This is a genomic window from Variovorax pasteuri, assembly GCF_051216435.1.
Classification (GTDB): Bacteria; Pseudomonadota; Gammaproteobacteria; order Burkholderiales; family Burkholderiaceae_C; genus Variovorax.
Window position 1 is genome coordinate 384,153 of the sequence record NZ_JBPJZS010000003.1, and the last position, 110,216, is coordinate 494,368.

Below are 110,216 nucleotides of genomic sequence, written 5' to 3' on the forward strand. Positions count from 1 at the left end.
TCCAGAGCGCGGCGGGCAACCTGGACGAGCGCTTGATCGAGCTGGCCGCGCAGGAGCGCGACCTGGCCGAGCTGCACGTGCGGCTGCGCGAGTTCACGTCGCTGATCGCGCAGCCGGGAAAGCCGCCGCCCCTGGCCACGGCCGGCGAATTGCGTGCGGCCTGAACGTTCCGCCGCCGAGGCGGTTGTCTCTTCGCCATTGCCCCCCGATTTCGCCGCACAGATCGTGAGCTGGCAGCGCACCCACGGGCGCAGCCAGCTGCCGTGGCAGAACACCCGCGACCCCTACCGCGTGTGGCTGTCGGAGGTGATGCTCCAGCAGACGCAGGTCACGACGGTGCTGGGCTATTTCGCGCGTTTTCTCGAACGCTTTCCCGACGTGAAGGCCTTGGCCGCCGGCACGGAAGACGAGGTGTTCGGCCTGTGGAGCGGCCTGGGCTACTACAGCCGTGCGCGCAACATGCACCGCTGTGCGCAGGACGTGGTTGCGCGCTTTGGCGGCGAGTTTCCGCGCACCGCCGTCGAACTCGTCACGCTGCCGGGCATCGGCCGGTCGACCTCCGCGGCGATCGCAGCCTTCTGCTTCGGCGAGCGCGTCGCCATCCTTGACGGCAACGTGAAGCGCGTGCTGACGCGCGTGCTCGGTTTCGCGGGCGACATGTCTTCATCGGCGCAGGAGCGCGCACTGTGGGACCTGGCGACCGAGTTGCTGCCGCCCGCCGAACAGCGCGAGGCGATTGCGCACTACACACAAGGGCTGATGGACCTGGGCGCCACCGTGTGCCTGCCGCGCAAGCCCAGCTGCATGATCTGCCCGGTCAACAGGACCTGCGCGGCCTTGCGTGAAGGGACGCCCGAGCGCTATCCCGTGAAGACCCGCAAGCTCAAGCGCAGCGCCCAGTCGCTCTGGGTGCTGCTCGCGCGAGATGCGCAGGGCCGTGCCTGGTTGGAAAAGCGCCCCGCCAAGGGCATCTGGGCCGGGCTTTACTGCCTGCCAGTGTTCGACAGCCGCGAAGAGCTGCTCGCCGCATTGCCCGCCACCGCGCAGCGCGATGCGCAGGACCTGCCGGCCTTCGTGCATGTGCTGACCCACAAGGACCTGCATCTGCACCCCGTGCAACTGCAGGGCGGCCAGCCGCAAGGCGACGGTGCGCGCTGGGTCTCTGCAGAGGAATGGAGCCGGCTGGGGCTGCCGGCGCCGATGCGCAAGCTGCTGGAGGGCAGCGAGGCCTAGAGGCGGGCGGCCTCAGGTCGCGTCGAGTTCGCGGTGCCGCTTCAGCGCACCCCATCGCGCGCCGAAAGACCGCGCCAGCTGCTCGACCAGGAACACCGAGCGGTGCTGCCCGCCGGTGCAGCCGATCGCCACCGTGACGTAGCTGCGGTGGTCGCGCGCCAGCGCATCGAGCCAGTGCGACAGGAACTGCTCGATGTCGTCGTACATGCGCGCCACGTCGTCGTGCTCGCGCAGCCACTCGATCACCGGCTCGTCGCGGCCCGTGAGCGGCCGCAGCGCGGGCACGTAGTGCGGGTTGGGCAGCATGCGCACATCGAACACGTAGTCGGCATCCAGCGGCACGCCGCGCTTGAAGGCGAACGACTCGAAGACCAGCGTCAACGCGTTCTGCGGCGCGGAGATCAGCGACTTGATGTAGCTCTGCAGCTGCGCCGGGCGGATCAGGCTGGTGTCGATCACGTCGGCGCCGTCGCGCAGGTCGGCCAGCAGTTCGCGCTCCAGCTCGATGGCCTGCACCAGCACCCGATGCTGTTCGGGCACGTCGGTGCGGCCTTCCTGGCGCGAGAGGGGATGGCGGCGGCGGGTTTCCGAATAGCGGCGCAGCAGGGCATCGGTCGTCGCATCGAGGAACAGCGAGCGCAGCGAAATGCCGCCGTCGCGCCGCAGCGCTTCGAGCTGCTGCGGAACGATCGGCAGCGACACGCCGCTGCGCACGTCCATGGCAATGGCCACGCGCGGGGTTTCCTGTTCGTGTTGCAGGGCAATGAAGGGCGTCAGCAGCTCGGGCGGCAGGTTGTCGACGCAGTAGTAGCCGGCGTCTTCCATGGCATGCAGGGCCACCGACTTGCCGGAACCCGACATGCCCGTGATGAGCACGAGATCGAGGTTCATGGCGCGGTCACGGAGGTCTTGTGGCCCAGCATTTCGCGGGCGTGGGCCAGGGAGGTCTGCGAGACCTTTTCGCCGCCCAGCATGCGGGCGATTTCCTTGGCGCGGTTGTCGTCGTCGAGGCGGGACACGCCGCTCTCGGTGCGCGGGCCCTCCTTGCCGGCGGCCGCCGTCTGGCGCTTGGCGACCACGAGGTGGTGGTCGGCGCAGGCGGCCACCTGCGGCAGGTGGGTCACGGCGAGCACCTGGCGGTCGCGGCCGAGCTGCTTCATGAGCCGGCCGACCGTCTCGGCGACAGCGCCGCCGACGCCCGCGTCGACCTCGTCGAAGATCAGCGTCTGTGCTGCGCCGAGCTGGCTGGTCGTCACGGCGATGGCCAGCGCGATGCGCGACAGTTCGCCGCCGGAGGCCACCTTGCCGATGGCGCGCGGCGTGCTGCCGGTGTGGCCGGCCACGAGGAACGCCACTTCTTCCAGGCCGGCGCGGCCGGGCTGCGCCAGCGGCTGCAGCTCGACCTCGAAACGCCCGCCCTGCATGCCGAGGCCCTGCATGGCTTGCGTCACGGCCTGCGCGAGGCGCGGCGCAGCCTGCTTGCGCAACTTGCCGAGGGCCTTGGCTTCCTTCATGTAGACCTGCTGCGCGGCTTCTTCGGCGCGCTCCAGGCCTTCGAGATCGCTTTGTGCGTCGAGCGCCTGCAGCTCGGCCTGCCAGCCGGCCAGCAGCGCCGGCAGGTCGGCGGGCGTGCGCTTGTAGCGGCGCGCGAGCGACATCCACAGGCCCATGCGCTCGTCCAGTTCGGCCAAGCCTCGGGGGTCCGCGTCGGCGTCGCGCAGGTAGCCGTGCAGCGAATGCGCCGCATCGGAGGCCTGTGCCACGCAGGAAGCCAGCACTTCGCCCAGGTTGCGGAACTCGGGCTCGATGTGTTCGCAGTTCTGCAGCAGCGTGGCCGCGCGCGTGAGGGCGGCAAGGGCGCCACGGTCGTCGTCCTCCAGCGCCTGGCTGGCACCCTGGGCCGCGTCGATCAGTGCCTGCGCATTGGAGATGCGCGAATGGTTGGTCGACAGCTCTTCCCATTCGTCCGCGCCCGGTGCGAGCTTGGCGACTTCGGAAATCTGCCATTGAAGCCGCTCGCGTTCGCGCTGCAGCGAGTCTTGCGCCGAGCGCGCGTGTTCGAGCGACGAAAGCGCCTGCCGCCAGCCATGCCAGGCTGCGTCGAGCGCGTCGGTGCGCACGCCGGCGTACGCGTCGAGCAGGTCGCGCACGGCCTCGGGCCGCGTCAGGCTCTGCCAGGCGTGCTGGCCATGGATGTCGAGCAGGTGGTCGCCGAGTTCGCGCAGCTGCGTGGCAGTGGCCGGGCTGCCGTTGATCCAGCCGCGGCTGCGGCCCTGCAGGTCGACGGTACGGCGCAGCAGCAGGGCGTCGCCGGCTTCGAAGCCGCCTTCGTCGAGCCACGTGTCCAGGGCCGGGTCGGCGTCGAACTCCGCGCTCACGTCGAGCCGCTCGGCGCCTTCGCGCACCGCGCCCGCGTCGGCACGGTTGCCCAGCGCCAGCTGCAGCGCGTCGATCAGGATGGATTTGCCCGCGCCGGTTTCACCGGTCAAGACCGTGAAGCCGCCGGACAGGTCGAGTTCGAGTGATCGCACGATCACGAAGTCGCGCAGTGCGATGCGTCGCAGCGCCATGTCAGGAGCCCCCTTCGTTCCAGTGAAGTTTCTTGCGCAAGGTATCGAAATAGCTCCAGCCGCGCGGATGCAGGAAGCGCACGCGGAAGTCGGAGCGGCGCACCACCACGCGGTCGCCGATGGCGAGCGAGGCCAATGACTGCATGTCGAAATTGGCGCTGGCGTCGCGCCCGCCGACGAGCTCGATCACGATCTCGTCGGCATCGGGCAGCAGCACGGGGCGGTTCGACAGCGTGTGCGGCGCAATGGGCACCAGCACCCAGCCCGGCACCGCCGGATGCAGCAGCGGGCCGCCGGCCGACAGCGCATAGGCCGTCGAGCCCGTGGGCGTGGCGATGATCAGCCCGTCGGCGCGCTGGTTGGCCACGAAGTGCCGCCCGACCGACACGCGCAGCTCGACCATGCCGGAGGTGGCGCCGCGGTTGACCACCACGTCGTTCATGGCGAGCGCGTCGAACACCGAGACGCCGTCGCGCATGACGCGCGCGTGGATCAGGCTGCGGTGGTCTTCTTCGTATTCGCCGGCCAGCATGGGAATCAGCGTGGCCTGGTAGTTGTCCAGCGGAATGTCGGTGATGAAGCCGAGGCGGCCCCGGTTGATGCCGATCAAGGGAATGCCGTAGCTCGCGAGCTGCCGGCCGATGCCGAGCATGGTGCCGTCACCGCCCACCACCAGGCCGAGGTCGCAGCGCTGGCCGATTTCTTCGACCGACAGGGCTTCGTAGCGCGGATGGGCCGGGGCGCCTTCGTCGTCCTGTGCCTCTTCGCAGGTCGAGCGCTCGACGAAAACCGTGCAGCCCTGCGATTCCAGGAACGTGCCGATGTCTTCCATCACCCCGTCGCGTGCGTCCGCCTGCGCTCGGGCGCCGGAAGCCTGGTATTTGCCGATCAGGGCGACGTATCGGAAGCGAGAGGTCATATCTCACAAATTACAACACTAAAATCTTGCAATGCTGGACGACCGTGCCAAGTTGCTGCTCAAGACGCTCGTCGAGCGCTACATTGCCGACGGGCAACCCGTCGGGTCACGCACGTTGTCGCGTTCGGCGGGGCTGGACCTGTCGCCCGCGACCATCCGTAACGTCATGTCCGACCTCGAGGGGCTGGGGCTGATTGCCAGCCCGCACACCTCGTCGGGCCGCATCCCGACGCACCGCGGCTACCGCCTGTTCGTCGACACCATGCTGACCGCCCAGCGCGAGCACATGACCGCGCCGAGCCTCGCGCCCGACCAGCCACAGAAGGTGATTGCCAACGCAGCCAACCTGCTGTCGAACATGTCGCAGTTCGTGGGCGTGGTGATGGCGCCGCGGCGCGCCTCGGTGTTCAAGCAGATCGAGTTCCTGCGCCTTTCCGAAAAGCGGCTGCTGGTGATCATCGTGTCGCCCGACGGCGACGTGCAGAACCGGGTGATCTTTCCGGAGGCCGACTATTCGCAGTCGCAACTGGTCGAGGCCTCGAACTACATCAACGCGCACTATGCGGGCCTGACCATCGAGCAGGTGCGCGACAAGCTTCAGTCCGAAATCGAAACGCTGCGCGGCGAGATTGCCACGTTGATGCAGGCGGCGGTGCAGGTGAGCTCCGAGGTGCTGACAGAAGCGCAGGAAGACGATGTCGTGATCTCCGGCGAGCGCAACCTGCTCGCGGTGAGCGACTTCTCCAGTGACATGGGCCAACTGCGCCGTGCCTTCGAGCTGTTCGAGCAGAAGGCCCAGCTCATGCGGCTGCTCGACGTGTCGAGCAAGGCCGAAGGCGTGCGCATCTTCATCGGCGGCGAGAGCCAGGTGGTGCCGTTCGAAGAGCTGTCCATCGTGAGCGCCAATTACGAGGTCGACGGGCAGGTCGTGGGCACGCTGGGCGTGATCGGGCCGACGCGCATGCCTTACGAACGCATGATCCAGATCGTCGACATCACGTCGCGCCTGGTGACCAACGCGCTGAGTCATCGCAAGTAGGCTGCGCGCCGCGAATAGAATCGTGCCGCGTGGGCCGTTAGCTCAGTTGGTTAGAGCAGCGGACTCATAATCCGTTGGTCGATGGTTCAAGCCCATCACGGCCTACCACCGCATCTTTTTGCACCAGGTTTTGCGACGTTTCCGCTTCGTTGCGGGAATGCTCTGTAAAACGGGATATAATCGAAGGCTCAGCGGCTGTAGCTCAGTTGGATAGAGTACTTGGCTACGAACCAAGGGGTCGTGGGTTCAATTCCTGCCAGCCGCACCAACTCTGAAAATGCCCGGAAGATTCGTCTTCCGGGCATTTTTCTTTTGTGAAACCTGCGTGTAGCCGGCCGAGCAGATTCAAAAAGGTCGAGAAAAGCGGGCTATAATTGCAGGCTGTGCGGCTGTAGCTCAGTTGGATAGAGTACTTGGCTACGAACCAAGGGGTCGTGGGTTCAATTCCTGCCAGCCGCACCACTACATGAAAAGCCCGGAAGATTCGTCTTCCGGGCTTTTTTCTTTTTGGAGGATTTTGCGTTGAGCAAGGCATTCACCAAGGAAACGGATTCCGACGGAGACGATGACGGCGCCGATGGCGCTTTGCCGCCGCTGCCCGCAGGCAGCAGGAACTACATCACTCCCGACGGCTACGCGCGACTGCGCGACGAGCTGCTGCACCTGATGGACGAGGAGCGCCCGAAGATCGTCGAGACGGTGCACTGGGCCGCCAAGAACGGCGACCGCTCCGAGAACGGCGACTATCTCTACGGGAAGAAGCGCCTGCGCGAAATCGACCGCCGCATCCGCTTTCTCACCAAGCGCCTCGAGATCGCCGAGATCACCGACCCGTCGGTGCACCATGGCCGCGATCAGGTCTTTTTCGGCGCCACGGTCCGCTATGTCGACGAGACGGGCGATGAACGCAGCGTCACCATCCTCGGAATCGATGAGGCGGAGAGCGCGAACGCCCAGGTCAGCTGGATTTCCCCGATCGCGCGGGCGCTGCTCAAGGCGCGCGAGGGCGATGTGGTCAAGCTCGTCACGCCGGGCGGCGCGCACGAGATCGAAATTCTTTCGGTGAGTTACCCCGCGCCGCGCCCGGCCGCAGCCTAGAGAACGCAGGCCTCAGGGCGCGGGAACCGTGCGGGACGCCGTCAGCACCGACGCGGTCCGGCGTGCAGCGCGCAGCACGGCGTCCAGATGCGTGCGGTCGCGCACTGCAATCACGAAGCGCAGGTCGGTCGAATCCTGCGGTGTTTCGTCGGCCATTTCCACATGCGTGATGTCGGCCTCCGCATCGGCGAGCGTGGCCGCGACGCGAGCCAGCACGCCCTTGTCGTTGCGCACGGTGATGACCACGCCGGTTTCGAAGGGGCGCGTGGGCTCGTCCGCCCACTCGACCGCGAAGAAGCGTTCGCTGTCCTTGTGGCGCAGACGCTGGCCGACGCCGCAGTCGTCGGTGTGCACCACCAGGCCTTCGCCATGCCCGAGGTAGCCAACGATCTGGTCGCCCGGAATCGGGCGGCAGCACAGCGCAAAACGCACCGACGAGTTCTCGCTGCCGTCGAGCGTGACCGCGCCCTGGGACACGGTTTCGTGCGAGATGAAGCGCTCTCGGCTCAGTAGAACGGCGTCAGGTCGTTCGCCCAACTCGGAGAGCATGGAGACCAGCCGCTTCGCCACGATGCTCGCGATGCGTTTGCCCAGGCCGATGTCGGTCAGCAGTTCGGAGCGGGTGCGGTTGCCGGTGAAGCGCAGCAGCTTTTCCCACAATGGCTGGTGTTCGTCGTCGTTCTCCGGCAGCTTGCTCAACCCTTCGGCGCGCAGCGCCTGGGCCAGCAGCTTTTCGCCCAGGCCTTCGGACTCGGTGTGCGCCAGGGTCTTCAGGTAGTGACGGATCTTGGAGCGCGCCCGCCCGGTTCGCACGAACCCGAGCCAGGCCGGGTTGGGCGTCGACACCGGTGCCGTGATCACCTCGACCACGTCGCCATTCTTGAGCTCGGTGCGCAGCGGCACCTGGTCGCCGTTGATGCGCGCGGCCGACGTGTGGTCGCCGATGTTGCTGTGAATGGCGTACGCGAAGTCGACCACCGTGGCACCGCGAGGCAACGCCATGATCTGGCTCTTCGGCGTGAACACGTAGACCGCGTCCGGAAACAGGTCGACCTTGACGTGGTCCCAGAATTCCGCGGCGTCGCGCGTTTCGTCCTGAATGTCCAGCAGCGACTGCAGCCACTTGGTGCCCAGCCGGTCGTTGCTGGCCGCATTCGGTTCGGCCGCCTTGTACAGCCAGTGCGCCGCCACGCCGGATTCGGCCACCACGTGCATCGCCTCGGTTCGCAGCTGGAACTCGACGCTCACGCCGGCCGGGCCCACCAGCGTGGTATGCAGTGACTGGTAGCCGTTGAGCTTGGCGATCGCGATATGGTCCTTGAACTTGCCCGGCAGTGGCTTGTACATCTGGTGCAGGATGCCCAGGCCGGTGTAGCAGGCGATCACGTTCGGCACGATCAGGCGAAAGCCGTAGATGTCGGTCACCTGGGCAAAGCTCAGGTGTTTCTCTTCCATCTTGCGGTAGATGGAATACAGCGTCTTTTCGCGGCCCGCGATCCGCAGCGTCATGCCGGCGCCGGCAAAGGCGGTCTCGACCTCGCGCTGCACCTTCTGGATCAGGTCGCGGCGGCGCCCGCGTGCCTTGGCCACGGCCTTGGACAGCGTGGCGTAGCGCCAGGGCTTCATGTGCCGGAACGACAGCTCCTGCAGTTCGCGGTAGGTCTGGTTCAGCCCGAGGCGATGCGCGATGGGCGCATAGATCTCGAGCGTTTCGCGCGAAATGCGCGCCCACTTTTCCCGCGGCGCGTCGGCCAGCGTGCGCATGTTGTGCGTGCGGTCGGCCAGCTTGACCAAAATGACGCGCACATCGCGCGCCATGGCCAGCAGCATCTTGCGGAAAGATTCGGCCTGGTTTTCCTCGCGGGTGTTGAACTGCAGCTTGTCGAGCTTGGTGAGCCCGTCGACCAGTTCGGCCACCGGGGCGCCGAAGCGTTCGATGAGCTCAGGCTTGGTGACGCCGCAATCTTCGATGGCGTCGTGGAGCAGGGCGGCCATCAGCGCCTGCGCGTCGAGCTTCCATTCGGCGCATTGCGCCGCCACGGCGATCGGGTGGGTGATGTACGGCTCGCCGCTGTTGCGCAGCTGGCCGAGGTGGGCCTCGTCGGCGAAGCGATACGCGCGCCGCACCAGGTCGGTGTCTTCAGGGCCCAGGTAGTCGAGGCGTGCCGTCAATGCGGCAAAGCTTGCGGCCGCCGCATTCAGCGCCGCCGGGCTCGGCTTCGGCGGGCCCTTGGGGGCTTGGGACTGATGTTTGGCAACCGCGCTCATGTCTATCACTTTAGCGTGACCGCTGTATGGACGCGTCCGGGCATAAAAAAAGCACCGCTTTGCGGTGCCTTTTCGTTGCAGGGCTGCGTCAGATCAGCCCGGCACCTTCTTGAGCATTTCGAGGCCAATCTTGCCTTCGGCGATTTCGCGCAGGGCGGTCACGGCGGGCTTGTTCTTGCTCTCGATCTTGGGTGCGTGACCCTGGCTCAGCATGCGCGCACGGTACGTCGCGGCCAGAACGAGCTGGAAGCGGTTCGGGATGTGGACGAGACAATCTTCGACGGTGATGCGGGCCATGATGAGAATCTTTCTGTCAGTGAGCGAGGGCTCGGATATCAGGGGATGTTCAGTGCGGCAAATGTGTCGGCACGCGCACGGCGCTGTGCGGAGTACCGAAGCCGCTGAGCGTGGACGATCGCCTTGAGATCGAAAAGCGCGCGCTCAAATAACTCGTTGATTATAACGAAGTCGAATTCCCCGGCCCGCGCCATCTCTTCAGCAGCGTTTTTCAGGCGCAGTTCGATCACAGAGGCACTGTCTTCGCCGCGCCGCTCGAGCCGCGATCGCAGTTCTTCCCAGCTCGGCGGCAGGATGAAGATCATCACCGCGTTGGAAAAGGTTTTGCGGATCTGCAGTGCGCCCTGGAAGTCGATCTCGAGGATGACGTCCGCCCCCTGGGCGATCCGCTCCTCGATGGCCTTCTTCGACGTGCCGTACTTGTGCCCGTGCACATGGGCCCATTCCACGAAACCGTCCGCCACGATCATTGCGTCGAACTCCGACGGCGAGGCAAAGAAGTACTCGCGGCCGTGTTTTTCCTGGCCGCGTGGCGACCGGGTGGTGTGGGAAACCGAGGGCTGGACGGCCGAATCGAGCTCCATGAGCGCCTTGACCAGGCTCGACTTGCCGGCCCCGCTGGGCGCCGCGACGACGAAGATATTGCCGGGGTAGTCCATTCTTTCGCTCGTCATTCGATGTTCTGCACCTGTTCGCGCATCTGCTCGATCAGGACCTTCATGTCCACGCCGATGCGCGTGAGTTCCAGCGCGGCCGACTTGGAGCCCAAGGTGTTGGCCTCGCGGTGCAGCTCCTGGATCAGGAAGTCCAGGCGCTTGCCGACCTCGCCGCCCTTCTTGAGCAGCCGCTCGATCTCGTCGAGGTGCGAGTTCAGCCGGGTGAGCTCCTCGGCCACGTCGATGCGGATCGCAAAGGCGGTGGCCTCGGTCAGCGCGCGGTCCTGGGCGGCCTCGGGCAGGGTGCCTCCGGTGCCGGCCGTCAGGCCCATGGCCTCCTGCCAGCGCTCCAGGAAGCGGGTGCGCTGCTGTTCGACCAGTTGCGGCAACAGCGGGCCGGCCAGCAGCACCAGGGTGCGCAACTGGCCGAGGTGGGCGTCGAGCATCTTGGCCAGCCGCGCGCCTTCACGCTGGCGTGCCGACATCAGTCCGTCGAGCGCCTTGCCGGCCACCTCGAGCAGGTCGGTGCCCCAGTCCCCGCGCGCGGCGCTGTCGCCGCCGGCCAGGCGCAGCACGTCGGCCACGCTCAGCTCGCGGGCGCCGGGCAACCAGGCCTTGACGGTGTCCTGCACCCCGTTGAGCCGCTGGAGCAGCTTGACGGAGGGCTCGACCACACCGGCCTGGCCCGTGTTCTCGATGGCGGCGCGCACCTCGACCTTGCCTCGCTTGAGCTTGCCCGTGAGCAACTCGCGCAGCGCGGTTTCATGCTGTCGCAGTTCCTCCGGCAACTTGAAGGTGAGATCGAGAAAGCGGCTGTTGACCGAGCGGATTTCTACCCCAAGCCGACCCGCGGCGGGAGGCCGTGCTTCGGCTTCGGAGTGGCTGCCTGCGGACCCGTTTTGGCCGCTGGCGTAGCCGGTCATGCTGTAAACTGGCATTGCGCCTCACTGTGGTTTTGCTTGCATGCACCGAGGCGTCGGCACGGCGTTCGCTTGCCGCACCATCGCCTTCGGGCGAAACTCCCGGATTATGTCAAAGGTCAAGCCTACCCCCCTGTTGCCCGATACGGTCATTGGCGGATATCGCGTGATTCGCCGGCTTTCAGCGGGCGGTTTCGGCGTTGTCTACCTTGCCATCGACTCGAGCGGCCAGCAGGTGGCCATCAAGGAATACCTGCCTTCGTCGCTGGCCACCCGCGGGCCCGGTGAATTGAACCCGCAGGTGCCCCCCGAGAAGCTCTCGCTCTACCGGCTCGGCCTGAAGAGCTTTTTCGAGGAAGGCCGCTCGCTCGCCCAGATATCGCATGCCTCGGTGGTCAGCGTGCTCAACTTCTTTCGCGAGAACGAAACCGTCTACATGGTCATGAACTACCTGGAGGGCGCGACCCTTCAGGATTTCGTGGTCACCGCGCGCGACCTGAAAAAGCAGAAGGTGTTCCGCGAGTCGACCATCCGCTCGCTGTTCGACGAGATCCTGCGCGGCCTGCGCATCGTCCACCAGTACAAGATGCTGCACCTGGACATCAAGCCAGCCAACATCTTCGTCACCGACGACGACCGCGCCGTGCTGATCGACTTCGGCGCCGCGCGCGAAGTGCTCAGCAAGGAAGGCATCTTCATCCGCCCGATGTACACGCCCGGCTTCGCGGCCCCCGAGATGTACCGCCGCGATTCCTCGATGGGCCCGTGGACCGACATCTACGCCATCGGCGCCTGCATCTACGCCTGCATGCAGGGCTACCCGCCCAACGACGCGCCGCGGCGCATCGAGAAAGACCGCCTCAGCCTGTCGCTGTCGCGCCTGCGCGGCGTGTACTCCGACAACCTGATCGAAGTGGTCGAGTGGTGCATGTCACTGGACCCGCTGTCGCGCCCGCAGTCCGTCTTTGCGCTGCAGAAGGAGCTCAGCCGCGAAGGCGAGCGCCGCTACACCAAGCTCACGGTGGGCGAGAAAGTGCGCCTGTCGATCGACAACATCCGCTCCTTTGACAAGAAGAGCCTGCCCAAGGCTGTAGCGCCCACCACGCGCCCCGCATGACATCATGAAATTTTCCGTCTTCCAGGTCAGCCGCAAGGGCGGCCGTGTCAAGAACGAAGACCGCATGGGCTATTGCTACACGCGGGAGTCGGGCCTGTTCGTGCTGGCCGACGGCATGGGTGGCCATCCGGAAGGCGAAGTTGCGGCGCAGCTCGCGCTGCAGACCATAGCCGCGCTCTACCAGCGCGAGGCGCGCCCGACCGTGAAGGACGTGAAGGCGTTTCTCGCCGAATCGGCCATGGCCGCGCACCAGCAGATCATGCGGTACGCCAGCCACAAGGCCATGCTCGATACGCCGCGCACCACCGTGGTGGCTGCCGTGCTGCAGAACTCCACCGCCACCTGGATGCACTGCGGCGACTCGCGCCTGTACGTCGTGCGCGACGGCCGCCTGCTGGTGCGCACGCGCGACCATTCGCACGCCGAGCGCCCCAAGCCGCACGGCTCCGACGCGCCCGTCAACCGCAACCTGCTGCTGACCTGCCTGGGCTCGCCGACCACGCCGCTGTTCGACATCTCGGCCCCGCTGCCCCTGCAGCGCGGCGACCGCATCATGCTGTGCTCCGACGGCGTCTGGGGGGTGCTGGACGATGCGCTCATCGTGCACACGCTGTCCTCGGGCAAGCCCGTGTCCGACGCCGCCCCCGACCTCGCCGAAATGGCGCTGCGCAAGGGCGGCGCGCACAGCGACAACGTCACCCTCATCGCGCTCGAATGGGAAATGCCCGACACCGTCGCCGGCGACGACCGCAGCGGCGTGTCCACCGAAACCATCGAAGACGGCGTGTTCGCCTCGACCATCCAGGCCGGCATGCCCTCCGACAGCGAGATCGACGACCTCGACGAAGACGCCATCGAGCGCTCCATCGCCGAGATCAACGAAGCCATCCGACGCTCCGCCGCACGCAAGACCTGAATACGCGCACGCGCGCGGCCTTTTCTTTTTTCCTTTCCGGTTTCAAACAATGACTGCTTTCACACGAAGCGGCGGCCGTGCCGCCGACCAGCTGCGCCCGGTGCGCATCACCCGCGGCTTCACCGTCCATGCCGAAGGCTCGGTGCTCATCGAGTTCGGCCAGACCCGCGTGCTGTGCACCGCCTCGGTCGAAGAGAAGGTGCCGCCGCACAAGAAGGGCAGCGGCGAAGGCTGGGTCACCGCCGAATACGGCATGCTGCCGCGCGCCACGCACACCCGCAGCGCCCGCGAAGCCGCCAAGGGCAAGCAGACCGGCCGCACGCAGGAAATCCAGCGCCTCATCGGCCGCTCGATGCGCGCCGTGTTCGACCTGGCCGCCCTCGGTGAACGCACCATCCACCTCGACTGCGACGTGCTGCAGGCCGACGGCGGCACGCGCACCGCGGCCATCACCGGCGCCTTCGTGGCCGCGCAGGACGCCGTCAACAAGCTGCTGGCCGCCGGCAGCCTGAAGGCCTCGCCCATCAAGGGCCACGTGGCCGCCATCTCGGTGGGCATCGTCGACGGCACGCCGCTGCTCGACCTCGAATACACCGAAGACTCGACCTGCGACACCGACATGAACGTCGTCATGACCGGTGCCGGCCACTTCGTCGAAGTGCAGGGCACGGCCGAAGGCGCGGCCTTCACGCGCGACGAAATGAACCTCCTGCTCGGCCTGGCCGAAAAGGGCATCGGCGAACTGGTCGTCCTGCAGCAGCAGGCGTTGCTATCGAATTAAGAGCTACTGACGCACGTCTGACGTGCGTTACAGCCACTTTTGACCTATGAAACTGGTTCTGGCTTCCAACAACGCGGGCAAGCTCGCCGAACTCCAGCAGCTGTTTGCCGAGCTGTCCGTCACCCTGGTGCCGCAGTCGGCGCTGGGCGTGGGCGAGGCTGAAGAACCCTTTCGCACCTTCGTGGAGAACGCGCTGACCAAGGCGCGCCATGCCAGCGCCGCGACCGGCCTGCCGGCCATGGCCGACGACGCGGGCCTGTGCGTCGATGCCTTCGGCGGCTTGCCGGGCGTCGACACCGCCTACTACGCGACGCAGTTCGGCTACGACAAGGGCGACGCCAACAACGTGAAGGCGCTGCTTGAACAGCTCGACGGCGTGGTCAATCGCCGTGCCGCGCTCGTGAGCACGCTGGTCGCGCTGCGCAGCCACGACGACCCCGAGCCGCTCATTGCCGTCGGCCGCGTGGTCGGCGAGATCGCGCTGGCGCCCGTGGGCGACAACGGCTTCGGCTTCGACCCCGTCATGCACCTGCCGAGCTTCGGCAAGACCTTTGCCCAGCTCTCGCCCGAGGTGAAGAACGCCAACAGCCACCGCGGCCGCGCCGCGCAGGCCATGCTCGCGTTGATGCGCGAGCGCTGGCTCTGAGGCGCCGATGGCCACCGTCTTCCCGATCCAGCCGGCGCAGCCCCCGGGCCAAGCCACCGCCGTGCATGCCAACGACGTGCTGCACTGGATGCGGCCCGGCCCGCTGCAGCTGGCCGCGCTGCCGCCGCTGTCGCTCTACATCCACCTGCCGTGGTGCCTGCGCAAGTGCCCGTACTGCGACTTCAACTCGCACGAATGGCGCGCCACCAGCGAGGCCGACATCAACGGGCTTCCCGAAGCGGCCTACATCGACGCGCTGGTCGCCGACCTCGACGCGGCGCTGCCGCTCATCTGGGGCCGCACCGTGCACACCATCTTCATCGGCGGCGGCACGCCCAGCCTGTTCTCGCCGCAGGCCATCGACCGCCTGCTGGGCGATGTGCGCGCGCGCCTGAAGCTCGCGCCCGACTGCGAGATCACGCTGGAGGCCAACCCCGGCACCTTCGAGCGCAACCGCTTCCGTGCGTACCGCGCCGCGGGCGTCACGCGCCTGTCGGTCGGCGTGCAGAGCTTCAACGACGAGCACCTGAAGGCCCTGGGCCGCGTGCACGACCGCGCGCAGGCCATTGCCGCGCTGGAAGAGGCCGCGCAGGCGTTCGACACCTTCAACCTCGACCTGATGTACGCGCTGCCGGGCCAGACCATGGAAGACCTGGACGCCGACCTGACCCAGGCCCTGGCCTTGGCGCCGCCGCACCTCTCGATCTACCACCTGACCATCGAGCCCAACACCTGGTTCGCCAAGTTTCCGCCGACCCTGCCCGAGGACGACATTGCCTACGCCATGCTCGACCGCATCACCGAGCGCACGGGGGCGCAGGGCATGTCGCGCTACGAGGTGTCGGCCTATGCGCGCGACGGCCATGTGTGCCAGCACAACCTCAACTACTGGCAGTTCGGCGACTACCTGGGCATTGGCGCCGGCGCGCACAGCAAGCTGAGCTTTGCGCACCGCATCGTGCGGCAGGTGCGCTATCGCGAGCCGAGGCTGTACATGGAGAACGCGCTCGCGAGCGCCGCGGTGTCGCAGAGCGACGAAGTCGCGCTGGCCGACCTGCCGTTCGAATTCATGCTCAATGCGCTGCGCCTGAAGCAGGGCTTCACGCTGCCGCAGTTCAGCGAACGCACGGGGCTGGCGATGACGTCCATACAGCGCGGGCTGGAAGAAGCCGAACGCAAGGGACTGCTGGCGCGCGACCTGTTCCGCGTGTGGCCGACCGAGCGCGGGCTGGACTTCCTGAGCGACCTGCAGACGATGTTCCTGCCCGAGGGCGATTGAGGCTTGCGCCGGCGGCTTAGAATCGTCGGCTCCGGAGAGTTGGGTGAGTGGTTTAAACCAGCAGTCTTGAAAACTGCCGACGAGAAATCGTCCGTGAGTTCGAATCTCACACTCTCCGCCAAGAACCTCTGTAAGTCGTTGAAAAGTAAAAGCTTTTTAGGCTAGCAGGGCGTGACTTACAAGTCAACTCACATGGGTGCGAAGTGCTCATGCGCTTTTCCGAAGTTGACCGCCGTCTCTCCGTCGCATGAGGGACGCTTTAGAATCCATACAGGCAGATCAATACACGGCGAACGTCGTGTTTGCTTCGATCATCAGATCGATTACTGTCGTATCACGCAATTGCCGTATCGCGCAATTTAATCAAGGGGCGTGACCCATCCAACCTGTGTCAAAACGGGGAAGGGGGGTCGTCCGCGTGATTCTGGGCACTTCCTTTCCCAAATGGAGAGAAAAATGCCCTTTGTGATCGATCAAGTTGTGGAAGACCACGGCCCTATTTATGCCGGCCTGCTTCGCTTGCACGAGGTCTTGGAATTGACCAAGCTGCGCAAGACCAAGATGTACGAGCTCATCCAAGCAGGCTTGGCGCCGGCACCCATTAAATATCCCGCTGTCAACGGTGCCATCAAGCCCAACAGCACCTCATATTGGCTTAAAAGCGAATGGATGCGGTGGCTGGAAGACCGGGCCGCTGAGCGCGATGCCCGATTGCGCGAACTCGCCCGGGCCGGGCTCCACGGCATTTGGAGCGCTGGTCGTGCGCTCCCCGACGAGTCGCGCAACGCCATCGGAGGTCGCCCATGAGGAACGAAGACGAAGCGGGAACCCTCCTGACCGTGACCTCAGTTACCGGCGCTGAATGGTTTAGCGCGAACATCGAGGCACCATCCACGATGTTTGACGGCCTCTTTGAAGAGTCAGCGGTGACCCATGTTGTCGTCGCCCCTGGCGTGGACGTGAGACGGTTGACGGTGAATATCGTCAGCGCCATCGCGGCCGGGGCGACCTGCCTGGGATATTTCGCTCCGACGCGACCCCGAAAAGTTTGGTATCTGAGCGCTTCCGCCGAGGCATACACGGAGCAGATGAGGTTTCGCCAGCATCTGAAGACCTTGGATGCGACCGCCCGCCAGCTCGTCACCAACAATCTGACGATCTACCAGCCGAGCTTTCATCGTGAGTTAACGCCGGTGGAAATCGAGAAAGAGGAGGGACGCCAGGCGCTAACAGCTTCCATGCCGGAGGGCACGGATTGTGTGGTGATCGACGACATCGTTGCGCTCATGGCCAAAGGTCACTTGGATCGGCTCGCTCGTCAGAGTGTTGTCGAATGGATTCGCAGCTTTGCTCATGGCGGTGTAGCAGTCATCTACATGCAACGCACCACGCCCAATCAGCGCCTAAACGAGGTGGACGAGAGAAACACCGTCTACATCGAACCGGACCTGACCGCACCCACCGAGTTCGGCGGCGGATGCCTTGTTCAGCGCGGTAGGTTGGATGACGCAGACCACCTTCCCAAAACCGTAGGCTGCTGGTGGACGATTATGAGCGGGGAGCTTGAGTGGACCTACTACGTCCCAGACCTAAGCGGATCAGATTTACGGACGATGAAGCGCCGAGAGTTCGATCTGAAGGTTGCCATGATGAAGCTGCACGGCGCCACTGGGCGGCAAATGGCGACCATCCTGGAGACGAATGAGACGGCGGTCAGTCGCGCCATGTCTCGATTCGCGCAGATGGAGGGTCTTGCCACCGCGGCGTTGCGCGCGGCGCCCGAGGAGTCGGAGCGCTGGCGTACTCTGATTGCGGCGCAGCGTCAGGCTGCGGCGGGAGAGCCAAAGCATTGAAAACGTGAAATCCTGAAATGCTTCGAGTTTTCAGGATTTCATGTTTTCAGGTGGCACTTGCTTGCCAAGATGAGCGACTTTTTGATGCCTGCCAAAGTCACGACACTTGCCCCCTACTGAACGATCTCTGGCAAACTGAAGCTGTTGAAGCGCTGTTTTTACGAGATGAAAGCGGAGCTTTGACCGAGCGCACAGCAGTGCAGCAAGACGCGAACTGAGGCCTTTGCCTCAGTTTCGCAGACCTTCTACCTTTCCTCTTCGCATCCCTTCCGCAGTCATTGGCTGGCAGGTCGGGCCGCTGCATGGGCGCTCGCTTCTTCAATCTCATTTAGGAGCTAAGAATCATGGCCACCGCCAAGCCCAAGACCGCAGTCGCAACCAAGACCGCAGTCGGCGCGAAGACCGCCGCGCCTTCTGCTGCTGCCGACAGCACGCCCGCCGAGACAGGTTTGCCCGCAGGTTTCGTGTCGCCGTTCAAGCGAGTCGAGATGCAGCCGAACATCCGCATAGATGACGGCATGGCCTGCATCGCGATGCTGACGAGTCAGCCGCTAGATTCGATCATGAAAGCCGCCTTCCGGCATGGAGTCGCTGAACATGGTCCGACTTGGTGCTACGCGTCCCAGCTACAGAGCATCCTGCACGACTACGGTCTCAACGCAGAAGAGAAGGAATGTTCGACCCTGGACGCGTTGCCGGACGTAGCCCTCATCACGGCCCAGTACAACCCTGCGACACAGTACGGTCGCTGGGTAGTTTGGCATCACGTTCGGGCCACAAGCAAGGTCAAGTCATTTCACTACGTGATCGACCCGGCTTACTGGACCGACCCGTCGCGCCAGATCGTGACGGCAGACATTCAGCAACTCATCACGCCGAAGTCGCCGATCTACTACTTGGAGATCACGCCGAAGACAGCGACCAAGGGGAAAGCGAAGTAAGGACGATCTACCGGCGAGCCGACTACTTGCCGGGCGCATTCAGCAGTTCGCCCGGCGGCACGCTTAGCGCATGGGCGATGCGATAGATGTTGAACAGCGAGACGTTTTTCAGTCCGCGTTCAATCTGGCTGATATAGGTGACATGCATCTCGCTGGATTCGGCAAGCTGCTCCTGAGTCAACTGCTGCTCATCCCGAAGAGCACGCACCGCATGACCAAAACCAACCTGGACATCTTCCTTGGTTGGCAGTTTGGCTGACGACTTCCGCATGCCGGTGAGTCTGTTCAGACCAAGACGATAAATCCATAGACGATGAATCTACATCTGGCAAACTGCGCGCCGCATATGGATTCATAAATCTACAAACGGAGACCCCATTCATGAGATTCAAAAGACATACACAACCGCGCCGCCGACTGATCTGCCGAGGCTTCCTGCTGGCGCGTGCAGTCATCGTGCCTCTGGCCATTACGGCCGGAAGTACGCTGGCCCAGGCGCAGCTACTCGGGTTCGGCTTCGCCGCGAACGTCTTCGATACCAAGGGCCTCGACAGCGACAAGCTGCCGGCCCAGTCTTGCACGGGTTTCTATAAGGCGCCGGGATTCAAGTGCGAGACCATCAAGGTACCGGTGCACTTTGCGCGGGTGAAGGGTGGCGACCGCAAGGCACTGGTTGTCGTGGCGCCGGGCGCCGGCGGCCTGGACAAGCGCCACAGCGACTATGCCAAGTATCTTGCGGACAATGGCATCAACGCCGTGGTCATGGACCCGTGGCGCGCGCGTGGCATGACCGCCAGCTCTGGCGATGTCGTCGCGGCACGCAGCAGAGGCGTGGACGGCATTAACTACGCCACCGACGCGCTGGCCATCGTTGCGACCCTTCGCCAGCAGCCGGAGTGGAGGGACGCCAAGTTCGGATTCCTGGGCGAGAGCTTGGGTGGCAATGGCGCTCTTAATGTGGCGCGCCCGTTCGTGGAGGCCATGACGCGGGAGACAAACGGCCTTCCTGCCGTTGTCGACCTCAGCTTCGATGCATCGGTGGCGCTTTACGCGGCCTGCACCGACCGAGCCGAAGTCGAGCGCTTCAAGGCAGTCCCCATCCTGCTGATGTCCGGCAGCGATGACACCCACGCCACTGTGGCCCAGTGCGAGCGCCACAGCGCATGGATGAACGCGCGCGGCGGCAACGTCACGTTCAAGGTCCTCGATGGTGCTCTGCACGACTGGGACGCACCGTATGCCGAGCGCCAAGAGAACGCCGAGAACGGCAGCGCTTGCGAGAACATCCTGGCAGACGGCAAGTTCAAGCTGCTGGGCACCGGGCAGGAGTTCCCCGGCACGGCTGACGGCTTTGCCGCTTTAAAGCACACCTGCTTCACGCGCGGCTTCAAGGCCGGCAACCGTGGCGACGCCAAGCTGGGCTACGACATCTGGCTCGCGTTCTTCAAGGACAGGCTGCTGGTCGGCACCGCCTCGCCGCAGTCCGTCAAGTAGCGCCGGTTAGGTGGCGCCGGTGAAGTAGCGCCGTCATTTCACATCCGCCGTAGCCCTCTACGGCATCCCCCCACAGAGCATGCCGCTCGCGCGACCGGCGTGCTTTGTCGTTTCTGCGTCCCTGATTCATTCAACCCAAGGAGTACCCATGTCAGACGACAAAAAACTTTTGCCCGCGCAAGACGGCAAGGCCCTGCGATCCGCCAAAGCCGACGAACGCATCAAGGAGTGCAGGCCGCTGTTCGCGCTAGGCCGATGTTTGTCGACGCCTGCGGTCCTTGCCCACCTCGCAGAGCATGGCGTTCAACCGCTCACATTGCTGATGCGCCACCAGCATGGCGACTGGGGCAACGTGGACGAAGACGACGCACGGGAAAATGACCGGGGTTTGCACTCGGGTGCACGGCTCCTTTCGACCTTCACCGTTGCCTACGCCGTGATCTGGGTGACCACGGAAGCAGTGGGAGACGACGACGCGAGGGCGGCCAGCACGCTCTTGTATCCAGATGAATACTAGTCCTTCAGCCATGCAGCACTCTCTGCACTCCCCACAGGCGCATCACGCGATGCGCGCTGTCTTGGACCTGTTGCCCGGCCTGCCGGTGATGGATGGCGCGCTCGACCTCGAAGCGGTCGACGGGCAACGAATACAGCATCTTGCGAGCGAGTTGGACGCCCTCATCGAATTGATCCACCGCGCCGTCGCGGCGATAGGGCATCTGCTGCTGCATGCCGCGCAGGCCGTCGATGACGGTGAGATGAGCAGTCAGGCGCTTGCAGGGATTGGTCGACTCTTGGCCGAGCTGGGGGACCTCGCGGTCTGGGCTAGCGTCGTAAACGCGCACTGTCAGCATTTGAACGCCCATGGCCCGTCTGAAGGGGAAGGCTAATGGCGGCGGGCAAATCAAAGTCAACGGCGGCGACCTCAGCCGTGCGCAATGGGCGCAAGACGGTCTCGCCGGGGGATGCTGAACTTGTCTCTGCGGCGGTCAACGACTTCACGTCTGCCGCACAAAGCCCCGCTACGACGCGTGCATACCTCGGCGACCTGCGGCACTTCCGTCAGCACGGCGGCAAGATACCGGCTACGCCGGAGATGGTGGCCGACTATGCCGCGAAGTTTGCCGGCGTACACGCGGTCGCCACACTCCAGCGGCGATTGATCGCCATCCATCAGGGGCACACCGAGCAAGGGCTGAAGTCGCCCGTCATGGATCGCCTGGTAAAGCGCACCATGCAAGGCATCCGGCGCACCTTCGGCGTGGCGCAGCGGCGCGTGAAGGCGCTCGTGAAGACTGACCTTCTGGAGATGCTGGTCATGGTCAACCGGCAGAAGCCCTTGAAGGCGGCGCGCGACCGGGCGTTGCTGCTGATCGGCTTTGCAGGGGCGCTGCGGCGCTCCGAACTGGTTGCGATCCGGTGCAACGACATCACGCGCTTCGAGGCGGGAGTGGAAATCAACTTGCCACGATCCAAGACGGACCAGGAGGGCGCGGGGCGCACCGTGTGGATTCCGCATGCGAAGGACAGTGAGCGTTGTCCGGTTGCAGCGCTTGAAGAGTGGCTGGCGCTCTCGGGTATCGTTCGTGGCCCTGTCTTTCGCTGGGTCAGCCGACACGGCAACCTAGTCGGCGACAAGGGGTTGACGCCGCAATCGGTAGCGCTGGTTGTCAAGCGATCCGTGAGGCGCGTGCACGGCGCTGCGGCGACCAAGGTCGTTTCCGGCCACAGTCTCCGCGCAGGTTACTGCACGGAAGCCGCAGTTGTCGGCATGGCTCCCTGGCAAATTCGTGAGCAGACCGGGCACAAATCGGATGTGACCTTGGCCAGGTACATCCGGCCGGTCGCCAAGCGCAAGATTCCTAGCCTGCTCTAAATTCTGAAGGCTCCCGTTCCAGCACGTTCAGGTCAAGCGCGCGGAAACTCATCCTGCCGATAGCTGAGTCGCAGGGGTCGCGATGTACCTCCGAAAACCTCGCCTGCGCCGGAAGCCCGCAGTGAAAACTCGGGTCTGCCCCTTACACTTTGCTACCCATCTGAACACATGCATTTTGATAGCGCTGGGTTGGATAAGACACAGGGCGTTGAGATGGCCGGACAGTATAAAAAATCTATGAGGCAAAGCTGCGACCGTGAAAAATCTATCACCGGAAATAGTTTCTCTTATTCACCATGTTGAACTCAATGAGTCGGGATGGTGGAAAAAAGCGGTCGGCCAAGTCGTCAAGGGCGTACTTTGGAAGGCGGAAATCCCTCAGACACTCATTGAACTTCAGGTCGCTTTGAAACGTGAGGTTGGAATCGAACTCACGGACGAAATTTTGCGAAAGCAGCTCGATGTGCTTAGCTCGCAGCAGTCAGTGACGATTTTGGCTGGGTCACGTTTCAAACTGACGGAGCGCGAGAGAAACGATCTAACGGAATCACAGAAAAAGGCTATCAGCGAGAAAGAGGAGTGCGAAGAAGCATTTCAAACGTCATGCAGGACCCATTGCCCCGAGTTGGAAGCTGCGGCAGTTTGGGAGGTTTTTCAACGAACCCTTGCCCACGCCATTCAGGTAACGGGGGCGAATCTTTTTCATTTGTTGGCCGACGGAAATCTCGAACGAGAGGTTGACTGGGTTGCGCGTTTCCTAAATCGATACGCACCGGATCAGCACGAGGGTTTGCGACGCGTGCTATCCGTTTTTTTTGCACCAAGCAATCATGCCTGTCGCAACCAAGTCCTTAGACTAATGTCGGCGCATTTTTTTGCGGAGGCTTCGCAGTTGCGACCGGAAACGCTTGCGGCAATAGAGGGAACCCGCTCAAGACGGACTATTAAAGTTGTCCTAGACACGAATTTTATCTTTTCGGTACTGCAGCTTCACGATAACCCTGGCGATGATTCTGCGCTATCTCTAGTGGACCTTGCCCAGAGGGCCGCCAAAAGTCTTGAGATTAAGCTGTATGTGCTTCCGGGTACGCTTGAAGAAGCGAAGCGCACGCTGGCATATCAGATGAATCTCGTTGAGCGGGTTCGGACTACGCAGGCAATGGCAAGGGCCGCCGTGCGACAGCCACTGCCAAGCATTGCGAGAAAATTTTTCGCCGCTGCATCACTGAGTTCTGGGCTGACGGCCAGCAGTTTTTTTCAGCCCTATATTGATGATCTACGAACTATTCTACGCAGCAAGGGCATCGAAGTGCTTGACGCTCACCCTGCTATATACAACCAACGGCAGGACGTTGTAGACGATGTTTTGGAAGAGATTGAGCGTGAAGAAAAGGAGGTTCCGGAATCCAAAAGAAAAGGCTACGAGACTCATCTTCATGATGCGGTGCTTTGGCACGCAGTGGAGGATCGCCGATCTGCACTCGCTGATTCGCCGTTTGACGTAGAGTATTGGGCGGTTTCAATAGATTGGCGGCTCATCGCCTTCGATAGGAGAAAGCGCGCAGCAGGAGCATCCAATCTGCCCATCGTCCTACATCCTAGCAATTTAGTCCAACTCGTCCAATTCTGGGTGCCCCGCACCGCAGAACTAGAGGCCAGTTTGGTGGATAGCCTTAGATTGCCATTGTTCTTTCAGTCATTCGATCCGGAGGATGAAAGAGCCACTGTTCAGGTACTCCAAGCGCTATCTCGCTATGAAAATATCGGCGACTTAACGGAAGAAACTGTAAGTTCTGTTCTTGCTAACAGAGCATTGCGAGGAAGGCTTAAAGATTCGGATGCTTCAAATGATCAAGTATTTGCATTGGTTAGAGAGGAGCTGCTTAGCGAGCACAAAGCGGCACTGAGCTCTTTGGAACTGGCAAAAGGGTACTTGAGCAAAACTGAAGCATCACTACAGGCAGAGCGGAAAAGCGCTGAGCAGTCCGCGTTGGCTTTGAAAGCAAGTAGCGATCAGCTCTTAGCGGCTCGGGAAAAAGCGGAAGCTGCTGAAAGAAGAGCCGCTGAGGCCGAACAATCTCGAGAGGCTCATGCAGAAAAGTTGCTAGTAAAAGAGAGGGAGGTGGCTGACGCTCACGCCAGTTTAATCAGGCTTCGCTTTGTCCTTTGCGCGGTTGTGATCCCCGCAATTGTCGGCATCGGCCTTGGGCTGTGGACTGGGTATTCAATCGAAAAGTTTTCGACAACCATTGGACGTGTGCCTGTTTGGGCCGCAGCTATGTCGGTAGGACTCCTGCCGATGGCACTTACCTGCGTCGCATCATCCATTTTTATCCGTAGGCACGCCGCACTTCAAGATTGGCGATTTGCACAAGCATTAGAGTTGCTTGGGAAGAAAGCTATCGCTGCTCCAGCACTGCTTGCATTGGGGGCGATTTTCCAAGGCGGGATTTGGGACTGGGTTAAAGCGGCTTCTGGCTGGACTCCATAATTCTAAAACTCATAAGCGGATAGCGGAAACACAAGAAACGACGCTGGCTTTCCGCAATTGGCATGCGGGGTTTTCAAAGAATATGGCTCCTGCCCGGCTGACGGATTCACTATTTAATTGAATCCGCTGCTTTGCTTTGCTTTGCTGTGCGAGGCGATCCGAATACTGCCCTATCGCAGGGTGGGAATTAATCGCGCAAAGAATTACTTCAAACACTCGGCGACGGCTTTTGCCATGGTGTCTACGTAGACAGGCTTGGTCTGATTGTTCTTTATTCGCCAGATCGTGAAACCTTCTTTAGAGATGGTTTTGGCGCCCAGTGCATCTTGCTTGCCCTTCACCACGAACCGCACTTGTACTCGGGGTCGGTCCCCATTGCCGATATCGAACATCTTCCTCAGCAGCGCTTCGGTCAATAGATGCTTGCCCTTCGTGTCAATGGCGTAGACCTTGTTGGCCTTCCATGCCAAGAAGTCAGGGAAGAAGTTAGCCGTGTCGCCTGGCGATAGCAATGGTATCGAATAGCCGCCCGATACAGGGTTGCGGTGCCAGGTCACGCCAGCGGCATCCAAGCCGCGGGCAAACGCCACCTCTTCGGCGCCCATCTTGCTGTATTGCGGATAGAGGCTGTTGACGAACTTGAGGGCCCCCTCCTTCACCACACGCACCGGACCGAAGGTGAAGGGATCGTCCTCCTCGTAGATCAGTTCGGAGTGCTCGAAATATGCCGCCCCGATCTTCTCGGCCAAGTCTCTTACCGCCACTTCAGCATTGCTCCGCACCTGCACGCGCACGTCAAATTTCGGGCTGTTTGTGTTAATAATTTTCCCTGCCTGAGGGGCGGACGAGCGCACGGCGAGTGACAACAGCCAGCGCAAGCGAACGGGGTTGGTGTTACCGCCCTCGGTCCATTCAGGAGCGGTGGCGGAGCCGGCTTTGTCGCTGACCTTGATGATCGCGCTAGCGCTCTCTGCTGTTCCGATTGCGTCCGCTCCACCCTCGGCAAATGTGGGGAATTGGTTCAGTAGTTGGTCCACCACCAACATCGCCTCTTCTTTGAGCACATAGATGCTATGAAGAGCGGATGGCAGGTCATCGCGTGGCAGTACTTCAATAGCTCCCGGGCTATTTCCTCCCGAGAACGATGACGAGATTGCGATAGGTGCGCCTTCTTGATCCAACTTCGCCTTGACCAAGTCGAGTGCTTGCGTGAATACGCTCTTCCTATCTACTCGTAGAAAGAAGTGGGCGGCATTCAAAACCTCACTGTCGTAGTGCGTCGCGTGGGGCTGCCGTAAGACGCGACCGATCACCTGTTGGACTTGAGTTGAAGAGCCCATGGACTTGTCGATATAGGCTAGGTAGCATTCGGGATCATCCCACCCTTCTTGCAGCGACAAGTTAAAGATGATGTGCTCGAAGTCTCCTTCGTGAAACTTATCGAAGTCATCATCACCTTTTGAGAAATGCACAACCGCGTCCGGCTTTGTTCCCTCAGTGAATTTCAAGTCGGAGTAAATCGCAATTGAAGCCGGATCGATCCCTTTGGACTCCACAAGGTAGCGCCAGATCCGAATTGGCGGTGCTTGGCGCAGGTTAAATGGCTTTGCTGGATCGTCGGGCTGCCCATCATCCGTGATGTTAGTCTTGCACACGTAGATGGCCTTTGGTTTGATGCGCAGGCCCCTATTCGTGATTTCCTTCTGGATGATGCCGCGACGCTCCATCAAACTGTCCAAGCACGTTTCCATTGGCGCCGTCGTACCATCGAAGTGGATTGCATTTTTCACCAGTTCGGCATCGACCACCTTTTGACTGTCCACTAGGGTCGTCATCCATGCGTCTGCGTCTGGATCCCCATCCTTGAGAGCCCCCAACGCTTGGAATGCTTCTTTCTCTCCCGAGCTTCGTACCACCCAACCCTTTGTCGGCTGTATGACCAAGTTATGAAACTTGGTGGGTAACTTGATCGTGGCGCTCGCTAGCAGCCAAGCCTCCGGCTCCAATTCACGAAGGATGTCAGTCTGCTGCTCAGACAGGTTATGCGCTTCGTCGTAAACAATAATCAGTGGGCGCCGGGCTTGGCCATCGCTACGGTCAATCAGGCGTTGCCACATGGACTTGCCGCCTTGGCGATCTTGAGCTGCGCGATAGATTCTTAAGTCACCTTCGGCCTGGTCTTTGTTGTTGAACAGGCCCGTGGTTGTCAACACCAACAACGGCGTGCTGCTGTCCTCAACCATCGTAGGCTTTAACTCCTTGATGGTACAAACTTGGAAACCTTCAACCAACGGGGCATATTTGCCGCCGTTGAAGTTGTTGAAGGTTTGGGTCACTACGGAACGCGCTTTCGACATCCACAAGACGATGGGCTCGCCTTGGAGTTCATTGCGGATCAAGGTCACCGCTTCGGCCAGGATTGGTGTCTTGCCCGCCCCCGTTAGCGCGGAAAGGGCTTGAAAGAAGGGGTCGGCGAGCCGACGCGTGCCAGGTCGTTGGTCGTGAGTAGCGAAGAACGCGTACCGGCGTGCAATTTGGAGCGCCGCATCGTTCTGAAACTTGATTTCTTTCATCCCTGCTCGTTCTCAGTCTCGGTCTCGTTGTTGTAGGCGTCAGCGCGCGTATTGAAGCCAATGTGCTCCAACACTCGATCCGGAATCTTGTAGAACTCGACGGTACGTCCCGAGTAGGGCGCGAGCGAGGCATACACGTGATAGCGATCTGTCAGGCTATGGGCTTTCGCTTCTTCTACGATAGCTTTGAATGTTTCGCGGTTGAGGATGGAAGGCTGCTCTGCTCCATCCCAGATCAAGAAAAATCCCTCGTTGCGCGCATTGGTGGCAAACAAAAAGCGCCGACTTACTTCAGGGGAGAAGCGAGTAAGCGAAGTTTTCGCCCGATCAGACTTGTCCCAGTGACTTGTCAACAGGAGGTCAATCATTTCTTCTCGCTGCAGTGCGTTTACCGCCGCGGCATCTACTTGCTGTCGTTTCAACTCGACGAATTGAAAACCGCCACCAAGCGGCTCGCGTGCACCCGACTTCCAATCGCCCGTGATCGCTCGTCGAATCCGGTCTGCGGTCAGCGTCTTAGCATAGTGGTCACCCTTTTCGTCGTTACCTTGCTCGACGAGAATGAAGCGCCGATCTGAATCAGTTTCGCTATTCAGTTCCAAGATTGCATGACCTGTCGTCCCCGAACCAGCGAAAGGATCGAGCACGATGCCATCTGGCTTGCACCAAATTTGAATAATCTTCTTGATCAGCTTCAAAGGTTTGACCGTCTCGAAACCATGGCCTTTGCCAACGATATCGTCGAGTTCTTCGATGCCATCACGTGATCGGCCACTCATTTTTCGTAGCCAAGAAACTGCTTCCAAATCAATCGGGCCTTCTTCATCAGATAGCCAGAACGACTGAGGTACCGCCCCCTGTTTAACAAGAGTTTTGTAGACTTTTTTTACAGGCTTTTGAAGGCCGTCAACGCCCCAATAAAGAACGGGCCACGAACCCTGTTTCAATCGCGCTACTGCTTTCTTGCGGTATGCAGCTACACGTGCCTTTTTTTGACTGGCTGTCTCTTCTATTCGCCATCCTTTTAGGGCAAGCGCTTTGCCGCGACCATCGCCGATGTCAAGGTCAAAATACTCAACACCCCACTCCTCAGCCCAAGCTTTAATCTGTGCACGCTTGTTGGCCCAATGCCGTTCGCCAGGGTCATGAAACTCCCCCGTAAAGGGCGACTGGATCGCATAATTCGCAAGTGCGCTAGTGCCTTTTCCGGTCAAGTCGCCTTGTTTCCAGTCGCTAAGCAAGTCTTTGTCGATATTGCCAAAACGGGCATCAGCTAGTGCCGAACGCTCCACCATGCCAGTTTTTGCGCGTTCGGATGTTTTTGCGTATACAAGAACATACTCTGTCGTGACAGTGATGTGCTGTGCTTGGTTTTTTGGTGTAGTTTTCTGCCAGTTGATGATGGCCAGGCGGTTGTTTTCACCAAACACTTCATCCATCAACATACCTAGCCGGTATAACTCTCTGTGATCGATACAAATGGCTATGACGCCGCCAGGCTTGAGCATTTCGCGCATCATCCAGATCCGCGGCGTCATAAAGCGAAGCCACTTGGAGTGACGCGAGCCGTCCTCTTTGGGCACGAGTTCGCCAAGGTCTGGGTCGTTGGGATCCTTGTCCCATTTGTCGTTGTATCGGAAATCCTCACCCGTGTTGTAGGGTGGGTCCGTCAGAATCAAATCGACTTGACCACGATATTTGTAGAGGGTCACCATCGCCGATAGGTTTTCCCCATCCATGATGGTGTTTTGACTCTGTGCCTGCGCTGCTCCCGCAGATGATCGCTGATTGATCTTTGCGAGTTTGGGTTTAACTTGACGAATGATCTGCCACGGAGCGGTGCGCCCCGTGTAGGACATGATGATTCCATCCTTGCCGGCCTCGGCGCGCTCTGCATCGTGCTGTTCGAGCAGGCGGATCAAATCACCGCGCGTGAGTTGCTCGTATGCCATTTGGTTCTCTCGTCCTGGGGCGGTCTTTTTCGTCACCGCCGCTGTTAATGTCAAAGGCCAAGGCGCGGGCATCCGCCCAAGCCATGCCCGGTTCTTGTCAATACTGTTAATATATACAGTATTTTGGCTTGTGCCAATACTGCCATGAGCCTACCAGTGTTTTGGGAGCCGCGACCTCGTTACGCCGTCGAAGGGCATCATTGACGCCATCAGAATGAAGCCTCAGTTCATGGCGTCAGGAAGTTGTTTAGACCGGCTACGCCGAACCGTACCGATTGGCGGCAGTTCCGCCATTTTCTTGGCCAATGGCGTAGGACCGAGGCGACTGCAGTGGCAGGTCACCAAGACCTCGTGAGCGAGGTGATGTCCTGTGAGCTGTTTGGATCTAGGTTGCGGCTAAGCGCGGCAGATCTGCCCATTCAAAAAAATGGTGAGGCATCGCGCCCTCGACGGTTCGCATGTTTCTCAGATTCACCGTTGACTGGCACCCCATCATGGGGACATCGCTGGAGAACCGACCGGCTGAGGACCAGTTCACCCTGAGACGGCGACGCGCGTCTGGTCCCGTATCGGTTCCGGTTACTCGGCCGTGTCCGTGCAGGCTCATCGTCTGACCGAACTTTTCGGACTTCTTTAGGATAATCAGATCACCTGCGCAGATGCTCCGAAATAGATTCATCTGGTCGATGCTGTCGTCGTAATCAAAGGTGCAGGTGCCGCTCTGCTTCCATTCGTCATCGAGGCGGTTGGTCAGATCACCGTTTGGACAAAAGCCCATGAAAACGATTCCGCTGTCCTTGGCGACCGCATTGTCTAGCGCTAGCAAAACAAGATGACTGTCATTGTCGCCGTCTTCAAAATTGGCTTGAGCGCGTCCTCGCATAGTTTCCAGCTCGTCGCGAGTGAGCCTGCCAAGCTTAATCTGGTCGATAGTGCGCTGGTATTTCATCTTGTTTGCCTCCGACTCTCAAATACCTCAAGTTGGCTTAGCGAGTTCCGCCATCGCATCTTCCATCGCTAGTCCTTCCCTGAGCAGCTCGATGAGTTGATTCTTCTGATCTTGCGAAAGCTTCGGAATCTGTCCGGCGACGTAAGCCTCATGCACGAGATTGAGAGCTTCCTGTTCTTTCCTCCGTTTGAGCTGGACCGCAGCCTTTCGCGCTGCGTCAAGATGGCTGTCCCATTGACCTCGCCACCTCGACCAGTCATAGCCAGAGACCACGTCCATGTCAGCTTGCCACGATCCGTTCACGGCTCGATAACTTGCGCCCGGTTGACTAGTCTCATTGACCGCCAGGCATGTGAGAGGCGGCAACTGGTGCTCTCCTAGAAACTGAACGATCACCTCCAGCCGCCGGCCCATGGATATTGGGATCGCAGATTGAACGACTTCGTCGTTTGGGTGTGCACGCCTCGCGCGTTCCAGGACTTCTTTGTAGCGGATCGCCTGGCCGGGATGATTCCGGGCATGGTCAAGGAGGATGTCGTAATAGATGCGCGCGAGGTGCGCGTCGGTGGGGGTTGTTCTCACGCTGAGCATGATATCCAGCGGCAGCCCCTTCGTCACAGAATCTTGTCATGAACTCGCGTGATTGACACTACGCTGATCAGCATCCGACTTTGTTGTGTTGAATCGGAAGTTTTTGGCCGAGGACCGCTACATTCCATCGTTACCAAGGGATCGTCTGCGCAGTCGTCGGCAATAAGAAGTTTGGTCGCCACTGGAGGGATTTTGGCTAGAAAGAAAACGAGTCTTGCGGAAGATCTGATGGATCTGATGTCGCTGCTGCCATGGTGGGCGGGCGTCGTCCTCGCGGTGATCGCGCACGTGCTCCTGCACAAGTTAGCAACGCCTCCAACGGAGCTCGCACTTCAGCCAGGCCAGATGGGCGGCTTGATCGTCCGCTCGATGGGAGCCGTTCTGGCAGGTATTGGCCAGTATGCGGTGCCGCTGATCTGTCTCAGCGGTGCGGGAGTCTCAGCGTGGCGACGGCATCGACGCCGAACCTTGATCTCAAATATGGCACAGGCCAAGGGCGCTGATGCGCTCGACGGCATGTCGTGGCGCGAGTTCGAGATGTTGGTCGGCGAGGCCTTTCGTCTGCAAGGCTTTAGTGTCTCCGAAACCGGTGGCGGTGGAGCAGACGGCGGCGTGGACCTGGTGATCTCGAAGGGCACCGAGAAGTTTCTCGTCCAATGCAAGCAGTGGAAGGCCTACAAGGTTGGGGTCGACGTGGTGCGCGAACTGTACGGCGTGATGGCGGCGAAGGGTGCTACAGGTGGGTTCGTTGTGACCTCAGGCAGCTTCAGCGATGATGCCAAGGCATTTGCCGATGGTCGCAACGTCAAGTTGGTGGATGGGCATCGACTGTTCGGTCTGATCAAACAAGCGCGGCAATCGCTGTCTTCGCGTGCCGACATCGCCGACAGGTTGCACCCGGTCGCGCCACCGAGTCCACCCGGTGTCTCGACCAGCACAGCCGCATGTCCCGCGTGTGGCTCGGGGATGGTTAAGCGCACTGCCAAGAAGGGCGCGAATGCCGGCGGGCAGTTCTGGGGATGTTCTCAGTATCCCTCGTGCCGAGGTGTCCGCCCGCTGGCCTGACCCAATTGCTGAGGCCGACACTCGCGATTCCTTAAATCTCTAAAGAGCGTGAAACATGGTTGCAGAATTCATTAGCGCGTACTCCGACGATCAGATTTACATTGAAATGCTTGAGAATTTGGTCAATTCTCATCCAGTTGAAGCTCATGCTCCAGATTCCGTCAAATACTCATCATTCGCGCGACTCTGGGCTGTGATGATGGTTGGGGCAGTGGAATGCATGATCAAGGAATGGGCCAAAAATCGGCCGAACCTCCAAGATATATATGCATACTTTGAAAAGGGACCCAATGAAGGGCGCATCCATCGATTGGAGGCCGCTTTCAAATCGCGCGGCCTTCACGTGGACTCGAATTGCTTTCAAGATTACTTGGCGATCAAATACATTCGCAATGCATATGTTCATGGCGAATGGAGCGAGCCGCAGAGATCGTTTGTAGAAAGCCGCGGATTTCCCGGCTCGGTGATGCTTTTTAATCAAGCTGATTACGAGCGAATGAAGGATAGCTACAAGCACGTGATGAATAACTTAGGCATGGCGAGCGTTGCCGACGGCCTGCTGCCTCAGAAGCAATAAATAGAGCGTTAATGGCCTGGCTTCCGCGTGTCTGGAGTCAGTGTTTTAGTCAGAATCCCCTTTTAAACGTTCTATGAAAAATTCCTCTGGCCGGTATGAGGTCGGCCTGAACCTAACCTTGGATGCATCTCACTCCTATCTGATAACTATTGATTTATTAGGTGAAGGGGATTTGAAAACCTCTTTGACCACCGCCCAAAAGGCGGCAAATCAAGCAGCTCAGACTGGCGCAATCACGTACTCAAGGTATGTGAAAGTTCACAATCGACCAATGTTGGATGCATTGTTGGCTTCTATTGCAGAGCAAGCCGATGAAAAAAATAACCCTCTAATTTCCTTTGAAGGTCACGGAAACCCTGAAAAAGGCCTGCTGATCGGGGGGGCAAAAACCTACGTCCCTTGGGTAGAGCTTCGTGAGGCACTACGGCGGATAAATGCAAGTACGCGCAACGGAACCGGGGTGATCATGTCCACTTGTTACGGAATGGCCATTTGTGACGGAATTGAGATTACTCAGCCAACCCCATTCCAGTTTTGCATCGCTCCTAGAGACATAGTGGAGGCTGGGATTGTGGAATCCCAAATGAAACTATTTGTGGAAACGATGCTTGAAACGCTCTCCATCGATGTCGCTATAAAGCAACTTCAGCCACATTACGATTATTTCCATTCGCATGAATTTTTTTGCAGTCAATTCATTGGGTATCTGAAAAAGCATGCGCATGGTTCAGGGCGTGAAAAATTTGTAGAGGAGCTGACAACAAAGATCCTTTGCGCCCAGTCCGAAGACAAGAAAAATATTAAAACAGCTCGTCGCATTGCTCGGGCTGAGGTAAGGAGCAATCGGATGCACTTTGATCGTCTTTCCAACATCTTCCTCCACGGGGCGCGGGGTATATCGTTCGAGCAGGTTGAAAAGTATTCAAGGATTTATTCTTAGTTTCCTGCTTGGCCAATCGCGATGAATTTTATGGAATTTCGCAAGTCTTTGGGAAGCGCCTGGACTAGAGCGGGAATGTAGCGATAACCGCGGCGTATCGCTATATGAGCGGTTGCCGAAGCGCTATATGCATTTCGAGCGCAACGCCTGACAAGCGTCATTGTCAATGGCTAAAAAGGTAATCAAGCTTGGATTCAGGATATCGACCATTTCGACGTGAAGTGGTATCCACGAGGCTGGTTCAAATCATGATATCGGCCACGAAGTAAAACGCTATGAAGGTGTTTTATATCTTGGAGGCTGATTGATTAATATCCATCCGCGCCAAATAACTGCCGCGCCATGTTGTGGGGACCTAGCAGATTGATTCCGCTCCACTGTTTCTATCGCCGTGATGCATTGGTCGATCAATCGCCGCTTCGAGGGACTTTCGTATCGTCCTCTTCTTGGAGGTGTGCTTGATATCAGCGCATCGATAGGCTCGTCAGACTAACAACTGAGTAACAACTGAGGCAAAGCGACGGGGCTAGCCTGCATCTGATGCAAAGGATGCAGCGCGCTTGCCGGCGTCGATCTGAGCCTGGAGCCATCCGACGACACGTCCCTTCGCTCCGGCCTTCCATGTCTCGCCCGTGTCAGGATTCTTGTATGTCGTTCCGGTTTCGACCTCGCGCGGCGGACGCGGCGCAGTGCCCGAACGCTTGGCCATTGTCGTGTCGTATGGTGCCAATGCCTTGATCCCTTCCGAGATCGAGAATCCTCCGGCCTGGAGTTTCTTCGCATATGCGTCGGCGAGAACTTTGATTTCCTCACCACGCTTGGCTTGGAGCGCTGCCTCAAGCTCTGCACGTTCGGCATCCATGTCTTTGATCCGTTTCTGGATCTCGGCGTAACTCATATTTTTTGCTTCTAGCATGGATTGTTTTCGTTTGATGGGAAAGGGCGGGCCCCAAAAGTGAAGGTCCGACCAGGCGACCCGGAGGCAACACTGGCTGACGGCAACAACGCTGCTCTTGCTCTATTTCAACCGCACTTCGACGTGCACGAAGCCTGTACCGTCAGGCGAGTCCACCACTTCAAGGTACGGCTGGGCGCGCACCAGCTCGCTGAGCTTCTTGAAGCCATAGTTTCTCGGGTCAAACGATGTGTGTGTCTTGCTCACGAGGCTGCAGACATTGGATAGTCTGGACCAACCGCTGTCCCTGACCGTCTCTCGGATGGCGTGCGCCAGCAGCTCCCCCAGGTCGGGCACGTCAGGAACTTGCACGGGTGTCGCGGCCTCGATGGGGCGTTTCAGAACCTCGAAGAAGATGAACTTGTCGCACGCGGCGATGAAGGGCTCCGGTGTCTTTCGCTCTCCGAGGCCGTACACGACTTTGCCAGCCTCCCGAAGGCGCGTTGCAAGGCGCGTGAAATCACTGTCGCTGGATACTAAGCAGAAGCCGTCGACGTTGCCTGAGTACAGCAGGTCCATCGCGTCGATGATGAACGCTGAATCCGTCGAGTTCTTCCCCTGCGTATAGGCAAACTGCTGGATGGGCTGAATCGCATGGCGGTGAAGGTGAGCCTTCCAGCCGACCAAGTTCTGCGTGGTCCAGTCACCAAACGCCCGTTTGACCGTGGCAGTCCCGAACTTGGCGACCTCTTCGAGAAGTTCCTTTGCCACCGAGGCAGAGGCATTGTCGGCGTCGATGAGAACCGCCAGCCGCGTGGTATCTGTGCTTGCCAAGTTGCGTCTCGCCTTGATGCTGAAGAAGCACTGATTCTCGGCGGCAACTCCATGGATGGGAAGCAGTCGCTTCTTGCGGGTGGCAACGCATGCCAAGGCGCAATGCGCCGGCGGCCGACCTGGGTACTCCGCCTATGCCGGCTCTCAATTTGGTCTGGCTTCACTTGTCGTTGATGGCCGGTTACGGGTGCATGCGGGCAAGGTGCTAGTACCGACTCGGTCGGATAATCGCAGACATGTCCAACGAAGCCCTTGACCTTTCCCGCGTGGTCGCCTCTGTCAAGGAGGTTTGTGCCGGCACCAAGACGGCGGTGATCCACGGCGCATTTTCGCGTGGGAATGGAGCCTCGGTCATTGAGCTTGGTCATGCGGAAATGCTCGAAGCGATTCGGGCAGAGCGGCCAGCGGCGGTGTTCTACTCGCTCATCAAGTTCGACGCCGACGGCTTCATCCACCTCGTATTGCAGGCGAACGGATGGAAAGAGGGGTATGACAAAAGGCCTGGCTCGCGCTTTCCCTCGCCCGATAAAGTGCGCGCGCATGTCCAGTCACAGATCGTCTCGCTGACAAGCCGGCCTGACCCCCACCACGAACTCCACGTGTGCTACTCGCACGACGGCTGCGTGCGCCATATGGAGTTCAACGAGGAATGGGCCGAAGAGTTTTACTGCGAAATCGCAGACTTCGTGGAAGCCTACATTGACGATGCCGAGATCGACAATGACGAGGCTGAAGAGCGAGCCAAGGACGCGATGAAGGACTTCATTCGGAAGGTTTCGCAGGACGAGGGTTTCAAGTCTCTGAGAGGCTTGCCGAAGCGCCTCCTGTATCTGCAAAAGCACTACGGCGACAAGATTCCGCCGCATCCGCGTGGCAGGCTGCATCGGGCAGCCCAACACGTCGAACTCGTGGACTACCACATGGCCATAGTGCTGACCGAGGCGAGCAACTTGATCTGGCGCGAAACGAACCTATAGTTGGTGCTGCGGGCACCGCGGGCTCGTAAGGATTGCTTGGTCGCCGTTCGTTGGGCCGCTAAGCTCGCTCTGGCTAGCGCCCGGCAACGTCAGTCAAAGAAATCCTCGTCGAGCTTCTTGATATAGACCACCTCCTCAACGCGACAGCCAATGTCGAATCGGATCATCAGGCGGGTGAGAAAGAGCCCGTCGATCAATACGATGCGCTTGCTCAGCATCTCCGCAGTCTCTTTCGCTGCCTGCGAGAAGGTTGACGTTGTGACGAACAGGCCCTTATTCGCCTTGAACCGGTCCAGCGACCCGAAGAAGTCTCGGATCTCGCCCGACGACACCTTGCTGTCCGCGTAACGCTTGGCCTGGACATAAACTCGGTCCAGACCCAACGCATCCTGGTCGATGACGCCGTCGACGCCACCATCACCGCTTTTGCCCAAGGCCTTACCAGCCTCGATGGCCGATCCACCGTAACCCATGGCGATTAGGAGCTGAACGACGAGGCGCTCAAAGAAGTCTGGGGGTGAGACGAGGATCTTCGCGAGGAGTTCGGCACTAAGTGATTGCTGAAGTTCGTCACTTGCAGATCGGATCACTTCGTCTGGTGCCAATTCTTTGAAGTTCTTTGGCTCAGATTGCGGGGTAATCGGAGTGCCGGCCGCCGCTTCCCGAAAAGCCTTGAATTCGGGAAAGGACTCCAGAAACTTGATGTTGATCGCCGGCGGCGGATTGGCCAGCACCGCCCGGCCTCGGTCACTGATCTCGAAGTACGCACGCCTTGTGAGCGTGATCAGGCCAGCCTTGCCCAAATAGCTCTTGGCCCAGTTTACGCGGTTGGCGAACGTCGTCTGCTTGCCCGAGGGCACTAGCTCCGACAGTTCAGCCTCAGTCAAACCCAGCTTGCGGCCCAAGTCAGCGACAACATCAGAGATGCGCACCTCGCCGGCGTCAGACTCCTTGAGCACCGGAAGCATCAGTGACTGAAAGTCTGGAATCGCCATGGCGCTATCTTCCCCAAGTTGCTTGTTGTCGGAGGATTCTATGGGGTCCCCCAGACGCTCTTGATCGGGCTGCAATTGGCTCGCGTGATCGACCGCCGTAGGTACGCAGCCTGAGCCCATTGCTCGATCCGCTTGTTTGTCCTCGGTAGTTGCTTCTGGATGACGTCGGTACCGCCGCAGGCCACTCCTGACATGTCAGGAGTGGCCAACGAACCGTCAGTTCCAGGGATCCTTCGTCTGCTATACGGTACTGGCGGCCGGAAGACAAAAAAGATTGGGCTGGGCGACGTACCACCGTGGCAAACCGCTCGATTCTCTGGGGCTGTCGAAGCTACTCAGGCCCTACAACGTGACGCCGGTAAAAAGTGCTGGCGGAGCTGACCGAGGGTATCGCAGGGCCGATCTGGACGACCATCCGGCGCTATGTGGCGTTGACCGGCGAACCGACGGCGCAGTGAAGCGGCCCGGACGCCCCGCGTTGCTTGATCCGATCCGTCGAACTAAGGGAATAATTCGAGAACTCCAGATCATTCGATCCCGATATTCCTCGTATGGCAGCATCCAGAAATTCCTACCTCATCAACGGACGCCTGTCAGATGTCCTTGCACTGATTCAAGTCCTAGCCTTGTCGCCCAAGACTCGGCGAACCGAAGTTGGTCTCATGACGGAGTTGCAAGGGAAGCCAGCGAGCGCTGCAAGCTGGGTTGATGTCGGATCGCAGCACAGGGAGTTTTTTCGCGTAAAGGCTGCGGTGGGACAAAAGAAAGCACACGTCTCTCTAATTGCGCGGAATGTTCAAGATGCCGTCGAACGCGATGACGGAGATGAGCTGCGCCCCCTGCTCTCAGCGGAAACCACTGCCAAGCTCATGGAACTGGCAGTGGATCTTCACGCCAAGCAAGTTCAGCGTAGTGAAGCTTGGAAGACGGTGCTGATACCTATCTTGATTGCCGTGCTTGCGGCCATCGCGTCTATATCCGCCGCGTTTATCAGCGTCGCACTCAAGGCGCCGTCGACCACTAGCGCAGTTGCGGAGCGAACTGACAGCCATCCGCAGCTTTCCTCGACAAAATGAGGGTGACAGCGGGCATAGATCAACCCGCCACGCCCGCCACCAGTCCGTCAATGGCAAGCCAAGGGGCTGAACAGCACCAGCGTCCTTAGCGCTAGGTTCAATACGTCCTGAGCTGCCTGTGAGCGTGTTTGTCCAATGATCCAGAGCCGGCCAGGCGGTTGCGATTCGAGCATCAATTCGAGGAGACCCTTCACCATGTTGTCACCCTAGCCGCAGTAGGCAATGTGGCCTCGGCGATGCCCATCTCCCCGTCGGCGGTCGGCGAGTGGGCTGGCTGCACGTTCTTTACGGGCCGCACGCGGATATCGCCCGAATCGAGCAGGCGCACGTAAACGTAGTCCCCAGCAGTCAACCCGGCTGCCTGCGCTACCTCACAAGGCAGGCGAAGGCCAATAGAGTGCCCCCAGCGGGTAATTTTCATCATCTCGGCTCCTTTCACGCAATGAATAGCCATTGCATATAGCCGCGAGAAATTGCAGAGCGATGCGTGGCAAACCAGCAACCACGCGTAGCCCTGCGACACTGCCCTCAGGCGCCGGCGCCGCCAAGTAGTCAGGCCATCACTCGTACCGGCCTGGCGGCCAATAGCGGCCGGCCGCGATCAACCAGTCCGGTACCGGCACGATGTTTTCGACCCTCAGGATTTCCGACAGGTCGAGCGCCGGTAACCGCTCCGGTCGGCGGTCGCTGAGAATGTCCACGCCGACCTTCTGCTTGATCGCTCGGGAGTGCCTGGAGATCGTCGAGGCGGACAGCAGCCGGTGCAGATCCTGCTTGAGCAGCCACAGGGTGTAAGCAATAAGCTCCTTCTTTGTGAGCAGTCTTTCTTCGTCCGCGGTGAGCAGTGGCTGGATGGCATTGCCGACATTGAAGCCTGCCAGCACGTCGAAGAAGAGCTGATCGACGTCGACATCCGCCCAGCATGAGGCCGACTTCAGGCCGAGTGTGGTGAGGCCGCCGTCGTACAGCCGCACCTCGATGCGGATTGAACCGTCCGCCAGTTCGATCAGCTTGCCCTGGTACACGCCTGGCTTCGACCATTGTTTGAGCAGCACTGGGTGCTTGTCGTAGATGCATACGCCTTGCTGTGTTGAACGACGTTCGGCGGTCCAGCCCAGCGCAATGCAGCTATCGATGGCGCGATGCTTGCCGCTCCTGTTTGCCTCGTCAATGGCGTTGATGAACATCATCTTGAGTTCCGGCGAGATCCAAAAGTTGCCCGTCAAGTGGACCTCGCTCACGGTGATCATCCGCCCGGTCTTCCACCACACGTGCTCTTCGGGCGTAGCGGTCAGGTCGTGCCGTGCGAGCTGCAGCAAGAACACCGCGTAGCCGTAGTCCAGCAGGTTGCCATGGCCGAAAACGTTATGGCCTTGCAGAACCTGCGGCGGGCAGCAGTCAAAGAGGATGCGGTTGGCCCTCTCGTCATGGCCGAACACCGAGGACTTGATGAAGATGTCGTCGGGCCTTGGGTTCCTACGGCGCTTGGGCGTGTAGGCACTGGCACCAGCAACAATGATTCCCAGGTCTGGGTCATCGCGGTAAAACTTCTCCCCGAGGGAGTCGTGTTCGAGCGGTCCGTTCAGCGTGAAACGGTCGATGTGGATGTGGCCATGGCTACGACCATCTGCGCCAGCCTCAGGCCGTTCGGCGTCGTTCGCGGCAGTCTTCGGCGGTGCAGAGCCGTGGCCTGGGGCGTGCTGCTGCTGGTCGGCAGTTTTGGGCTGGTTCTCGCTGTTCGTGCCGAAGCGGAGGGGCGACGGTTTGGCGGTGTTCTTGCGCATGGTCTGTAGACCTTTCAAATGACGTTGAGCCGGTATGGCTTCGTCAAATTGCAATGAATCTGTGCTTGTATAGCCAAAGCGCAGCATTGCCGTTCACCAATAGCTGAGCCTCCGAAACCCGGTGAATGGGCCCGATAGGCGGTGCTTCGGCAAGATATCTCGCTGTTGATCAGGCGGTTGGCGAGGCAGAATCTGCGGGAGCGCTTCGTGGCGGCACCAAGCAGTAGTCCGTCCACGCCTGCATTACCAATCTGCGTTTCTCCAGGTAGTCGCCGCGCTGGTAGGCGGCTTCGGTCTTGTTACCCAAGACATGCGCGAGGCACGCTTCCGCAACTTCACGCTGGAACTCGGTGCACTCGGCCACCCAATCGCGAAACGTGGAGCGGCAGCCGTGGGCGGTCAAGTCCATCCTGCGCATGCGCTTGAGGAGAGCGGTCAAGGCGCCATTTGACATGCACGCTTTGGCCTTTCGCCCTGGAAAGACGAATGGTGAAGGCGCCTCCAACGAAGCATTCTTGGCCACCCGTGCCTTCAGCATTTCGGTGACCTGAGTCGGCAGTGGCACCCTGTGCATGCGGCCAGCTTTCATTCGATCCGCGGGGACTGTCCACGTCCTGAACTGCGAGTCAAACTCCGTCCACATCGCTGCTCGTGCTTCCCCGATGCGGGCGGCGGTGAAAATCAAAAACAGGAACAGCTGCGCCGCATCTCCATCGAGCGTTTGAAGGTCAAAGCAAAACGACGGCATCTCCCCGTAGGGAAGCGCTGGGTGGTGCTGCACCTCTTTGACATCCGCCGGCGCTGCCAACAGTTGGTCAAGAAATCCTTTCCAGCGCGCCGGATTGTCCCCAGCACGATGCCCCGACACGGTGGCCCAAGCGAGGACTGCTTCGATTCGCCCGCGCAAGCGGCTGGCAGTTTCTGTTTTGTCCTTCCAAATCGGCTGCACCACCTTCAAAACATGGTCAACGGTAATCGCCGCAACTTCAATATGGCCAATCTTCGGATAGGCGTAGGTTTCGAGCGTTGAACCCCATTGCGCAAAGTGCTTGTCGTTCCTGAACTTGTCCCGTCGCAGTTCGTGGCATGTCCTGCCGCAGTCCTCGAAGGTCAGCCCAGTTTTCCTTGCCGCCAACGCCCGGCTCTTTTCTTCAAGCGGATCGACGCCCAAGTCCACCTGTATGCGTAGCGCGCGAGCTTTCTTGCGTGCGGATTCCAGGCCGACCTTGCGCAGCGGGCCTAACCCCATCGAGCGCGTCCGTCTGTCGATGGTGTAGCGGAAGATCCAGGACTTGTTGCCTTGTGGGGTGACCTGTAAGTAGAGTCCGTTCGAGTCACAGAAGAGGCGAGGACTTTTGCGCGAGGCGCTGGGTTGTGCGCGTTCGATAAAGTCCACCGTGAGCCTGGGGCGGGTGCGAGGTTGAGTGTTCATGTTGACTCATGATCTCGACTCACGTGGTCCTTCGCCAAGCTACGAACTACGCCGAACTAGTTTCGACCTCGTTCACTCACCGGCGGTCAACAATGGCCAACACTCAAGCTGACACACTCTCCGCCACGTCCCCCTAAATTTCCCCCCAAACCTGCCGATAGTCCTCTGTCTAGACAACAACAGAGAACTCACATGCTGACCGCCATCGGTGCTTCGAGCACAGCAGGAACAGGGAGCGGCACCGCCGCCGAAGTCGCGAAGATCCAGCGCCAGATCGTCGCTACGCAAAAGCAGATCAGCGCCACGCAGAAGACCTTGATTGCAATGCCCGAGGGCGATGCGCGCAAGGCGGTGCAGCAGCAGCTGCAGGCGCTCAACACCCAGCTCGTCATGCTGCAGGCGCAACTGAAGGCGGTTCAGGCGGCGGCAACGCAGAAGAGCGCGGAGCAGCAGATCGCCGCCGCGAAGAACGAAACGGGATCGAGCAGCAACAGCAGCAGCAGCGCGTTCCGCACCAACGCCAACGGCGTGCCCATCGGCGGCACGCTCAACGTCGAAGCCTGACAAGGCGAAGGAGCATCCCGCTGGGTCAGGGCCAAGGCCAGGCCTCAGCCGCGCTCCGGCCATCGGTGCCGCGTGCCACCCGAGCGCCGGTCGGCCTTCTCCGCGACGGCGCCCTGCGCCACCAGTTCGCTGCCGCGCTGTTCCAGGTGCTGCAGGCAGCGCAGAAAGACGTCGAGGTCCGCGGGCGCGACGCCCTCGAGCAGGCCGGTGTTCAGCCCCGCGATGCGCGGAAACAGCTGGCCGAAAAGCTGTTGGCCCGACGCGCTCAGGCGCACGTGCACCTCGCGCCGGTCTTCCGAATCCTGCCGCCGTTCGACCAGCTTCTTCTCGACCAGGCTGCGCAGTCCGCGCGACGTGCGCACGCGGTCCAGGTGCAGGTGCGTGGCCAGCGTGGACGAAGTCATCTCGCCCTCTTGCGCGAGCGTGGCGATCATTCCCCACTCGCGCCGCGTGATGCCGAAACCGCCCTCGACCAGCCGTGTGGCCATGCCGCTGCCCGCGCGCATGGCACGCGCCAGGCGGTACAGCAGCAGGTCGTCCAGGGAGCGGGGCGCGCGCAAGGCGTCGGCGTCGGGAAAGGCTTGCATACGGATGGGTTAACGGGCGGCAAGAGTGTGGTCCGCCCGCCTCGGCGAACAGGTGATGGATTAGATCAACTGTTTGTGCTTACGTATAACTCGGTAACAAATTTGCACGAACAGCAACACAACGTGGCGGGTGATTCTCGCTGTGAAGACGCTGCGCGCGTGCCCATCCCCGACCACCGACAACTGCCCGCAGGACACTTCATGCCCGCATTCTTTTCCCGGCGACAACTCATGGCGTGGGGCCTCGCCCTGGCCGCCTGCGCCCCCGTCGCGCACACCGCCCACGCGCAGACGCCTGCGCTGGACGGACCGCTCACCTTCGTGGTCGGCTATGCGGCCGGCGGCAGCACCGACCGCATCGCGCGCCTGATCGCCGAGCGGCTGACGCCCAAGCTCGGCGTGAAGGTCACCGTGGAAAACCGCCCCGGCGAAGGCGGGCGGCTCGCGGCCAAGGAAGTGAAGCGCACGCCCGCGGGGCAGAACGTGCTGATGCTCGGCAACCCCGCCGTGATGGTGGTGGCGCCCCTGGTGTTCAAGGACGCGGGCTACGACCCCGACAAGGACTTCGTGCCCGTCTCGCAGGTCAGCAGCTACGACTTCGCGCTGGCGGTGGGCAACAAGCTGCAGCTCGACCGCGCGATGTTCCTGGTGGGCCGGCTCTGGGCGCACCCCGAAGAGGCCGTGTTCGGCGTGCCGGCCACCGGCAGCCTGCCTCACTTCTTCGGCCTGATGGTGGGCGACGCGCTGAGCGTGCAGCCGCAGATCAAGGGCTACGGCGGCTCGGCGCCGCTGTCGGCCGACCTGATCGGCGGCAGCCTTCCGATTGCCATCGACACGCTCGACTCGCTCTATGCGCAGCACGTGGCTGGCAAGGTGCGCATCCTGGCCGTGTCGGGCAAGAAGCGCGCGAGCTTCGCGCCCAACATCCCGACCTTCCGCGAAGCCGGCATGAAGATCGACGCCGACGGCTGGAACACCTTCTTCGCACCCAGCACGATGGCGCCCGCCAAGGTGCAGCTGCTGGCCGGTGCGATCCACGACGTCATGAAGGACCCGGGCCTGCAGAAGGCGGCCGACGCGCTCTACATCACGTCCGTGGCCAGCACGGCGGCCGAGACTGCGCAGATGTTGAAGACGTACCGCCAGCAATGGGAGCCCGTTGTACGCCGCTCGGGCTTCCAGCCCTGACACTGCGCGGATTCAGACTGCCAGTGCCCGCATCTCCGCGATGAGATCGGCCTTGCCCTCGAAGCCGATGCCCGGCAGCGGCGGCAGCGTGACGTAGCCGTTGTCCACCTTCACGCCGTCGGGGAAGCCGCCGTACGGCTGGAACAGATCGGGGTAGCTCTCGTTGCCGCCCAGTCCCAGGCCGGCCGCGATGGCCAGCGACATCTGGTGGCCGCCGTGCGGAATGCAGCGCGAGGGCGACCAGCCATAAGCCTTCAGCATGTCGAGCGTGCGCAGGTACTCCACCAGCCCGTAGCTCAGCGCGCAGTCGAACTGCAGCCAGTCGCGGTCGGGCCGCATGCCGCCGTGGCGAATCAGGTTGCGCGCGTCCTGCATCGAGAACAGGTTCTCGCCCGTGGCCATCGGGCCGGCATACACCTCGCCGAGTCTGGCCTGCAGTTCGTAGTCGAGCGGATCGCCGGCTTCCTCGTACCAGAACAGCGGGTACTGCGACAGGGCGCGGCCGTAGTCGATGGCCGTCTGCAAATCGAAGCGGCCGTTGGCGTCCACCGCCAGCTGCTGGCCGGGGCCCAGGATCTTCAGCACCGACTCGATGCGCGCGCAGTCTTCGGCCAGCGTGGCGCCGCCGATCTTCATCTTCACCACCGAGTAGCCGCGCTCCAGGTAGCTGGTCATCTCGCGCTGCAGGCCTTCCACGCCCTTGCCGGGGTAGTAGTAGCCGCCCGCCGCGTACACGAACACGCGCGGGTCCGGCGTGCCGGTGCCGTAGCGCTCGGCCAGCAGCTGGTAGAGCGGCCGGCCCGCGATCTTGGCGGTGGCGTCCCACACGGCCATGTCGATGGTGCCCACCGCCACCGAGCGCTCGCCGTGGCCGCCGGGCTTCTCGTTGATCATCATGCGGGCCCAGATCTTGTGCGGGTCGAGGTTCTCGCCGGTCTCGTCGAGCAGCGAGGCGGGCTCGGCCTCCAGCAGGCGCGGCAGAAAGCGCTCGCGGATCAGCCCGCCCTGGCCGTAGCGCCCGTTGGAGTTGAAGCCGTAGCCGATGACGGGCTTGCCGTCGCGGATCACGTCGGTGACCACGGCCACCAGGCTCAGGGTCATCTTCGAGAAGTCGATGTAGGCGTTGCGGATGTCCGACTTGATGGGGCGCGTGGACTCGAGGATGTTGACGATCTTCATGGTGTACGGCGGGTGAGGGTGGGCTCGCGATAATTCGAGCGGAGCGAAAGGCTGTCTGCATCTTCGGCCGGCAGGGCGGGCACCGTCCAATACTCGAATCGCATACAACTATTCAAAGCAAAGGCGTTGCGCATGGGCCCCGGCAATCGACCCCTCGACCTCGAATGGCTGGAAGACTTTCTTGCCCTGGCGCAGGCGGGCAATTTCTCGCGCGCCGCGCAGGCGCGCTCCATCGCCCAGCCCGCGTTCAGCCGCCACATCCGTTCGCTGGAAGAGTGGGTGGGCGTCGACCTGTTCGACCGCAGCGCGCACCCCACCGCGCTCACGGCGGCCGGCAAGCGCTTTCAGCCCCTGTTGCAGGAAGTGCTGGCCGGCCTGGAAGCCGCGCGCATCAAGGCCCGCGCGGCGCACGACCTCGAAGCGGCCAGCCTGAGCTTCGCGGCCACGCACGTGCTGTCGCTGACCTTCTTTCCGCGCTGGCTGGGCAGCGTGGAGGCCCGGCTCGACATGGGTCCGATCCAGACCATTTCCGACAGCTCGTTCGCCTGCGAAGACCTGATGCTGCAGCGCCGCGTGCAGTTCGTGCTGTGCCATGGCCACGCGGGCGCGCCGGGCCGGCTCGACGAGGGGCAGTACCCCGTTCAGCGCTTGAGCGAAGACGTGCTGGTGCCCGTCTCCGCGGCCGATGCGAACGGTGCGCCGCTGCAAGCGTTGGGCACCGGCAAGGCGCCCGCCGTGCTGGCCTACAGCGAGGCCTCGGGGCTCGGCCGGATCATGCGCGCCATGCACGACAGCGAATTCGGCAAGGACTTCGCCGCGTCGCTCTCGGTCGTCTTCACGGCGCACCACGCCGCGCTGCTGCGCACCATGGCGCTCGAAGGCCGCGGCCTGGCGTGGCTGCCGATGAGCCTGGTGGCGGACGACCTGCGCGGCGGCACGCTGGTCGACGCCGGCGCGGGCGGCTGGCGCGTGCCGGTGGACATCCGCCTGTACCGCCAGCAGGCGCACATGGCGCCGGTGGCCGAGGCGCTGTGGGCGCTGGTCAGCGAAGGCGCCTCAGCCGCCTGACCGCTTCAATTGGCGCAGCGTGCCTCGAGAGCATCCAGGAACGAGCGGTCCCAGCGGCCTTCCTTCATTGCCTGGATCGTGCGCGCTTCCGTCTCCAGGTGCGCGCGCGCTTTCTCGATCAGCCACTCGGCCTCGTCGGGCGAGAAGGCCAGCAGACCGTCCTGGTCGCCCACCACGATGTCGCCCGGGTTCACGATCATGCCGCCGACCGACACCGGCACGTTGATCTCGCCGGGGCCGTCCTTGTAAGGGCCGCGATGGTTCACGCCGCGCGCGTACACCGGGTAGTCGCGCTCGCGGATCTCGGCCACGTCGCGGATGGCGCCGTCGAGCACCAGGCCTGCGGTGCCGATGGTCGCGGTATAGAACGACAGGATGCCGCCGATCACGGCGTTCGTGATGTCGCCGCCCGCGTCGATCACCAGCACGTCGCCGGGCCGGCAGAACTCGAAGGCCCGCATCGGCGTGAGGTTGTCGCCGCCGCGTGTTTTCACGGTGACGGCTGTGCCCACCATGGTCTTGTGCCCGGGGCGGTGGTACGGCTGCAGGCCGACGCTGCCGATGTTGCGGTGCAGGTTGTCGCTGAGCGCGGCCACCGGAATGTCCTGCAGCGCGGCGATGATGGCCGGCGCCACTTGCGGGGCCGACGGGTTCTTGCGGATGGCTTTGTAGGGCATGGCTGGTCCTTGTGAGTTCTGCGGCGCGCGTCAGCGCAGTGCGGCCACTGCACGGGCGATGCGCGTGCAGCCTTCTTCCAGCGTCTCGATCGACGTGGCAATGGAAAGACGGAAGTAGGGCGACAGGCCGTACGCGGTGCCCGCGACCACGGCCACGCCTTCGCGCTCCAGCAGGTACATCACCACGTCGCCGTCCGCGTCCAGGCGCTTGCCCTCGGGCGTGGTCTTGCCGATGAGGCCGCCGCAGTTGATGTACAGGTAGAAGGCGCCGGGCGGCGTGGCGCAGCTCAGGCCGGGAATGTCGTTGATGAGCGCCAGCGTGCGGTCGCGCCGCTGCTTGTACACGGCCACGCTCTCGGCCACGAAGCTCTGGTCGCCGTTCAGCGCGGCGGCGGCCGCAGCCTGGCTCACCGAGCAGCAGTTGCCGGTGGACTGCGACAGCAGCGTGTCCAGTGCCTTGATCAGGTCCACAGGCCCGGCTGCATAGCCGATGCGCCAGCCGGTCATCGCATAGGTCTTGGAGACGCCGTTCACTATCAGCGTGCGATCGCGCAGGGCCGGTGCCACCGAAAGGATGTGCGGCAGAGGCTCGCCGTCGAAGCGGATGTGCTCGTAGATCTCGTCGGTCATCACCATCACGTGCGGGTGCCGCTGCAGCACTTCGGCCAGCGCGCGGTACTCGGCGGCGGTGTAGCTCGCGCCGGTCGGGTTGCTCGGCGAGTTGATCAGCAGCCAGCGCGTGCGCGGCGTGATGGCCGCCTCGAGTTGCGCGGGCGCCAGCTTGAAGTCCTGGGATTCGGGGCAGGCCACGGTGACGGGCGTGCCTTCGCAGGCCAGCACCATGTCGGGGTAAGACACCCAGTAGGGGGCGGGAATGATCACTTCGTCGCCCGGCTCCAGCGTGATCGCGAAAGCGTTGTAGATCGCGCTCTTGGCGCCGCTGGTGGCGATGATCTCGTTCATCGCGTAGCGCAGGCCGTTCTCGCGCTCCAGCTTGGCGACGATGGCTTCGCGCAGCTCCACCGTGCCGGCCATCAGCGTGTAGCGCGTGGCGCCGCGCTCGATGGCGGCGGCCGCGGCCTGGCGGATGTGGGGCGGCGTGTCGAAGTCTGGCTCGCCCACCACGAGGTTCACGATCGACTTGCCCTGGCGGCGCAGTTCGTTGGCGCGGTCGGCGGCCGAGGTGCTGGGCGAGGGCTTGATGCGCCGCACGCGGGCGGCAATGCGGGAGGTGGTCACGCGGCTTCCTGGGTTGGAGATGGCATGTGCCGAACGGTACGCACATCGACCCCGCGAGGCCAAGACGAGATTGCACTGGTCGTATAGGCGCAGCTTATGACTATGGCGAGCCCCGATACCGGCTGCCCACGCGCGGTGCTAGGCTTGGGTTTTGCTTGGGGACAAGGCGTGAACCTGCGACGCCTCAAATATTTTGTGAAGATCGTGGACATCGGCAGCCTCACGCAGGCCGCCGAAGTCCTTTTCATCGCCCAGCCCGCGCTGAGCCAGCAACTGGCCACGCTCGAGGGCGAGGTGCGCCAGCAACTGCTCGTGCGCACCAAGCGCGGCGTGACGCCCACCGAGGCCGGCAAGGTGCTGTACCGCCACGCGCAGATCATCCTGCGCCAGTGCGAGCAGGCCCGTGTCGACATGGAAGCGGCCGGCGAGGGGCTCTCGGGCCAGGTGTCGGTGGGCCTGGCGCCCGGCACGGCCGCCTCGGCGCTGTCATTGCCGCTGCTGCGCACCGTGCGCGCGCGCCACCCGGGCATCCTGCTCTACCTGAACGAGAACTACGGCAGCACGCTGAGCGAGCTCATCATGAACGGCCGCATGGACCTGGCCGTGCTGTACGGCGACAAGGCCATCCACGGCCTGGCGTTCGTGCCGCTGCTCAAGGAGCCGCTGTACCTGGTCGGCCCGGCGTCGATGCCGGCGCCCTCGCAGCCGGTGAAGCTGGCCGACCTGCGCGACATCGAGCTCTTTCTGCCGCGCCCGTACAACGTGGTGCGCAAGCTGGTGGACGCTGCCTTCGTGCGCGCCGGCATGGTGCCGCGCGTGGTGGCCGAGATCGAGTCGGCCTTCACGCTCACCGCGGCCATTGCCGACGGGCTGGGCGCCACCATCCTGCCCGCGTCGATGGCGCGCGAGGTGGTCGCGAGCTGCGGCGCCTGGCAATTCCCCATCGTCGACCCGGTCATCGAGGCGCCGCTGGCGCTGTGCCAGTCCGACCACCTGCCGCTGTCGGAGCCCGCGCAGGCCGTCAAAGACATCCTGCTCGAGCTGGTGGTTGACCTGGCCGCCACCGTCGCGTCGACGCCCGAACCGGAGCTGTCGGCGCTGCCATAAGAAGCGCAGGGCGGCCGTCATAAGCCGCCCTTATCCCGGCACAGCCATTCCGTCTTGGGCTTTGTGCCTGCGGCCCGTTACCTTTCATGCATGCCGTCACGCGTTCGCGGAACGCGTCGGTCACCACAGCCCCGGGCATGAAGCAGGAACAGATCAAGACGCTCATCGACGCTTTGGCCGCATCGGACCTGGCGGAACTGGAGTTCAGCGAAAACGGCAGCACGCTGCGGCTGGTGAAGCTGTCGGCGCTGGGCGCCGCGCCCGCTGCGCGAAGCCTGCCTGCCGCACGCAAGGCGCCGCGACGGGCGCTGGAAGAAACAACGACGGCATCGGCCACGGCCACGGCCAGCACCGAGTGCCTCGCCCCGCTGCACGGCGTGGTGCATCTGCAGCCCGCGCCCGGCGAGCCGCCTTTCGTGCAAACGGGCCAGGCCGTGGAAGCCGGCCAGCTGCTGTGCGTGATCGAGGCCATGAAGATGTTCAACGAGGTTCGCGCCGAGCGCGCGGGCATCGTGCAGCAGGTGCTCGCCCATTCGGGCCGGGAAGTGGAAGCGGGCCAGCCCATGTTCCGCTTCGCTTGAGGAGGCACGCGCCATGTTCGACACCGTGCTCATTGCCAACCGCGGCGAGATCGCCCTGCGCATCCAGCGCGCCTGCCGGGGCCTGGGCCTGCGCACGGTGGTCGCGCACTCCGAGGCCGACCGCGACGCCATGTACGTCGCGCAGGCCGACCAGGCGCTGTGCATCGGCCCGGCCGCGCCGGGCCTGAGCTACCTGAACCAGTCCGCCATCCTGTTCGCCGCCGAGGTGAGCGGCGCGCAGGCCATCCACCCCGGCTACGGTTTCCTGTCGGAGAACGCGGGCTTCGCCGCACGCATCGAGGAGGCCGGCCTGGTCTTCATCGGCCCGAGCGCCCAGTGCATCCGCACCATGGGCGACAAGGTCTCGGCCAAGCGCGCGATGCGCAAGGCCGGCGTGCCCTGCGTGCCCGGCCCCGACGAGCCGCTGCCCGACGACCCGGCTGCCGTGCAGGCGCTGGCACGCGACATCGGCTATCCGGTGATCGTGAAGGCCGCGGGCGGCGGCGGCGGGCGCGGCATGCGCGTGGTGCACGAAGAGGCCGCGCTGCTCGACGCCATGGCCCTCACGCGCGAAGAGGCGCGCCAGGCCTTCGGCAACCCCGAGGTCTACATCGAGAAGTTTTTGCTGCACCCGCGCCATGTCGAGATCCAGGTGCTGGCCGACAGCCACGGCCACGCCGTGTGGCTGGGCAGCCGCGACTGCTCGCTGCAGCGGCGCCACCAGAAGGTGATCGAGGAAGCGCCCGCGCCCGGCATCGACGAGGCGCTGATGGCCGAGGTGGGCGAGCGCTGCGCCGCCGCGTGCCGGCAGATCGGCTATTGCGGCGTGGGCACCTTCGAGTTTCTCTACGAGCGCGGCGCCTTCTATTTCATCGAGATGAACACGCGCCTGCAGGTCGAGCACCCGGTGACCGAGATGACCACCGGCATCGACATCGTGCAGCAGCAGCTGCGCATGGCGCGCGGCGAGCGGCTGCTGCTGGCGCAGGCCGACGTGCGCTGCCAGGGCCATGCCATCGAGTGCCGCATCAACGCCGAGAACCCCGACACCTTCGCGCCCGCGCCGGGCCGCATCACCGGCTGGCAGGTGCCCGGCGGCTTCGGCGTGCGGGTCGATTCGCACGCGGGCGCCGGCTACCGCGTGCCACCGTACTACGACTCGATGATCGCCAAGCTCATCGTGCACGGCGACACCCGCGCCGATGCGCTCGAGCGCATGCGCCTGGCGCTGGCCGAGACCCGCGTGGAGGGCATTGCCACCAACGTGCCGCTGCACCGTGCGCTGCTGCGCGACGAGGGCTTTGCCGCCGGCGGCGTCGACATCCACCACCTCGAACGCTGGCTGCAGCAAAGGAGCGCGGCGTGAGCGCACAGGCATCCCGTACCGAACCGTCCATCAGCCTCCTGGGCACGACCGCGCTGCTGTTCGAAGCGCCCGGCGACATGAACCTGCCGTCGCAGCAGCGCATCTGGGCGCTGGCGCATGAGGCCGAGACCTGGTCCGAAGTGCGCGAGGCCGTGCCGGGCATGAACAACCTGATGCTCACCTTCACCCGGCCGCCGCGCCAGCTCGATGCGCTGCGTGCGCGCCTGCACGAGGCATGGGCCGCCGCCACCGCCCTGCAGCGCGAAGGCCGCGTGGTCGAGCTCCCGGTGGTCTACGGCGGCGAGGGCGGCCCGCACATGGCCGACGTGGTGGCGCACACCGGCCTGAGCGTGGAGGCCATCGTCGAGCTGCACAGCGCGCCGCTCTACCCGGTGTATGCGCTGGGCAGCCATCCCGGCTATTGCTACCTGGGCGGCATGGACGCGCGCATCGCCACGCCGCGGCGCAAGGTGCCGGTGCTGAGCATCCCGGGCGGCGCGGTGTCCATCGGCGGCGCGCAGACCGGCGTGTCGGCCTCGGCCGGCCCCAGCGGCTGGAACACCATCGGCAGCACGTCGATGGTGTTCTTCGACCCGGCGCAAGACCCGCCCGCGATGCTGCAGCCGGGCGACATGATCCGCTTTCGCGTGGAGGGCATCGTCCGATGATCGAGATCCTTTCGTCCGCGGCGCTCGCCACCGTGCAGGACCTGGGCCGCACCGGCAGCCTGCGCTGGGGCGTGGGCACCTCGGGTGCCATGGACAACCTGGCCCTGGCCGCGGGCAACCTGATGCTGGGCAACGAACTGGGCGTGGCGGCCATCGAGGTGCCGGTGTTCCCGTTCAAGGTGCGCTTCGCCGAGGACTGCGCCTTCGCAATCACCGGTGCCGACTGCGCGGCCCGGCTCGACGACCAGCCGCTCATGCCCTGGTGGGCGCACCAGGCCCGCGCGGGCCAAGTGCTGACGCTGGGCCTGCCGCAAGGCGGTGCGCAGCGCGGCAGCCGCGCGGTGCTGTGCGTGGCCGGCGGCATCGACGTGCCCGAGGTGCTGGGCTCGCGCAGCACCCAGTTGCGTGGCGCTTTCGGCGGCCACGAAGGGCGCGCGCTGCGCCGGGGCGATGTGCTGCGCGCCGCGGGTACGGCGGCGCCATGCCGCACAGGCTTCGGCCTCGTTCCGCCCGCCCTCGCATTGCCACTGCAGCGCGACGGCGTGCCGGCAGTGCGTGTACTCCCCGCGGCCGAATACCTGGCCTTCGAACCGTCATCGCGCGAGGCCTTCTGGTCCGCCGACTGGAAGATCACCCCCCAGAGCGACCGCTATGGCTACCGCCTCGAAGGCGAGGCCTTGCGCCCCATCGCGCCGATGGAGTTGCGCTCGCACGGCATCGTGCCCGGCGTCATCCAGGTGCCCCACAGCGGCCAGCCGATCATCCAGATGCGCGACGCCCAGCCCTCGGGCGGCTACCCCAAGTTCGGCACCGTGATCGAGGCCGACATGTGGCGGCTCGGCCAGGCGCCCATCGGCAGCCGCGTGCGCTTCGTCGAGGCCACGTGGGACGAGGCGCTCGATGCGCTTGACGAAGTGCGCGCCTGGCTCGACAAGGTGGCGCGCGTGGTGGCGCTGCATCGGGGAGCGCCTCATGCTTGAGCGCATCGCACAACTTTCAGCCTGGTTGGCGAACACGGACATAGGCCTGCTCGAACTGCGCACACCCCACGGAACCTTGCGCCTCGGGAGGCAGGGCGACGACATGGTCGAGCCGCCGATGGAAGAGGAAGAGGAAGAAGAAGAGGGCGAAGCCGAACCCGTCACGGTCAAGGCCTCTTCGGTCGGGCTGTTCCTTCACACCCATCCCGTCGCCACCGAACCCCTCGCACGCATCGGCCAGCGCGTGGGCGCAGGCCAGCTCATCGGCCTGCTGAACATCGGCCCCCTGCTGCTGCCCGTGAGCGCACCCCAGGCCGGCATCGTCGACGCGCTCCATGTGGAAAGCGGCATCGCCGTCGGCTACGGCGCACCCCTCATCGACCTGCACCCCCTCTGACCCAAGAGAGAGAAGGACTCCCCATGGACATCGACCTCAACGCAGACCTCGGCGAAGGCTTCGGACCCTGGCGCATGGGCGAGGACGAAGCCCTGCTGGACATCGTTTCTTCCGCCAACGTCGCCTGCGGCTTCCACGCGGGCGACCCGGTCATCATGGACCGCACCGTGCGCATGGCGCGGCAGCGCGGCGTCGACGTGGGGGCGCACGTGGGCTTTCCCGACCTCATGGGCTTCGGGCGCCGCCCGATGCAGATCGAGACCAGGGAGCTCGTGGCGTACGTGCTCTACCAGCTCAGCGCGCTCGAAGGCATGGCACGCACCGCCGGCCACCGCATGACGCACATGAGCTTTCACGGCGCGCTCGGCAACATGGCCGCGGCCGACGCCGCGCTGGCCGAGCCGCTGGTGCGCGCCGTGGCCGACTTCGACCCCTCGCTCACCGTCAGCACCTCCGCCAGCGCCGCCATCGAAGGCGCGGCCGAGCGCTATGGCCTGCGCGTGCGCACCGTGTTCCTGGCCGACCGCGCCTGCGGCGACGACGGCCTGCTGGTGCCGCGCAAGCTGCCCGACGCCGTCATTCACGACCGCAGCGCCGTGCTGGCGCGCGTGCGCCAGTTGCTCGAGGACGGCACCGTCACCAGCTACACCGGCAAGAAAATCCCGATGCGCGTGCATTCGATCCTGCTGCACGGCGACACGCCCGGCGCGGTCGACCTGGCGCGCGCCGTGCGTGGGGTGGTCGAGCAGGGGGGGCGCATCGTGCCCATCTCCCGGCAAACGACCTGAGAGAACGGACGTGCAGGCACCCGGAGCGGGCACGAACATGGTGCTTACCCTTGTGTCTATGCACAGATGCCGGGCGACATAAGGGCGGCTTATCTCTCCACAGCCAATCCGTCTTGGCGCCGCGCAAAGGTGCTCGATACAGTGAATTCCAGGCGCTCATCCGCCTTCTAAAGAAAGAACCCAAGATGCCGTTTTCCGACTACAAGACCGCGCTGGTGACAGGTGCCTCCTCGGGCATCGGCGCCGCCGTCGTCGAGCGCCTGAGCAAGGAAGGCCTGAAGGTCCATGCGCTCGCGCGCAGCGCCGACAAGCTGGCCGACCTGGCCGCGCGCACCGGCTGCATTCCCCACGCCATCGACGTGAGCGACCTCGCCGCCGTGACGCGGCTCGCGCAAGAGGTCGAGTTCGACGTGCTGGTCAACAACGCCGGCGTGGACCGCCCCGGCTCCATCCTCAAGGCCGACGCCGAAGGCATCGACCTGCTGGTGGACGTGAACCTGCGCGCCGTGCTGCACCTGTGCCGGCTCGTGGTGCCCGGCATGGTGGCGCGAGACCGCGGCCATGTGGTGAACATCAGCTCCATTGCAGCGGCCTACAACTTCGGCGGCAACAGCACGTACCACGCGACCAAGGCGGCGGTGAGCATGCTGTCGCGCCAGCTGCGCATCGACGTGTTCGGCAGGCGCGTGCGCGTCACCGAGATCTGCCCGGGCCGCGTGGCCACCGACATCTTCGCGCACGTGCACGGCGACTCCGAAGACACCCGCAAGCGCTTCGTCGAAGGCTTCGAGCTGCCGCAGGCCGAGGACATCGCCAACGCCATCGCCTTCTGCATTGCCGCGCCCATCGCGGTGAACGTGGGCCACATGGAAATCACGCCCACGCTGCAGGTGCCGGGCGGACTGTCGACCACGCGGCCCGAAACGCCACGGGCCTGACGCCCCGGCGCCATGAAAGCCACGCACGCCATGCAAAGGAACAGCGCATGAAGGACTTCGACCTGCTGGCGATCCTGCTGAAGCCCGAGTTCGGCGCCATGCTGCTGCACGGCCTGCTCCAGACGCTGAAGATCGCGGCCGGCTCGTGGCTGCTGGCCATGGCGATGGCCGTGGTGCTGCTGGTGGTGCGCCTTACGACCAACCGCATCGCCGAGCGCGTGGTGGCGGGCTACGTGTCCTACCACCGCAACGTGCCCACGCTGGTGCAGCTCATGTTCTGGTACTTCGGCATCTTCAGCCTGCTGCCCGACGCGCTGCAGGGCTGGCTGTCGGTGCACAACGCCGAAACCATTTTGTCGATCGTCGCGCTCGGCCTGTGCCAGGCCGCCTACTTCAGCGAAGACATGCGCTCGGGGCTGCGCGCCATTCCCTCGGGCCAGGCCGAGGCCGCGCGCGCGCTGGGGCACGGCTACATCGGTTCCATGCGCCACGTGATGCTGCCGCAGGCCATCCGCAACGCGGTGCCGGCGCTGGTGAACCACAGCGTGTCGCTGTTCAAGAACAGCAGCCTGGCCATGGCCATCGGTGTGGCCGAACTCACGCACGCGGTGAAGGAAATCGAGAGCCAGAGCTTTCGCACCTTCGAGGCCTACAGCGTGGCCACGGTGCTGTACCTGGTGTGTTCGCTGCTCATCATGGCGGTGGGCGGCTGGCTGGCGCGGCGCTACCGCATCGTCGGTGCCAGGTAAGCGGAGACCACGATGTACAGCGTCTACGAAATCCTGCGCGACAACTGGCTGCTGCTGCTGGTCGGCCAGTACCCGAGCGGGCCGCTCGGCGGCATCGTCGCCACGCTCATCCTCTCGGTGCTGGGCATCGTGCTGGCCTTCCCGCTGTCGGTGCTGCTGGCGCTCGCGCGCCTGTCGCCCTGGCGGTTGCTGTGCTGGCCCGCCACGGTGCTGGTGTACGTGGTGCGCGGCGTGCCGCTGCTCATGGTCATTCTGTGGGTGTACTTTCTGGTGCCCATCCTCATCGGGCGCGAGGTGTCGGGCTTCACCACCATGCTGTGCACGCTGGTGATCTACGAGGGCGCCTACCTGTCGGAGGTGGTGCGCGCGGGCATCCTGTCGCTGCCCAAGGGCCAGGGCGAGGCGGCGCGCGCGCTGGGCCACAGCCACCTGGGCACCATGTGGTTCGTCATTCTTCCGCAGGCGCTCTACAACATGCTGCCGAGCATGCTGAGCCAGTTCATCTCCACCATCAAGGAGACCACGCTGGGCTACGTGATCAACGTGCAGGAACTCACCTTCGCGGCCAACCAGATCAACAACCAGCTGCTGACCAAGCCGTTCCAGGTGTTCTTCATCCTGGCGCTGACGTACTACGTCGTGTGCTTCAGCCTCACGCAGCTGGCGCTGTGGCTGGAGCGTCGCATTGCGCACAAGCGGCTCGGTGCCGCGCCGGTGAAGACCGTCGAAGGCGACACCGCACCGGTTGCCCCCGCAGCCCCTGTTCCCCCCGTGGCGACCCTGCCATGACGCCCAAGGACGACCCCATGATCCTGTTCTCCGACATCAACAAGTGGTACGGCGACTACCAGGCGCTGGCCGACATCAACGCCGAGGTGAAGAAGGGCGAGGTGGTGGTGGTGTGCGGGCCTTCGGGCTCGGGCAAGTCCACGCTGATCCGCACCGTGAACCGGCTGGAAGAGGTGAAGTCGGGCCAGCTGCTGTTCGACGGCCACGACATCCACGCGCCCATGAGCAGCAAGGCGCTGAACCGGCTGCGCAGCCGCATCGGCTTCGTGTTCCAGAGCTTCAACCTGTTCCCGCACCTGTCGGTGCTGGAGAACATCATGCTGTCGCCGATGCGCGTGCTCGGCGTGAAGCGCGCCGATGCCAAGGCCAAGGCCGGCCAGCTGCTCGAACGGGTGGGCCTGTCGAACAAGGCCGGCGCCTACCCCGCGCAGCTGTCGGGCGGTCAGCAACAGCGCGTGGCCATTGCCCGCGCGCTGGCCATGGAGCCGCCGGCCATGCTGTTCGACGAACCCACCAGCGCGCTCGACCCCGAGATGGTGGGCGAGGTGCTGTCGGTGATGCGCGGGCTGGCCCACGACGGCATGACCATGATGTGCGTCACCCACGAGATGAACTTCGCCCGCGAGGTGGCCGACCGCGTGTGGTTCATGGACGCGGGCCGCATCCTGGAGAAGGCCGACCCCGCCACCTTCTTCGGCAGTCCCCAGCATCCGCGCGCGCAGCGCTTCCTGTCGGACCTGCGCGCGCACTGAGGCGCCCCCGCACAGCTTTCCCGTCGTTCAATCTTTCGCAATCTCCCCAGGAGTCCACCATGTCGAACAAGTCCGTCTTCCGCCTTGCCACCCTCGGCGTCTGTCTGAGCGCGGCGTCCCTGCTGGCGCATGCCGACCAGTGGAGCGACATCGCCCAGCGCAAGGAGCTCAAGTGCGGCACCTTCGCCGACGTGCCGCCCTTCGCCGCACCCGACCCGAAGACCCGCGAAATGGTGGGCCACGACGTCGACCTGTGCAACGCCATCGCCAAGGAACTCGGCCTCACCGCCAAAGTCACGCCGCTGTCGGTGGAGGCGCGCGTGCCCGAGGTGAAGCTCGGCCGCGTCGATGTGACCATCGCCAACCTGGCCTACACCAAGAGCCGCGGCGAGCAGATCCAGTTCAGCGACCCGTACTACGTGGCCAAGGAAATGCTGGCCGTGAAGGCCTCCGACCCCGGCACGGCAAAGGCCGACTTCAAGGGCAAGCGCCTGAGCTCGACCAAGGGCTCCACCTCGGAGATGTCCATCAAGATGAACGGCTCCGAGCCCGTGACCTTCCAGGACACGGGCTCGGCCTTCATGGCGGTGCAGCAGAACAAGTCGGTCGGCATGGTGGCCAACACCATGACCATCACCAAGCTGGTCAACCAGTCGAAGACCGACGGCGTGGCGCTCAAGATGATCAAGGACCCGATGGTTCTGCAGCCCATCGGCGTGGGCATGAAGAAGGACGAGCCCGCGCTGCTGGCCAAGGTGAACGGCGCGCTCTATGCGCTGGAGAAGTCGGGCGAGCTCGACCGCATCTGGGCCAAGTGGCTGGGCCCGAACACCGAATACAAGATGGTGCGCGAAGAAAAGGTCATGCCGCTGGCCGAGCTGAAGTTCGAACTGCTGCCCTGACACGCCCCCGGCCGGCTCAGTCGTAGTTGGTGAACCGGCTCGGCGCCTGCGTGGGCTGGTTCAGCGGCTGGTAGCCCTGGATGTTCTGCAGCAGCGTGCTCGTCGGGTTCGAGCCGATGTTGCCGAAGCCGTTGAACTGGATCTGGAACATCAGCCGCGTGTCGGGCGTCGCGCGCCCCGACACCAGCCGCTCGAGCACGATGCGGCCCACCCAGCAGCAGGCGTTGTACTCCGCACCGACCAGGCTGTCGGACATCGCGCGGTCGTGCAGGCTGTAGCTCAGCCGACCCACCGCATACCAGCGCCCCGGCTCGGTGGCCGACTTGCCGCCCATCAGTCCGCCCGTGAGTTCGCTCAGCGGCCATTGCCAGTTGAAGTCCACCGTCTTCGTGCCGTCGTTCGCCGTCGCGGTGCTGTCCGCCTGGTAGCGGAAGGCGGCCGTGAGCGTGTGGTACTGCGCGGGCATGTAGCGCAGCGTGAGTGCGTCGCGCGTGGTCTTGCCGGTGTCCATGTTGTATTGCGCGAGGCCGTCGACACTCCACTTCGGGTTCCAGTGCACCTGCCCGCCGAAGATGAAGTCGCCCGCGCGGTCGGTCACCGCGGTGCCGCCGGGCAGCGTCACGTTCTGGTCGCTGAAGCGAAAGCGCTGCGCAATGCCGAAGCGCGCCGACTCCGCACCCGTCACGGGGTCGATCAGGCGCGTGGTCACGCCCGTGGTCAGCGTGTTGGTGTCCGACACGCGGTCGTTGCCCGAGAACGCGTTCTCCGTGTAGAGCGTGGCAAAGCTCACGTCGTTGGCGGCCGTGTCGTACACCGGCAGCTGGCTCTGGTCGCGGTAGGGCGTGTGCACGTAGAAGGCGCGCGGCTCCAGCGTCTGGCGCCAGGCGCGGCCGAACAGGTTGGCGTCGCGCTCGAACACCAGGCCGCTGTCCAGGCTCACGGTCGGCACCACGCTGGTGATGGCGCTGGCGCCGCTGGCCAGCGGCGAGTCGAGCTGGTAGGAGGCCGTGTGCAGCAGCAGCTTCGGAATGATGAAGCCGCCCGGCGTGACCCAGGGCCGGCTGACCTGCAGGTTGCCTACCAGGCGCTCGCCGTTCGGCTGCGCGATGCCGTTGAGCGTCGGTGCGTAGGTCGGGTCGACCTGGAAGCGCGTGTAGTCCAGCGTGCCCGACACGTCCAGGCCGTGCCAGTCGTAGGTGTTGTAGTTGGCCGTGACCTGCGGCATGCGGTTGTACGACGGCGTGATCGGCGAGGCCGCGTACTGCAGCGTCTGGTACGACAGGGTGCGCGCCTGCCCGCTCCAGTCGCCCTTGGTCCAGTTGAGGTCGGCCTCGTTCGTGAGCTGGCGCGAGGTCAGCGTGGGCGTGTGGGAGAAGTCGCGCCAGTAGTCGTCGTCGCTCACGCGGTTGATGTTGAACGCGGTGCTCAGCGAATCGAGCCCGAAGGGCTTGGGGTCGAGTTGCTGGTTGTGCTGCGCCCACAGGCCCCAGCGGTTGCGATCGCGCAGGCTGTCGCTGGGCATCTCGTCCACCCGGATCTGCCCGCTGTAGCCCTTCTCGAGGTAACGGAACTCGGTGCCCACGTTCACGCCGCGGTTGCTCATGATCTCCGGGTACAGCGTGGCGTCGCGGTTCGGCGCGATGTTCCAGTAGTACGGCTGCAGGTACTCGAAGCCGTTGGTGCTGTCGAAGCCGATCACCGGCGGCAGCAGGCCGCTCTGGCGCGCGTTGTTCAGCGGAAAGCTCACCGAGGGAATCGCCGGCGTGGTCAGGCCCAGGAAGCTGATCTGCGCATCGGTGGCGGTGGCCAGGTTGGTGTCGCTGTCGGTGGTCATCGTCACGGCGCTCAGCATCCACGCGGGCACCCAGCCCGCATAGTTCTCGCGCAGGCAGGTGGTGTAGGTGGCGTGCCGCGCCACCGATACCTTGGCATCGACGAAGTCGATGCGCTCGGCCTCGCCGTGCGCGCCGGTTTCCAGCAGCGTGTAGCGCACGTGGTCGAAGAAGCCCTCGAAGCTGTCGACCTTCAGGTGCAGCGCGGGCCCTTCATAGACGTTGCCGGCCTGGTTCAGCCGCACGTTGCCGGTGGCCGTGGCGAGGTCGCCCGGCGGCTGGTATTCGAGCCGGTCGGCCGTGATGTGGGTGTCGCCGCGCCGCAGCGAGGCGTCGCCTTCGACCACCACCTCGAGGTCGGGCCGGCCCGAGAGCCGGTCGCCGTCGACCAGGTTGGGCCTTGCGCCGCGCTCGGCCGGTGCAATGGTTTCGGGCAGCTGCGGCACGCGCCGCAGCGTGAGCGGGGCCTCGACCCAGGCTTCCTGCGCCGGGGTCGCCCGCGCGTGCAGCAGGAGCATCAGCGAAAGCGCCATCGACGGCAGCGGCAAACCGCGCCAGCGTAGTTTCATGAGGAGCGATGAAAAGAGGTTTCCGGGGAATCCGGCGCAGCTCAGGCGTCCTGCCGGCCCTGCGATTCCCAGGCAAAGCCCACGCCGTAGACCGAGCGGATCCAGTCGTGCGCCGCCGACACGGTGGCGAGCTTCTTGCGCAGGTTCTTGATGTGCGTGTCGACCACGCGCTCGTTCACGTCGAGCGCTTCGGGGAACGCCGCCTCCAGCAGCTTGGAGCGCGTGAGCACGCGCCCGGGCTCCTGCGACAGCGCGCGCAGCAGCAGCGACTCGCGCCGCGTCAGCGGCAGGTAGTGCCCGTCGAGAATCGCGCAGCCGCGCACCGCCCCGAAGGTGATCGGCACCTGCGGGCGCGTCACGCGCTGCCGCTGTGCATAGCGGCGCAGCACCACGTGGATGCGCACCGCCACTTCCTTCGGGGAGAAGGGTTTGCACACGTAGTCGTCCGCGCCCAGTTCGAAGCCGCGCAGCCGGTCGGACTCGCTGGTTCGCGCCGTCAGCATGATGACCGGATGGTCGCTGCGCGCGCGCACCTTCTCCAGGATCTGCAGGCCGCTGACATGCGGCAGCGCCACGTCGAGCAGGGTGAGCGCCGGCGGCGCGGTCAGCATGCGATGCAGCGCGACCGCGCCGTCCTCGATGTGTTCGATCTCATGACCGGCCTGGTGCAGTTCTTCGTGCAGCACCGAGGCGGCTTCGTACCCCTCCTCCACCAACAGGATCCGGCTCATCGTGTCATTGCAGATTCAGCACGCCCGGGTGCGCGGGGCGGACCTGCACGCGCGCGCCGGACGCGCTTTTCTCGCGGCTGTTGCGCATGTGGTCTTCGAGCGTCAGGTCGCCCTGCAGGTCGTCCAGCAGCTGCCGCGTGCGGTCGATGGCTGCGTCGTCCAGCAGCGCATAGCCTTGCTCGGCGCGCCCGTTGTTGCGCGCCACGCGTGCGATGTAGGGCAGGTCCTGCGGCGTGATCACGACGGTGGGCATCACGCCTTGAAGCTCGACGCCCTCGAACGGGAGCAGCACGAAGTACTGCACGCGCAGGTCGGGCGGCAGCAGGCTGCGCAGGTGCGTGGTCTTGCGCCCGCACTGCCAGGCGGGGTCTTTCACCTCGCGCGCCAGCGAATGGTCGTGCTGGCGCAGGAACCAGCGCGGCAGCGCCTGGCCCGAGGTCTTGCGGTACACCACCGCGTTGCGCCAGCCCTTCACTTCGAACAGGTACACGCCGGCCTCGCACACCAGCGCCACGTCGAAGCGCGCGGTGGGCACGGCGCTGCCTTCGTACATGGGAATGACAAGGTCCTGCAGCACGTGCATTCGCCCGAACGCGGGCTGGAACGCGCTGGCAAGTTGCTGGATGCCCAGCCTGGTCGCGGTGGTGTCCGACTGCTCGCCGTCCAGCGAATGCGCGCGGCGCGCGGGCGCGGCGGCGTTCGGCTTCGGGTGGGCGTGCGGCTGGCCGGGCAGCGTGAGCACGGTGCGGGCGGGGGCTTTATGCAAGGCAGTGGTCATGGAGGGCTCCTTCGAACTTCAAGGATTGCGCAACTTTCGGGAGACTTTGTGCAGAAACGGCATTTGCATGGCTTGCGGGCGCGTCATGGCATCGATCGACGTGTGGTCGCCGATGCTTCCCATGAACACGACCCACGCCATGGCCAGTTCGCCGTTGGCGGCGGCCAGCACATGCAGGTCGAGCAGCAGGCTCTGGAAGTCCTCCATGAGCTGCACCTCGGAGATCTCGCCGCGGTCGCGGCGCGTCTTCGACGATTCGAAATCGGCCCGGGCGTCGGCGACGCGCGCGTATGCGGTGTTCGCAATGTCGCTCTGCATCTGCAGGTGCTGCAGCGCTGCGGCGACCTGGTCGCGCGCCTGCATCACCGCGCGGGCGTAGAGCGGCTTGCCGGGCACGTCGATGGCCGGCGCTTCGTCCGTCGCGTCGATGGTGCCGGCGGGCATCGCACCGGGGTCCGTGTCGTAGAGCGCGGCGGCCAGGTGGATGTCGTTGCGGTTGGCCAGCACGGCCATCGGCAGCGCGCGCGGCACCTCGGCCGAGAAGCGGGGCAGCGACTTGTCCTGCAGCGCGTCGGCGAGCAGCGCGGTCAGCGCGGCTTCCGACATGCGGCACTGGGCCGCCAGATAAGAGATGTAGCTTGTGCGTTGCGTCTTCAGCTTGTCGATGGTCCTGTCCGCGCCGGCCTGCCGCGCCGCGAGCTGCTTCGCAAAGTCGTCGTACGGCAATGCGCTGCCCCGGATGAGCGCGGACTGCCGCACGACGGCCGCGCGCGTGTTCTCCAGGTAGACGAGTTCGAGCGTCTTCACCTTGAGCGCGATGTAGGCCGCTGCCACACCCGATTCGTTGGTGCCGTGCGCTGCGGCCATCAGCCGGTTCAGCGTCGCGTCCTCGAAGCCGTTCCACCAAGGCTGCGCGACCGCTTGTGTCTTCGCGCGCACGGCGTGGTCGACGAACATGCCTGTCGCCAGCACCGAGGTGGTGTGAACCATCGCGATGCTCGTGCTGGCGCATGCGACGGCCATTGCACCGCACACCGCGGCCATGAGGGTTCGTGAGCGCTTCACCTGTGAGTTTCCAGCGTTGTCATGCGTGGATCTTTTCAGGCGAATTGGGAGAAATTTGAAGGGCCGCGAAATGAGTGCGGCGCGTGTGCGCACAAAGTCGTGACGCGCGCGCACAACACTCCAGGCCGCAGAAAACCGATCTACCAAATTCCTCCGGAATTGAACGAAACCATGCGTACAGCCGGTCGATACCGAGCGGCCGCATCAGACCTGAAACTGGAGAAACCTGAATGAAGAAAACCCTCACGGCATTCGCTGCCCTGGCCGTCTGTGGCCTGGCCTCTGCCCAATCGTCCGTCACGCTGTTCGGTGTCGTCGACGCCGGCGTGACCTACCAGTCGGCCACCGCGCGCGACTCGCTCACGGGCGCCTCGGTCAAGCAAAGCAAGACCAGCCTGGCCAACTCCGGCTACAACTCCAGCCGCATCGGCTTCCGGGGCACCGAAGACCTGGGCGGCGGGCTGGCTGCGAGCTTCTGGCTCGAAGCGCCCATCACCAACGACGACGGCGCCACCGGCATCTCCACCTTCGCGCGGCGCTCCACCGTGAGCCTGTCGGGTGGCTTCGGCGAGCTGCGCCTGGGCCGCGACTACACGCCCACGTTCTGGAACGACACCGTGTTCGACCCGTTCGGCACCAACGGCTCGGGCACCAACGTGATCAGCACCGTCAGCGGCAACAGCACCATCAACAACGCCAACTACGTGCGCGCGAGCAACTCGGTGGGCTACTTCCTGCCGCCGAACCTGGGCGGCTTCTACGGCCAGCTGCAGTACAGCTTCCACGAGAACACCAGCACCGACGCCACCAGCACCACGGCCGCGAGCAGCAGCAGCGCGGGCCGCTACGTGGGCGGGCGCTTCGGCTATGCCAACGGCCCGCTGGACGTGGCCCTGGGCGTGGGCCAGAGCGTGGTGGTGGACACCGCCACGCTGGAGCGCAAGGTGCAGACCATCAACCTGGGCGCGTCGTACGACTTCGGCCCGGTGAAGCTGTTCGGCGAGCTGTCGAACGTGCAGAACAAGTTCGACACGGCGCTGAGCAACACGCACGACACCTACAACGGCTACCTGATCGGTGCGACCGTGCCGGTGGGTGCGGGCCTGATCCGCGCGTCGTACTCGGTGGTTCGCTACAACGAGGGTGCGGCCGGCATCACGGGCGAAGACCCGCGCGCGCAGAAGCTGGCCATCGGCTACGTGCACAACCTGTCCAAGCGCACGGCGCTGTACGCCACGGTGGCGCGGGTGAACAACCGCAACGACGCCAACTACACCGGCAGCCTGGTCTCGGCGAGCACGACGGGCTACGGCAGCGCGGGCGTGGGCTTCTCGGGCGTGCCGCGTTCTTCGACCGGCTACGACTTCGGCATTCGCCACGCGTTCTGACGACGTGATGCGGCAGCGCGGCTGAGGGGCCGCGCTGCCGGCCCGCCGTTGCGCGTTGCGCGGCGGCGGGCGGTTCGCGCTGCGCTCATGAGGGAGCCCCAGGCAGCGAGGAGGTGAAGACGCAGTTTCCAAGGCAGGTCCCATGAAAAAACAGACATTCGCGTTCGTGCGCTGGTTGCGCGCGTGCGTTCTTTTGCTTGCTGCCGTCGGACCGCTCGCAGCGGTGCAGGCGCAGGCGCAATCGCAATCGCAATCTCAAGTTCAGACACAGAACCGCATCGAATCGGTCACCGGCTCCGTGCAGTCCGGCACCGAGGTGCTGCGCATCGATTTCTCCGAGCCGCTGGCCGCCGTGCCCGCCGGCTTCGCCATCCAGTCGCCCGCGCGCATCGCGCTCGACTTTCCCGGCATGGGCAGCAGCATGGGCCGCGCGGCCGTCGAGCTGAACCAGGGCAACCTGCGCTCCGTCAACGTGGTGCAGGCGGGCGAGCGCACGCGCCTCGTCATGAACCTGAAGCAGCCCACCGCCTACAAGGCCGAAGTGCGCGGCAAGTCGCTGCTGGTGTCGCTGCAGCCGGCCGCAGGCGCCGCGCTGGCGGGTTCCTTGCCGTTCGAGTTCGCGGAGAACCGCAGCCGCGACATGCTGCCGCTGCGCGACGTCGACTTCCGCATGGGCACCGACGGCGCCGGCCGCGTGATCGTCACGCTGCCCAACGACCAGGTCGGCGTGGACATCCGCCAGCAGGGCAAGGGGCTCGTGGTCGAGTTCACGAAGTCCTCGCTGCCCGAGGGCCTCAACCGCCGGCTCGACGTGGCCGACTTCGGCACGCCCGTGCAGACGGTGGCGCTGCAGCAGGCCGGCGACCGCGTGCGCATGGTGATCGAGCCGCGCGGCGAATGGGAGCACAGCGCCTACCAGAGCAACAGCCAGTTCGTGGTGGAGGTGCGCCCGCGCAAGGACAACCCCAACAAGCTCGCGCAAGGCACGGGCTACAGCGGCGAGAAGCTGTCGCTGAACTTCCAGAACATCGAGATCCGCTCGCTGCTGCAGGTGATTGCGGACTTCACCAACTTCAACATCGTCACGTCCGATTCCGTCAGCGGCACGCTCACGCTGCGGCTGAAGGACGTGCCATGGGACCAGGCGCTGGACATCATCCTGGAGGCGAAGAACCTCGGCATGCGCAAGAACGGCAGCGTGCTGCGCATCGCGCCGGAGGACGAGCTCAACGCCAAGGAGAAGCTCAGATTCGAATCGCAGGCGGCAATCCAGAGCCTGGAGCCTGTGCAGACCCGGTCCTTCCAGCTCAACTATGCCAAGGCTCCCGCAATCGCCCAGAGCCTGACAGGCACCGGCTCGTCCGGCGGCGGATCCGGCGGATCGACGAGCCGCATCCTGAGCGGGCGCGGCAGCGTGATTGCCGAGCCGCGCACCAACCAGCTTTTCGTTTCGGACATTCCGTCGCGTCTGGTGCAGGTGGCGGAGCTGATCCAGAAGCTGGACGTTTCCGTGCGCCAGGTGCTGATCGAGGCCCGGATCGTCGAGGCATCGGACACCTTCAGCAAGTCGCTGGGCGTCAAGCTGGGCGGCTCGTCCAAGGGCAGCAACAGTTCGATAGGGACACAGGCGACCACGTCGAGCGACGGGACGACCTCCTTCTCGGGAAACTCGACCAGCAACTTCGTCAACCTGCCCGCCAGCAGCTCGAGCGGATCGAGCGTCGGTACCTTCGCGGTGTCGTTGTACAACTCCAGCATGTCGAAGATTCTCAACCTGGAGATCTCCGCGCTGGAGGACGAAGGCAAGGGCAAGGTCGTGGCCAGTCCCCGTGTGGTGACCGCGGACCAGACCAAGGCCCTGATCGAGCAGGGTACGGAGCTGCCTTACCAGTCGGCAACATCCAGCGGCGCCACCTCGGTGTCGTTCCGCAAGGCGAACCTGAAGCTCGAAGTCACGCCGCAGATCACGCCGGAAGGCAACATCATCCTGACGCTCGATGTGAACAAGGATTCGGTCGGGCAGTCCACGAGCGCGGGCTATGCGATCAACACGAAGCACATCCAGACGGAGGTGCTGATCGAGAACGGCGGGACGGTCGTGATCGGCGGGATCTTCGAGCTGACGGACAACTTCGATGAGTCGCGTGTTCCGGTGCTGGGCGAAATCCCGGTGTTGGGGGCGTTGTTCCGCTCGCGCAGCCGTACCCTCAACAAGACCGAATTGCTCGTCTTCATCACGCCGAAGATGATCACCGATCGCACCGCGCTGCGCTGAACACGGCAAGATGGTCGGTGCGCTGCCCGGCACCTGCAGCCCGATCGACAACAAGACGGAATGCCGATCCTCGTCACCCCGAAGATCATTTCGGATCGCTGACGACCACATGATCGAGCAAGCGCGCCGCGTCGGCCAGGCGCTCGCAGACGCGGTGCGCAAGGATCCTTCCAGCGTCCGCTGACTGTTGCGGCCGTCTGTAGCCCCAGGCGCCGCCCTCGCAGGCGATGCGGGAGATACCCTGGGGCGCCTGCCCCCTTACTGCACCACCGGAACCTCGCGCCAGTTGAGCAGCCGCAGGCTCTGGCTGGGCGAGAGCGCCACTTTCAGGTTCGTGATCGCGCCGGTGGTGCCGCCCACCGACAGCGTGGTGCCGCCCTGGGTGCTGCTGGTGAATCGCAGGTCCGTCACCGCGTACGACTCGGCGATGTAGGCGGCGCTGTTTTCCAGTGCCGACTGTCCGGTGCCGAAGTTGATGGCGTAGACCCGGCTGGTGCCGGAGGGGCTGCACGCATCGGAGGTGGTGAGCGTCGAGGCGAAGGCGACCACGCCGCTGGTGGTGGTCGCGCTGGTGATCATGCGCCACGCGATGCCGCTGCTGCTGTCGGTGCCAAGATCGACGTACCAGCCCATCGAGGTGCTGCCGAAACTGGCAGCGCTGGTCAGGTCGGTCAGCGCGGTGAGGTTGCTGCGCGCGAGCGGAAAGCTCACCCCGCTGGGCAGCGAGGAGGATGTGTTAAAGGCCGAGTTCGTGCCGTCGATCAGCGCATAGAAGTCTTGCGCCGCCGTGGAGCCTACGTCGCTGGAGGACAGCAGCTTGCCGGTGCCCAGCAGCACGTAGCGCTTCTTCGTGCTGGGTTGCACCTCGATCAGTGGCTGGGTGGTGACTGGCTGTGCGTTGCCGCTGGCGTCGGTCAGGTTGGCCAGCAGCAGGGGTGCGGTGTAGGCCGAGGTGCCGGTGACGTCGAAGCGCCAGACCTGTCCGCTGAGGTCGCCTGCGTAGATGGCGTCGGCGGTGCCGTCGGTGAAGTCGCGCACATAGGCCGCGGCATGCGTGAGCCCGGCGGCGGCGCTGCCGGTCCTGAGCTTTTCCAGCAGCGCGCCGGTCTTGGGGTTGACGAGGTAGACGTAGCCGTAGCCGTCGCTGTTGTTGTAGCCCGAGGTGAGCACGACCACCCAGCCGTACTTCGCGGTCTTGACCACCGTCGGTTCGCCGAAGCTGTAGCCCATGGTCGGGTCCGTGAACTCCCACAGCACCTTGCCCGCCACCACCGATTCGGAGCTCATGCCGGCCGGGTTGGTGACGTCGATCGCGTAGAAGCTCTTGCCGCCCTTGCCGAGCCCGCCGATCAGCACCGTGCGCCAGTCGGAGGTGGAGGCTGAAGCCGTGGTGAGCGAGCCGCCCGCGTAGTTGAAATCGATGTCGAAGGCCAGCGGCGTCGCGTCCACGTAGTAGCGGTGGCTGTAGTTGGGGTTGCCCAGCGCCGTGAGGCCGTCGGAGGCGGAGGTGTTGGGCGTGCCGCCCGGCCCCTGGAACAGCGCGCTGGGCACGTAGGCGAAGATTTCGCTGCCTGCGCCGGTGCCCGACAGCGTGCCGTTGAAGGCATGCAGCATGCCGTCGTTGGCGCCCACGTAGACCACGGTGGGCCGGCTTGCCCAGGTGGTCTTGAAGGCGGCATAGCCGGGGTTGATCGAATCGGAATAGGTCTGGCTCGGCGCGGCCACCGGCGTGACCTTGGAGCCCACGATGTCGCCCAGCAGCACCGAGCGCGCGCGATAGGCCTGGCTGCTGCCGCTGGTGGTGGAGCCAGATTCCTGCGTCTGGTCGCCGCGCAGGTAGTTCAGGTAGTCCGAGCCGTCGCTGCCGCGGTAGGACGTGACCAGCGCTGCCTTCTGGCTGGTGGTGAGGCTCGCGTAGCGGAAGGGCTGGCCGCTGCTGCCGTCCCATGTGGCCACGCGGCGCGACGTGCTCCAGCCGGTGCCGGCGAGCTGCGTGGCGAGCGTGGCGGTGGAGGTCCACATCACGGTCGAGGAGGTGGTGAGGTCGCTGGCGATGGTGACGCTGCTGGCGGTCAGCACGCCGCTCCAGGTCTTGGAGGCGTACTGCGCGGCATACGAGGCACTGCCCGAATCGCTCACCTGCGCGGACGACAGCGAGAGCGAGGTGGTGTAGGCGCTGACGGCCGTGGCGATGGCCGAGAAGGCCTTGGTGAGCCCGGTGACCATCTGGCTCGCGTTGCCGGCCAGGAAGTAGTTGTCGGGCCTGTACTCGGTGGCGGTTCCCATCGTGATGGTCTCGCTGCTGCTGTTCCACCAGCTCTGCGTGAGCGCAGTCGTGGTCTGGCTGGGGTCGTAGCCCGAGGGCACGGTGAAGCCGCCGTACTTGGCCGCGAGCCAGTAGGGGTTCTTGTCGGCCGCCGTCTGGTATTCCATCACGTCCATCCAGTAGGTGGAGATGGTCTGCGTGCCCGCCAGGTCGGAGCGGATGTCGTTGGTGTGCGCGCCATACGCGAGACCGGCCATGTAGTAGGTGGCGTAGGAGCTGTTCCACCAGGCGTCGACCTTGGAGCTCAGTCCTTCGAGCGTGAGCAGGTTGTTGGTGTAGGTGCGCGCCTGGTTGAGCGTGTCGCTGCCGACGGCCGCGGGCTTGGTGCGCGTGCCGGTCAGGGTGCCGCCGCCCACGTTGTAGTCGTAGTGCGTGTTGGTGTCGCCGATGCCCAGGATGAAGTTCTTCTGGCACGCGTACAGGACCGGGTCCGTCCACGTGGTGACGGCCGGGAAGCCGTCGAGCAGCGTGGTCCGCGTGGCGGACGAGGAGGTGGTGGCCGGCGTGATGTAGCTGGTCCACGTCGACACGTTGCCCAGGTTCTCGAAGTAGCGCACCGCCGCGTAGTAGAGCTCGCTGACGTTGTCGTACGTCATGTACGACGAGGCGGCGGTGCCGAACTTGTTCAGGTAGTTCACCACGCCGCTGTTGCCGATGGTGATGCCGCTGGCGCTGGTGGTGGCGGCAGCGGTGGCCGAATCGGGGTTGGTCACCATGATGCCGGTGGTCGAGCTCCATTCGGCCTTGCTGTTGGTGGTGACGGTGCTCGACAGCGGCGTGGGATAGGTCGGCCCGATGAAGCCCATCGGTGCGCGCAGCACCGCCCCCTGGTTGGTGGCGCCGCTGCCGTTCAGGTAGGAGAAGGCGCTGTAGCGGATCTTGTTGGCGTAGCTCTGCATCAGTCCTTCGGGCTTGTACTGGCCGTTCGGGTACAGCACGCAGTTGGACTCCACGCCGCCCGAGGAACTGCTCGGGTCGCAGACCAGTACGCGGACATACACGCGGTAGGTGGTGGACGCGGTGTTCGTGGTGCTGGCGCTTTTCCAGTCGGTGCCGCTCGTGCTCGTGCTGCTGTAGCCCGAGCCGGTACCGGAGAACACCATCGTGTTGCCGCGTGTCCAGATGCTGGTGTTGAACGAGGTCCAGCCCAGCGGCGTCACCGAGGAGATCAGCGAGGAGGCCAGGTTGTGGCCGGTCGACGTCGCCTGGCCGGTACCGCGCAGCGGGAAATTGCTCTGCGAGCCCTGGCTCGATCCCCAGGCCTTTTCAAGGATGGTCTGGGTCGTGGTGTCCACGCTGCGGTAGCCGCCGGTGAGCGCCCATCGGAACGGGTCGATGGTCTGCATCGTCGCCCAGTTCATGAAGTTGCCGCTCCACTTGCCCGAGCAGCTGTGCAGGTTGGTGCCCGTTGCCAGGCCCGCCGGCTGGAAGAAGCTGCTCGCCGGCGTGGTGGCGTTCAGCGTGTACGTGTAGCACTTGAGCGGATCGAAGTAGCCCAGGTAGGTCGAGCTGTCCGCGTAGTTGCCGAGGTTGGCCACGCTGATGGCGGTCGGGTACTCGACCGACAGCGTGAGCGCCAGGTTGCCCGGCACGTCCGCGCTGGCGAAGACGGGCTGGTCGGCCAGCGTCACGGCGGACGAAGAGGCCGCGCCCAGCAGCAGTGCGGCGGCGGTCAGTGCGAGAGAAATGACGCGGAGGCAATTCATCGGGTTCATCGGGTTCATCGGAATCACTCGGGCCGGGTCAATGAAGTCTGGAGAAACACCTGCGTCGAGCGCGCACCGGTGACGCGCACGCTCAGCCGGTAGACCGGCGAGATGCTCGACGCCGGCCGCTGGCTGGCCGGCAGCTGGCTGCTGCCGCCGGTGACGTCGCTGCTCGAAGGTGAATAGACGCAGTTGCTCGTCGTCGCCGTGCCGGTCGTGCGGCACAGGCGGTCGATGACGTAGCGGATCGTGATGTCCGAGGTCGCGCCCGGCAGGTCCGAAGCAGTCGGGCTGAAGGTGGCGCCGGTGAAGTCGGCGCCGCTCGGCGAGCTGCCGGTGGCCAGCAGCACGAGCGGAATGCCCTGGTCGTTGGCGACGAGTTCGACGGCGCTGTAGTTGGCCGTGGGAACGCTGGCCGCGGCGAGCGTGGCCGTCTTCAGCGCGCCGCTCTTGAAGGCGGTCATCACGTTGGAGGCGGCCTGCTCGCCCTGGCTGGCAAGGTCGCGCCGGAACGCGAGATTGCCGGCGCTCGCCAGCGAGGTGTGTGTGGAGCGCATGACGGCCACGCCGCCGATCAGCAGAATGACCAGCACGATCAGGCAGAACAGCAGCACGACGCCGCGCTGGCGCCGGGCGCGTCGTGCGTGCGAGGCGCGAAGAAAGGAATCAGGTGTCATGACGTGGGCAGCAGCAGCACGTTGCGAAGGGGAATCGTCGATTCGACGACGCGGTGGCGGAAGTGCTGTTCGCTGGTGCTGAAGCTGATCGTCTGCTGCAGCGAGGTGGCGAGGTCCTTGAACAGCGTGAGCGAGGCGGGCGACGGCAGCTCGCCGTTGGCGTTTTCCTTCTCGTAGTTCGCGCTGCGCAACACCAGCGCGACGCGCACGGCCACCACCTGGCGCGCCTTGGCCGGCGTGGCCATCAGCGTGGCGATGTCGTAGCCGGCGGCGCCCGGGTCCACCCAGGTGTCGAGCACGCCGTCGGCGTTGGTGTCCAGGCCGTACAGCGCATGCATCTCGGCCACGCCGTCGGCGATGGCCTGCGAGGCGTCGGTGCCGTTGCTCATCAGCAGGTCGTAGCTGTAGAGCGTGTTGTTGCTGCCCACGCCGAACATCTGGAACTGCGTGTTGCCCGCGTTGACGTTGCCCAGCGGCGTGAAGTAGGCGCTGCCGCTGGCCGCCAGCGTGGCCAGGCTGGTCGCCGAACCCGACGCGGTGTAGTAGGTGCCGCCCAGCGGCAGCGCGTCGTTGCCGCTGGTGTCGGCAAAGGCCGTGCTGGCGTGCACCTGCTCCAGCAGGCAGTCGGTGGTGCCGTTGGCGCTGACCAGCCCGAGGTCGCCCTCGGCCAGGCCCGTGGTGCTGTCCAGGCGCAGGATGTTGCTCGACTTGCCGCTCGAAAGAATGAGCCGCGGCACATCGCCCGATGAGGCGGTGCCGCCCATCACCACCAGCACGTCGGAGCCGGCGTCGGACTGGCTCTTGCCGATCAGCACCGGTGCCACGCGCAGGTTGGCGCTGCCGCTTGCGCCGCCGAGAAAGGCGGTGGCAAAGGGTGCGGGGAAGGCCGTGCTGCGCGGCAGGTTGGGCGTGCCCGGCAGCGTGGCGTTCAGCCGGCAGCCGAAGGCGCCCGCGAGGCTCCACGACTGCGTGAAGCCCGAGCCGGCGCCGCGCACCGCACGGTCGAGCACGTAGGCGGCGTAGGCGCCGGTCTGGCCCATGTCGTTGGTGGCGGTGGTGGTGCGCTTGCTCGACTCGCTGAAGATCAGCAGGCTGGTGACGGCCAGCGTCACCACCAGGCCGATGATGACTGCCACCATCAGTTCGATGAGCGTGACGCCGCGCTGATGCACATGCCTCATGTGCGTCATGGCAGCACCACCCGCGTGACGAGCTGGCTGGCGGCGTTGGACGCCGTGGACACGCGCGTCACGGCGCGCCAGGCAATCACGATGTCCGCGGCATTGGCCGTGCCCGCGCTGTTGGTTGCGCCCGAGACGGGTGTCACCGCGAGCGTGGCGTTGGGCAGGCCGCCGTTGCCGAGGTCGCTCACGCGCGCCTGCCACGAGGTGGTGTCGACCGAGATGGAATTCTTCAGCCACATCGTGCTGGCGATCTCGTTGGCGAGCAGCGCGGCGCGGTTACGGTCTTCGGCGTCGACGGAAATGGTGAGCGCGCGCGCCAGCATGCCCGCCATGCCGAGCAGGCCGAAGGAGAAGATCAGCAGCGACACGAGCACCTCGATCAGCGCGAAGCCCCTTGACTGCGTGCGGCGTCGGGTTGGCGTCTTCATGTTCAGCCCGGGCAGCCGTCGGGCGCGCTGGACGACAAGGTCCTGGCCGGGTCGCACATGTGCACCTGTCCGCCCAGGCTCACGACCACGCGCAGCGGGCGGTCGGCCGAAGTCATCGTGATGTTGTAGGTGGGCGCCGAGCTCAGGCTGCAGGTGGCGCCCGTGATGCCCGTGCTGCTGTTGCTCACCAGCCGCCCCAGCGGGTTGAAGCAGATAGCGGCGGGCCCGGCGATGCTCACCCCGGCGCCGGCGACCGTCAGCACGCCGGCTTCGACGAAGGTGGCGACGCCGGCCGTGTCGAGCGTCGGCGAGGCGACGAAGTTGATCGACCAGTGGGTGCCGTTGGCCACGGCGGTCAGGCTGGTCTTCGGCGCGGTGTCGTTGGTCAGCGAGAACACGGCCGTGCGGCTGCGGCGCACGGCCTCGGCCTGCGCCTGGCGCAAGCCGTTCTGCAGCGCGTCGCTCACGGTGCGCACCCGGGTGTTGGCGATCCACGCGAAGAACGAGGGCATGGCCAGTGCCGTGAGGACGACCATCACCACCAGCGTCACGCAGAGCTCGATGAGCGTGAAGCCGGCCGACGACATGGCGCGTTTCATCAGCATGCCCCTCGCCTGGACACCCAGTCGCTGCTGCAGGTGGTCCAGCCCGCGGGCACGCCCACCGTCGCACGATTGTTGGACTGGTCGACGGTGAAGATGAAACCCGCGGTGCTGCCGCTGCCCGTGGCCACCAGCGTGTAGCCGCTGGCGGTCGCCGCGCCATAGGTGCCGTCGCACGACAGCGTGAAGGTGCCGACCATGCGCAGCGTGGAGGACACCAGGCAGGGCGAGGTGAAGCTGCCCGTGGACAGGTAGGTGCGGTTGTCCTGGAAGTAGCGCTCCATGTTGGCGCGCATCATCGACAGGCCGTTGGTGGCATCGACGATGCGCCCGCGCATCACGTAGTCGTTGTACGAGGGGTACGCGATGGCGGCGAGGATGGCGACGATGGCCACGGTCACCATGAGCTCGATCAGTGTGAAGCCGCGCACGCGCGGCCGGCGGGGCCTCTTCTGCAGCCTTGGCATGGGTGTTCTTCTCCTCGTGTGTCGGAAACAATCAGAAACTTCCGAGGGCGGAGTCGACCATGCAAAGTGGGAGGAATCTTGCGCGCGCGTTGCCGGATGTGCACGGCGGCGCAGGCCGCATGCGGCATGCCGCGGGCCGTCGCGCGGCAAGCCATCGCGGCGGCGCAAGTCTCAGGGTGTGACGGCGGTCTGCAGCGAAGGGCGTTTCGCTTCGGCGCCGAGCGCCAGCGGCACGCGCACCTGCGCAAGGAGTCCGTGCGGGCCGGACTTCAGCACCACGTCGCCGCCGTGCGCGCGCACGATCGAGCGGCACACGGCCAGGCCAAGGCCGCTGCCTGCCGCACGCGAGGCACGCGCCTGCGGCGAGCGATAGAAGGGCTTGAACACCCGTTCCAGTTCGTCGGCGGGCAACCCCGGTCCGCGGTCGCTGATCTCGGCCACGGCATCGGCGCCGTCCGTGAACAGCCGCACCCGCGCCTGGCGGCCGTACTTGACGGCGTTCTCGATCAGGTTGTCGAGCACGCGGCGCATGCCCATGGTGTCGACCTCCACCTGCGCGGGTTCCGTGCGCAGCAGGCGCACGTCCTTGCCGACGAACACGGCCTGCTCGACCACGTCCTCGACCAGGCTCGACAGGTCCATGCGCTCGCGCGCGCTGACCACCGAGGCATCGCGGATGAAGCTGAGCACGGAGCCGATCATCCGCTCCATCTCCTCGACGTCCTCCAGCATGCCCGCGCGCACGTCGTCGGGAACGTCCTCGATGCGAAAGCGCAGCCGCGTGAGGGGCGTGCGCAGGTCGTGGCTGATGGCCCCGATCATCACCGTGCGGTCGTCCACGAAGCTGCGCAGCCGCGCCTGCATGCGGTTGAAGGCCTGCGCGGCGCGCCCGATCTCGGCGGGGCCCTCCAGCGCCAGGACTGGCGCCGACGGGTCGCGGCCCAGCTGGTCGGCGGCGCGCGCGAAGCCGGTGATGGGGCGCACCAGCCGGCGCGAGAACAGCCAGCCCGCGGGGGCCACGATGGCCGCAGCCATCAGGAACCACAGCAGCACGCGCCGCTGCCACGCGTTGGGGAAGGACTCGGGCACCGGTTGCACCACCACCCAGCTGCCTTCGCGCGTGTAGACGGCGGCGATGAAGTCGCCTTCGACGAAGGGCGCGGGCGCGAGGCCGAAGAGGCCGCGTGCGGCGGGGCGTTCGACCTCGGCCGTGGTGTCGGTGGACGGCGGCGTGCGCGGGGTGTCGGTGCTGCGGGCCGGGCGCGGCGTCTGTGCGTCGGCGCGAGGCGCGGGCACGGGTGCAGCCGCAGAAGGGGTGGTGGCGGGTGCGCGTGCCGCGGGCTCTGTGCGCTGGGAGGGCGCGGCGGGCGTGCGTGTCGCGGGCGCCTCTACCGTGGCCGGCGCCTTGCGGGGCTCGGGCCTTTCGAGGACAGGGGGGAGCTCCTGCATCGAAGGTATGGAAGGCATCGAGGGCATGGGCTGCATCACGGGCCCCGGGGGCTGGCCCGGCGGCAAGGAGGGTGCCGCAAGCCCCGCGAGGCCTGGAGGGGCCGGCATGCCCGGCATGGCGCCCGTCGAAGGGACGGGCCCGGCGGGCGTCCCCAGGGTGGCGGGTGCGGCGGGCATGCCGGGCGATCCCACGGCGTTCGGTGTCGCAAGCGTGGGTGCCGGCGCACTCGCGGGCGCACCTCCGGATGCAGGGCCCGGCGCAAAGGGAGTGACCGGCGCATTGCCGCTCGCAGCGGAACCGGGGACCCCGCCGGGCGGCGACGGCTGCGGGAAGCCGCCCCCATTGCTACCCATGCCGCGGCCGATGCCGAAGCCACCGTTCGGGCCGCCCATGCCCCCGGGGGGCATGGGCAAAGAAGGCATCGCAGGGGGGCCGCCCGCCTGTACCCGCAGGAAGCCCCCGCTCGTGAATGCGGCGGCGACCGGGTGCGGGCTTGCCTGCGGTGCACCCCCTGCATCCGCCACCGGCCCCGTGGTGCCCGCGAACGGCAGCGGGGTGAAGAAGTACAGCCGCACCTCGTTCTCGTCGCGCTCCATCAGTTGCGCCAGGTCGCGCCGCGAGCGTTCGGAGGTCAGCCAGCCTTGCCCCTTGGGTTCGGGTGCGCGCGCTTGCAGCGAGCGCAGCAGCAGGCTCGCGTTGCGGCCTTCCGCGGTGCGGCCCGAGAGCACGCGCGCGATGTCGCCCAGCTCCCACTGGCGCTGCGGTTCGGGTGGCAGCAGCATGGTCAGAGCCAGCGTCACGCCCTGCGCCACCACCAGACCGCCGAGCAGCAGGGCCATGATCTGCAGGGCCAGCGGGGGGCCGGGCCAGCGGCGCGCGGTACCTTGGGGATTCATGGGTCGATGCTGGCACGGACGGGAAGCGATGTCACGGCCCAGTCTGGGGAGCGCATGTTGCCGCGCGATTTCAGCGCATTGCAATGCATTGCATCTTGCGCGGCCCTTCGAGCGGCCGCGGCATGCGGCCTATGATCCGCTACCCGATCCGCCGTAACGTGAACCTGTCCACCCGCATCCTCATCGTCGACGACGACGCCGGCATCCGCAGCCTGGTGGCGTCCTTCCTGGAAAAGCACGGCTTCCAGGTCGACGCGGCCGGCCATCCCGCCGAGATGCGCGAGCGGCTCGCGCAGGCCGATTACGCACTCATCGTGCTCGACGTCATGATGCCCGGCGAAGACGGCCTGAGTGCATTGCGCGAGCTGCAGCGCATCGGCGGGCCGCCCGTGATCATGCTGTCGGCCGTGGGCACGGACATCGACCGCATCGTGGGCCTGGAGATCGGTGCCGAAGACTACCTGGCCAAGCCCTGCAATCCGCGCGAGCTGCTGGCGCGCATTCGCACGGTGCTGCGGCGCACGGCCGGCGCCGGCTCCGCGGCCCGGCCTGCCGCGCAGGCCGTTGCGCTTACGCAGCCCGCGACAGCCGATGCCCCTGCCGCCTTGCTGTACTTCGCGGGCTGGCGCATCGACCTCGAAGCCCGCTCGCTGCACGACCCGCAGGACCAGCCCGTGGACCTGTCCGACGGCGAGTTCCGCCTGCTGCGCGCGCTGGTGCAGCACCCGCGGCGCGTGCTCACGCGCGACCAGCTGGTGGCGTACGCGCTGGGCGCGCAAAGCGATTCGTACGACCGCGCCATCGACGTGCAGATCAGCCGCCTGCGCCGCAAGCTGGCGGCGGGCGAGGTGCGGGCCGACCTGATTCGCACCGTGCGCAACGAGGGCTACATGTTCGTGCCCGCGGTCACGCGCACGCGCGATGCCTGAGCCTTCGCGGCCGGCCCCGCGCGGCGGGCTCGCTGCAACACGCTGAAATCTGCGGGCAATGCGCGGGCCGCAAGCTGGAGGCTTCGCATTCATCATCTCTATAGCCTCATGACATTCCTCGACTGGCTGTGGGACTGGCGCACCCTGATCGCGCTGGCCGTTGGCGACGCCGTGCTGCTGGCGCTGTTCTTCGCCTGGGATGCGAAGCACCTGGCGTTGCTGACCGTCCTGACGCGGCAGCCGCAGCCCCTCAGCCCAGAAGGCCGTGGCGCGTTGCCTCCAGGATGGCCTGGGTCCGGGACCTGACGTCCAGCTTGCGGTAGGTGTTCTTCGCGTGGAAATCGACGGTGTGGATCGACAGCGAAAGCGTGTGCGCGATCTGCCGGTTGCTCAGGCCTCCCGCGACCAGCCGCAGGAACTGCAGTTCGCGCGGCTTCAGCGCGCACTGCGCCGCCGGCGGCTGCGGCAGGCCCGCCTCGGGCTGCAGCGATGCGGCCAGCATGCCCAGCACGCGGCGCGCCACGCGTGAGTCGAGCGCGGCGCCATCGCTCTGCAGGGCCCGCAGCGCATAGGCCATCTCGGCGTCTTCGGCCTCGCTCAGCAGGTAGCCCGTGGCACCCGAGGCGAAGGCGCGCAGCACCAGGTCGTGGTTGTCCATGCGCGACATCGCGACGACCTGCGCGCGAGGTTGCGCGGCGCGCACCTGCGCAATCAGCCGCGCGCCGTCGCCGTGCGGGTGAAGCTGCATGTCGACCAGCACCAGGTCGAACCGGACGATGGCCAGCAGGCCGTCGGCTTGCGCGCGCGTGGGTGCCAGCAGCACCTGCCGGCCCGGCGCCAGCGCGCCGAGGATGCGCCGCATGCGGCTCGCGACCGCGGGGTCGCTTTCCACCACCAGGGCGCTGGAGAAGGGCTCGGGCCTGAACACGGGCGAGGCGCTCAGGGCACCGTCTTCGGATGCGCGAAGCGGCCGGCCTTGTGCTTGCGCCTGCAGGCGCCGCTGTGCGCGTTGGCGGGTGTTGCATCGGCGCTCGAGTCGGTGATCGGCGCGAGGGTCGACTGGCTGTAGTCGCCGCCGCCGGTTTCATGCGCCGCGCAGGTGTCGCTGCCGGCCACGAAGACGCCCAGCGCGAGCGCCCCGAACGCCAGCAGGCCTGCAAGGCCGGGCATCCATGCGGTCTTGCGCGGGCGGCGGGGGGCGGCGTGCGCGGGCTTGGGCTGGTGCCATTGCGCCGGCAAGGGAAGCCTCGGGTGCTGGCCTTTGGCCGGACCCGCCGCCAGCAGATCGTTGAAGCGCAGCGCCTGCGAGACGCCGTGGGTGTTGCGATGCCAAGGGCTTTTCATGCGCAGATGGTGAACTTCAAAACGGGATAAAAATTGGACGTCGGCCGCGACGCGCCGCTAGCGGCCCTTGCAGTCACCTGCCGCCCAGCAGCAGGCCCAGTCCAGTGGCGCGCAGTGCCGCCGCGAGAGGGTCGATGAAGAAGCTGCCGACATAGCTGGACGACGTGGGAAAGGCCTCCGCGCGCGGGACCACGGGTGCCGACGGCGGCGCCGGCGCCGGCTGCCGCGCAGTCTCGGCGGGAGCGCCGCCCAGGCATGCGCCGGGCGGGTCCGCGGTGATCGTCATGTACTCGGCCCCCTCGAACGCGCAGACCTGCACGTACTTGCCGCCCGGAAGCCAGGTGCTCGACACCACGCGGGCCTGCGCTGCGGCATTCGACATGCCGCACGCCAGGCACAGGCACAGCGCGCCGGCGGCCGTTGTCGTTCGATGGAGCAGCGATGTCATGGGCGGCTAGAAATCGAGCTTGGCGCTCAGGCTGAAGGTGCGCGGATCGCCGGGCTTGATGTAGCTGTCGTACTGGTACTCCCAGTAGCGCCGGTTCGCCACGTTGTTGATGGCCGCGCGGAAGGTGGTGGGGCGTCCGCCGATGCGCGTGATGTAGCTCGCGCCGATGTTGGCGACGGTGTAGCCCGGCAGGCTCAGCTGGTTCGACGCGTCGAGCATGGTGCCGCCCGTGTACTTCAGGTCGGCCGACAGCCTCAGGCCCGGCACCTGCGCCACGTCGTAGGCCACCTGCGCGGTCGCCACCATCTTCGGCGCACCGGCCACGCGGTTGCCGACGTAGCTGCTGCCGCGCTGGTACGAACTGTCCAGCAGCATCAGGTTGGCGCCGACCTGCCATTGCGAGCCCAGCCGCGTGGAGGCGCCGAGCTCCAGGCCCTGGTAGATCGACTGGCCGTCCTGCACCAGCACGTTGGCGCTGTTGGCGTACTCCGCGCCGCGCTCGATGCGGAACAGCGCGGCCGTGGCGCTCCAGCGTTCGCGCTGGGTCTTCAGGCCCAGCTCGTACTGGCGGCTCTTCAGCGGCTTGAACAGTTCACCGTCGTTGGCGTAGAGGTGGCTCACCGTGCTGCCCGGCTCCAGCGACTCGACGTAGCTGGTGTACAGCGTGGTGTCCGGTGCGGGCTTGAACATCAGCGCCAGCGTGGGCGTGAGCACGCCGCTCCTTCGGTAGCCGGAGTTCTGCAGGCCGGCGATGTCGTAGCCGTTCTGCTCGGAGGTGGTGCTGCGCAGTCCTGCCAGCACCGACCATCGGTCGGACAGCTTCAGCGTGTCGCTCGCGAACACCGCGCGCTGCGTGATGTCGCTGCTGCGGTAGGGCAGGAAGGCCGTGGTGCTGCCGTAGGCGTTGGTGTTCGGCGCGAAGATGCTGCCGGTGCCGATCAGCTGGTAGACGCTGTTGGCGCTGTAGGTGTTCACCTGCTTCTGCCACGACGCGCCCAGCGTCACCTGGTGCTCGAAGCCGCCGGTGCGCAGCCTGCCCGTGGCCGTGGCCTGCCACTGGTTGAAGCGGTGGGCTTCGGCGCCGTCGTAGCGGTAGTCGTCGTAGCCGCCGGCCGCGTCCTGCAGGTAGGCGATGCTCTCGTTGCGGCTGCGCGATGCGCTGCTGTGGCTGTAGCTGGTGGCGAGCGTCCAGTCGGGCGAGAGCTGGTACTGCAGGCCGGTGGCATACAGGTTGAAGTCGGTGGCCAGGTGCTGGCCCGCGCTCACCAGGTTCGCATTGTTCGCGCCGATGGTGGCGGGCAGGGCGGTGCCGGTGTAACTGCCGGTGTAGATCGATGGCGTCTGGCCGGTGGCGGTTCGCTTCTGGTAGAGCGAGTCGAAGGTCCAGGTGAGCTTGTCGGTGAGCCTGGCGTCCAGGCCGAGCGACACCGAGTTGCGGCGCACCTGGCCGTCGTTGTAGGTCTTGCCTTCCTCGTGCGTGGCGTTGAGCCGGTAGCCGAAGCGCTCGTCCGCGCCGAAGCGCCCGCCCAGGTCGACGTGCTCGCTCCAGATGCCGGCGGTCTTGTAGCCGACCTCGATGCTGCGCACCGGCGTGTCGCCCGGCTTCTTCGTCACGTAGTTGATGATGCCCCCGGGCGAACCGAAGCCGTACATGAAGCCCGAGGAGCCCTTGAGCAGTTCGATCTGCTCGAACTGCTCGTAGGGCAGCGTGATGGCGTAGCTCAGAAAGGGCTGGCCGTTGATGCGGTAGCCGTTCTGCCAGTCCAGCGGCAGGCCGCGCACCGTGATGTAGCTGGCCCAGCTGTTGTAGGCGCCGCTGTTGTCGGACACCGAGGCGTCCAGCGCGAACACGTCGCCGAGCTTGGACACCTGGCGCTCGGCCATGTCTTCGCTGCGCACCACGGTGGTGGAGAAGGGGGTTTCCAGCTGCGAGCGGGCGCCGAGCGCGCCGCTGCTCACCTTCGCGCGCAGGTGCTGGGGCGTGTCGTCCTGCGAGTCCGCCGTGACGGTCACCGTGGGCAGCGCGGTGCCTTCGGGAGCCTGCGCGTCCTGTGCCAGCGCACGGCCGCCTTGCGTGGCGGCCCACAACACCAGCAGCGTGGCGCGCGCTGGCGGGCCGAGCGCGGTGCGCTTGAATGAAGTGGACGGGGTGGCGGCGCTCGGGCGTCTTGGGTTCAACGGTGGCTCACTTGATGGATAAGAATGAATCTCATCTTCGTGGCGCATCTCGTAGAAATCTGGGAAGGTGGCCTTGCAACCCGGTGCGGTTTGGGGCCCTTCAGTGCCCGTTCCCCGGCGCAGGCGCCAGCCCGCGTTGCTTCAGGAAGTCGTACAGGCTGACGGCCAGCACCTGCGCGATGGGAATCGGCAGCGTGAGCCGCAGCACCGCGGCGCGGTTGACGGGGCAGTTGTCGGAGCTGTGGTCGACGCGGCTGGCATCCAGGGTGATGTGGACGCAGCCCGCGTTGACCCAGTAGCCCGAGACTTCGTCCGCGAACACCTGCGGGGCGTGCAGGTCGTCGACGTAAATGGCTTTGGGAGGCTGGGGCATGGCGGGGCTGGAAATGGCGAAGGCCCGATGATCGGCATCGATCTGGTAGAAAAAACGAGGGCCGCGCCGCCCGCCTGCGCGGCCCTTGCCTTCAGACGATGCGCACCGACAGTTCGGGCAGCCTGTCGATGTGGATCTGGATCAGGTCGCCACGCACCACCGGTCCCACGTTCTCGGGCGTGCCCGAGTAGATGATGTCGCCCGGCTGCAGCTCGAAGGCCTGCGACAGGCGGCTGATCTGCTCGGCCACCGACCAGATCATGTGTTTGAGCGTGGCGCTCTGCTTGGTCTGCCCGTTCACCTTGAGCCAGATCGCGCCGTCGGTGAAGTGCCCCACCTTTGCCACGGGGTGTATCGGCCCGATGGGTGCCGAGTGGTCGAAGCTCTTGCCGATTTCCCACGGCTTCTTCTGGTCGCCCATCTCGCGCTGCAGGTCGCGGCGCGTCATGTCCAGGCCCAGCGAATAGCCGTACACGTGGTCGAGCGCCGAGGCGGCCGGAATGTTGCGCCCGCCCTTGGCCAGCGCCACCACCAGTTCCACTTCGTAGTGGTAGTTCTTCGTGAGCGACGGGTAGGGGTGGTCGGCCACCACGCCGGGCGTCACGACCTGGATCGCATCGGCCGGCTTCTGGAAGAAGAAGGGCGGCTCGCGCGTCGGGTCGGAGCCCATCTCGCGCGCATGGGCCTCGTAGTTGCGGCCGATGCAATAGATGCGGCGCACCGGATAGACCTGCTCGCTGCCGACGATCGGAATGGTCGACACCGGAACGTCGAACGCCGTGGCCGGTGTGCCCGGCGCGCGGCCAGCGCCTGCAGGCGATGCACAACCGGCGATGGCACCGGTGGCCATGGCGGCGGATGCGGCCAGCAGGCCGCGACGAGAACTGGACATGAGGGTCTCCTTGGTTTTATGGAATGCGCGTGCCGTGCAGGCCACGGCCGGTTCATTCTGGGACGGCGCGCCGCCGAAGAACCGTGCGCATCTACGCAAAAACAGGACAGAACCCACCCCGGGCCTCGCCGGGCGCGGACCGTTTCAGCGGCTGGCGACGATGAACAGCCGCGGGAACGGCAGCAGCACGCTGCCGTCGGCCAGTGCCGGGTAGGCCTGCGCTATCGCCTCCTGGTAGCGCGCCAGGAACGCGGCCTGCTGCGCCGCATCGAGCAGCGCGAGGTAGGGCCGCAGCGCCGAGCCCTTGAACCACTCGACCACCGCCGCCGCGCCTGCCAGCGGGTGGTAGTAGGTGGTGCGCCACACGTCGACACGGCTGCAGTGCGGCCGAAGCATCGCGTAGTAGTCGATCGCGCCGTGCCGCGCGGGATGCCGCACGGTGCCGATGCGGTCCGCGAACGCCGGGGCGGCCGCCACCTCGCGTGCCAGCCGGTGCGCGGGCTCCTCGAGGTTGTCGGGCGTCTGGATGGCCAGGTGGCCGCCGGGCGCGAGCTGGCGGGCCAGTTGCGGGTAGAGCGTGGCGTGGTCCGGCAGCCATTGCAGCGACGCGTTCGCCAGGATCACGTCCATCGGCTGCGCGGCGCGCCATGCCGCGATGTCGGCCACGGCGAAGGGCACGTCGGGCATGCGCTTCTTCGCCGCTTCGATCATGTCGCCGGAGCTGTCGATGCCGCTCACCGCGGCTTGCGGAAAGCGCTGCGCCAGCACCTCGGTGGAGTTGCCCGGACCGCAGCCCAGGTCGATGGCGAAACGCACCGGGCGTTCGCTGTGCGGGACGGCGGCGACCAGGTCGCGGACCGGTCGTGTGCGTTCTTCTTCGAAGGCGCTGTATTGCTTGGCGGACCAGGTCATCGGGGTGTTCCTTGCTGTGGTGGGCGCAGTTTGCCGAGGCGCTTTCCGTTCGTAAAATGAATTTATTCTGGCCATTGATTCATAAATCTGATGAAGATCGACATCCTCGGAATCCAGGCCTTCGTGGCCATTGCCGACGAGGGCGGCTTCCAGGCGGCGGCCGATGCGCTGCATGTCACGCAGACCGCCATCACGCAGCGGCTGCGCAAGCTGGAAGACTTTTTGAGCGTGGCGCTGGTGGAGCGCACCACGCGCTCGGTGTCGCTCACCACCATCGGGCGCGACTTCGTGCCGCGCGCGCGGCGGCTGCTGGTGGAGCTGTCCGATTCGCTGCTGGAAATCCGCGAGACCGGCAAGGCCGAGCGCGGCGACGTGTCGATGGCCTGCGTGCCCACGGCGGGCGTGCAGTTTCTGCCGCGCATCATGCAGGCCTACTCGGCGCGCCATCCGCACAACCGCATCAAGATCCTCGACCACGCGTCGGCCGCCGTGGCGCATGCGGTGCTGCACCGCGAGGTGGAGTTCGGCATCGGCATGGCGGGCGCGCATTCGCCCGAGCTCACGAGCGTGCCGCTGATCGAGGACGACTACGTGCTGATCTGCCACCCCTCGCATCCGCTGGCCGGGCGCAAGCGCGTGGCCTGGCGGCAGCTGCAGCCGCACCCGCTGATCTTCGCGGGGCAGGCGAGCGAGAACCGGCCGCTGCTCGACGGTGCGCTGGGCGCCGCCGCAGCGAACCTGCAGCCCTTCTACGAGGTGCAGCGCAGCTCGACGGCGGTGGGGCTGGTGGCCGAGCGCGTGGCGGCTGCGGTGGTGCCGCGGCTGGCACTGCAGAAGGGGGCGTACCCGTCGCTGAAGACCATCGAGCTGGTGGAGCCCCGGGTGTCGCGCACGCTGGTGCTCATGACGCGGCGCACGGCGCGGCTGTCGCCGGCGGCGCAGGCGCTGTACGACCTGATCGCGGCGCAGGCCTCACGGGGCGCGAAAGGTGCGCGGCAGCGCTAGGCGGCGCAGCGCCATCGCCATTCCGGCTCCGGGGCCTGTCGCTCCATACATAGAAATTAGTGGAGCTCAGCAAAGAAATATAGCGTTTTCGGTTGTGGGCTTTCGTTCTTAAAGTTGCGCCATCCCAACTTGAACCCCACGCGACGCCATGACAGAAGCAACTCAACGCATCCCATTCCATCTCGCTTTCCCCGTGCGGGACATTGCCGAAGCTCGAGCCTTCTACGGCGACCTGCTGGGCTGTCCTGAAGGCCGAAGCGCCCCGGAGTGGGTCGATTTCGACTTCTACGGTCACCAGATCGTCGCCCACCTGGCACCCGACGAATGCGGTCACAAGACCAGCAGTGCCGTCGACGGACATCAGGTGCCGGTACGTCATTTCGGCGCGATCGTGCCGATGGACAGGTGGCAGGCCATGGCAGACAAGCTGGTCGCCCGGAAGACCGAGTTCGTGATCGAGCCCTACATCCGGTTCAAGGGCGAACCGGGTGAACAGGCCACGATGTTCTTCCTCGACCCCTCGGGCAATGCCATCGAGATGAAGTCTTTCGCGGACCTGAACTCGCTCTTCGCGAAATGAGCGCCATCATGAAAACTCAGACGCTGGTCAGCGCGGCCGTGGCCAGCGCCTTGGTGATGTTCGCAGCCTCTGCGGCCGCCCAGACGGACACCCTGAAGAAGATCAAGGACTCGGGCGTGATCACGATGGGTGTGCGCGATGGTTCCGGTGCCATGTCGTTCACCACGGGGCCGGGCAAGTACACCGGCTTTCATGTCGAAATCTGCGAGCGCGTCATCGCCGACATCAAGAAGTCGGCGCAGCTCGACAAGCTGGAAACGCGATACCAGCTGGTAACGCCACAAAACCGCATACCGCTGGTCCAGAACGGAACGGTCGACATCGAATGCGGCACGACGACGAACAACGCCGCGCGCCAGAAAGATGTTGCCTTCGCGCCTACGCTCTATGTCGAGGGGGTTCGCATTGCGGTCAAGGCCGGTTCGCCGATCAAGTCGACAGCTCAGCTTGCGGGCAAGACAGTCGCCGCCACGAGCGGAAGCACATCCGTCCAGCTGCTGCGAAAGCTCAAGAGCGAAGCGACCGAGTTGATGGCCAAGGACAACAGCGAGGGGTTTCTCTTGTTGGAGACCGGCCGTGCCGACGCCTTTGTCGCGGATGGACAGATCCTCGCCACACTGATCTCGAAGAGCAAAGAGCCCGCGCAATACAAATTGCTCGATCAGGTCCTGAGCACCGAGCCCATTGCGATCATGCTGCCCAAGGGCGATGCGGCTTTCAAGAACGCCGTCGATCAGAGCATTGTGGCGATGGCCAAAAGCGGCGAGGTCGCTCGCATCTATGACAAGTGGTTCATGAAGCCGATCCCGCCTCAGAACGCGATCGTCGGACTGCCTGCGACCGAAATGACCAAGGCGGCTTGGGCGAATCCAACCGACAAGCCGATGGAGGCGTACGAGGCGCGGTAGTGCGCATCAGAAACCTTCATCTCTGGGTGGCTCGACTGCGCGGCAAATCGGCTCGGGCTGCTGAATTCGCCTGGCACGGCCATTTGGCCGGCGCTGTCGATGCGCTCAACGTTGCGCAGCCACCTGCACTTTGCGCGGTGCTCTAGAGCCGGTACCGGTCGACGAATTTGCCGTCCGTCCATGCTCCTCGCAGGACTCCCGAAGGCACTGGGCAAACTGCACGACGATGGGCGGCGTGGCGCGCAGCTTGCGCTGCAGCAGGCCGATCTCCCGGTAAAAAGTCGCCTCGCCCAGCGAGATCACGCGCAGGTTCGGCGGCAACGGAAGGTGCGCCTCGACCATCGGAATGAGCGATACCCCCAAGCCCTTGGAGGCCAGATGCACGAGCCCGGAGATCTCGTCGACCTCGATGGCTTCGTTGACCGAAAGTCCCTCGCGACGAAGAAAGCCTTTGACCATCCGGCCACCGAACGAGGCGCGGTCGTACCGCAGGAAAGGTTGCGCCTGAAGCAATTCGCGCCAGTTTCTTCCCTTGATCGAGTCCGGCACCACAAGGACGAAGGGCTCGTGCACCAGTGCGGTCCAGGTCAACTCGGGAAGCAGGCCGAATGGCGGCCTGATGATCACCGCGGCATCGATCTTGCCGGCATCCAGGTCGTCCATCAATCGCATGGAAACACCTGGCGACACGTGCACGCGCACCATGGGGTAAGCGGCGCGCAGGCGTCCAAGAGCGCGGGCGAGCAGTGTCGACTGCGTCGAAGCGATGGCGCCGATTCGCAAGAGACCCCGCGTCGAACTGTCGTCAGGCGCATCGCCCAGCTTCGCATAGAGCGCGCATATTTCTTCGGCGCGCGAAAGCGTTGTCTGCCCCGATGCATTCAACGTAGCGGAGCGGCCGGTGCGGTCGAAAAGTTCGAACCCCAGCGACTGCTCGAGCCGCCGGATCTGGCTGCTGACCGCAGATTGCGTCAGGCCGATTCGGTCGGCGGCCGCCGCGAAGGTGCCGTGCTTGCAGACGGCAATGAAAGTCTTGAGTTCTGCGATCAAGGGTTGCTCTCCTCATGTCCATTCGAAGCAGTAAGAGCCGACATGCGCATCGGCCTGCCTGCGACCGCAGCCGTGACCGCCATCATCGCCGCGAGCACGAGCCACGCCATATCACGCGTCGGCGGACGGGCGGGTCGGCAGCAAGCGCACCGCGTGCGCCGCGAGGCGCCTCATTTCAGACGTGCTCAGTCCGTCGCGCGCTTGAATCGACAGTCCTTCAAGCATGGTGTTGAGCGCGCCCGCCAACGACTTCAGCTCTGTCTGCGCAGGCAGTTGACCCTCCTTGACAGCGCGCTTGAGACGCTTGACGAACAACGCCTTGCCCTCCAGGCGCAATGCGTCGATGGCCTCCCTGACTTCCACCGATGCGTCGGATACGCTGACGGCAGCCAGCGCCACGAGGCAACCGCAAGGCGCCTGCGGCGACAACAGAATGCGGGCGGAAGCATCGAAGAAATTCGCAACAGCCTGGTGGATGTCAGGTTCGACCTCCAGCGCCTCCCAGGTCGCATCCCAGTAGCGATGCTCATAGAAGTCCACCGCTTCCAGAAACAGCTTGGACTTGTTTCCGAATGCGGCATAGAGGCTGGGTGGATTGACCCCCATCGCGGAACACAACTCAGCCACCGACGCCAGTTCGTAGCCCCTGCGCCAGAACACATCCAGCGCATGTGTCAGGGCTTGGTCGCGGTCGAAGCCGCGCGGGCGCCCGCCCTTGTTCAGAGGAGGCTCTGTGAGCGATCTTTCATTCGGCATAGATGTTCTCACCTCGAAATTTCTGATGGCTTGATGGAATCTGTAGCGACCACTATACAATAGAGGTTGTGTAGCGGACGATACATAATGGCTGACATGGGGTGGGCTGGTCGCGGCGCTTCTTGCGCTGTGGACCATCGCTCGTTTCACCCGCCAGGCGATCCATCGATCCATCCTTCAACAACGGAACATGAGCAAACTGTTTGAACCCTTGACCTTGCGCGGCGTGACCCTGCGCAACCGCGTCGCCCTCAGCCCGATGTGCCAGTACACGGCAACCGATGGGCATGTCAACGATTACCACGCCACCCACTACGGCCGTTTTGCCCTCGGCGGCTTCGGGCTGCTGATGGTGGAGGCAACGGCCGTGTCGCCCGACGGCCGGATCACGCATGGCGACCTGGGCCTGTGGGATGACGCCCACATCAAAGGACTGTCGCGCATCGCCGCTTTCGCCAAGGCTTACGGCGCAACGCCCGGCATCCAGCTGGCGCATGCCGGCCCCAAGGCCAGCATCCAGCGCGCCTTCGAAGGCAATGGCCCGCTCGACGCGCGTGATGCCGCGCGTGGCGAGCATCCCTGGCAGGTGGTGTCGCCGAGCGCGCAGCCTGCGGCCAAGGGCTGGCTGGTGCCCAAGGCGCTGGACGCCGGAGGCATCGCGAAGGTGCGTGCAGATTTCGTCGCCGCGGTGCGCCGCGCACTGCGGGCAGGATTCGAGGTGCTGGAACTGCACTGTGCGCATGGCTTCCTGCTCAACGCGTTCCTGTCGCCGCTGACCAACGACCGCAGCGACAACTACGGTGGCAGCTTCGAGAACCGCATCCGCCTGCCATTGGAGATTGCGCGCGAGGTGCGCGAGGTCTGGCCGCAGGACAAGCCGCTGTTTGTGCGCGTGTCGGCGGTCGATGGCAGCCGCAGCGGGTGGACGATCGACGACAGCGTGGCGTTCGCCACGGCCTTGAAGGCGATCGGCGTCGATGTCATCGACTGCTCGTCGGGCGGCTTCGGTGTTTTCGAATACCCCAGCGGATACGGCTTCCAGGTGCCATTCGCTGCGCAGATCCGTCGCGAGGCGCGCATCGGCACCATGGCTGTGGGAATGATCACCGATCCGCGCCAGGCCGAAGAGGTCATCGCGTCGGGCCAAGCCGACCTGGTCGCGCTCGGCCATGCAGCGCTGCGCGATCCGCACTTTCCGCTGCACGCGCAGCACACGCTCGGGGCCGCCCGCACGGACGCGGCGCATGCCGACTGGAACATCCAGGCCGGGTGGTGGCTGGACCATCGCGAAGACAAGCTGCGCCAGCTGGGACCCTGGGTCTCTGCGGAAGAAACCGCTGCGGACAGCTGCACGGTCTGACGCCCATGCCGGCCAACAGCGACCGGCTTTTTCTGACGAATCTTTTCAACCACCAGGAGTGACACCATGAACAAACCCACCTACGTGCCGGAATACCAAGCCATCGTCGAAGTGCTGAACAAGTACAACGAAGGCTGCAAGCAGGCCAAGAGCAGCATCATGAAGCCGGCCTTCAGCGACAAGGCGACGATGTTCAGCGTCGATGGCGAAGGCAAGCTGAGCGGCGGCGCGATCCAGGCTCTGTTCGACGGCATCGACAGTGGATTCCGCCCGTCGCCCGAAGCCCAAGGTGCCGTCGTCAGGGTCGACATCGTCGGCACCGCTGCCAGCGCGCGCATCGACACCAACGACGTCTCGGGTTTCTGCTTCACCGACTTCTTCCACCTTCTGAAGGTTGAAGGTCAATGGACGGTGATCAGCAAGATCTTCCACACCCACGTGGCGCCTTGACGCTTCACCCAGGTTGGCCCGCCGCCGCGTCTTTCGCTGCGGCGGGCCCACGACACGACAAGGGATCGACGATGGTTCCAGTATTCATCGCGGGCCGCGGCCTCGCCGGTGGCGAATCCGTTGAATGGTTCGCGCGCGCATGACCGGCCCGAGAAAAAAATTGCTTTTGGTCGGTGCCACCGGTTTGGTCGGACGCCATGTGCTGCAACGGGCGCTGGCCGATCCACGGGTGGATGCCATCGTCGCGCCGAGCCGGCGCGCGTTGCCGACGCATCCCAGGTTGTCGTGTCCGTTGGTGGACTACGAGCGGCTCGATGAAGATGCCAGCTGGTGGCGCGCCGACGCCGTCATCTGCTCGCTCGGCACTACCCTGCGAAGGGCAGGGTCGCAGACGGCATTCCGCCGGGTTGACCACGACTACCCGCTGGCCGTTGCGCGATTGGCACGCGCACACGGGACGCCGACCTACGTGCTGAACTCAGCGATCGGTGCTGCTGCCGATTCGCGGTTTTTCTACAACCGGGTCAAGGGTGAGCTGGAGAACGGGCTGCGTCAGGTCGGCTTCGACGCACTGACGTTGGTGCGCCCTGGCGTGATCGGAGGGCATCGCGACGAATTTCGACTGGGAGAGCGTTTGATCGTCGGCATGCTGAACGTCGCGGGACCGCTGCTGCCTCAGCGCTGGCGATTGAATCCGGCGTCCTCCATTGCCGAGTCATTGCTTGAAGCCGCCCTTGCGCCGCAGGCGGGAGTGAACGTTGTCGACGCAGAAAAAATGACTTGAAGCCTCGACGCTGATGCAATCAAGAACCTCACTAAAATGAGAACAATTCTTATTTGAGGCGGCCATGGTCGCCGTGCAACGTCCGCCATGGCCGCCGATTCCGTACTTCACCATCCGCACCTCCACGCGCTCTACAGCGACCACCACGGCTGGCTGCAGGGCTGGTTGCGCAAGAAGCTCGGCAACGCCTTCGATGCGGCGGACCTGGCGCAGGACACCTTCCTGCGCATCCTCGCCGCGCCGGACCACACGCCCGAGCGGCAGGACGGCTGGCAGCTGCGCGAGCCGCGCGCGTACCTCACGGTGGTCGCCAAGCGGCTGCTGGCCAACCTGTACCGCCGGCGCTCGCTGGAGCAGGCCTATCTCGACGCGCTGGGTGCGCTGCCCGAGCCGCAGGCGCCGTCGCCCGAGCAGCAGGCCATCGTCCTGGAGACGCTGCAGGAGATCGACGCCATGCTCGACGGCCTGGCGCCGCCGGTGCGCCAGGCCTTCCTGATGGCGCAGCTCGAAGGGCTGGGCTACGCCGAGATCGCGCTGAAGCTCGCGGTGAGCGAGCGCACCGTCAAGCGCTACATGGCCGAGGCGATGGCGCGCTGCATCCTGCTGGTGGAATGAGCGCCGCGCCGGGCCGCCCCAAGCAAGCTCGCACCGCAGCGCGCAGCGCGGAGGTTTTCGAATGAGCGCACACGCGCAGCGGCCCGCCGCCGTGGACGAAGGCATCGCCTTGCAGGCGGCGCAATGGTTCTTCCTGATCCAGTCGGGCGAGGCCACGCCGGCCGAGCGCACGCGCTGGACGCGCTGGCGCGAAGCCGATCCGTTGCACGAGGCGGCTTGGCAGCGCGCCGAGAAGGTGAGCCGCAAGTTCGGCCTGCTCCCGGGCGGGCTGGCGATGCCCGCGCTGGGCCGCACGGCGCGCGCCGACCGCCGCACCGCCGTCAAGACGCTCGCCGTGCTGCTGACCGCAGCGCCCGCGGGCTGGCTCGCATGGCGCGCCTCGCCGGCGCGCGAATGGCTGGCCGACCACCGCACCGCCACCGGCGAGCGCCGCGAGGTGCGCCTGCCGGACGGCACGCGCATCCAGCTCAACACCGCGACGGCCATCGACGTGGCCTACGGCACCACGCAGCGCCTCGTGCGCCTGCGCGCGGGCGAGATACGGATCGACACCGCGCCCGACGGCGTGCCTTCCGGCGACCCGGCCTACCGTCCCTTCGTGGTCGAGACCGCGCAAGGCCGGCTGCGGGCCCTGGGCACGCGCTTCGTGGTGCGTCAGCACGAAGACCGGCGCAGCCACGTCGCGGTGCTCGAAGGCGCGGTGGAGGTGCGGCCCGAGGACGCCCGCGGCCCGGCCGTGGTGCTGCGCGCGGGCGAGCAGGCCGGTTTCTCGGCGTCGGCCGTCGACGCTGTTGTGCCGGTGGGCCCCGAAGCCGACGACTGGTCGCGCGGCGTGCTGCGCGCGAAGAACATGCGGCTGCACGACTTCCTTGCTGAGCTCGGCCGCTACCGGCCCGGCGTGCTGCGCTGCGACCCGGCGGTGGCCGAGCTGCGCGTGTCGGGCGTGTTCCAGCTGAACGACACCGGCCCGGTGCTCGACAGCCTGCCGCAGGCCTTGCCGGTGGACGTGCTCTTTCGCACGCGCTACTGGGTGACGGTGGTGGCGCCCGGCGGCTGAGGCATGGGCCGGGCCGATGACGGCCGGCTTCAGATTTTTTCTTTGCCGCGCCGTGTCCCTTTTTGTTTTCTCGCGTGTGAAGCCTTGAGGAACAGCAACTTCACATCCTTTGCGAGAGATCACTTCATGGCCCGTCGCCGACCGCTTCCTTTCGAATCCCACCTCTCGCGCGCGGTGCACGGCGCGCTGCTTGCCATGGCCTGCGCCGCGGGCACCGCGGCCGCGCAGACCCTGCCCGCCGATGCGTCGACCGATGCATCCGCTGCGCAGGCCGGCCCGCGCAAGGTCTACAGCATCGCGCCCGGCCCGCTGGACGAGGCGCTCTCCGGCTTTGCCGCGGCGGCGGGCGTGAGCATCACGATGCCCTCGGCCCTGGTGCAGAACCGCAAGTCGCCCGGGCTGCAGGGCAGCCATGCGGTGCGCGAAGGCTTTGCGCGCCTGCTGGCCGGCTCGGGGCTCGAAGCGGCGGGTGGCGCGGGCGGCGCCTACGCATTGCGTGCGTCCACCGTGGGCGGCGCGAGCAACGGCGCAAACAACAGCGCGGACGGCAGCACGCTCGCCCCCGTCACCGTGATGGCCGAAGCCGAGCGCAGCGCCACCACCGAAGGCACGGGCTCGTACACCGCGCGCGCCGTCACGCTCGGCAAGGGCGAGCAGGCGCTGAAGGACATTCCCCAGTCGGTCAGCGTGGTCACGCGGCAGCGCCTGGACGACCAGGGCCTCGTCGACCTGCGCGACGCCGCCAACGCCGTCACCGGGCTGGTGGGCGTGAAGGGCGTGGGGCCGGGCATGGTGCTGTCGTCGCGCGGCTTCCAGATCGACGCCTGGCAGTACGACGGCGTGCCGGTGCCGCGCAACTGGTATTCGCTGGGCAACTGGGCCACCGAAGGCCTGGCGTTCTACGACCGGCTCGAAGTGCTGCGCGGTGCCGCCGGCCTGATGCAGGGCACTGGCAGCCCGGGCGGCGCGGTGAACCTGGTGCGCAAGCGCGGCCAGGCCGAGAAGACGCTCACGCTGACGGCCAAAGCCGGTTCGTGGGACCACTACGGCGTGCAGCTCGACGCGGGCGGCCCGCTCAACGCCGAGGGCACGCTGCGCGGCCGCGTGGTGATCGACGAAGACCGCAGCCGCTCGTTCACCGACTTCGTGTGGGGCAAGACGCGCTCGCTCTACGCCGCCATCGACTACGACGTGTCGAGCGACACCACCGTGGGCTTCGGCATCAGCAACCAGGAAGGCCGGGGCCGCCCGATGCTGCGCGGCTTTCCGCGCTTTCCGGACGGCACCGACATCGGCCTGCCGCGCTCGGTGTACACCGGCGCGCTTTGGAACCACCACGCGCTCGACCAGACCACGGTGTACGCAGACCTGGAGCACCGCTTCAACCAGAACTGGAAGCTCAAGGCCTCGGTGCTGGCCATGAACGAGAAGAACACCTCGCAGCACCAGCGCATGCACGGCGACGTGCAGCCCGACGGCAGCGGCCTGACCTTCGCCGACTGGGACACCCTGTTCGATTCGAAGAAGTCGGGGCTCGACGTGTACCTGCGCGGGCGCTTCGATGCGCTGTCGATGGAGCACGACGTGACCGTGGGCGCGAACTACGCCAAGTTCACCTCGAACGACCGCTACGCGCGCCGGTTCAGCGGCGGCGGCAACATCTTCGCCATCGACCACGACCGCCCGGCGCAGAGCTACGACACCATCCTGGCGGCCGGCGGCACCCGCAGCCGCACCTCCTACGACATCAGCCAGTCGGGCGTGTACGGCACCTGGCGCGCCAGGCTGGCGGAGCCGCTCACGGCCATCGTCGGCGCGCGCGCGAGCTGGTACGACTACCTCTACGCGGACCGCGTGCGGGACACCCGCAGCACCGTGACCACCAACGGCAAGATCACGCCGTACGTCGGCCTGGTGTATGCGCTGAACAAGCAGTGGTCGGCCTACGGCAGCGCCACCGAGGTGTTCGAGACGCAGAGCGAACTGGCCAAGGGCGGCCAGCCGCTCAAGCCCATCACCGGGCGCAACCTGGAGCTGGGCCTGAAGGGCGAGCTAATGGACGGGCGCCTGAACGCTTCGCTGGCCGTGTTCCGCTACGACCACCGCAACCGCGCCGTGACCGACTACGACAGCGGCTACGCCTGCGACGACTGGTACTGCTACAAGTCGTCGGGCAAGGTGCGCAGCGAAGGCTTCGAGGCCGAGGTGAGCGGCGAGATCGCGCCGCGGCTGCAGCTCACGGCCGGCTACACCTACAACACCACCAAGTTCCTGGAGGACCCGGACAACCAAGGCCAGGTGTTCAGCCAGTGGACGCCCAAACACATGCTGCGCGTGTGGAGCAACTACCAGCTGCCGGGCACATGGAGCCGGCTCAGCGTGGGCGGCGGTTTCACGGTGCAGAGCGCAACGCTGGGCTACGACCGCTCGTTCAAGGTGCCGGGCTTCACGGTGTGGAGCGCGCGACTGGCCTGGCAGGCCTCGCCGGAAGTGAGCCTGGCCGTGAACATCAACAACATCTTCGACAAGCGCTACTACATCCCGGCGTTCAATGAGACGAACGGCAACAACAACTACGGCGATCCGCGCAATGTGATGTTCACGGTGAAGTACACGCCGAGGCTGTGAGCGGGCAGGCGCGCCGGCGGCCGGACAACTTTTGTCTACAATGAGAATAATTCTTATTTGTGAGCGGCGATACGGCCGCCGTGCCGCTCGACATGTCCGCCGAAGCTGCCTTCCAGCAAGTCCACACCCTCTATAGCGACCACCACGGCTGGCTCCAGTCATGGCTGCGCAAGAAGCTCGGCAACTCGTTCGACGCGGCCGACCTGGCGCAGGACACCTTCGCGCGCCTGCTCACCGCGCGCAACCCCGAAGTCATTGCGCAGCCGCGCGCCTACCTCACGAGCGTGGCCAAGAACATCCTGGTGAACTGGTACCAGCGCCAGGCACTGGAGCGGGCCTACCTGGAGGCGTTGGCCGTCATGCCCGAGCCCGAGGCGCCGTCGCCCGAGCAGCGCCTGCTCATCCTGCAGACGCTGCACGAGATCGACGCCATGCTCGACGCCCTCAAGCCGCTCGCGCGGCGCGCCTTCCTGCTGTCGCAGCTCGACGGCATGAAGTACGAGGACATCGCGCGCGAGCTCGGCGTGTCGCTGGCCACGGTCAAGCGCTACATGCAGCAAGGCTTTCGCGGCTGCCTGGCGTTGATGGAATGAGCGCGCGATGAAGTCCACGGCCTCGTCGAGCATGCTGGGCGCGCCGGCGTCCGCGCTCGCGCCCCGCGTGCTCGACGAAGCGGCCGAGTGGCTGATGCGCCTGCACGACAGCGCCGTCACCGAAGCCGACCGCCGCGCCTGCGCGCACTGGTGCCAGAGCCATCCCGACCACGCCCGCGCCTGGGCGCGCGCCGAGCTGCTGATGAACAAGCTCGGCGGCCTGCCCCCGGCGCTGGCGATGCCTTCGCTCGCGCGTCCCTTGCAATCCGCGAGGTCCGCGCGCGACGGCGGACGCCGCGCGGCCGTCGGCCGGCTGGCCGCGCTGCTGGCGGCCGTGCCCGCCGGCTGGCTGGGCTGGCAGCTTGCCAGCGAACGCGGCTGGACGGCCGAACACCGCACTGCCACCGGCGAGCGCCGCGAACTGCGCCTGGCCGACGGCAGCCGCCTCGTGCTGAACACCGCCAGCGCGATCGACGTGAGCTTCGACGGCGCGCAGCGCCTGGTCGTGCTGCACGCGGGCGAGATCCTGATCGCCACCGCGCCAGACCCCGGCACGGCGCACCGGCCGTTTCGCGTGGCGACCGGCCACGGCACCATGGAGGCGCTGGGCACCCGCTTCAGCGTGCGCAAGGAAGACGGCGCCACCCGCATCGCGGTGCTCGAAGGCGCGGTGCGCATCGCACCGCGCGCGGCCGCATCGCGCGTGCTCCCCGCCGGGCAGCAGGCCCGCTTCCGCGCCGACGCGATCGACGCCTTCACCGCGGCGGACGAAGCCGGCGTGGCCTGGGCGCAAGGGATGCTGCTGGCCGATGGCATGCGCTTGGCCGACTTCGCCGCCGAACTCTCGCGCTACCGGCCGGGCGCACTGCAGTGCGACGCAGCCGTGGGCAACCTGCGCATTTCGGGCGCGTTCCCCCTCGAGGACACCGACCGCGTGCTGCGCATGCTGGTGTCGACCTACCCGGTGGATGCGGTGACGCGGCTGCGCGGGTACTGGGTCACGCTGGTGCCGCGCCTGAAGACGGATGCGGCCACGGACGCCGGGACAGGCGCCAACACGCGCGCCCCGAGAAATATGTTCGCCAAGGGGTGAGACTTTTTTTCGTTTCGGCTGGCAAGGAAGGTGAAGAACTCACCGTTGCCCAACCGAAAGGCCTGTTTCCATGTCCGCATCCCGTCCGTCCGTTCCGCGCCCGCCTGCAGAGCGCCGCCTGAACACCGCCCTTCGCCATGCCCTGATGGTGCTCGCCCTCGGCGGGCTGGCCGGTGCGGGGTTGCCTGCCTCCGCCGCCGGTGCGGTGTCGCTGGACGCCGCCAGCGCCAAGGCCTACGACATTCCCGCCGGCCCGCTCGGCCGCACGCTCGCCACCTTCGCCGTCGGCAGCGGCATCGCGCTGTCGTTCGACCCCGCGCTGACGCAGGGGCGCAGCAGCCCGGCCGTTTCGGGGCGCTACACCGCGCGTGAAGTCATCGACCGCCTGCTCGCCGGCAGCGGCCTGCAGGTGGTGGCACGCACCGACGGCAACTACACGCTGAGCCGCCGCGAGGCGAGCGCGGGCACCGCCGCCCAGGCCGGCGTCGACACGCTGCTGCCCGTCACCGTGGTGGCCGAAGCCGACCGCAGCGGCACCACCGAAGGCACCGGCGCGTACACCACCCCCGCCACGGCTGCGGCCACAGGGCTGTCGCTGTCGCTGCGCGACACGCCGCAGTCGGTCACCGTGCTCACGCGCCAGCAGATCGACGACCAGAACCTGCTGTCGCTCGGCCAGGCCATGAAGAGCGTGCCGGGCGTGTTCGCCGTGAGTTCCGACAGCGACCGCACCGACCTGTACGCGCGCGGCTTCTACATCGACAACTACCAGTACGACGGCGTGCCCACCACCGTCACCACCGACTTCTTCGGCGCCTCCAACAACGACCCGGTGCTGTACGACCGCATCGAGGTCGTGCGCGGCTCCACCGGCCTGCTGACCGGCGCGGGCAACCCGTCGGCCTCGGTCAACCTGGTGCGCAAGCATGCCGACAGCAAGGTGTTCGCCGGCAGCGCGTCGCTGGCGCTGGGCTCGTGGAACCTGCGCCGCGCCACGGTCGACCTGCAGACGCCGCTGACCGAGGACGGCCGCGTGCGCGCCCGCATCATCGGCATGACGGAGGACCGCGACTCCTTCATCGACATGTACCACGGCCGCAAGCATGTGCTGTACGGTGTGGTCGACGCCGACCTCACGCCCGACACCACCCTGAGCGTGGGCATCGACTCCCAGGCCAACCGGCCGACCTCGTCGACCTGGGGCGGCCTGCCGCTCACCTTCAGCGACGGCGGCGCCGCGAACTGGGACACCTCCAAGACCATCGGCACGCCGTGGACCCACTGGGACACCACGACGACCACGGCCTTCGCGAACCTCACGCACCGCCTGGACAGCGGCTGGAAGCTCAAGGCCAATGCGTCGCACCGCGAGAGCAAGCAGAACGCCAAACTGCTGTACCTCTACGGCGACCTCGACCGCCTCACCGGCACGGGGCTGGGCTCGCTGCCGGGCTACTTCGAGCACGCGTTCCGCCAGAACAGCCTCGACCTGCAGGCCACCGGCCCCTTCGAGCTGCTGGGCCGCAAGCACGAGCTGGTGGTGGGCCTCGCCAACAGCCAGTCGCGCTATGCGGAGGCCAACCACCCGCGCACCAGCACGCTGCCCGACACCGGCAACTTCTACGACTGGAACGGTTCGTACCCCGAGCCGACCTGGGGCGCGCTGAACGTGTCCGCCGTCACCAAGACGCGCCAGACCGGCTACTACGGCGCCGCGCGGCTGTCGCTGGCCGAGTCGCTCAAGCTGATCGTGGGCGGCCGGCAGAACAGCTGGCGCTCGACCCGCCGGACCGCGGACGACAGCGCCACGCGCCGCCACGACGTGTTCACGCCCTACGCGGGCCTGGTGTACGACCTGAGCGAGAACTACTCGGTCTACGCGAGCTACACCGACATCTTCCAGCCGCAGAACTACCGCGACACGAGCGGCGCCTACCTCGACCCCGTCACGGGCAAGAGCTATGAGGTGGGCGTGAAGGGCGAGCACCTGGGCGGCAAGCTCAACACCTCGATTGCGGTCTTCCGCGCCGAGCAGGAGAACGTGGCGCAGCGCGACGGCACGAAGCTGGTGCCCAACTCGACCGACGGCGCCTACTACGGCGCGCGCGGCGTCGTCAGCAAGGGCATCGAACTGCAGGTGTCGGGCGAGCTGGCCCCGGGCTGGCAGATGAGCGCGGGCATTGCGCGCACCCTGGCGCGCGACGGCGACGGCGCGCGCATCAATACCGCCATGCCGACCACGCAGGCCACGCTGTTCACCACCTACCGGCTGCCGGGCAGCTGGCAGCGGCTCACCGTGGGCGGCGGGGTCAACTGGCAGAACCGCATGTACTCCCCGTACACCGTGGGCGACGTCGACATGCGCTACCAGCAAGGATCGCTCTCGGTCGTGAGCCTGATGGCGCGTTATGCGTTCACGCCCAAGCTGTCGCTGCAGCTCAACATCGAGAACCTCTTCAACAAGAAGTACTACAGCAACGTCGACGGGCAGGCCTTCTTCGGCACGCCGCGCAATGCGGTGGCGACGCTGAACTACAAGTTCTGACGAAAAGAGGCGCAAAAGGCGCTTTCTTGTGCCCGGCATGACCCTTTTTCCGTTCTCGTTTGTCATGCAAGGAAGGAGGCGCATTTCCGCGCCTCGTTTTCTTTCACGATGAACTTCCGTCTTCCTTCCATGCCCGCAGGGCTTTTGCTGCTGGGCCGTGTCGCGGCCGCCGTGTTCGGCGGCTATGCGCTGGCCGCCGCCGCAGCTGTCTTTTTCGCCGCCGTGCTGCCGGCCGGCCGCGCCGAGGCCGTGATCGGGGGCATGCAGCTCAGCTTCGTGGTCTATACCGCGGCGGTGATCTGGGCGTTCTCGCCTGTGTCGTTGCTGCGCGTATGGCTGGGCCTGCTGCTGCCGGCCGTGGTGCTCGCCGGCCTGGGCTGGACCTTGCGCGGGGCGGGTGCCTGACCATGACCACCACAACGGGAGAGAAAGTAAAAAGCAGTGCGAAGGGCGGCTTCCGCCAGGCCCAGGCCTGGCTGCACACCTGGTGCGGGCTGTGGTTCTCGTGGCTGCTGTTCGCGGTGTTCCTCACCGGCACGCTCGCGGTGTTCGACGAGCCCATCACCCACTGGATGACGCCGGAGCACCGGGCCGAGGAAGCCGCCGAGGCTGCCAAGGCGGCATCGAAGGCTGCACCCACGGCCGACCGCGCGCAGCGCCTGGCCTGGGGCCTGGCCTACATGGCCGAGCACCACCCGGGCGCGCGGATGTGGGAGCTGTGGCCTTCCGACGCCAGCGGCGGCGGCGAGCTCAACGTGTACTGGTTCGATGCGAACAACCAGTACGTATCGGCCGCGCTCGACCCGGCGACCGGCCAGCCCCTGGCGGCGCAGGCCGGCCGCGCGGCGCGCGCCACGCTGGGCGGGCACCACTTCGTCGACTTCCACTACGAGCTGCACGCCGGCACCGTCGGCCTGTGGATCGTGGGCATCGCCGCCATGGCGATGCTGGTGGCGCTGGTGTCGGGCGTCATCACGCACAAGCGCATCTTCAAGGACTTCTTCACCTTCCGGCCGAAGAAGGGCCAGCGCAGCTGGCTGGACGCGCACAACGCGGTGGCGGTGCTGACGCTGCCGTTCCAATTCATGATCGCCTACACCGGCCTGGTGATCTCGGGCACCACCTTCATGCCGGCCGGAAAGGTCCTGCACTACGGCACGGGCCCTGCCGCACAGATGCAGTTCGCGTCGGAGCTGGGCGACGGCGCCAAGCCGGCGCGCACCGGCCGCGCCATGGACGTGCCCGCGCTGGAGCCCTTCGCCGCGCGCGGCCAGCAGCTCATGGGCCAGGCGGTGCGCGCGGTCGTCATCGACCACCCGGGCGACGCGGGCGCGCGCATCGGCGTCTATGGCTGGAACAACGAAGACGAATCCGCGCGCCGCCTCAGCGGCACCACCGGCATGGCGCTGTTCTCGGCCGCCAGCGGCGAGGTGCAGCGCGTGCGCATGCCGGGCGCGGCCGATGGCGGCGCGGCGCTGCTCGCGCAGTCGGCCATGAGCGGGCTGCACATGGTTACCTACGGCGGCTGGGGCATGAAGTGGCTGTACTTCTTGTGCGGGCTGGCGGGCACCGCGATGATGGGCTCGGGCGCGGTGCTGTTCGTCGTCAAGCGGCGGCACAAGCACCTGGGCGAGTTCGGCGGCGCGACCGCACGGGTCTACCGCCTGGTCGAGGCGCTGAACGTCGCGGCCATCGCGGGGCTGTCCGTGGCCTGCGTGGGCTACCTGTGGGCCAACCGGCTGGTGCCGGTGGCCACCGACCATCGCGCGAGCGTGGAGCTGTACGTGTTCTTCGCGCTGTGGGGGCTGTCGCTGCTGCATGCCTTCCTTCGCCGACCGGCACAGGCGTGGCGCGAGCAGCTCGGCGCGCTGGCCGCGCTGTGCCTGCTGCTGCCGGTGCTGAATGTGCTGACCACGGGCGACCACCTGCCGGCGCAACTGCTGCGTGGCGACTGGGAGAGTGCCGGCGTCGAATTGGGCGCGGTGGCCTTCGGGCTTGCGGCCCTGGACGCGCTGCGCCATCTGCGCAGGTCCGCCACATGACGACCGCGTACGCCTCGTTGCTCGGCCTTGCGCTCGCCTATGCCGGCATGGCCGGCCTGAGCTTTGCCATGGACCGCCACCACGAACAACTGACGCGGCGGCGCGACGTACCGGCGCGGCGGCGCGTGCCGCTGCGCGTGGCTGGCGCCGCGTTGCTGGCGGCCGCCGCCGTGCCCTGCGTGATGGCGTGGGGCGCCACGGTGGGCGCGGTCGCGTGGCTGGGCTTTCTGTCGGCCGGCGCGTTGCCGGTCGCGCTGCTGCTGCCTTACCGCCCGCGCGGCGCAGCAGGGCTCGCGGTCTGCGCCGCCGTGGCGGGCTGCGCGGGGCTCGCCTTCGCATTCATCGGGCAGCCGCGCTGAGCGGCAGCCTTCATTTCACCGGTTCTTCGCTCACACCCATGCCTTCTTCTTTTCGTCTTCGCTCGCTGTTCTTGGCTGCCGCATGCCTCGTCACGGCTGGTGCCGCCCAGGCCGACTACCTCTGGCTGTCGCGCGACGGCGCCAACGGCGTCGCCCGCGTGGGGCAACTCGACAAGACCGCCCAGCCGCTGGCCAGCGTGGCCGCGCCGCGCGCCTTCCTGGCCGACGGCAAAAGCCTGCCGCTGACCGCCGAAGCCGACCGTGCGGTGATTTCCGGTGCAGCCGGCGCCGACCTGCGCGCCGTGGCCAGCCGTGCCGGCAGCGAAGGCGACAAGGCCACGCTGACCCAGTTCCAGGCCCGCTGGGGCCGCGCCGAGACCCAGGCCGTGAACGACCTCGAGTTGGTGCCCACCGAGCCGGGCGGCAACACCTTCAAGCTGGTGTGGAAGGGCAATGCGGTGCCGGCCACGCAGGTCAACGTCGACACCTCGGAAGGCTGGCGCCGCGTGCTCAAGCCCGCGAAGGACGGCACCGTGTCGCTCACGACGCCGTTCTCGGGTCTCTATGTGCTGGAGGTGACGGCGCGCGTGAATGGCGCCGTCACGGTCGATGGGAAGAAGTACGACGAAGTGCGCCACACGGCGACGCTGAGCTTCGAAGTGCCCCGCTGAGGGGCGGCACACCGGGGGGCGCCGGGCCCCCGGGCGGCATGGCGCGCGCAGGCCTCAGCCCGCGCCTTGCTGGTGCCGGCGTCCCAGCGCGAACACCGAGTTCGGCGCGTCGACGATGAAGGGCTTGCGCGCGGGCGCGCCCGGCGCGGCGCGGCGCGGCTCGGGCCGCGTGGCGGCCTGCACGCCCTTGGCCTTCTGCTCGTCGACCAGCGCCTGCAGCGTGATCGACTTCAGGAACTCGACCGCGCGCAGGTTCACGGTGGCCCACAGGTCGTCGATCTGGCAGCGGCCGGTTTCACCCGGCTCGCCGGCTTCGCGGCGGCGGTTGTCGGTGTCGTGTTCCTCGATCGACAGCACGATGTCGGCCACGGAAATGTCCGCCGCCTTGCGGCTGAGCGAATAGCCGCCGCCCGGGCCGCGGGTCGATTCGACCAGGTCGGCACGGCGCAGCTTGCCGAACAGCAACTCGAGGTACGACAGCGACACACGCTGGCGCAGGCTGATCGATGCCAGCGTGACGGGGCCCGAACGGCCGTGCAGGGCGATGTCGATCATCGCGGTGACCGCGAAGCGGCCTTTGGTGGTGAGGCGCATGGAAATATTCCTTCGTGGGGATTACTCGTCGCGGCCGCCGGCAATGCCCAGCAGGGCCAGCAGCGACTGGAAGACGTTGTAGATGCTGAGGTACACACCCAGCGTGGCCGAGATGTAGTTGGTTTCCAGGCCGTCCTTCACGCGCTTCAGGTCATGCAGGATGAAGGCCGAGAAGATGCCGATGGCCGCGACCGACAGCGTCATCATCAGCGCGCTCGACTGGATGAAGAAGTTGGCAATGCCCGCCACCAGCAGCAGGATGGCGCCGATGAAGAGCCACTTGCCCATGGCCGACAGGTCGCGCTTGATGACCGACGACAGCGTGGCCATGCCGAAGAAGATGGCACCGGTGCCGGCGAACGCCGTCATCACCAGGCTCGCGCCGTTGGCCAGGCCCAGCACGGTGCCGACCAGGCGCGACAGCATCAGGCCCATGAAGAAGGTGAAGGCCAGCAGCACCGGCACGCCGGCGGCAGATTCCTTGGTTTTCTCGATGGCGTACATGAAGCCGAAGGCGCCGCCGAGGAAGACCATCAGGCCGATGCCCGGCGACATGGCGCGCGAGAAGCCGGTCGTCACGCCGATCCAGGCGCCCAGCACGGTGGGCACCATCGAAAGGGCGAGCAGCCAGTAGGTGTTGCGCAGCACGCGGTTGCGTTCCTGCACCGAGGCGATGGGGGCCTCGAAGCCGGGGTTGAAGGCGGTAGGGCTGTTGTTCATTGTGTTGATTCCTTGAAGGGTGGGCCGGCGCTGGCTGGACGCAACGACGCGTTCAGATGGCAAGCGGCCCGAAATGGGGAAGGTCTGGGTGCCGATGCGGGTGCGGCCGGAGGGCCGGCAGCCCCGCATCGATGGGCAGGCGCCGTGGCGGCGCCCGGTCGCGAAGGCTTTGAGGGCCTAGGCGACGAAGGAAGCGGCCCGGGGTGGGCGCTTGGGCCGTTCGAGGAACGGCGCGATGGTGGTGGTCAGGCCCAGCTTGGGCGGCTGTTCCGTGAAGCGCAGCAGCGCGGGCGCGTCGTTGCGCGCGTCGACCAGCTCGGCATGTTCGGAGCCGGCTTCGTCGACGGAAAGGGAATCGTCCGAGGCCACGTCGGCATCGGTGCCGTCCGACGCGTCGGACAGCGACATGCTGCTCACGAGCACCTGGGCGGTCTGCGCAGCCGTCTCACCTTGCGCATGGCCGCCACCGATCATGCTGTGGGCAAGCACGGCAAAGCCGTAGCAGGACAACATGAAGGCAAGGACAGTGGCGGTAAACCAGCGGGACATGAGGGTTAATTTTACCCGGCGCGCAGCAACAAATCCGTCGCGCGCCAATTCAACCTTTTTTCAACCGACCGGGTTGCAGGAATGTTCGCTCAGGCCGGCGCGGTCGGGGTGTCGCTGCCTGGAGGCTGCAGCCACTCGCTTGCGTGGGTGCGCAATGCGTCGATCTGCAGCCAGATCAGACCGAGTTCCGTGTGAAAAGTTCGCGCCTGCGGGTCGCCGCCGGCGCCGCCCTTGCCGCTGTCGGCAATAGCCTGCACGAGCGCGGCGCGGGCGCTTGCTTCGGCCTGCGCGTCCACCGGGCCGTCCAAGCGGCCCTTGTCCAACCCCGCTGCCAGGCCCTCCAGCGCCGCAATGGCGCCTTCGGCGGCCGTGCGCAACACCGCCATCTGCGCCGAATCGGGCAGCGCCGAACGATGGGCGCCCAGGGCCGAGAGGTAGCTCAGCAGCGTGTGCGAGCGGATGAGAAAGCGCAGCGCCACCCCCGCGCGCGGCCGCACGAAGCCCGGCTCGCGGAACATGTCCGACACCGCGGTGGACAGCGCCGCATCGGCGTTGTGGTCGTTGCGACGCGCCAGCCGGTAGTCGAGGTGGTCGCGCGCGCCCGTGCGGTATTGCGCGACGATCTGCCGCAGGTAGCCCGCATGGCCGCGCAGCGCGGCGGCCGCCAGTTCGTTGATGCGCCTGGCCTGCCAGTGCGGCAGCACCAGCAGCACGGCCAGGCCCGCGATGGCGCTGCCGATGGCGGTGTCGACCAGCCGCGGCACCAGCAGCACGCCGCTGTCGCCCACCTGGTTGAAGCACATCAGCACCAGCAGCGTCATGGACGCGGTGGCCAGCAGGTAGCGCGTGGTGCGGGTGGCGAAGAACACCACGCCGGCGGCCACCGCGATCACCGACTGCACCAGTGGCTGCGGAAACAGCTGCAGCAGCGCCCAGCCTGCCACCACGCCCAGCGCGGTGCCCGTGATGCGCTGGCCCATGCGCGCGATGGTGTCGCCGTAGCTCTGCTGGCACACGAACAGCGTGGTCAGCAGGATCCAGTAGCCCTGCGCGGGATGAATGACCTGCATCACCGCGTAGCCCGCCACCAGCGCGATCGACAGCCGCAGCGCATGCCGGAACAGCGGCGAGCGCGGCGTGAGCTGCCGCCGCACGCGCTCCACCGCGTCGCGCCACGAGCGCGGCGAGCGGTCGAACAGGCCCATCTCCGTGCGCCCGGCGCGTGCCGAAGGCTGGCTGGCCCCCACGAGCTGCCCGTCGAGCAGCGCCAGGTTGCGCGCCAGCGCCTCGACCGATGCCAGCAGTGCGAGCCGCTCATGTTCGACCGCCCTTGCGCGCTCGTGTGCGATGGCGCTCTGCAGGTCGGCCAGCGCCTGCACGGTCTCCGTGCCCGCGTCGAAGGGCTCGCGCCGCGCGATCGAGTCGGCCAGCCGCTGGCACGCCAGCCCCTGCAGGCCCAGCACCCGCTGGCAACGGTAGAGCAGGTCGCTGTGGAAGAAGGCGTCCGCCAGCGCGTTGTAGTCGTCGTGCGAGGAACTGGCGCGCTCGTGCACGTCCTGGGCAATGAGATAGAGCCCGCGGTAGCGCGACAGCCGCCCGGTCGGTGCACGTGCGCCGATGCGCCGGAAGATGCTTTCCTTGGCCGCGTTCAGCTCCGTCACCACCTCGGCGTTGAGCTGCGCGAGCGCAAGCCGCTTGCGCTCGATGTCGATGCCGCGCAGCGGCTCGAACAACGACGCCTTGAAGCGCACGAAGTTGCCCAGCACCGTGAACAGCGACACCAGCCGCGCCTGCACCGGCTGCGCCGGGAACACGGCGCACCACAGCACCGAGAACACGCCGTACCACGCGGCGCCCGCCAGCAGCAGCAAGGGCTCGCGCCCGCGCGCGGCCAGCCCCTGCACCCCATGCGACGCCATGTTCTCGATGCCCAGCGTGGCGTACATCGCCAGGATCAGCGTGGCGTACGCAATGGCCTTGTAGCGCGCCTCCACCGCGCCCAGCATCGTGAGCGCGAAGGCGGCGAGCGCCAGCCCGGTGATGAACAGCAGCGGCAGGCCGAAGGCCGCCTCCACCGCGAACGCGATGGCGCCGAAGCAGGCCAGCGTGACCAGTTGCGCGCGCAGCCGGCCGCGCCAGCTGTCGTCGGTTTCCGCCAGCGCGCTGGCAATGGCGCCCAGGAACAGCGGAATCACCGCGTCGGGATGGCCGGTGGCGCCGCACAGCGCCATGAGGCTGCCGAGCGTGAGAAGAATGCGCACAGGCTGCGCGCGGGAAGCAAAGGACCGCAGCCGCTGGCGCAGCGCGTCGGGAGACAGGGGAAGCATGACGCCGATCTTGCACGATGCATGCCACGGCCAGCTGACCCGCGGCCGCGCCCCGTGCGGGTCAGGCCGCCCGTGGCGCGCGCCGCCGCCGCACCCACCACAGGCGCACCAGCCACGCCAGCAGGAGCAGCCCGACGCCCATCGCCGGCAGGATGTACGGCTGCACCTGCGCCAGCAGCGGCCGCGGCCCGCCCGCGCGCGACAAGGCCACGTCCGCTTCGCTCACCCGCACCGCGCCGTTGCCGTAGCGCCCGAGCACGTAGTTGGAGATGTCGGCAATCTGCGCGTCGGTGAGCGGGTCGACGTACGAGAGCGCGTCGAAGCGCGGCATCAGCACGTGCGTGTCGCCCACCTGCCGGTCCACGCCATAGAGGATGGCCGCCACCAGGTTCGCCGGATTCGACAGCCCCGTGGCCGTGTTGTGGAACAGGCTCGGGTAGGCCTGGTTGCGGCTGCCCGCGCCGCTCGACTGGTGGCAGCTGGCGCAGTAGCCGTTGTAGAGCTGCTCGCCGCTGGTGAGCCGCGCCACGCTGTTGAACGGCCGGCTGCCGCGCAGCGTGGCCTCGGTGCTCGACGCCGCACCCCATGCATGCGCGGACTTGCTGTTTTCGCCCTTGTCGGCCGCGTCGCGGATCGGCGGCGTGCCCTTCAGGTACACCGCCATGGCGCGCAGGTCGGCTTCGGGCAGGTGCTGCAGGCTGTTCTGAACGGCTTCGGCCATGCCGCCCGCAGCCTGCGCCTTGCCCTCGACGCGGCCGGTGCGCAGGTACTGCACCAGCTCCTGTTCGCTCCAGGCGCCGATGCCGCTCACCGGGTCGGACGTGATGTTGGGCGCGTACCAGGGCCCGACCGCGCCGCCCGCGAAGGCCTGGCCGCCGCGCTCGGCCATCAGCGCGTTGCGCGGCGTGTGGCAGGCGCTGCAGTGGCCCAGCGCGCCGGCCAGGTAGGCGCCGCGGTTCCATTCGGCGCTTTTCGTGGCGTCGGGCACGAAGCGCTGGTTGTCCAGGAACAGCAGGTTCCAGATCGCCATTGACCAGCGCTGGCTGAAGGGAAAGGGCAGCGTCGTCTTGTCCGCATCGGCGTCGACCGGCGCCACGCCGTGCATGAAGTACGCGTACAGCGCGCCGGTGTCCTCGTCGCTCAGCTGCGTGTACGAGGTGTACGGCATCGCCGGGTACAGGTGGCTGCCGTCGCGCCTTACGCCCTGGCGCAGCGCGCGTGCGAACTCGGCCTCGGTGTACTCGCCGATGCCGGCCACCTTCGAAGGCGTGATGTTGGTCGCGTAGATGGCGCCCAGCGGCGACTCGATGGCGTAGCCGCCCGCGAAGGGCTTGCCGCCGCCCGGCAGGCCGAGCGAAGCGGGCGCGGTGTGGCAGGCCATGCAGTCGGCCGCGATGGCGAGCTGGCGGCCCTTGTCGATGAGCGCAGCCGGTGGCTCCTGTGCCATGGCGCCCTGGCCGACGACAGCGCCGAATACGAGCAGCGTCGCCGCCCATGCACGCAAGGTCGTCATGCCCTCAGCCCTTCGCCAGTGCGCGGCCGATCGCGTCGGCCGACTTCAGGCCCAGCGCAGCCATCGTGAGCGTGCTGTTGACCACGCTGGCCGAGGGAATCGGCCCGCCGCCGGGCAGCCACAGGTTGTCGTGGTCGTGCGCGCGGCAGTCGCCGTCGACCACCGAATCCTTTCGGTCGGCGCCCATGATGGTGCCGCCCATGATGTGGTTGTTGGCGTTCAGCGCGGTCGTGATGTTGAACTCCGTCGCGCCGAACAGGCTGCCGATGTGCTCCAGCTGCTTGTGCGCCGCCGCCGCGCCCTTGCGCACGTAGTCGCCCACGTCGTAGTGGATCTCGGGGCAGGCCAGGCCCAGCGGGTCCTTGCGGGTGGCGCTCAGCGTGAGCCGGTTGTTCGGGTCGGGCAGCGGCTCCAGGCTGATCGACAGGTCGACGCCGAAAGCCGCGCGGCGGCGAATCTCTTCGTCCAGCGCCTTGCCCACCAGCCCGAGCTTGAGCGCCTGCTGCGTCGCCGGCCCCACCCGCGTGATGTTGTTCAGGATCATCTTGTTCGACGAATACTCGCTGCGGAACGCGCCGTCGCGCGGCCCCACCAGGCAGCTGCTCTGCGCCGGCCCGCGGCCGATCCACAGCGGCTCGTTGGCCAGGAAGGTGCAGTGAAAGCCCGAGTGGTCCATCATGTTGCGCCCCACCTGGTCGGAGCTGTTGGCGATGCCCTTCGGGTTGCGGTCGTTCGCCGCCAGCAGCAGCAGGCGCGGCGTTTCCAGGCTGTTGCAGGCAATCACGAACTGGCGCCCGGTGGCCTTGTGCGACTTGCGTTCCTTGTCGTACCAGTGCACGGCCGTGATGCGGTTGTTCGCGTCGGTGTCGATGCGGTAGGCCACGGCCTCGGGCAGCAGCGTGGTGCCCTTGGCTTCCGCCGTCTGCACATGGTGGATGCCGTTGTACATGGCGCCGATGGGGCAGATCGGCTGGCAGTTGTTGTTGCCGCAGCAGGTCGGCCGCCCGTTCCACGGCCGCGTGCTGCGGCCCTGCGGAATCGGCACCGAGCGGTAGCCGTGCGCGTTCACCACCTCGGCGAAGCGCTTGTCGCCGTAGCTCCACGGCACCATGTCCATCGGGTAGGGCTTGCTGCGCTCCGAGGGCGACTGCTGCGCCGGGTCGTTCGGCCCGGCCACGCCCATCTGCTCCTCGGCGCGGCAGTAGAAGGGCTCCAGCTCGTCGTAGCCGATGGGCCAGTCGCGGCCCACGCCGTAGGTCGACTTCATGCGCAGGTCCACCGGCAGGTGGCGCCAGCTCGACGCGGCCCAGTGCCAGGTGGTGCCGCCCACCACGCGAAGGTAGCCCTGCTGAAAGCCCTTGCCGTCGGGCCCCGAAAGGCCGACGTAGTCGTTGGGCGGAAAGTACAGCGGCGCGGGCGCCAGGGGCGACTGCGGAAACAGGCCCTGGAAGTCGGAGCCCACGCGGTTGGCGAAGGGCATGTTGCGCCAGTTCTCCACCGCCTGCGCGCGCTGGATGCGCGGGCCGGCCTCGAGCATGAGCACCGCGTGGCCCTGGCCCGCGAGCTGGTCGGCGATCATCGCGCCGACCACGCCGGAGCCGACCACGACCACGTCGGCGGTCGCGTTGCCATCTGAATCGAATGCTGCTTTCTTCATCGGGAATGTGTGTGTTGTGTGTGCCGTTGAAGCGAAGGGGGTGCGGGGTGAATGGGGGCGCGCCTACTGGCTGCGCATCACCGGGGGCGGCGTGGCCGAAGGCCGTGCCGCTTCCTGCGGCGTCGGCACACCGACGTCGGGCGGCGCCGCGGTCCACCACATCGGGCCTTCGTTGCAGTAGGTGGGCACCGTGAGCGCGTCGGCCACGGGCCGGTACATCAGCGCCTGCTCGTAGGCCACCACGGTGGTCTTCCGCCCGGCGACCACGGTGCCCGTGTACCAGGCGCTGACCACGGCCAGCGCCGCTTCGCGCAGGCCGGCGCTGGTGGCCGCGCCCAGCAGGGCCTCGGGAGCGATGCCCGGCTGAACCAGGCCCGCCAGCGATGCGGCCTGCTGCGCGAAGGCGGCGTCGCCCTGCAGCATGGCCTCGCGGATGCGGGCCGCGGTGGTGGGGTCGATGTCGTCGTGGCCGGTGATGGCCTTGGAGAACGCGAGGAAGCGCGCAATGGCCTCGCCGTCGACGGTGCCCGCGGCTGTTGCGGCCGAGGCTGCTGCCGGTTGCGCGCCACCCGTGCCCGGCCAGCCGAACAGGGCGGCCTGCGCGGCCACCGCCGCGGCGGCCAGCACGGCCTCGCGCCGCGTGAGCCCGCCCGGCGCGCCTGTTGGGTTCGAAGCGTCTTCCTTCATGGAAAGGTCATCGTGTGACATGGGTTTCCTCCTGTGCGCTTCCCTGCTTGCAACCCGGCAGTGTGAGGCTGAGTGCGTACCCGAGCACGAGGGTGCGGGATTGGAGGATGCTGTCCTACGCGGGACTACGCAAGCCCACGCCGCCGCGCCACGTGTCACGTGGAGGACCGCCGGCAACCGCCGTGCAACGTATCGTCCACCGCACACTGAACGAAGAAGGACGAGAGACATGCATTTCGAATTCACGCCCAAGGTGATCGCGCTGCGCGACGAGCTGCTGAAGTTCATGGACGAATACGTCTACCCGAACGAAAAGCGCCGCGAGGAAGAGCTGGCCGCCAACGCCCGCGCCGGCCGCCCCTATGCCGAGCTGCCGATGATGGCCGGCCTGAAGGCCAAGGCGCGCGAGCGCGGGCTGTGGAACCTGTTCCTGCCCGAGGCAGAGCACGGCCCCGGCCTCACGAACGTCGAGTACGCGCCGCTGTGCGAGATCATGGGCCGGCGCTACTGGTGCGCGGAAATCTTCAACTGCTCGGCCCCCGACACCGGCAACATGGAAGTGCTGGCGCGCTACGGCACCAAGGCGCAGCAGGAACGCTGGCTCACGCCGCTGCTGGCGGGCGAAATTCGCTCGTCCTTCGCCATGACCGAGCCCGAGGTGGCCTCCAGC

107 protein-coding genes and 4 tRNA genes (2 of these 111 cut by a window edge) are annotated in these 110,216 nt (G+C 65.6%); 61 read left to right on the top strand and 50 right to left on the bottom strand.

Annotation, left to right across the window (positions count from 1 at the left end; translation table 11 throughout):
- A protein-coding gene (locus ACSFBM_RS15360) for a dynamin family protein (RefSeq protein ID WP_435485097.1) crosses the window boundary here: on the top strand, nt 1–164 show its 3' end. 1,798 nt of this gene lie to the left of the window's left edge; only the last 164 of its 1,962 coding nucleotides appear in the window; its start codon lies off the left edge, out of view; its stop codon occupies nt 162–164.
- 34 nt (nt 165–198) lie between these two features.
- Nucleotides 199–1,233, top strand: a complete 1,035-nt coding sequence (gene mutY / locus ACSFBM_RS15365) for an A/G-specific adenine glycosylase (protein WP_435485098.1) — start codon at nt 199–201, stop codon at nt 1,231–1,233.
- 12 nt (nt 1,234–1,245) lie between these two features.
- Here the strand turns inward: mutY and rapZ are convergent, their stop codons facing one another.
- Genes rapZ through ACSFBM_RS15380 form a run of 3 tightly spaced genes read right to left on the bottom strand, consistent with a single transcriptional unit; the run spans nt 1,246 to nt 4,722 of the window.
- On the bottom strand, nt 1,246–2,124 hold the full coding sequence (gene rapZ / locus ACSFBM_RS15370; protein WP_435437051.1) for an RNase adapter RapZ: 879 nt from the start codon (nt 2,122–2,124) through the stop codon (nt 1,246–1,248).
- Nucleotides 2,121–3,803 (bottom strand): DNA repair protein RecN, encoded by a 1,683-nt coding sequence (gene recN, locus ACSFBM_RS15375; protein ID WP_435485099.1) that lies wholly within the window; start codon nt 3,801–3,803, stop codon nt 2,121–2,123. The genes rapZ and recN overlap by 4 nt, the downstream gene beginning before the upstream one ends.
- A gap of 1 nt (nt 3,804) precedes the next feature.
- Nucleotides 3,805–4,722 (bottom strand): NAD kinase, encoded by a 918-nt coding sequence (locus ACSFBM_RS15380; RefSeq protein WP_435485100.1) that lies wholly within the window; start codon nt 4,720–4,722, stop codon nt 3,805–3,807.
- Between the two features lie 31 nt (nt 4,723–4,753).
- Between ACSFBM_RS15380 and hrcA the strand changes: the two genes are divergently transcribed.
- From hrcA to greB, 5 genes are all read left to right on the top strand, one after another.
- Complete coding sequence (hrcA, locus tag ACSFBM_RS15385) at nt 4,754–5,761, top strand: heat-inducible transcriptional repressor HrcA (protein WP_435437054.1); 1,008 nt, start codon at nt 4,754–4,756, stop codon at nt 5,759–5,761.
- Nucleotides 5,762–5,792: 31 nt separating this feature from the next.
- A tRNA-Ile gene (locus tag ACSFBM_RS15390) sits at nt 5,793–5,869 on the top strand.
- Between the two features lie 83 nt (nt 5,870–5,952).
- Nucleotides 5,953–6,029 (top strand) — tRNA-Arg (locus ACSFBM_RS15395).
- A 117-nt stretch (nt 6,030–6,146) separates the two neighbouring features.
- Nucleotides 6,147–6,223, top strand: a tRNA-Arg gene (locus ACSFBM_RS15400).
- A gap of 60 nt (nt 6,224–6,283) precedes the next feature.
- Entirely contained in the window at nt 6,284–6,859 is a 576-nt protein-coding gene (gene greB / locus ACSFBM_RS15405) for a transcription elongation factor GreB (protein ID WP_435485101.1), read from the top strand.
- Nucleotides 6,860–6,871: 12 nt separating this feature from the next.
- On the opposite strand, the gene ACSFBM_RS15410 is transcribed toward greB, so the two are convergent.
- From ACSFBM_RS15410 to ACSFBM_RS15425, 4 genes are all read right to left on the bottom strand, one after another.
- Nucleotides 6,872–9,127: a RelA/SpoT family protein gene (locus ACSFBM_RS15410; RefSeq protein WP_435485102.1), complete on the bottom strand. Its 2,256-nt coding sequence runs from the start codon at nt 9,125–9,127 to the stop codon at nt 6,872–6,874.
- Nucleotides 9,128–9,220: 93 nt separating this feature from the next.
- Nucleotides 9,221–9,424, bottom strand: a complete 204-nt coding sequence (rpoZ, locus tag ACSFBM_RS15415) for a DNA-directed RNA polymerase subunit omega (protein ID WP_019656435.1) — start codon at nt 9,422–9,424, stop codon at nt 9,221–9,223.
- 38 nt (nt 9,425–9,462) lie between these two features.
- On the bottom strand, nt 9,463–10,083 hold the full coding sequence (gmk, locus tag ACSFBM_RS15420) for a guanylate kinase (RefSeq protein ID WP_435437078.1): 621 nt from the start codon (nt 10,081–10,083) through the stop codon (nt 9,463–9,465).
- An 11-nt stretch (nt 10,084–10,094) separates the two neighbouring features.
- Nucleotides 10,095–11,018 (bottom strand): YicC/YloC family endoribonuclease, encoded by a 924-nt coding sequence (locus tag ACSFBM_RS15425; protein ID WP_435485103.1) that lies wholly within the window; start codon nt 11,016–11,018, stop codon nt 10,095–10,097.
- Between the two features lie 91 nt (nt 11,019–11,109).
- On the opposite strand from ACSFBM_RS15425, the gene ACSFBM_RS15430 reads away from it, so the two are divergent.
- The 9 genes from ACSFBM_RS15430 (at nt 11,110) to ACSFBM_RS15470 (ending at nt 18,533) form a co-directional block, all read left to right on the top strand.
- Nucleotides 11,110–12,117, top strand: a complete 1,008-nt coding sequence (locus ACSFBM_RS15430) for a serine/threonine protein kinase (RefSeq protein ID WP_435485104.1) — start codon at nt 11,110–11,112, stop codon at nt 12,115–12,117.
- Nucleotides 12,118–12,121: 4 nt separating this feature from the next.
- On the top strand, nt 12,122–13,033 hold the full coding sequence (locus ACSFBM_RS15435) for a PP2C family protein-serine/threonine phosphatase (protein ID WP_435485105.1): 912 nt from the start codon (nt 12,122–12,124) through the stop codon (nt 13,031–13,033).
- A 49-nt stretch (nt 13,034–13,082) separates the two neighbouring features.
- A complete protein-coding gene (gene rph, locus ACSFBM_RS15440) occupies nt 13,083–13,814 on the top strand; it encodes a ribonuclease PH (RefSeq protein ID WP_435485106.1) in 732 nt (243 codons plus the stop codon).
- 46 nt (nt 13,815–13,860) lie between these two features.
- The gene (locus tag ACSFBM_RS15445) at nt 13,861–14,460 is read left to right on the top strand and encodes a non-canonical purine NTP pyrophosphatase (protein ID WP_435485107.1); all 600 of its coding nucleotides are present in this window, start codon (nt 13,861–13,863) and stop codon (nt 14,458–14,460) included.
- 7 nt (nt 14,461–14,467) lie between these two features.
- Nucleotides 14,468–15,739, top strand: coding sequence for a radical SAM family heme chaperone HemW (gene hemW / locus ACSFBM_RS15450; RefSeq protein WP_435485108.1), 1,272 nt, complete (start codon nt 14,468–14,470; stop codon nt 15,737–15,739).
- Between the two features lie 33 nt (nt 15,740–15,772).
- A tRNA-Ser gene (locus tag ACSFBM_RS15455) sits at nt 15,773–15,860 on the top strand.
- 335 nt (nt 15,861–16,195) lie between these two features.
- Nucleotides 16,196–16,546: a helix-turn-helix transcriptional regulator gene (locus ACSFBM_RS15460; RefSeq protein ID WP_435485109.1), complete on the top strand. Its 351-nt coding sequence runs from the start codon at nt 16,196–16,198 to the stop codon at nt 16,544–16,546.
- Nucleotides 16,543–17,592 (top strand): AAA family ATPase, encoded by a 1,050-nt coding sequence (locus ACSFBM_RS15465; protein WP_435485110.1) that lies wholly within the window; start codon nt 16,543–16,545, stop codon nt 17,590–17,592. Before ACSFBM_RS15460 ends, ACSFBM_RS15465 begins: the two co-directional genes overlap by 4 nt.
- A gap of 344 nt (nt 17,593–17,936) precedes the next feature.
- Complete coding sequence (locus ACSFBM_RS15470) at nt 17,937–18,533, top strand: hypothetical protein (protein WP_435485111.1); 597 nt, start codon at nt 17,937–17,939, stop codon at nt 18,531–18,533.
- Nucleotides 18,534–18,555: 22 nt separating this feature from the next.
- On the opposite strand, the gene ACSFBM_RS15475 is transcribed toward ACSFBM_RS15470, so the two are convergent.
- On the bottom strand, nt 18,556–18,804 hold the full coding sequence (locus tag ACSFBM_RS15475; protein ID WP_435485112.1) for a helix-turn-helix domain-containing protein: 249 nt from the start codon (nt 18,802–18,804) through the stop codon (nt 18,556–18,558).
- 110 nt (nt 18,805–18,914) lie between these two features.
- Between ACSFBM_RS15475 and ACSFBM_RS15480 the strand changes: the two genes are divergently transcribed.
- Nucleotides 18,915–20,027, top strand: coding sequence for a dienelactone hydrolase family protein (locus tag ACSFBM_RS15480; protein ID WP_435485113.1), 1,113 nt, complete (start codon nt 18,915–18,917; stop codon nt 20,025–20,027).
- Nucleotides 20,028–20,175: 148 nt separating this feature from the next.
- A complete protein-coding gene (locus ACSFBM_RS15485; RefSeq protein ID WP_435485114.1) occupies nt 20,176–20,544 on the top strand; it encodes a hypothetical protein in 369 nt (122 codons plus the stop codon).
- A gap of 4 nt (nt 20,545–20,548) precedes the next feature.
- On the opposite strand, the gene ACSFBM_RS15490 is transcribed toward ACSFBM_RS15485, so the two are convergent.
- Nucleotides 20,549–20,881 (bottom strand): hypothetical protein, encoded by a 333-nt coding sequence (locus ACSFBM_RS15490; protein WP_435485115.1) that lies wholly within the window; start codon nt 20,879–20,881, stop codon nt 20,549–20,551.
- Between the two features lie 35 nt (nt 20,882–20,916).
- Between ACSFBM_RS15490 and ACSFBM_RS15495 the strand changes: the two genes are divergently transcribed.
- A complete protein-coding gene (locus tag ACSFBM_RS15495) occupies nt 20,917–21,903 on the top strand; it encodes a site-specific integrase (RefSeq protein ID WP_435485116.1) in 987 nt (328 codons plus the stop codon).
- 256 nt (nt 21,904–22,159) lie between these two features.
- Entirely contained in the window at nt 22,160–24,394 is a 2,235-nt protein-coding gene (locus ACSFBM_RS15500; RefSeq protein WP_435485117.1) for a hypothetical protein, read from the top strand.
- A gap of 203 nt (nt 24,395–24,597) precedes the next feature.
- Here ACSFBM_RS15500 and ACSFBM_RS15505 read toward each other — a convergent pair whose 3' ends face one another.
- From ACSFBM_RS15505 to ACSFBM_RS15520, 4 genes are all read right to left on the bottom strand, one after another.
- Nucleotides 24,598–26,967 (bottom strand): DEAD/DEAH box helicase family protein, encoded by a 2,370-nt coding sequence (locus ACSFBM_RS15505; protein ID WP_435485118.1) that lies wholly within the window; start codon nt 26,965–26,967, stop codon nt 24,598–24,600.
- Complete coding sequence (locus ACSFBM_RS15510) at nt 26,964–28,919, bottom strand: site-specific DNA-methyltransferase (protein ID WP_435485119.1); 1,956 nt, start codon at nt 28,917–28,919, stop codon at nt 26,964–26,966. Before ACSFBM_RS15510 ends, ACSFBM_RS15505 begins: the two co-directional genes overlap by 4 nt.
- A gap of 385 nt (nt 28,920–29,304) precedes the next feature.
- Nucleotides 29,305–29,868: a hypothetical protein gene (locus ACSFBM_RS15515; RefSeq protein ID WP_435485120.1), complete on the bottom strand. Its 564-nt coding sequence runs from the start codon at nt 29,866–29,868 to the stop codon at nt 29,305–29,307.
- 27 nt (nt 29,869–29,895) lie between these two features.
- The gene (locus ACSFBM_RS15520) at nt 29,896–30,486 is read right to left on the bottom strand and encodes a hypothetical protein (RefSeq protein WP_435485121.1); all 591 of its coding nucleotides are present in this window, start codon (nt 30,484–30,486) and stop codon (nt 29,896–29,898) included.
- Nucleotides 30,487–30,648: 162 nt separating this feature from the next.
- Between ACSFBM_RS15520 and ACSFBM_RS15525 the strand changes: the two genes are divergently transcribed.
- The 3 genes from ACSFBM_RS15525 to ACSFBM_RS15535 all read left to right on the top strand — a co-directional run bounded on the left by ACSFBM_RS15525 (nt 30,649) and on the right by ACSFBM_RS15535 (nt 33,041).
- Nucleotides 30,649–31,524 (top strand): restriction endonuclease, encoded by an 876-nt coding sequence (locus ACSFBM_RS15525; RefSeq protein ID WP_435485269.1) that lies wholly within the window; start codon nt 30,649–30,651, stop codon nt 31,522–31,524.
- 55 nt (nt 31,525–31,579) lie between these two features.
- Entirely contained in the window at nt 31,580–32,101 is a 522-nt protein-coding gene (locus ACSFBM_RS15530; protein ID WP_435485122.1) for a hypothetical protein, read from the top strand.
- Nucleotides 32,102–32,174: 73 nt separating this feature from the next.
- Nucleotides 32,175–33,041, top strand: coding sequence for a hypothetical protein (locus tag ACSFBM_RS15535; RefSeq protein WP_435485123.1), 867 nt, complete (start codon nt 32,175–32,177; stop codon nt 33,039–33,041).
- 526 nt (nt 33,042–33,567) lie between these two features.
- On the opposite strand, the gene ACSFBM_RS15540 is transcribed toward ACSFBM_RS15535, so the two are convergent.
- Both ACSFBM_RS15540 and ACSFBM_RS15545 read right to left on the bottom strand, forming a co-directional pair.
- Nucleotides 33,568–33,957 carry a hypothetical protein gene (locus ACSFBM_RS15540; RefSeq protein ID WP_435485124.1) on the bottom strand — a complete coding sequence of 130 codons (390 nt, stop codon included), beginning with the start codon at nt 33,955–33,957 and terminating at the stop codon, nt 33,568–33,570.
- A 102-nt stretch (nt 33,958–34,059) separates the two neighbouring features.
- Entirely contained in the window at nt 34,060–34,770 is a 711-nt protein-coding gene (locus tag ACSFBM_RS15545; RefSeq protein ID WP_435485125.1) for an NYN domain-containing protein, read from the bottom strand.
- 236 nt (nt 34,771–35,006) lie between these two features.
- Here ACSFBM_RS15545 and ACSFBM_RS15550 point away from each other — a divergent pair, with 236 nt between their 5' ends.
- Nucleotides 35,007–35,747: a hypothetical protein gene (locus ACSFBM_RS15550; RefSeq protein WP_435485126.1), complete on the top strand. Its 741-nt coding sequence runs from the start codon at nt 35,007–35,009 to the stop codon at nt 35,745–35,747.
- 89 nt (nt 35,748–35,836) lie between these two features.
- On the opposite strand, the gene ACSFBM_RS15555 is transcribed toward ACSFBM_RS15550, so the two are convergent.
- Nucleotides 35,837–36,862 (bottom strand): restriction endonuclease, encoded by a 1,026-nt coding sequence (locus ACSFBM_RS15555; protein WP_435485127.1) that lies wholly within the window; start codon nt 36,860–36,862, stop codon nt 35,837–35,839.
- A gap of 542 nt (nt 36,863–37,404) precedes the next feature.
- Between ACSFBM_RS15555 and ACSFBM_RS15560 the strand changes: the two genes are divergently transcribed.
- Nucleotides 37,405–37,818 (top strand): hypothetical protein, encoded by a 414-nt coding sequence (locus ACSFBM_RS15560; protein WP_435485128.1) that lies wholly within the window; start codon nt 37,405–37,407, stop codon nt 37,816–37,818.
- 190 nt (nt 37,819–38,008) lie between these two features.
- Here the strand turns inward: ACSFBM_RS15560 and ACSFBM_RS15565 are convergent, their stop codons facing one another.
- The 3 genes from ACSFBM_RS15565 to ACSFBM_RS15575 all read right to left on the bottom strand — a co-directional run bounded on the left by ACSFBM_RS15565 (nt 38,009) and on the right by ACSFBM_RS15575 (nt 41,034).
- On the bottom strand, nt 38,009–38,242 hold the full coding sequence (locus ACSFBM_RS15565; protein WP_435485129.1) for an AbrB/MazE/SpoVT family DNA-binding domain-containing protein: 234 nt from the start codon (nt 38,240–38,242) through the stop codon (nt 38,009–38,011).
- 136 nt (nt 38,243–38,378) lie between these two features.
- Nucleotides 38,379–39,602, bottom strand: coding sequence for a phage/plasmid replication domain-containing protein (locus tag ACSFBM_RS15570; RefSeq protein WP_435485130.1), 1,224 nt, complete (start codon nt 39,600–39,602; stop codon nt 38,379–38,381).
- A 169-nt stretch (nt 39,603–39,771) separates the two neighbouring features.
- A complete protein-coding gene (locus ACSFBM_RS15575; RefSeq protein ID WP_435485131.1) occupies nt 39,772–41,034 on the bottom strand; it encodes a tyrosine-type recombinase/integrase in 1,263 nt (420 codons plus the stop codon).
- Between the two features lie 192 nt (nt 41,035–41,226).
- Between ACSFBM_RS15575 and ACSFBM_RS15580 the strand changes: the two genes are divergently transcribed.
- Complete coding sequence (locus ACSFBM_RS15580) at nt 41,227–41,598, top strand: FlxA-like family protein (protein ID WP_435485132.1); 372 nt, start codon at nt 41,227–41,229, stop codon at nt 41,596–41,598.
- 44 nt (nt 41,599–41,642) lie between these two features.
- Here ACSFBM_RS15580 and ACSFBM_RS15585 read toward each other — a convergent pair whose 3' ends face one another.
- A complete protein-coding gene (locus tag ACSFBM_RS15585) occupies nt 41,643–42,185 on the bottom strand; it encodes a MarR family winged helix-turn-helix transcriptional regulator (protein ID WP_435485133.1) in 543 nt (180 codons plus the stop codon).
- Nucleotides 42,186–42,386: 201 nt separating this feature from the next.
- Here ACSFBM_RS15585 and ACSFBM_RS15590 point away from each other — a divergent pair, with 201 nt between their 5' ends.
- Nucleotides 42,387–43,373, top strand: coding sequence for a tripartite tricarboxylate transporter substrate-binding protein (locus ACSFBM_RS15590; protein ID WP_435485134.1), 987 nt, complete (start codon nt 42,387–42,389; stop codon nt 43,371–43,373).
- Between the two features lie 12 nt (nt 43,374–43,385).
- Here ACSFBM_RS15590 and ACSFBM_RS15595 read toward each other — a convergent pair whose 3' ends face one another.
- The gene (locus tag ACSFBM_RS15595; protein WP_435485135.1) at nt 43,386–44,552 is read right to left on the bottom strand and encodes a mandelate racemase/muconate lactonizing enzyme family protein; all 1,167 of its coding nucleotides are present in this window, start codon (nt 44,550–44,552) and stop codon (nt 43,386–43,388) included.
- 132 nt (nt 44,553–44,684) lie between these two features.
- On the opposite strand from ACSFBM_RS15595, the gene ACSFBM_RS15600 reads away from it, so the two are divergent.
- A complete protein-coding gene (locus tag ACSFBM_RS15600) occupies nt 44,685–45,620 on the top strand; it encodes a LysR family transcriptional regulator (RefSeq protein ID WP_435485136.1) in 936 nt (311 codons plus the stop codon).
- A gap of 5 nt (nt 45,621–45,625) precedes the next feature.
- On the opposite strand, the gene ACSFBM_RS15605 is transcribed toward ACSFBM_RS15600, so the two are convergent.
- On the bottom strand, nt 45,626–46,297 hold the full coding sequence (locus ACSFBM_RS15605) for an RraA family protein (RefSeq protein WP_435485137.1): 672 nt from the start codon (nt 46,295–46,297) through the stop codon (nt 45,626–45,628).
- Nucleotides 46,298–46,327: 30 nt separating this feature from the next.
- The gene (locus ACSFBM_RS15610; protein ID WP_435485138.1) at nt 46,328–47,536 is read right to left on the bottom strand and encodes an aspartate transaminase; all 1,209 of its coding nucleotides are present in this window, start codon (nt 47,534–47,536) and stop codon (nt 46,328–46,330) included.
- Nucleotides 47,537–47,704: 168 nt separating this feature from the next.
- Here ACSFBM_RS15610 and nac point away from each other — a divergent pair, with 168 nt between their 5' ends.
- From nac to ACSFBM_RS15670, 12 genes are all read left to right on the top strand, one after another.
- Nucleotides 47,705–48,643: a nitrogen assimilation transcriptional regulator NAC gene (gene nac, locus ACSFBM_RS15615; protein ID WP_435437144.1), complete on the top strand. Its 939-nt coding sequence runs from the start codon at nt 47,705–47,707 to the stop codon at nt 48,641–48,643.
- Between the two features lie 137 nt (nt 48,644–48,780).
- Nucleotides 48,781–49,224 carry an acetyl-CoA carboxylase biotin carboxyl carrier protein gene (locus tag ACSFBM_RS15620; RefSeq protein WP_435485139.1) on the top strand — a complete coding sequence of 148 codons (444 nt, stop codon included), beginning with the start codon at nt 48,781–48,783 and terminating at the stop codon, nt 49,222–49,224.
- 13 nt (nt 49,225–49,237) lie between these two features.
- Nucleotides 49,238–50,590, top strand: a complete 1,353-nt coding sequence (gene accC / locus ACSFBM_RS15625; RefSeq protein WP_435485140.1) for an acetyl-CoA carboxylase biotin carboxylase subunit — start codon at nt 49,238–49,240, stop codon at nt 50,588–50,590.
- Nucleotides 50,587–51,258, top strand: coding sequence for a 5-oxoprolinase subunit PxpB (gene pxpB, locus ACSFBM_RS15630; protein ID WP_435485141.1), 672 nt, complete (start codon nt 50,587–50,589; stop codon nt 51,256–51,258). Before accC ends, pxpB begins: the two co-directional genes overlap by 4 nt.
- A complete protein-coding gene (locus ACSFBM_RS15635; RefSeq protein ID WP_435485142.1) occupies nt 51,255–52,238 on the top strand; it encodes a 5-oxoprolinase subunit C family protein in 984 nt (327 codons plus the stop codon). Before pxpB ends, ACSFBM_RS15635 begins: the two co-directional genes overlap by 4 nt.
- Nucleotides 52,231–52,635 (top strand): acetyl-CoA carboxylase biotin carboxyl carrier protein, encoded by a 405-nt coding sequence (locus ACSFBM_RS15640; RefSeq protein WP_435485143.1) that lies wholly within the window; start codon nt 52,231–52,233, stop codon nt 52,633–52,635. The genes ACSFBM_RS15635 and ACSFBM_RS15640 overlap by 8 nt, the downstream gene beginning before the upstream one ends.
- A 23-nt stretch (nt 52,636–52,658) precedes the next feature.
- The gene (locus ACSFBM_RS15645; protein ID WP_435485144.1) at nt 52,659–53,423 is read left to right on the top strand and encodes a LamB/YcsF family protein; all 765 of its coding nucleotides are present in this window, start codon (nt 52,659–52,661) and stop codon (nt 53,421–53,423) included.
- A gap of 185 nt (nt 53,424–53,608) precedes the next feature.
- Nucleotides 53,609–54,361, top strand: coding sequence for an SDR family oxidoreductase (locus ACSFBM_RS15650; protein ID WP_435485145.1), 753 nt, complete (start codon nt 53,609–53,611; stop codon nt 54,359–54,361).
- A gap of 47 nt (nt 54,362–54,408) precedes the next feature.
- Nucleotides 54,409–55,110 (top strand): amino acid ABC transporter permease, encoded by a 702-nt coding sequence (locus tag ACSFBM_RS15655; RefSeq protein WP_435485146.1) that lies wholly within the window; start codon nt 54,409–54,411, stop codon nt 55,108–55,110.
- A 12-nt stretch (nt 55,111–55,122) separates the two neighbouring features.
- Nucleotides 55,123–55,899, top strand: coding sequence for an amino acid ABC transporter permease (locus ACSFBM_RS15660; RefSeq protein WP_435437153.1), 777 nt, complete (start codon nt 55,123–55,125; stop codon nt 55,897–55,899).
- Between the two features lie 17 nt (nt 55,900–55,916).
- On the top strand, nt 55,917–56,651 hold the full coding sequence (locus ACSFBM_RS15665) for an amino acid ABC transporter ATP-binding protein (protein ID WP_435437154.1): 735 nt from the start codon (nt 55,917–55,919) through the stop codon (nt 56,649–56,651).
- A gap of 59 nt (nt 56,652–56,710) precedes the next feature.
- On the top strand, nt 56,711–57,553 hold the full coding sequence (locus ACSFBM_RS15670) for an ABC transporter substrate-binding protein (protein WP_435485147.1): 843 nt from the start codon (nt 56,711–56,713) through the stop codon (nt 57,551–57,553).
- A gap of 16 nt (nt 57,554–57,569) precedes the next feature.
- Here ACSFBM_RS15670 and ACSFBM_RS15675 read toward each other — a convergent pair whose 3' ends face one another.
- Genes ACSFBM_RS15675 through ACSFBM_RS15690 form a run of 4 tightly spaced genes read right to left on the bottom strand, consistent with a single transcriptional unit; the run spans nt 57,570 to nt 62,528 of the window.
- Complete coding sequence (locus tag ACSFBM_RS15675; protein ID WP_435485148.1) at nt 57,570–59,954, bottom strand: LPS-assembly protein LptD; 2,385 nt, start codon at nt 59,952–59,954, stop codon at nt 57,570–57,572.
- A 41-nt stretch (nt 59,955–59,995) separates the two neighbouring features.
- On the bottom strand, nt 59,996–60,685 hold the full coding sequence (locus ACSFBM_RS15680; RefSeq protein ID WP_435437157.1) for a response regulator: 690 nt from the start codon (nt 60,683–60,685) through the stop codon (nt 59,996–59,998).
- Between the two features lie 4 nt (nt 60,686–60,689).
- Entirely contained in the window at nt 60,690–61,463 is a 774-nt protein-coding gene (locus tag ACSFBM_RS15685; RefSeq protein WP_435485149.1) for a nuclease-related domain-containing protein, read from the bottom strand.
- A gap of 18 nt (nt 61,464–61,481) precedes the next feature.
- Complete coding sequence (locus tag ACSFBM_RS15690; protein WP_435485150.1) at nt 61,482–62,528, bottom strand: hypothetical protein; 1,047 nt, start codon at nt 62,526–62,528, stop codon at nt 61,482–61,484.
- Between the two features lie 230 nt (nt 62,529–62,758).
- On the opposite strand from ACSFBM_RS15690, the gene ACSFBM_RS15695 reads away from it, so the two are divergent.
- Entirely contained in the window at nt 62,759–63,916 is a 1,158-nt protein-coding gene (locus tag ACSFBM_RS15695; RefSeq protein ID WP_435485151.1) for a porin, read from the top strand.
- A 142-nt stretch (nt 63,917–64,058) separates the two neighbouring features.
- The gene (locus tag ACSFBM_RS15700; protein WP_435485152.1) at nt 64,059–66,191 is read left to right on the top strand and encodes a type IV pilus secretin PilQ; all 2,133 of its coding nucleotides are present in this window, start codon (nt 64,059–64,061) and stop codon (nt 66,189–66,191) included.
- A gap of 258 nt (nt 66,192–66,449) precedes the next feature.
- On the opposite strand, the gene ACSFBM_RS15705 is transcribed toward ACSFBM_RS15700, so the two are convergent.
- The 7 genes from ACSFBM_RS15705 to ACSFBM_RS15735 all read right to left on the bottom strand — a co-directional run bounded on the left by ACSFBM_RS15705 (nt 66,450) and on the right by ACSFBM_RS15735 (nt 75,927).
- Nucleotides 66,450–70,223: a pilus assembly protein gene (locus ACSFBM_RS15705; RefSeq protein WP_435485153.1), complete on the bottom strand. Its 3,774-nt coding sequence runs from the start codon at nt 70,221–70,223 to the stop codon at nt 66,450–66,452.
- Nucleotides 70,224–70,246: 23 nt separating this feature from the next.
- Nucleotides 70,247–70,900: a pilus assembly PilX family protein gene (locus tag ACSFBM_RS15710; protein WP_435485154.1), complete on the bottom strand. Its 654-nt coding sequence runs from the start codon at nt 70,898–70,900 to the stop codon at nt 70,247–70,249.
- A complete protein-coding gene (locus ACSFBM_RS15715) occupies nt 70,897–72,081 on the bottom strand; it encodes a PilW family protein (protein ID WP_435485155.1) in 1,185 nt (394 codons plus the stop codon). Before ACSFBM_RS15715 ends, ACSFBM_RS15710 begins: the two co-directional genes overlap by 4 nt.
- Before the next feature lie 5 nt (nt 72,082–72,086).
- A complete protein-coding gene (locus tag ACSFBM_RS15720; protein WP_435485156.1) occupies nt 72,087–72,512 on the bottom strand; it encodes a type IV pilus modification PilV family protein in 426 nt (141 codons plus the stop codon).
- Nucleotides 72,513–72,514: 2 nt separating this feature from the next.
- Nucleotides 72,515–73,117, bottom strand: a complete 603-nt coding sequence (locus ACSFBM_RS15725; RefSeq protein WP_435485157.1) for a GspH/FimT family pseudopilin — start codon at nt 73,115–73,117, stop codon at nt 72,515–72,517.
- Nucleotides 73,111–73,581, bottom strand: a complete 471-nt coding sequence (locus ACSFBM_RS15730; RefSeq protein ID WP_435485158.1) for a type IV pilin protein — start codon at nt 73,579–73,581, stop codon at nt 73,111–73,113. The genes ACSFBM_RS15725 and ACSFBM_RS15730 overlap by 7 nt, the downstream gene beginning before the upstream one ends.
- Before the next feature lie 171 nt (nt 73,582–73,752).
- On the bottom strand, nt 73,753–75,927 hold the full coding sequence (locus ACSFBM_RS15735; protein WP_435485159.1) for an ATP-binding protein: 2,175 nt from the start codon (nt 75,925–75,927) through the stop codon (nt 73,753–73,755).
- Between the two features lie 158 nt (nt 75,928–76,085).
- Between ACSFBM_RS15735 and ACSFBM_RS15740 the strand changes: the two genes are divergently transcribed.
- Nucleotides 76,086–76,856 (top strand): response regulator, encoded by a 771-nt coding sequence (locus tag ACSFBM_RS15740; RefSeq protein WP_435485270.1) that lies wholly within the window; start codon nt 76,086–76,088, stop codon nt 76,854–76,856.
- Nucleotides 76,857–76,964: 108 nt separating this feature from the next.
- A complete protein-coding gene (locus ACSFBM_RS15745) occupies nt 76,965–77,162 on the top strand; it encodes a hypothetical protein (protein ID WP_435437169.1) in 198 nt (65 codons plus the stop codon).
- Here ACSFBM_RS15745 and ACSFBM_RS15750 read toward each other — a convergent pair.
- From ACSFBM_RS15750 to tam, 7 genes are all read right to left on the bottom strand, one after another.
- On the bottom strand, nt 77,107–77,784 hold the full coding sequence (locus tag ACSFBM_RS15750) for a LuxR C-terminal-related transcriptional regulator (protein WP_435485160.1): 678 nt from the start codon (nt 77,782–77,784) through the stop codon (nt 77,107–77,109). The genes ACSFBM_RS15745 and ACSFBM_RS15750 overlap by 56 nt on opposite strands.
- Nucleotides 77,785–77,795: 11 nt before the next feature.
- A complete protein-coding gene (locus ACSFBM_RS15755; RefSeq protein ID WP_435485161.1) occupies nt 77,796–78,200 on the bottom strand; it encodes a hypothetical protein in 405 nt (134 codons plus the stop codon).
- 73 nt (nt 78,201–78,273) lie between these two features.
- The gene (locus tag ACSFBM_RS15760; RefSeq protein ID WP_435485162.1) at nt 78,274–78,648 is read right to left on the bottom strand and encodes a hypothetical protein; all 375 of its coding nucleotides are present in this window, start codon (nt 78,646–78,648) and stop codon (nt 78,274–78,276) included.
- A gap of 6 nt (nt 78,649–78,654) precedes the next feature.
- On the bottom strand, nt 78,655–80,874 hold the full coding sequence (locus ACSFBM_RS15765; RefSeq protein WP_435485163.1) for a TonB-dependent siderophore receptor: 2,220 nt from the start codon (nt 80,872–80,874) through the stop codon (nt 78,655–78,657).
- A 52-nt stretch (nt 80,875–80,926) separates the two neighbouring features.
- Nucleotides 80,927–81,199, bottom strand: coding sequence for a hypothetical protein (locus ACSFBM_RS15770; protein ID WP_435437174.1), 273 nt, complete (start codon nt 81,197–81,199; stop codon nt 80,927–80,929).
- Between the two features lie 91 nt (nt 81,200–81,290).
- Nucleotides 81,291–82,091, bottom strand: coding sequence for a fumarylacetoacetate hydrolase family protein (locus ACSFBM_RS15775; RefSeq protein WP_435485164.1), 801 nt, complete (start codon nt 82,089–82,091; stop codon nt 81,291–81,293).
- 144 nt (nt 82,092–82,235) lie between these two features.
- Nucleotides 82,236–83,003, bottom strand: coding sequence for a trans-aconitate 2-methyltransferase (gene tam, locus ACSFBM_RS15780; protein ID WP_435485165.1), 768 nt, complete (start codon nt 83,001–83,003; stop codon nt 82,236–82,238).
- Nucleotides 83,004–83,093: 90 nt separating this feature from the next.
- Between tam and ACSFBM_RS15785 the strand changes: the two genes are divergently transcribed.
- The 3 genes from ACSFBM_RS15785 to ACSFBM_RS15795 all read left to right on the top strand — a co-directional run bounded on the left by ACSFBM_RS15785 (nt 83,094) and on the right by ACSFBM_RS15795 (nt 85,496).
- Nucleotides 83,094–84,008: a LysR family transcriptional regulator gene (locus ACSFBM_RS15785; protein WP_435485166.1), complete on the top strand. Its 915-nt coding sequence runs from the start codon at nt 83,094–83,096 to the stop codon at nt 84,006–84,008.
- Between the two features lie 148 nt (nt 84,009–84,156).
- Entirely contained in the window at nt 84,157–84,588 is a 432-nt protein-coding gene (locus tag ACSFBM_RS15790; protein WP_435485167.1) for a VOC family protein, read from the top strand.
- A gap of 8 nt (nt 84,589–84,596) precedes the next feature.
- Nucleotides 84,597–85,496 carry an amino acid ABC transporter substrate-binding protein gene (locus tag ACSFBM_RS15795; protein WP_435485271.1) on the top strand — a complete coding sequence of 300 codons (900 nt, stop codon included), beginning with the start codon at nt 84,597–84,599 and terminating at the stop codon, nt 85,494–85,496.
- A 105-nt stretch (nt 85,497–85,601) separates the two neighbouring features.
- On the opposite strand, the gene ACSFBM_RS15800 is transcribed toward ACSFBM_RS15795, so the two are convergent.
- A complete protein-coding gene (locus tag ACSFBM_RS15800) occupies nt 85,602–86,546 on the bottom strand; it encodes a LysR family transcriptional regulator (RefSeq protein WP_435485168.1) in 945 nt (314 codons plus the stop codon).
- A 111-nt stretch (nt 86,547–86,657) separates the two neighbouring features.
- The gene (locus ACSFBM_RS15805) at nt 86,658–87,302 is read right to left on the bottom strand and encodes a TetR/AcrR family transcriptional regulator (RefSeq protein WP_435485169.1); all 645 of its coding nucleotides are present in this window, start codon (nt 87,300–87,302) and stop codon (nt 86,658–86,660) included.
- Nucleotides 87,303–87,492: 190 nt separating this feature from the next.
- Here ACSFBM_RS15805 and ACSFBM_RS15810 point away from each other — a divergent pair, with 190 nt between their 5' ends.
- The 13 genes from ACSFBM_RS15810 to ACSFBM_RS15870 all read left to right on the top strand — a co-directional run bounded on the left by ACSFBM_RS15810 (nt 87,493) and on the right by ACSFBM_RS15870 (nt 101,499).
- Complete coding sequence (locus ACSFBM_RS15810) at nt 87,493–88,662, top strand: NADH:flavin oxidoreductase/NADH oxidase (protein ID WP_435485170.1); 1,170 nt, start codon at nt 87,493–87,495, stop codon at nt 88,660–88,662.
- 66 nt (nt 88,663–88,728) lie between these two features.
- Nucleotides 88,729–89,112: a nuclear transport factor 2 family protein gene (locus tag ACSFBM_RS15815; protein WP_435485171.1), complete on the top strand. Its 384-nt coding sequence runs from the start codon at nt 88,729–88,731 to the stop codon at nt 89,110–89,112.
- A 139-nt stretch (nt 89,113–89,251) separates the two neighbouring features.
- Nucleotides 89,252–89,896, top strand: coding sequence for an NAD(P)H-binding protein (locus ACSFBM_RS15820; protein ID WP_435485172.1), 645 nt, complete (start codon nt 89,252–89,254; stop codon nt 89,894–89,896).
- An 87-nt stretch (nt 89,897–89,983) separates the two neighbouring features.
- Nucleotides 89,984–90,511: a sigma-70 family RNA polymerase sigma factor gene (locus ACSFBM_RS15825; protein WP_435485173.1), complete on the top strand. Its 528-nt coding sequence runs from the start codon at nt 89,984–89,986 to the stop codon at nt 90,509–90,511.
- 61 nt (nt 90,512–90,572) lie between these two features.
- Nucleotides 90,573–91,568 (top strand): FecR domain-containing protein, encoded by a 996-nt coding sequence (locus ACSFBM_RS15830; protein ID WP_435485174.1) that lies wholly within the window; start codon nt 90,573–90,575, stop codon nt 91,566–91,568.
- Nucleotides 91,569–91,694: 126 nt separating this feature from the next.
- Nucleotides 91,695–94,196 carry a TonB-dependent siderophore receptor gene (locus ACSFBM_RS15835; protein ID WP_435485175.1) on the top strand — a complete coding sequence of 834 codons (2,502 nt, stop codon included), beginning with the start codon at nt 91,695–91,697 and terminating at the stop codon, nt 94,194–94,196.
- A gap of 92 nt (nt 94,197–94,288) precedes the next feature.
- A complete protein-coding gene (locus ACSFBM_RS15840; protein WP_435485272.1) occupies nt 94,289–94,789 on the top strand; it encodes a sigma-70 family RNA polymerase sigma factor in 501 nt (166 codons plus the stop codon).
- Nucleotides 94,790–94,796: 7 nt separating this feature from the next.
- Nucleotides 94,797–95,882 (top strand): FecR domain-containing protein, encoded by a 1,086-nt coding sequence (locus ACSFBM_RS15845; RefSeq protein ID WP_435485176.1) that lies wholly within the window; start codon nt 94,797–94,799, stop codon nt 95,880–95,882.
- Between the two features lie 70 nt (nt 95,883–95,952).
- Nucleotides 95,953–98,427: a ferric-rhodotorulic acid/ferric-coprogen receptor FhuE gene (gene fhuE, locus ACSFBM_RS15850; protein WP_435485177.1), complete on the top strand. Its 2,475-nt coding sequence runs from the start codon at nt 95,953–95,955 to the stop codon at nt 98,425–98,427.
- Nucleotides 98,428–98,556: 129 nt separating this feature from the next.
- The gene (locus ACSFBM_RS15855; RefSeq protein WP_435485178.1) at nt 98,557–98,832 is read left to right on the top strand and encodes a DUF3649 domain-containing protein; all 276 of its coding nucleotides are present in this window, start codon (nt 98,557–98,559) and stop codon (nt 98,830–98,832) included.
- Between the two features lie 2 nt (nt 98,833–98,834).
- Nucleotides 98,835–100,469, top strand: a complete 1,635-nt coding sequence (locus tag ACSFBM_RS15860; protein ID WP_435485179.1) for a PepSY-associated TM helix domain-containing protein — start codon at nt 98,835–98,837, stop codon at nt 100,467–100,469.
- The gene (locus ACSFBM_RS15865) at nt 100,466–100,828 is read left to right on the top strand and encodes a DUF3325 domain-containing protein (protein ID WP_435485180.1); all 363 of its coding nucleotides are present in this window, start codon (nt 100,466–100,468) and stop codon (nt 100,826–100,828) included. Before ACSFBM_RS15860 ends, ACSFBM_RS15865 begins: the two co-directional genes overlap by 4 nt.
- 38 nt (nt 100,829–100,866) lie before the next feature.
- Nucleotides 100,867–101,499, top strand: a complete 633-nt coding sequence (locus tag ACSFBM_RS15870) for a hypothetical protein (protein ID WP_435485181.1) — start codon at nt 100,867–100,869, stop codon at nt 101,497–101,499.
- Between the two features lie 54 nt (nt 101,500–101,553).
- On the opposite strand, the gene ACSFBM_RS15875 is transcribed toward ACSFBM_RS15870, so the two are convergent.
- The 7 genes from ACSFBM_RS15875 to ACSFBM_RS15905 all read right to left on the bottom strand — a co-directional run bounded on the left by ACSFBM_RS15875 (nt 101,554) and on the right by ACSFBM_RS15905 (nt 109,567).
- Nucleotides 101,554–102,093, bottom strand: coding sequence for an Rrf2 family transcriptional regulator (locus ACSFBM_RS15875; RefSeq protein ID WP_435437185.1), 540 nt, complete (start codon nt 102,091–102,093; stop codon nt 101,554–101,556).
- A gap of 21 nt (nt 102,094–102,114) precedes the next feature.
- A complete protein-coding gene (locus tag ACSFBM_RS15880) occupies nt 102,115–102,813 on the bottom strand; it encodes a Bax inhibitor-1/YccA family protein (protein WP_435437186.1) in 699 nt (232 codons plus the stop codon).
- A gap of 177 nt (nt 102,814–102,990) precedes the next feature.
- Nucleotides 102,991–103,362, bottom strand: coding sequence for a hypothetical protein (locus ACSFBM_RS15885; RefSeq protein WP_435485182.1), 372 nt, complete (start codon nt 103,360–103,362; stop codon nt 102,991–102,993).
- Between the two features lie 89 nt (nt 103,363–103,451).
- Nucleotides 103,452–105,689: a YccS family putative transporter gene (yccS, locus tag ACSFBM_RS15890; RefSeq protein WP_435485183.1), complete on the bottom strand. Its 2,238-nt coding sequence runs from the start codon at nt 105,687–105,689 to the stop codon at nt 103,452–103,454.
- Between the two features lie 61 nt (nt 105,690–105,750).
- A complete protein-coding gene (locus ACSFBM_RS15895; protein WP_435485184.1) occupies nt 105,751–107,202 on the bottom strand; it encodes a c-type cytochrome in 1,452 nt (483 codons plus the stop codon).
- A gap of 4 nt (nt 107,203–107,206) precedes the next feature.
- Nucleotides 107,207–108,859, bottom strand: coding sequence for a GMC family oxidoreductase (locus ACSFBM_RS15900; RefSeq protein ID WP_435485185.1), 1,653 nt, complete (start codon nt 108,857–108,859; stop codon nt 107,207–107,209).
- Between the two features lie 63 nt (nt 108,860–108,922).
- The gene (locus tag ACSFBM_RS15905) at nt 108,923–109,567 is read right to left on the bottom strand and encodes a sugar dehydrogenase complex small subunit (protein ID WP_435485186.1); all 645 of its coding nucleotides are present in this window, start codon (nt 109,565–109,567) and stop codon (nt 108,923–108,925) included.
- 208 nt (nt 109,568–109,775) lie between these two features.
- Between ACSFBM_RS15905 and ACSFBM_RS15910 the strand changes: the two genes are divergently transcribed.
- On the top strand, nt 109,776–110,216 hold the start of the coding sequence (locus tag ACSFBM_RS15910; RefSeq protein ID WP_435485187.1) for an acyl-CoA dehydrogenase family protein. Its footprint extends 777 nt past the window's final position; the window shows 441 of its 1,218 coding nt (coding positions 1–441); it begins with the start codon at nt 109,776–109,778; the stop codon falls past the right edge of the window.

Excerpts from the sequence above, each read along its gene's own strand:
- rapZ (WP_435437051.1), bottom strand. The coding sequence starts at position 2,124 with ATGAACCTCGATCTCGTGCTCATCACGGGCATGTCGGGTTCCGGCAAG.
- recN (WP_435485099.1), bottom strand. The coding sequence starts at position 3,803 with ATGGCGCTGCGACGCATCGCACTGCGCGACTTCGTGATCGTGCGATCA.
- ACSFBM_RS15380 (WP_435485100.1), bottom strand. The coding sequence starts at position 4,722 with ATGACCTCTCGCTTCCGATACGTCGCCCTGATCGGCAAATACCAGGCT.
- hrcA (WP_435437054.1), top strand. The coding sequence starts at position 4,754 with ATGCTGGACGACCGTGCCAAGTTGCTGCTCAAGACGCTCGTCGAGCGC.
- ACSFBM_RS15410 (WP_435485102.1), bottom strand. The coding sequence starts at position 9,127 with ATGAGCGCGGTTGCCAAACATCAGTCCCAAGCCCCCAAGGGCCCGCCG.
- rpoZ (WP_019656435.1), bottom strand. The coding sequence starts at position 9,424 with ATGGCCCGCATCACCGTCGAAGATTGTCTCGTCCACATCCCGAACCGC.
- gmk (WP_435437078.1), bottom strand. The coding sequence starts at position 10,083 with ATGGACTACCCCGGCAATATCTTCGTCGTCGCGGCGCCCAGCGGGGCC.
- ACSFBM_RS15425 (WP_435485103.1), bottom strand. The coding sequence starts at position 11,018 with ATGCCAGTTTACAGCATGACCGGCTACGCCAGCGGCCAAAACGGGTCC.
- ACSFBM_RS15430 (WP_435485104.1), top strand. The coding sequence starts at position 11,110 with ATGTCAAAGGTCAAGCCTACCCCCCTGTTGCCCGATACGGTCATTGGC.
- ACSFBM_RS15435 (WP_435485105.1), top strand. The coding sequence starts at position 12,122 with ATGAAATTTTCCGTCTTCCAGGTCAGCCGCAAGGGCGGCCGTGTCAAG.
- rph (WP_435485106.1), top strand. The coding sequence starts at position 13,083 with ATGACTGCTTTCACACGAAGCGGCGGCCGTGCCGCCGACCAGCTGCGC.
- ACSFBM_RS15445 (WP_435485107.1), top strand. The coding sequence starts at position 13,861 with ATGAAACTGGTTCTGGCTTCCAACAACGCGGGCAAGCTCGCCGAACTC.
- hemW (WP_435485108.1), top strand. The coding sequence starts at position 14,468 with ATGGCCACCGTCTTCCCGATCCAGCCGGCGCAGCCCCCGGGCCAAGCC.
- ACSFBM_RS15460 (WP_435485109.1), top strand. The coding sequence starts at position 16,196 with ATGCCCTTTGTGATCGATCAAGTTGTGGAAGACCACGGCCCTATTTAT.
- ACSFBM_RS15465 (WP_435485110.1), top strand. The coding sequence starts at position 16,543 with ATGAGGAACGAAGACGAAGCGGGAACCCTCCTGACCGTGACCTCAGTT.
- ACSFBM_RS15470 (WP_435485111.1), top strand. The coding sequence starts at position 17,937 with ATGGCCACCGCCAAGCCCAAGACCGCAGTCGCAACCAAGACCGCAGTC.
- ACSFBM_RS15475 (WP_435485112.1), bottom strand. The coding sequence starts at position 18,804 with ATGCGGAAGTCGTCAGCCAAACTGCCAACCAAGGAAGATGTCCAGGTT.
- ACSFBM_RS15480 (WP_435485113.1), top strand. The coding sequence starts at position 18,915 with ATGAGATTCAAAAGACATACACAACCGCGCCGCCGACTGATCTGCCGA.
- ACSFBM_RS15485 (WP_435485114.1), top strand. The coding sequence starts at position 20,176 with ATGTCAGACGACAAAAAACTTTTGCCCGCGCAAGACGGCAAGGCCCTG.
- ACSFBM_RS15490 (WP_435485115.1), bottom strand. The coding sequence starts at position 20,881 with ATGCTGACAGTGCGCGTTTACGACGCTAGCCCAGACCGCGAGGTCCCC.
- ACSFBM_RS15495 (WP_435485116.1), top strand. The coding sequence starts at position 20,917 with ATGGCGGCGGGCAAATCAAAGTCAACGGCGGCGACCTCAGCCGTGCGC.
- ACSFBM_RS15505 (WP_435485118.1), bottom strand. The coding sequence starts at position 26,967 with ATGAAAGAAATCAAGTTTCAGAACGATGCGGCGCTCCAAATTGCACGC.
- ACSFBM_RS15510 (WP_435485119.1), bottom strand. The coding sequence starts at position 28,919 with ATGGCATACGAGCAACTCACGCGCGGTGATTTGATCCGCCTGCTCGAA.
- ACSFBM_RS15515 (WP_435485120.1), bottom strand. The coding sequence starts at position 29,868 with ATGAAATACCAGCGCACTATCGACCAGATTAAGCTTGGCAGGCTCACT.
- ACSFBM_RS15530 (WP_435485122.1), top strand. The coding sequence starts at position 31,580 with ATGGTTGCAGAATTCATTAGCGCGTACTCCGACGATCAGATTTACATT.
- ACSFBM_RS15535 (WP_435485123.1), top strand. The coding sequence starts at position 32,175 with ATGAAAAATTCCTCTGGCCGGTATGAGGTCGGCCTGAACCTAACCTTG.
- ACSFBM_RS15540 (WP_435485124.1), bottom strand. The coding sequence starts at position 33,957 with ATGCTAGAAGCAAAAAATATGAGTTACGCCGAGATCCAGAAACGGATC.
- ACSFBM_RS15550 (WP_435485126.1), top strand. The coding sequence starts at position 35,007 with ATGTCCAACGAAGCCCTTGACCTTTCCCGCGTGGTCGCCTCTGTCAAG.
- ACSFBM_RS15555 (WP_435485127.1), bottom strand. The coding sequence starts at position 36,862 with ATGGGCTCAGGCTGCGTACCTACGGCGGTCGATCACGCGAGCCAATTG.
- ACSFBM_RS15560 (WP_435485128.1), top strand. The coding sequence starts at position 37,405 with ATGACGGAGTTGCAAGGGAAGCCAGCGAGCGCTGCAAGCTGGGTTGAT.
- ACSFBM_RS15565 (WP_435485129.1), bottom strand. The coding sequence starts at position 38,242 with ATGATGAAAATTACCCGCTGGGGGCACTCTATTGGCCTTCGCCTGCCT.
- ACSFBM_RS15570 (WP_435485130.1), bottom strand. The coding sequence starts at position 39,602 with ATGCGCAAGAACACCGCCAAACCGTCGCCCCTCCGCTTCGGCACGAAC.
- ACSFBM_RS15575 (WP_435485131.1), bottom strand. The coding sequence starts at position 41,034 with ATGAACACTCAACCTCGCACCCGCCCCAGGCTCACGGTGGACTTTATC.
- ACSFBM_RS15580 (WP_435485132.1), top strand. The coding sequence starts at position 41,227 with ATGCTGACCGCCATCGGTGCTTCGAGCACAGCAGGAACAGGGAGCGGC.
- ACSFBM_RS15585 (WP_435485133.1), bottom strand. The coding sequence starts at position 42,185 with ATGCAAGCCTTTCCCGACGCCGACGCCTTGCGCGCGCCCCGCTCCCTG.
- ACSFBM_RS15590 (WP_435485134.1), top strand. The coding sequence starts at position 42,387 with ATGCCCGCATTCTTTTCCCGGCGACAACTCATGGCGTGGGGCCTCGCC.
- ACSFBM_RS15595 (WP_435485135.1), bottom strand. The coding sequence starts at position 44,552 with ATGAAGATCGTCAACATCCTCGAGTCCACGCGCCCCATCAAGTCGGAC.
- ACSFBM_RS15600 (WP_435485136.1), top strand. The coding sequence starts at position 44,685 with ATGGGCCCCGGCAATCGACCCCTCGACCTCGAATGGCTGGAAGACTTT.
- ACSFBM_RS15605 (WP_435485137.1), bottom strand. The coding sequence starts at position 46,297 with ATGCCCTACAAAGCCATCCGCAAGAACCCGTCGGCCCCGCAAGTGGCG.
- ACSFBM_RS15620 (WP_435485139.1), top strand. The coding sequence starts at position 48,781 with ATGAAGCAGGAACAGATCAAGACGCTCATCGACGCTTTGGCCGCATCG.
- accC (WP_435485140.1), top strand. The coding sequence starts at position 49,238 with ATGTTCGACACCGTGCTCATTGCCAACCGCGGCGAGATCGCCCTGCGC.
- ACSFBM_RS15635 (WP_435485142.1), top strand. The coding sequence starts at position 51,255 with ATGATCGAGATCCTTTCGTCCGCGGCGCTCGCCACCGTGCAGGACCTG.
- ACSFBM_RS15640 (WP_435485143.1), top strand. The coding sequence starts at position 52,231 with ATGCTTGAGCGCATCGCACAACTTTCAGCCTGGTTGGCGAACACGGAC.
- ACSFBM_RS15645 (WP_435485144.1), top strand. The coding sequence starts at position 52,659 with ATGGACATCGACCTCAACGCAGACCTCGGCGAAGGCTTCGGACCCTGG.
- ACSFBM_RS15650 (WP_435485145.1), top strand. The coding sequence starts at position 53,609 with ATGCCGTTTTCCGACTACAAGACCGCGCTGGTGACAGGTGCCTCCTCG.
- ACSFBM_RS15655 (WP_435485146.1), top strand. The coding sequence starts at position 54,409 with ATGAAGGACTTCGACCTGCTGGCGATCCTGCTGAAGCCCGAGTTCGGC.
- ACSFBM_RS15660 (WP_435437153.1), top strand. The coding sequence starts at position 55,123 with ATGTACAGCGTCTACGAAATCCTGCGCGACAACTGGCTGCTGCTGCTG.
- ACSFBM_RS15665 (WP_435437154.1), top strand. The coding sequence starts at position 55,917 with ATGATCCTGTTCTCCGACATCAACAAGTGGTACGGCGACTACCAGGCG.
- ACSFBM_RS15670 (WP_435485147.1), top strand. The coding sequence starts at position 56,711 with ATGTCGAACAAGTCCGTCTTCCGCCTTGCCACCCTCGGCGTCTGTCTG.
- ACSFBM_RS15675 (WP_435485148.1), bottom strand. The coding sequence starts at position 59,954 with ATGAAACTACGCTGGCGCGGTTTGCCGCTGCCGTCGATGGCGCTTTCG.
- ACSFBM_RS15680 (WP_435437157.1), bottom strand. The coding sequence starts at position 60,685 with ATGAGCCGGATCCTGTTGGTGGAGGAGGGGTACGAAGCCGCCTCGGTG.
- ACSFBM_RS15685 (WP_435485149.1), bottom strand. The coding sequence starts at position 61,463 with ATGACCACTGCCTTGCATAAAGCCCCCGCCCGCACCGTGCTCACGCTG.
- ACSFBM_RS15695 (WP_435485151.1), top strand. The coding sequence starts at position 62,759 with ATGAAGAAAACCCTCACGGCATTCGCTGCCCTGGCCGTCTGTGGCCTG.
- ACSFBM_RS15700 (WP_435485152.1), top strand. The coding sequence starts at position 64,059 with ATGAAAAAACAGACATTCGCGTTCGTGCGCTGGTTGCGCGCGTGCGTT.
- ACSFBM_RS15705 (WP_435485153.1), bottom strand. The coding sequence starts at position 70,223 with ATGAATTGCCTCCGCGTCATTTCTCTCGCACTGACCGCCGCCGCACTG.
- ACSFBM_RS15710 (WP_435485154.1), bottom strand. The coding sequence starts at position 70,900 with ATGACACCTGATTCCTTTCTTCGCGCCTCGCACGCACGACGCGCCCGG.
- ACSFBM_RS15715 (WP_435485155.1), bottom strand. The coding sequence starts at position 72,081 with ATGAGGCATGTGCATCAGCGCGGCGTCACGCTCATCGAACTGATGGTG.
- ACSFBM_RS15720 (WP_435485156.1), bottom strand. The coding sequence starts at position 72,512 with ATGAAGACGCCAACCCGACGCCGCACGCAGTCAAGGGGCTTCGCGCTG.
- ACSFBM_RS15725 (WP_435485157.1), bottom strand. The coding sequence starts at position 73,117 with ATGCTGATGAAACGCGCCATGTCGTCGGCCGGCTTCACGCTCATCGAG.
- ACSFBM_RS15730 (WP_435485158.1), bottom strand. The coding sequence starts at position 73,581 with ATGCCAAGGCTGCAGAAGAGGCCCCGCCGGCCGCGCGTGCGCGGCTTC.
- ACSFBM_RS15735 (WP_435485159.1), bottom strand. The coding sequence starts at position 75,927 with ATGAATCCCCAAGGTACCGCGCGCCGCTGGCCCGGCCCCCCGCTGGCC.
- ACSFBM_RS15745 (WP_435437169.1), top strand. The coding sequence starts at position 76,965 with ATGACATTCCTCGACTGGCTGTGGGACTGGCGCACCCTGATCGCGCTG.
- ACSFBM_RS15755 (WP_435485161.1), bottom strand. The coding sequence starts at position 78,200 with ATGAAAAGCCCTTGGCATCGCAACACCCACGGCGTCTCGCAGGCGCTG.
- ACSFBM_RS15760 (WP_435485162.1), bottom strand. The coding sequence starts at position 78,648 with ATGACATCGCTGCTCCATCGAACGACAACGGCCGCCGGCGCGCTGTGC.
- ACSFBM_RS15765 (WP_435485163.1), bottom strand. The coding sequence starts at position 80,874 with ATGCGCCACGAAGATGAGATTCATTCTTATCCATCAAGTGAGCCACCG.
- ACSFBM_RS15770 (WP_435437174.1), bottom strand. The coding sequence starts at position 81,199 with ATGCCCCAGCCTCCCAAAGCCATTTACGTCGACGACCTGCACGCCCCG.
- ACSFBM_RS15775 (WP_435485164.1), bottom strand. The coding sequence starts at position 82,091 with ATGTCCAGTTCTCGTCGCGGCCTGCTGGCCGCATCCGCCGCCATGGCC.
- tam (WP_435485165.1), bottom strand. The coding sequence starts at position 83,003 with ATGACCTGGTCCGCCAAGCAATACAGCGCCTTCGAAGAAGAACGCACA.
- ACSFBM_RS15785 (WP_435485166.1), top strand. The coding sequence starts at position 83,094 with ATGAAGATCGACATCCTCGGAATCCAGGCCTTCGTGGCCATTGCCGAC.
- ACSFBM_RS15790 (WP_435485167.1), top strand. The coding sequence starts at position 84,157 with ATGACAGAAGCAACTCAACGCATCCCATTCCATCTCGCTTTCCCCGTG.
- ACSFBM_RS15795 (WP_435485271.1), top strand. The coding sequence starts at position 84,597 with ATGAAAACTCAGACGCTGGTCAGCGCGGCCGTGGCCAGCGCCTTGGTG.
- ACSFBM_RS15805 (WP_435485169.1), bottom strand. The coding sequence starts at position 87,302 with ATGCCGAATGAAAGATCGCTCACAGAGCCTCCTCTGAACAAGGGCGGG.
- ACSFBM_RS15810 (WP_435485170.1), top strand. The coding sequence starts at position 87,493 with ATGAGCAAACTGTTTGAACCCTTGACCTTGCGCGGCGTGACCCTGCGC.
- ACSFBM_RS15815 (WP_435485171.1), top strand. The coding sequence starts at position 88,729 with ATGAACAAACCCACCTACGTGCCGGAATACCAAGCCATCGTCGAAGTG.
- ACSFBM_RS15820 (WP_435485172.1), top strand. The coding sequence starts at position 89,252 with ATGACCGGCCCGAGAAAAAAATTGCTTTTGGTCGGTGCCACCGGTTTG.
- ACSFBM_RS15825 (WP_435485173.1), top strand. The coding sequence starts at position 89,984 with ATGGCCGCCGATTCCGTACTTCACCATCCGCACCTCCACGCGCTCTAC.
- ACSFBM_RS15830 (WP_435485174.1), top strand. The coding sequence starts at position 90,573 with ATGAGCGCACACGCGCAGCGGCCCGCCGCCGTGGACGAAGGCATCGCC.
- ACSFBM_RS15835 (WP_435485175.1), top strand. The coding sequence starts at position 91,695 with ATGGCCCGTCGCCGACCGCTTCCTTTCGAATCCCACCTCTCGCGCGCG.
- ACSFBM_RS15840 (WP_435485272.1), top strand. The coding sequence starts at position 94,289 with ATGTCCGCCGAAGCTGCCTTCCAGCAAGTCCACACCCTCTATAGCGAC.
- ACSFBM_RS15845 (WP_435485176.1), top strand. The coding sequence starts at position 94,797 with ATGAAGTCCACGGCCTCGTCGAGCATGCTGGGCGCGCCGGCGTCCGCG.
- fhuE (WP_435485177.1), top strand. The coding sequence starts at position 95,953 with ATGTCCGCATCCCGTCCGTCCGTTCCGCGCCCGCCTGCAGAGCGCCGC.
- ACSFBM_RS15855 (WP_435485178.1), top strand. The coding sequence starts at position 98,557 with ATGCCCGCAGGGCTTTTGCTGCTGGGCCGTGTCGCGGCCGCCGTGTTC.
- ACSFBM_RS15860 (WP_435485179.1), top strand. The coding sequence starts at position 98,835 with ATGACCACCACAACGGGAGAGAAAGTAAAAAGCAGTGCGAAGGGCGGC.
- ACSFBM_RS15865 (WP_435485180.1), top strand. The coding sequence starts at position 100,466 with ATGACGACCGCGTACGCCTCGTTGCTCGGCCTTGCGCTCGCCTATGCC.
- ACSFBM_RS15870 (WP_435485181.1), top strand. The coding sequence starts at position 100,867 with ATGCCTTCTTCTTTTCGTCTTCGCTCGCTGTTCTTGGCTGCCGCATGC.
- ACSFBM_RS15875 (WP_435437185.1), bottom strand. The coding sequence starts at position 102,093 with ATGCGCCTCACCACCAAAGGCCGCTTCGCGGTCACCGCGATGATCGAC.
- ACSFBM_RS15880 (WP_435437186.1), bottom strand. The coding sequence starts at position 102,813 with ATGAACAACAGCCCTACCGCCTTCAACCCCGGCTTCGAGGCCCCCATC.
- ACSFBM_RS15885 (WP_435485182.1), bottom strand. The coding sequence starts at position 103,362 with ATGTCCCGCTGGTTTACCGCCACTGTCCTTGCCTTCATGTTGTCCTGC.
- yccS (WP_435485183.1), bottom strand. The coding sequence starts at position 105,689 with ATGCTTCCCCTGTCTCCCGACGCGCTGCGCCAGCGGCTGCGGTCCTTT.
- ACSFBM_RS15895 (WP_435485184.1), bottom strand. The coding sequence starts at position 107,202 with ATGACGACCTTGCGTGCATGGGCGGCGACGCTGCTCGTATTCGGCGCT.
- ACSFBM_RS15900 (WP_435485185.1), bottom strand. The coding sequence starts at position 108,859 with ATGAAGAAAGCAGCATTCGATTCAGATGGCAACGCGACCGCCGACGTG.
- ACSFBM_RS15905 (WP_435485186.1), bottom strand. The coding sequence starts at position 109,567 with ATGTCACACGATGACCTTTCCATGAAGGAAGACGCTTCGAACCCAACA.